Origin of the sequence: Sulfitobacter sediminis (assembly GCF_040811725.1) — a bacterium.
In the GTDB taxonomy this organism is placed as follows: Bacteria; Pseudomonadota; Alphaproteobacteria; order Rhodobacterales; family Rhodobacteraceae; genus Sulfitobacter; species Sulfitobacter sediminis.
Genome location: NZ_JBFNXX010000017.1, coordinates 1 through 85,763, shown reverse-complemented (window position 1 = coordinate 85,763; position 85,763 = coordinate 1). Strand labels below are relative to the sequence as shown.

The 85,763-nt window shown below is 64.0% G+C and carries 78 protein-coding genes; 52 read left to right on the top strand and 26 right to left on the bottom strand.

The window, feature by feature from the left end:
• Positions 1-629: 629 nt before the first annotated feature.
• A complete protein-coding gene (locus tag AB2B41_RS18545) occupies positions 630-1,460 on the top strand; it encodes a 3-oxoadipate:acetyl-CoA acetyltransferase (protein WP_367879314.1) in 831 nt (276 codons plus the stop codon).
• Here AB2B41_RS18545 and AB2B41_RS18540 read toward each other — a convergent pair whose 3' ends face one another.
• The 7 genes from AB2B41_RS18540 to AB2B41_RS18510 all read right to left on the bottom strand — a co-directional run bounded on the left by AB2B41_RS18540 (position 1,461) and on the right by AB2B41_RS18510 (position 8,202).
• Positions 1,461-2,210 carry a polysaccharide deacetylase family protein gene (locus tag AB2B41_RS18540; protein WP_367879313.1) on the bottom strand — a complete coding sequence of 250 codons (750 nt, stop codon included), beginning with the start codon at positions 2,208-2,210 and terminating at the stop codon, positions 1,461-1,463.
• A complete protein-coding gene (locus AB2B41_RS18535; protein WP_367879312.1) occupies positions 2,203-3,345 on the bottom strand; it encodes a glycosyltransferase family protein in 1,143 nt (380 codons plus the stop codon). Before AB2B41_RS18535 ends, AB2B41_RS18540 begins: the two co-directional genes overlap by 8 nt.
• Positions 3,342-3,926 (bottom strand): histidine phosphatase family protein, encoded by a 585-nt coding sequence (locus tag AB2B41_RS18530; RefSeq protein ID WP_367879311.1) that lies wholly within the window; start codon positions 3,924-3,926, stop codon positions 3,342-3,344. Before AB2B41_RS18530 ends, AB2B41_RS18535 begins: the two co-directional genes overlap by 4 nt.
• A complete protein-coding gene (locus AB2B41_RS18525) occupies positions 3,923-4,999 on the bottom strand; it encodes a glycosyltransferase family 4 protein (protein WP_367879310.1) in 1,077 nt (358 codons plus the stop codon). The genes AB2B41_RS18530 and AB2B41_RS18525 overlap by 4 nt, the downstream gene beginning before the upstream one ends.
• Complete coding sequence (locus AB2B41_RS18520; protein WP_367879309.1) at positions 4,999-6,246, bottom strand: glycosyltransferase family 4 protein; 1,248 nt, start codon at positions 6,244-6,246, stop codon at positions 4,999-5,001. Before AB2B41_RS18520 ends, AB2B41_RS18525 begins: the two co-directional genes overlap by 1 nt.
• Positions 6,239-7,444 carry a glycosyltransferase family protein gene (locus tag AB2B41_RS18515; RefSeq protein WP_367879308.1) on the bottom strand — a complete coding sequence of 402 codons (1,206 nt, stop codon included), beginning with the start codon at positions 7,442-7,444 and terminating at the stop codon, positions 6,239-6,241. Before AB2B41_RS18515 ends, AB2B41_RS18520 begins: the two co-directional genes overlap by 8 nt.
• Before the next feature lie 293 nt (positions 7,445-7,737).
• Complete coding sequence (locus AB2B41_RS18510) at positions 7,738-8,202, bottom strand: MaoC family dehydratase (RefSeq protein ID WP_367879307.1); 465 nt, start codon at positions 8,200-8,202, stop codon at positions 7,738-7,740.
• 206 nt (positions 8,203-8,408) lie between these two features.
• On the opposite strand from AB2B41_RS18510, the gene AB2B41_RS18505 reads away from it, so the two are divergent.
• Positions 8,409-10,856, top strand: a complete 2,448-nt coding sequence (locus tag AB2B41_RS18505) for a mechanosensitive ion channel family protein (RefSeq protein ID WP_367879306.1) — start codon at positions 8,409-8,411, stop codon at positions 10,854-10,856.
• An 84-nt stretch (positions 10,857-10,940) separates the two neighbouring features.
• On the top strand, positions 10,941-11,714 hold the full coding sequence (locus AB2B41_RS18500; RefSeq protein ID WP_367879305.1) for an MBL fold metallo-hydrolase: 774 nt from the start codon (positions 10,941-10,943) through the stop codon (positions 11,712-11,714).
• Positions 11,715-12,046: 332 nt separating this feature from the next.
• On the opposite strand, the gene AB2B41_RS18495 is transcribed toward AB2B41_RS18500, so the two are convergent.
• From AB2B41_RS18495 to AB2B41_RS18475, 5 genes are all read right to left on the bottom strand, one after another.
• Positions 12,047-12,511 carry a nuclear transport factor 2 family protein gene (locus AB2B41_RS18495; protein ID WP_367879304.1) on the bottom strand — a complete coding sequence of 155 codons (465 nt, stop codon included), beginning with the start codon at positions 12,509-12,511 and terminating at the stop codon, positions 12,047-12,049.
• 166 nt (positions 12,512-12,677) lie between these two features.
• On the bottom strand, positions 12,678-13,832 hold the full coding sequence (locus AB2B41_RS18490) for an ABC transporter permease (protein ID WP_367879303.1): 1,155 nt from the start codon (positions 13,830-13,832) through the stop codon (positions 12,678-12,680).
• Positions 13,829-14,857, bottom strand: coding sequence for an ABC transporter permease (locus AB2B41_RS18485; RefSeq protein WP_367879302.1), 1,029 nt, complete (start codon positions 14,855-14,857; stop codon positions 13,829-13,831). Before AB2B41_RS18485 ends, AB2B41_RS18490 begins: the two co-directional genes overlap by 4 nt.
• The gene (locus tag AB2B41_RS18480; protein ID WP_367879301.1) at positions 14,854-16,761 is read right to left on the bottom strand and encodes an ABC transporter substrate-binding protein; all 1,908 of its coding nucleotides are present in this window, start codon (positions 16,759-16,761) and stop codon (positions 14,854-14,856) included. Before AB2B41_RS18480 ends, AB2B41_RS18485 begins: the two co-directional genes overlap by 4 nt.
• Positions 16,754-18,523, bottom strand: coding sequence for an ABC transporter ATP-binding protein (locus AB2B41_RS18475; RefSeq protein ID WP_367879300.1), 1,770 nt, complete (start codon positions 18,521-18,523; stop codon positions 16,754-16,756). Before AB2B41_RS18475 ends, AB2B41_RS18480 begins: the two co-directional genes overlap by 8 nt.
• Positions 18,524-18,689: 166 nt before the next feature.
• Here AB2B41_RS18475 and AB2B41_RS18470 point away from each other — a divergent pair, with 166 nt between their 5' ends.
• The 9 genes from AB2B41_RS18470 (at position 18,690) to AB2B41_RS18430 (ending at position 28,557) form a co-directional block, all read left to right on the top strand.
• Positions 18,690-19,172, top strand: coding sequence for a class I SAM-dependent methyltransferase (locus tag AB2B41_RS18470; RefSeq protein WP_367879299.1), 483 nt, complete (start codon positions 18,690-18,692; stop codon positions 19,170-19,172).
• Positions 19,173-19,399: 227 nt separating this feature from the next.
• Positions 19,400-20,176, top strand: coding sequence for an IclR family transcriptional regulator (locus AB2B41_RS18465; RefSeq protein WP_367879298.1), 777 nt, complete (start codon positions 19,400-19,402; stop codon positions 20,174-20,176).
• Between the two features lie 19 nt (positions 20,177-20,195).
• Positions 20,196-22,292, top strand: coding sequence for a 3-hydroxyacyl-CoA dehydrogenase NAD-binding domain-containing protein (locus AB2B41_RS18460; protein ID WP_367879297.1), 2,097 nt, complete (start codon positions 20,196-20,198; stop codon positions 22,290-22,292).
• Complete coding sequence (locus AB2B41_RS18455) at positions 22,289-23,461, top strand: acetyl-CoA C-acyltransferase (protein ID WP_367879296.1); 1,173 nt, start codon at positions 22,289-22,291, stop codon at positions 23,459-23,461. The genes AB2B41_RS18460 and AB2B41_RS18455 overlap by 4 nt, the downstream gene beginning before the upstream one ends.
• Positions 23,462-23,480: 19 nt before the next feature.
• Positions 23,481-24,692: an acyl-CoA dehydrogenase family protein gene (locus tag AB2B41_RS18450; protein WP_367879295.1), complete on the top strand. Its 1,212-nt coding sequence runs from the start codon at positions 23,481-23,483 to the stop codon at positions 24,690-24,692.
• Between the two features lie 3 nt (positions 24,693-24,695).
• Positions 24,696-25,829, top strand: coding sequence for an acyl-CoA dehydrogenase family protein (locus tag AB2B41_RS18445; RefSeq protein WP_367879294.1), 1,134 nt, complete (start codon positions 24,696-24,698; stop codon positions 25,827-25,829).
• On the top strand, positions 25,826-26,269 hold the full coding sequence (locus AB2B41_RS18440) for a PaaI family thioesterase (protein WP_367879293.1): 444 nt from the start codon (positions 25,826-25,828) through the stop codon (positions 26,267-26,269). Before AB2B41_RS18445 ends, AB2B41_RS18440 begins: the two co-directional genes overlap by 4 nt.
• Positions 26,266-27,036, top strand: coding sequence for an oxepin-CoA hydrolase, alternative type (locus AB2B41_RS18435; protein ID WP_367879292.1), 771 nt, complete (start codon positions 26,266-26,268; stop codon positions 27,034-27,036). Before AB2B41_RS18440 ends, AB2B41_RS18435 begins: the two co-directional genes overlap by 4 nt.
• A 27-nt stretch (positions 27,037-27,063) precedes the next feature.
• Positions 27,064-28,557: a class I adenylate-forming enzyme family protein gene (locus AB2B41_RS18430; protein WP_367879291.1), complete on the top strand. Its 1,494-nt coding sequence runs from the start codon at positions 27,064-27,066 to the stop codon at positions 28,555-28,557.
• A 62-nt stretch (positions 28,558-28,619) separates the two neighbouring features.
• Here AB2B41_RS18430 and rpe read toward each other — a convergent pair whose 3' ends face one another.
• Positions 28,620-29,309: a ribulose-phosphate 3-epimerase gene (gene rpe / locus AB2B41_RS18425; RefSeq protein WP_367879290.1), complete on the bottom strand. Its 690-nt coding sequence runs from the start codon at positions 29,307-29,309 to the stop codon at positions 28,620-28,622.
• Positions 29,310-29,490: 181 nt separating this feature from the next.
• On the bottom strand, positions 29,491-32,700 hold the full coding sequence (locus AB2B41_RS18420) for a 2Fe-2S iron-sulfur cluster-binding protein (RefSeq protein WP_367879289.1): 3,210 nt from the start codon (positions 32,698-32,700) through the stop codon (positions 29,491-29,493).
• A 97-nt stretch (positions 32,701-32,797) separates the two neighbouring features.
• Between AB2B41_RS18420 and AB2B41_RS18415 the strand changes: the two genes are divergently transcribed.
• The 7 genes from AB2B41_RS18415 to AB2B41_RS18385 all read left to right on the top strand — a co-directional run bounded on the left by AB2B41_RS18415 (position 32,798) and on the right by AB2B41_RS18385 (position 38,849).
• Entirely contained in the window at positions 32,798-33,817 is a 1,020-nt protein-coding gene (locus tag AB2B41_RS18415) for an ABC transporter substrate-binding protein (RefSeq protein ID WP_367879288.1), read from the top strand.
• Positions 33,818-34,000: 183 nt separating this feature from the next.
• Positions 34,001-34,768, top strand: a complete 768-nt coding sequence (locus AB2B41_RS18410; RefSeq protein WP_367879287.1) for an ABC transporter ATP-binding protein — start codon at positions 34,001-34,003, stop codon at positions 34,766-34,768.
• On the top strand, positions 34,761-35,555 hold the full coding sequence (locus AB2B41_RS18405; RefSeq protein WP_367879286.1) for an ABC transporter permease: 795 nt from the start codon (positions 34,761-34,763) through the stop codon (positions 35,553-35,555). The genes AB2B41_RS18410 and AB2B41_RS18405 overlap by 8 nt, the downstream gene beginning before the upstream one ends.
• Positions 35,556-35,614: 59 nt before the next feature.
• Complete coding sequence (locus AB2B41_RS18400) at positions 35,615-35,830, top strand: hypervirulence associated TUDOR domain-containing protein (RefSeq protein WP_367879285.1); 216 nt, start codon at positions 35,615-35,617, stop codon at positions 35,828-35,830.
• Positions 35,827-36,801: a DNA topoisomerase IB gene (locus tag AB2B41_RS18395; RefSeq protein WP_367879284.1), complete on the top strand. Its 975-nt coding sequence runs from the start codon at positions 35,827-35,829 to the stop codon at positions 36,799-36,801. Before AB2B41_RS18400 ends, AB2B41_RS18395 begins: the two co-directional genes overlap by 4 nt.
• A 139-nt stretch (positions 36,802-36,940) precedes the next feature.
• Positions 36,941-37,753 (top strand): creatininase family protein, encoded by an 813-nt coding sequence (locus AB2B41_RS18390; protein WP_367879283.1) that lies wholly within the window; start codon positions 36,941-36,943, stop codon positions 37,751-37,753.
• A 178-nt stretch (positions 37,754-37,931) separates the two neighbouring features.
• Positions 37,932-38,849, top strand: a complete 918-nt coding sequence (locus AB2B41_RS18385; RefSeq protein WP_367879282.1) for an aminotransferase class IV — start codon at positions 37,932-37,934, stop codon at positions 38,847-38,849.
• Between the two features lie 253 nt (positions 38,850-39,102).
• Here AB2B41_RS18385 and AB2B41_RS18380 read toward each other — a convergent pair whose 3' ends face one another.
• Together AB2B41_RS18380 and AB2B41_RS18375 are read right to left on the bottom strand one after the other, a co-directional pair.
• Complete coding sequence (locus AB2B41_RS18380) at positions 39,103-40,371, bottom strand: glycerate kinase type-2 family protein (protein ID WP_367879281.1); 1,269 nt, start codon at positions 40,369-40,371, stop codon at positions 39,103-39,105.
• 15 nt (positions 40,372-40,386) lie between these two features.
• A complete protein-coding gene (locus tag AB2B41_RS18375) occupies positions 40,387-41,556 on the bottom strand; it encodes a nucleotide sugar dehydrogenase (protein WP_367879280.1) in 1,170 nt (389 codons plus the stop codon).
• Between the two features lie 164 nt (positions 41,557-41,720).
• Here AB2B41_RS18375 and AB2B41_RS18370 point away from each other — a divergent pair, with 164 nt between their 5' ends.
• From AB2B41_RS18370 to hmuQ, 3 genes are all read left to right on the top strand, one after another.
• Complete coding sequence (locus tag AB2B41_RS18370; protein WP_367879279.1) at positions 41,721-43,373, top strand: sulfatase-like hydrolase/transferase; 1,653 nt, start codon at positions 41,721-41,723, stop codon at positions 43,371-43,373.
• Positions 43,374-43,482: 109 nt separating this feature from the next.
• Positions 43,483-44,280, top strand: a complete 798-nt coding sequence (locus AB2B41_RS18365) for a ChaN family lipoprotein (RefSeq protein ID WP_367879278.1) — start codon at positions 43,483-43,485, stop codon at positions 44,278-44,280.
• Positions 44,281-44,293: 13 nt separating this feature from the next.
• Positions 44,294-44,617, top strand: coding sequence for a heme-degrading protein HmuQ (gene hmuQ, locus AB2B41_RS18360; protein ID WP_367879277.1), 324 nt, complete (start codon positions 44,294-44,296; stop codon positions 44,615-44,617).
• Between the two features lie 238 nt (positions 44,618-44,855).
• Here the strand turns inward: hmuQ and AB2B41_RS18355 are convergent, their stop codons facing one another.
• Positions 44,856-45,983, bottom strand: coding sequence for a cupin domain-containing protein (locus AB2B41_RS18355; RefSeq protein WP_367879317.1), 1,128 nt, complete (start codon positions 45,981-45,983; stop codon positions 44,856-44,858).
• Between the two features lie 189 nt (positions 45,984-46,172).
• Between AB2B41_RS18355 and AB2B41_RS18350 the strand changes: the two genes are divergently transcribed.
• Both AB2B41_RS18350 and ugpB read left to right on the top strand, forming a co-directional pair.
• Positions 46,173-47,150 (top strand): 2-hydroxyacid dehydrogenase, encoded by a 978-nt coding sequence (locus AB2B41_RS18350; protein ID WP_367879276.1) that lies wholly within the window; start codon positions 46,173-46,175, stop codon positions 47,148-47,150.
• Between the two features lie 153 nt (positions 47,151-47,303).
• Positions 47,304-48,611, top strand: a complete 1,308-nt coding sequence (gene ugpB / locus AB2B41_RS18345; protein ID WP_367879275.1) for a sn-glycerol-3-phosphate ABC transporter substrate-binding protein UgpB — start codon at positions 47,304-47,306, stop codon at positions 48,609-48,611.
• Positions 48,612-48,632: 21 nt separating this feature from the next.
• Here the strand turns inward: ugpB and AB2B41_RS18340 are convergent, their stop codons facing one another.
• Positions 48,633-48,995: a hypothetical protein gene (locus AB2B41_RS18340; RefSeq protein WP_367879274.1), complete on the bottom strand. Its 363-nt coding sequence runs from the start codon at positions 48,993-48,995 to the stop codon at positions 48,633-48,635.
• Positions 48,955-49,254: a hypothetical protein gene (locus AB2B41_RS18335; protein WP_367879273.1), complete on the bottom strand. Its 300-nt coding sequence runs from the start codon at positions 49,252-49,254 to the stop codon at positions 48,955-48,957. The genes AB2B41_RS18340 and AB2B41_RS18335 overlap by 41 nt, the downstream gene beginning before the upstream one ends.
• An 82-nt stretch (positions 49,255-49,336) precedes the next feature.
• On the opposite strand from AB2B41_RS18335, the gene ugpA reads away from it, so the two are divergent.
• Genes ugpA through ugpC form a run of 3 tightly spaced genes read left to right on the top strand, consistent with a single transcriptional unit; the run spans position 49,337 to position 52,082 of the window.
• Positions 49,337-50,218 carry a sn-glycerol-3-phosphate ABC transporter permease UgpA gene (ugpA, locus tag AB2B41_RS18330; protein ID WP_367879272.1) on the top strand — a complete coding sequence of 294 codons (882 nt, stop codon included), beginning with the start codon at positions 49,337-49,339 and terminating at the stop codon, positions 50,216-50,218.
• A gap of 17 nt (positions 50,219-50,235) precedes the next feature.
• Positions 50,236-51,072 (top strand): sn-glycerol-3-phosphate ABC transporter permease UgpE, encoded by an 837-nt coding sequence (gene ugpE / locus AB2B41_RS18325; RefSeq protein WP_367879316.1) that lies wholly within the window; start codon positions 50,236-50,238, stop codon positions 51,070-51,072.
• A gap of 2 nt (positions 51,073-51,074) precedes the next feature.
• Complete coding sequence (ugpC, locus tag AB2B41_RS18320) at positions 51,075-52,082, top strand: sn-glycerol-3-phosphate ABC transporter ATP-binding protein UgpC (protein WP_367879271.1); 1,008 nt, start codon at positions 51,075-51,077, stop codon at positions 52,080-52,082.
• A 73-nt stretch (positions 52,083-52,155) separates the two neighbouring features.
• Here the strand turns inward: ugpC and AB2B41_RS18315 are convergent, their stop codons facing one another.
• A complete protein-coding gene (locus AB2B41_RS18315) occupies positions 52,156-53,169 on the bottom strand; it encodes a Fe(3+) ABC transporter substrate-binding protein (RefSeq protein WP_367879270.1) in 1,014 nt (337 codons plus the stop codon).
• A 225-nt stretch (positions 53,170-53,394) separates the two neighbouring features.
• On the opposite strand from AB2B41_RS18315, the gene AB2B41_RS18310 reads away from it, so the two are divergent.
• The 4 genes from AB2B41_RS18310 (at position 53,395) to AB2B41_RS18295 (ending at position 57,996) form a co-directional block, all read left to right on the top strand.
• On the top strand, positions 53,395-54,351 hold the full coding sequence (locus AB2B41_RS18310; protein ID WP_367879269.1) for a TAXI family TRAP transporter solute-binding subunit: 957 nt from the start codon (positions 53,395-53,397) through the stop codon (positions 54,349-54,351).
• Positions 54,352-54,402: 51 nt separating this feature from the next.
• Positions 54,403-56,175, top strand: coding sequence for a TRAP transporter permease (locus AB2B41_RS18305; RefSeq protein WP_367879268.1), 1,773 nt, complete (start codon positions 54,403-54,405; stop codon positions 56,173-56,175).
• A 91-nt stretch (positions 56,176-56,266) separates the two neighbouring features.
• Positions 56,267-57,274, top strand: a complete 1,008-nt coding sequence (gene gap, locus AB2B41_RS18300; protein WP_367879267.1) for a type I glyceraldehyde-3-phosphate dehydrogenase — start codon at positions 56,267-56,269, stop codon at positions 57,272-57,274.
• Positions 57,275-57,327: 53 nt separating this feature from the next.
• Complete coding sequence (locus AB2B41_RS18295; RefSeq protein WP_367879266.1) at positions 57,328-57,996, top strand: DUF1045 domain-containing protein; 669 nt, start codon at positions 57,328-57,330, stop codon at positions 57,994-57,996.
• Here AB2B41_RS18295 and AB2B41_RS18290 read toward each other — a convergent pair.
• The 6 genes from AB2B41_RS18290 to AB2B41_RS18265 all read right to left on the bottom strand — a co-directional run bounded on the left by AB2B41_RS18290 (position 57,993) and on the right by AB2B41_RS18265 (position 63,771).
• Positions 57,993-59,300 (bottom strand): TRAP transporter large permease, encoded by a 1,308-nt coding sequence (locus AB2B41_RS18290; protein ID WP_367879265.1) that lies wholly within the window; start codon positions 59,298-59,300, stop codon positions 57,993-57,995. The two genes, AB2B41_RS18295 and AB2B41_RS18290, sit on opposite strands and share 4 nt — an antisense overlap.
• The gene (locus tag AB2B41_RS18285) at positions 59,300-59,806 is read right to left on the bottom strand and encodes a TRAP transporter small permease (protein WP_367879264.1); all 507 of its coding nucleotides are present in this window, start codon (positions 59,804-59,806) and stop codon (positions 59,300-59,302) included. The genes AB2B41_RS18290 and AB2B41_RS18285 overlap by 1 nt, the downstream gene beginning before the upstream one ends.
• Positions 59,807-59,858: 52 nt before the next feature.
• Positions 59,859-60,872, bottom strand: a complete 1,014-nt coding sequence (gene dctP, locus AB2B41_RS18280) for a TRAP transporter substrate-binding protein DctP (RefSeq protein WP_367879263.1) — start codon at positions 60,870-60,872, stop codon at positions 59,859-59,861.
• Between the two features lie 87 nt (positions 60,873-60,959).
• On the bottom strand, positions 60,960-61,571 hold the full coding sequence (gene leuD / locus AB2B41_RS18275; protein WP_367879262.1) for a 3-isopropylmalate dehydratase small subunit: 612 nt from the start codon (positions 61,569-61,571) through the stop codon (positions 60,960-60,962).
• Positions 61,571-62,977 (bottom strand): 3-isopropylmalate dehydratase large subunit, encoded by a 1,407-nt coding sequence (gene leuC / locus AB2B41_RS18270; protein WP_367879261.1) that lies wholly within the window; start codon positions 62,975-62,977, stop codon positions 61,571-61,573. The genes leuD and leuC overlap by 1 nt, the downstream gene beginning before the upstream one ends.
• Entirely contained in the window at positions 62,974-63,771 is a 798-nt protein-coding gene (locus AB2B41_RS18265; RefSeq protein ID WP_367879260.1) for a GntR family transcriptional regulator, read from the bottom strand. Before AB2B41_RS18265 ends, leuC begins: the two co-directional genes overlap by 4 nt.
• Positions 63,772-63,894: 123 nt before the next feature.
• On the opposite strand from AB2B41_RS18265, the gene AB2B41_RS18260 reads away from it, so the two are divergent.
• The 21 genes from AB2B41_RS18260 (at position 63,895) to AB2B41_RS18160 (ending at position 85,596) form a co-directional block, all read left to right on the top strand.
• Complete coding sequence (locus tag AB2B41_RS18260) at positions 63,895-64,482, top strand: tautomerase family protein (protein WP_367879259.1); 588 nt, start codon at positions 63,895-63,897, stop codon at positions 64,480-64,482.
• Positions 64,479-66,173 (top strand): hydantoinase B/oxoprolinase family protein, encoded by a 1,695-nt coding sequence (locus tag AB2B41_RS18255; RefSeq protein WP_367879258.1) that lies wholly within the window; start codon positions 64,479-64,481, stop codon positions 66,171-66,173. The genes AB2B41_RS18260 and AB2B41_RS18255 overlap by 4 nt, the downstream gene beginning before the upstream one ends.
• The gene (locus tag AB2B41_RS18250; protein WP_367879257.1) at positions 66,170-68,233 is read left to right on the top strand and encodes a hydantoinase/oxoprolinase family protein; all 2,064 of its coding nucleotides are present in this window, start codon (positions 66,170-66,172) and stop codon (positions 68,231-68,233) included. Before AB2B41_RS18255 ends, AB2B41_RS18250 begins: the two co-directional genes overlap by 4 nt.
• Positions 68,230-68,850 carry a cysteine hydrolase family protein gene (locus AB2B41_RS18245; protein ID WP_367879256.1) on the top strand — a complete coding sequence of 207 codons (621 nt, stop codon included), beginning with the start codon at positions 68,230-68,232 and terminating at the stop codon, positions 68,848-68,850. Before AB2B41_RS18250 ends, AB2B41_RS18245 begins: the two co-directional genes overlap by 4 nt.
• Positions 68,847-69,710, top strand: coding sequence for an isocitrate lyase/PEP mutase family protein (locus AB2B41_RS18240; protein ID WP_367879255.1), 864 nt, complete (start codon positions 68,847-68,849; stop codon positions 69,708-69,710). The genes AB2B41_RS18245 and AB2B41_RS18240 overlap by 4 nt, the downstream gene beginning before the upstream one ends.
• Positions 69,703-71,073, top strand: coding sequence for an FAD-dependent oxidoreductase (locus AB2B41_RS18235; RefSeq protein WP_367879254.1), 1,371 nt, complete (start codon positions 69,703-69,705; stop codon positions 71,071-71,073). The genes AB2B41_RS18240 and AB2B41_RS18235 overlap by 8 nt, the downstream gene beginning before the upstream one ends.
• A 96-nt stretch (positions 71,074-71,169) precedes the next feature.
• Positions 71,170-71,823, top strand: coding sequence for a TetR/AcrR family transcriptional regulator (locus AB2B41_RS18230; RefSeq protein ID WP_367879253.1), 654 nt, complete (start codon positions 71,170-71,172; stop codon positions 71,821-71,823).
• Between the two features lie 15 nt (positions 71,824-71,838).
• Entirely contained in the window at positions 71,839-72,885 is a 1,047-nt protein-coding gene (locus AB2B41_RS18225; RefSeq protein WP_367879252.1) for a C4-dicarboxylate TRAP transporter substrate-binding protein, read from the top strand.
• 4 nt (positions 72,886-72,889) lie between these two features.
• On the top strand, positions 72,890-73,423 hold the full coding sequence (locus AB2B41_RS18220; RefSeq protein WP_367879251.1) for a TRAP transporter small permease subunit: 534 nt from the start codon (positions 72,890-72,892) through the stop codon (positions 73,421-73,423).
• Positions 73,410-74,714 carry a TRAP transporter large permease gene (locus AB2B41_RS18215; RefSeq protein WP_367879250.1) on the top strand — a complete coding sequence of 435 codons (1,305 nt, stop codon included), beginning with the start codon at positions 73,410-73,412 and terminating at the stop codon, positions 74,712-74,714. Before AB2B41_RS18220 ends, AB2B41_RS18215 begins: the two co-directional genes overlap by 14 nt.
• Positions 74,715-74,730: 16 nt before the next feature.
• Positions 74,731-75,507: a cyclase family protein gene (locus tag AB2B41_RS18210; RefSeq protein ID WP_367879249.1), complete on the top strand. Its 777-nt coding sequence runs from the start codon at positions 74,731-74,733 to the stop codon at positions 75,505-75,507.
• Positions 75,508-75,510: 3 nt separating this feature from the next.
• Positions 75,511-76,437, top strand: coding sequence for a 3,5-dioxohexanoate:acetyl-CoA acetone transferase (kce, locus tag AB2B41_RS18205; RefSeq protein ID WP_367879248.1), 927 nt, complete (start codon positions 75,511-75,513; stop codon positions 76,435-76,437).
• Positions 76,437-76,934, top strand: a complete 498-nt coding sequence (locus tag AB2B41_RS18200; RefSeq protein WP_367879247.1) for an OsmC-related (seleno)protein — start codon at positions 76,437-76,439, stop codon at positions 76,932-76,934. The genes kce and AB2B41_RS18200 overlap by 1 nt, the downstream gene beginning before the upstream one ends.
• Before the next feature lie 74 nt (positions 76,935-77,008).
• The gene (edd, locus tag AB2B41_RS18195; RefSeq protein WP_367879246.1) at positions 77,009-78,817 is read left to right on the top strand and encodes a phosphogluconate dehydratase; all 1,809 of its coding nucleotides are present in this window, start codon (positions 77,009-77,011) and stop codon (positions 78,815-78,817) included.
• Between the two features lie 9 nt (positions 78,818-78,826).
• Positions 78,827-79,471, top strand: coding sequence for a bifunctional 4-hydroxy-2-oxoglutarate aldolase/2-dehydro-3-deoxy-phosphogluconate aldolase (eda, locus tag AB2B41_RS18190; RefSeq protein WP_367879245.1), 645 nt, complete (start codon positions 78,827-78,829; stop codon positions 79,469-79,471).
• Positions 79,472-79,613: 142 nt separating this feature from the next.
• Positions 79,614-80,378 (top strand): polysaccharide deacetylase family protein, encoded by a 765-nt coding sequence (locus tag AB2B41_RS18185; RefSeq protein ID WP_367879244.1) that lies wholly within the window; start codon positions 79,614-79,616, stop codon positions 80,376-80,378.
• A 1-nt stretch (position 80,379) separates the two neighbouring features.
• A complete protein-coding gene (locus AB2B41_RS18180; RefSeq protein ID WP_367879243.1) occupies positions 80,380-81,237 on the top strand; it encodes a GNAT family N-acetyltransferase in 858 nt (285 codons plus the stop codon).
• Positions 81,238-81,340: 103 nt separating this feature from the next.
• Positions 81,341-82,465, top strand: a complete 1,125-nt coding sequence (locus AB2B41_RS18175) for an ABC transporter permease (protein ID WP_367879315.1) — start codon at positions 81,341-81,343, stop codon at positions 82,463-82,465.
• The gene (locus AB2B41_RS18170) at positions 82,465-83,259 is read left to right on the top strand and encodes an ABC transporter ATP-binding protein (protein WP_367879242.1); all 795 of its coding nucleotides are present in this window, start codon (positions 82,465-82,467) and stop codon (positions 83,257-83,259) included. Before AB2B41_RS18175 ends, AB2B41_RS18170 begins: the two co-directional genes overlap by 1 nt.
• Entirely contained in the window at positions 83,259-84,974 is a 1,716-nt protein-coding gene (locus AB2B41_RS18165; protein WP_367879241.1) for an MCE family protein, read from the top strand. The genes AB2B41_RS18170 and AB2B41_RS18165 overlap by 1 nt, the downstream gene beginning before the upstream one ends.
• A gap of 1 nt (position 84,975) precedes the next feature.
• Positions 84,976-85,596 carry an ABC-type transport auxiliary lipoprotein family protein gene (locus AB2B41_RS18160; protein WP_367879240.1) on the top strand — a complete coding sequence of 207 codons (621 nt, stop codon included), beginning with the start codon at positions 84,976-84,978 and terminating at the stop codon, positions 85,594-85,596.
• Positions 85,597-85,763: the final 167 nt, after the last annotated feature.

The following is an 85,763-nucleotide window of genomic DNA, read 5'->3' as shown; positions in this document are numbered from 1 at the left end:
CCGTCCTCCTTTGTGGATCATCGCAGACCCACCTTGGCACATAGATGCCGTCGGGGGGCGGTCACATCATCAAAGCCGCTCACAAGTGTAGAGTGGGAAATCGCCCCCACGCGTCCAAACCGACAAACCCGCGCATCAATCGCATATCTCTCCCCACCACCCCCAACCGCCGCTCTGCCTTCATCCGGCGCACGCGTGGGGTCAAGCCCCACCCTACACCATCTCGAAAACCGCGATTTGATCGCCCCCCACCGCACCGAGAAATGCGCATCCCCCTCCGGCAACGTCCAAACCGCATGCAAATGATCCGGCATCACCACCCAAGCCTCGATCCGGAACGGCCGCTCGGCCTTCGTCACCCTCACGTTCGCGGCCGAAACGATGCCCGTTCGGTGGGCGAAGATGCCACTGGCATCGTCGCACTCCCACCTCACCGTTTCCAAGACGCCGCTCACCCCTCCCCAAACGTGGTTAGCAAACCTTTTCCGCCCGCCCCTGCGGCCAGCCAAGCCCGACCCGCGTATGTACGGACTGTGCCGGGCCGGTGTACAAACTGTGACAATTAACGCAAAATAAACCAAAACTGCCCATCCTGCGCAGCTCCGGAACAAAAACAAAGGCTTGCACCCATGACCACCCCCTGCATCCTCTGCGTCGCCATCACCGGCTCAGTCCCCACCAAGGCGGCCAATCCCGCCGTCCCGATCTCGGTCGAGGAACAGATCGAAAGCACCCATGAGGCCTACGAGGCCGGGGCCGCGATCTGCCACGCCCACGTGCGCAACACCGATGAAACCCCCAGTTCCGACCCCGAGAAATTCGCGGCCCTGCAGGAGGGGCTCAAGAAGCATTGCCCTGATATGATTATACAATTTTCCACCGGCGGCCGCTCCGGCGCGGGCCAGGCCCGCGGTGGAATGCTGCCCCTGCGCCCCGACATGGCAAGCCTGGCTGTGGGCTCCAACAACTTCCCCACCCGCGTCTACGAAAACCCGCCGGACCTGGTCGACTGGCTGGCGTCCGAGATGCAAGCCTATGAAATCAAACCGGAAATCGAGGCCTTCGACCTCTCCCACATCTTCAAGGCCGCCGAGATGAACCGCGACGGCCGCATCCCCGGAGAGCTTTACGTGCAGTTCGTGATGGGCGTGAAGAACGCCATGCCGGTGGACCGGGAAGTCTTTGAATTCTATATCAAAACCCTCAACCGTCTTGCCCCCGACGCGCTGTGGTGTGCGGCCGGGATCGGCCCGAACCAGATCGTCCTCAACGAATGGTCCATCGCCGCCGGCGGCCACACCCGTGCGGGGCTCGAGGATAACGTCCGGCTCGACAAGGATACCCTCGCGCCGTCCAATGCGGCGCTGATCAAGCGGGCGGTAAGTCTTTGTGATAAATACGAAAGACCGGTCGCGACACCCAAGCAGGCACGTGAAATCCTGGGCCTGAGGCCCGCCTGATCAGGGCATCTCGGCGCGCAGGTCCACGGGCCGCGCGTCACCCTCCAGCAGCTCTTCCAGACACCGCTCGGTGAAGCGCCAAATGTCGTCGTCATGCACGAGGTGATGGGTCAGCAGCCCCAGCGGCTCCGCCGCATCCGTCCGCCCCTCCCGCCGGTCGCGCAATAGCGCCACAAGGTCCGCGATCAGCGTCTCCTCGGCCACCAGCCGGCCGCCCCCGCGCCAGTGGATCGGATCTAGATGGGTGTTGATCTGCACCAGCCCCGGCGCGGCAAAACGGGCCTTGCGCGGGGTGAAGGCTGAGAGACCGCGATACCCCATCGGGGCGAGGTCGGGGATCAGCCCGGGCGCGATGCGATTCCACGGCGGCACGAAGACCTCGACAAGCGTGTCGCCGAAAAGCGCCCGCATCCGCGCAAGTCCGGCAGCGGCATCCTCGCGCAGACCGGTGCGTTCATAGCCGAACTCCGCTTTCTTTTCGCCCTCCGGCGCGTGGTTGCGATGCGCCCAGCCGTGGACAAGCGGCACCAGATGCGCCGCGGCCCCGCAGGTGTCGCCAAGGGACGGTTCGGCCGTCTTCGGGACGACGGCAAGGTGCACGGGCAGGTCCAGTCGCTCGGCGAGCGCGGCCAGTTGTTGAAGGGCCGGGGTCACGCTTACCGCATCGTCGTCCCGCCACCAGAGCGGCAGGTCACGCCCTTCGTCCCGCCACAAAGCGAGCTCCCGGCGCAGCGGGGACCAGTCAGCCATGGCGTGCCTCTACAGCGATCTCGGTGACAATCTGAACCGTCCGCGCGGCGCCCTCGAACAAGGTGGGTGGGGCCGGGGCGCGCGGCTCTGCTGTGGCGCGGCTGATCGCGGCAAGCAGCGCCTCGGCGGAAAGGTCCGTCGTCCTGAGAACCTCGAAGCCGGGCTGCCGGGCAAGCGCATCGGCGCGGATGCCCTGTTCCACCTCCTGTCCCGCATCGAAGGGGACCAGCACCGCCGGGCAGCCACTTTGCAGCAGGTCCAGTGCGGTATTATAGCCGCAGAGCGATACCGAGGCGGCTGCGTGGTGCAGCATCTGTCGAAAGTCGGGCCGGGCGGGTTCGACAATCACGTTGTCGGGCGCCCCCTGCGCCAAGGTGATGCAGCGGTCTGCCGCATCCGTGCCGCCCACCAGCAGGCGCCATCTGCGCCCCGCGTCCTGCCGCGCCGCCGCGCGCGCGGCAAGATAAAGCGCATCGCCCACCGGGCCGCCGCCCGCGCTGACCAGCACCTCGCCCGCGCCTGGGTTGTCGGGGTGTGGCGCCACGGGCGGGGGCGCGACAAAGCCTGAATAGCGGAGCCGGGACGCAAGTGTGTCGCTCACCGGCCAGCTGAGGTCGAGCGGCGTGATGTCCGGATCGGAATGCACGATAACCGCGTCGTAGAACCGTGCGACGACGTCTTCGGCAAAGGCAGCCTTGCGCGGCTTGGAGGGCGGGGCGAGGATGTCCCGGATCGAGGCGAAGATGCGCGGCGCGGGCAGGTGGGTGGCGGCATCGAGCAGGGCAAGGAACTCGGCCTTCAGGATGCGCCGTCCGAAGGGAAAAAGCTCGGTGATCAGCGCGTCGGGTTTTTCGCGGTGCAGCAGGTCGATCAGCATCTTCTCGCGGTCAGCCAGTGTGTCTTCCGTTGCGGGCGTGCCATCGGGATGCAGCAGCCGACTGAAGTCGACACCGTTGGAGGTGACGGGGGGCAGCTGCTGAAAGCGTCCCTTGGGTCTCTCCAGATGCGCAGGCGGCACGCCGCCCGAGGCAACCACCGCGGAGTGGCCCGATGCCTCAAAGGCAGCAGCAAGGTTCAGCGCCCGGCTCAGGTGGCCGGTGCCCAGCAGATGGGTGACAACGATCATCACCTTCATGGCGCACGCTCAATAAGGCGGACAGGATCGGGCAGCAGCGTCAGCTTCCCCGGCGCCACTTCGAGCACGTAGAGCCGGTTGCGCTTGATCTGGAAAGGGGGCGGGCCGTTGAAATGCCAATCGCTGGCCAAGGCGAGCATCACGCGCATCACCCCGATGTGGCAGACTGCCACGGTGTCCCTGTCGCGCGTTGCGAGCCATGGCAGCAGCCGTGCCCGCAACGCCGCCGGACTTTCGCCACCGGGCGGCGTGTAATGCCAGCCCCAGTCATCCACATGGCGGTAATCATGGCCGGGATCAGCGTAGAGTTCGGCGGCGCGCAAACCTTCCCAGTCGCCCCAGTTCATTTCGATCAGCGCGGGATCAATACGGGGCGCGCGATCTGCCACCAGCCGCGCGGTATCGATGGCGCGGCTGAGAGGACTTGCAAAGATGTCGGCCTCCTCCCAAGCCTCGGGCAGACGTAGCCCCGTGAGCTGCCGCGTCGCCTCGTCATCGAGTGGCACGTCGGTCCGGCCCTGGATGCGGCCCGCGCGGTTCCATTCGGTATGGCCGTGGCGGAGGAGGGCGAGGCGGATCATGGGGTGATGCCGATGCGGGCAAGGCCCTCGGCCAGCGTCCGGGCGGCGGCGGGCAGCAGGTGATGGGCCTGCACATGCGCGCGCGCGGCGCGGCCTGCCTCCTGTCGCAGCGCGGCGTTCCGCAGATAGGCCCGTGCCATCCGCGCAAGGCCCTGCGCGCCCTCTGCAATCGCGGGATACGCGGCGGGCGCCAGCAGCTCCTGCATACCGGGCCGGTCCTGCGCGACCACCGGAACTCCGGCTGACTGTGCTTCGAGATAGACCATGCCAAGCGCCTCGTTCACACCGGGCCAGAGCAGCAGGCTTGCCTTCCGGTAAGCACGCTGGAGCCGCTCTGCATCCAGCATCCCGAGAAAGCGCACGCGGTCGCCGAAGGGCTGCATGAGCGCTTCGACCTGCCCGCGGGGCGGGCCGTCGCCCGCGATATCGAGCCGCCAGTCCAAGTCCGACATTTCATCCAGCGTCTCGGCAATGATCCGGTAGGAGGCCAGCTTGTCCCCCTCGCGCATCATGCCGACGCTCAGCATGGGACCGGACAACTCGCTCTGCATCGGCAGATCGGCCCGGTCGAGGAAGGGGCGCAAGTGGACAAGCCGTTGTTCTTCGGGCGCGTCGCGTTGCAGGGTCTCGGCGTCCCGCTGGGTGAAATAAAAGATCAGCTGCGCCGCGTCTGCCGCCGCCTCCGCCTGCCGGGCGAAGCCGGCCCAGGGGCCGGTCAGGCGCTTGCGCGCGCGGGTGGATTCGATCTGGACGTAGGGAATGCCAAGCGCCTTCGCGACGGGGCGGCCGATCAGGTCGGGCGCCTTGTAGTAATTGTGATAGGTGATCCAGGCCTGCCACGCTCCTGCCTCTTGCGCGTTCACGAGCCGAGCGACCTCCTCTTTCGCGGCCTCCTCGATTTCGCGCTGGCGCGCCGGATCGCCCTTGCCCTCGCGGCTGCGCAGCCTGCTGGCCAGATCGACCTCCGTCCCGACAAGCCGCAGCGCGGACAGGAGCGCACGTGCGATGCTGCGGTCACCCGAAGGGACCGGATGGTCCGGCGCTTTCATCGGCGCGTAGAAGGCCAGCCGCATCAGCCCGCGCAGCCCAGCATGGTGGTCAGCCGGTCATGCAGATGGGCGATGCCGGGATGCATCAGGAAGTCGGCCGTCAGCCGGGCGCAGGCGGCCTCGGCCATGCGGGTCCCCTTGTCGGGACAGGCGGCGATGTCCTGCATGGCAGCGGCCAGCGCCCCGGGGGCGTCGCTGGTCAGGATGCCGTGAATGCCGTCCTCGATGAATTCCGGGATGGCCGAGACCGGGGTGCTGAGGATTGGCAATTTCTGGCTGGCAGCCTCCATCAGCACGTTGGGCAGCCCGTCGCGGTCACCGTCGGCGGCGATGCGCGAGGGCAGGACAAAGAGATCGGCGGCACGCATGGCGGCGATGACCTCGGGCTGATCGCAGGCGCCGCGCCAGGTGATGCGGTGGGCGATGCCGTGGCTTTCCGCACGGGCGCTCATGGCGGCATCGAGGGGGCCGCCGCCGATGTGTGTCCAGTGCCAGTCGAGTGTGGCGGGCAGAAGGGCAAGGGCGTCGATGAGGTTGTCGAAGCCTTTCTTTTCCACGAGGCGTCCGACGGAGAGCATGTGGAAGGGGGCATTGGGGGTGCGCGAACGGCGGTCGGGGGGAGCGGGAAAGCGCGACAGGTCGAGGCCGTGGTAGACCAGATCGACGCGGTCGGGGGTATCGGCGAGGGCGCGCAGGTGCTCGGCTCCGAAGCGGGTGCAAGTGGCGCCGAAGGTGGCGCCGTGGTGGGAGGCGGAGAGTTTCTCGCTCAGCTCCCAGTCGGGGGAGGTCCAGATGTCCTTGGCATGGGCCGAGAAGGACCAGGGCAGGCCCCGCATGATAGCGGCGTAGCGGGCGACGGAGGAAGGTGTGTGCAGGAAATGGGCGTAGAGCCCGCCCACGTTGTGCGGCATCTCGTGGGCCAGCACGCAGGCCTGCCCCCAGCGGCGGCGACGGTTCGGGGTGTCGTCGCGGTCGAGGTCGGCCGCATAGGCGGTCGCCGCTGCTTCGAATCCCGGCAGATCGGCGGCAGCGCCGACGGCGCGGGCCACGCGCAACGGTTCGTCGCGCAGATACTCGGGCAGATAATGCACCTTGGCGCGCAGGCGGTCATGCAGGGGATGGGTCTTCTTGTCGGTGGGATGGCGCAGGGACCAGATGTCGAAATCGAGGCCCGATTCCTCCAACGCAACCAATTCCTGCGCGATGAATGTTTCCGAGAGGCGCGGCCAGCCCTTGACGATCACCGCCAGCCGGGGACGGGCCTCAGCCATCGACATGATCCTTCGCCATCAGCGCGGCGGCCCGTGCCTTGACTACCTCCAATCCGTCGAGCAGCCCGTCCGCCCCCGCCTCCGAAGGCTTCGGCTGATCTGGCAGGGCGCGGATAGCGGCGATCATGGCCTCGGTCGTGTTCCCGAGGCGCCGCTCGTCCAGCATGCGCACAAGGCCGAGGTCCTCGGCCCGGCTTGCCCTGATCCATTGCTCGAGGCGTGGCTTGGTGCGGGGCATGATCACGGCAGGCTTGTCGAAGGACAAAACCTCGCAGAAGGTGTTGTATCCGCCCATGCAGACCACGCCCACGGCACCGGCGAAAAGCGCCTCGATCCGGCTTTCGAAACCCACGGCGGTGACGCGACCGCCCAGCTTGGCGACACGCGCGTCGAAGGCGTCGCGCACGTCGCCCGACAGGAAAGGCCCGTAGATCAGCACCGCGTCGGGTTTGAGATCGGGGTCCTGTTCGTAGGCAGAAAGCACGAGCGAGACCATCGCTGCACCGTCACCGCCGCCGCCGGGAGTGACGAGGATATAGGGGGTCGTCGGCGTGTCCGAGGCATCGGTGACCTGCCTGCGCAGGTAACCCGTCCAATGCATCCGGGCACGGGTTTTCTCCGACAGGGGCAGGCCGCGCGTGGGGTCGTAGACGTCCTTGACGCCGTAGACCCAGATCTCGTCGTAAAGGTTTTCTGTCGCCGCCACCGCGCCCTTGCGCGCCCATTCGGCGGCGAGAATTTCGGGCTCGTCCAGCACGTCGCGCAGGCCCAGAACAGTGTGGGTGCGCCCGCGCATCCGCAGGTACTCCAACGTCGGCAGCAGTTCGCCGCGAAAACCGGTGGGCTCCTTGTCGACGATCAGCAGGTCGGGCTCGTAGCGTTCCACAGCCGACTGGATGAGCCCCGCGCGCAGCGATGTGGTGTCGTCGATGCTGAGGCCGAGCGTCTGGCTGATGTAGGTGCCGTCCGACAGCTTGGTCACACCGGGCAGGCGGATGTGATCCACGCGTTCGGGAAAGGTGAAGCGCCCCGCGACGGGCGAGCCGGTCAGGATGATCGCGGAGGCATAGGGATCGCCCTCGGTCAGCGCGGTGGCAATGGCACGCGAGCGGCGCAGGTGGCCCAGCCCGAATGTATCATGGCTGTAGAGCATCACCCGGCGCGAGGAGACTGCAGCGCGGCTGGCCTGAGAGAGCATGGGCCCCATAATCGTCACCTGTCCCAAGGGCCTGCCGTGTCTTTCCCGCCGCGCGGGGCGGCTCAGAACGGCCCGGGTCTCGGGGCTTCGTCTTGTCCTTTTAAGATGCGCGCGGGCACCTCGGCTCGAAAACCGCTATGGCACAGAACGAATGGCTTTGTAAAACCGCGACTTATCTTAGAAGGCCATGTTTGGTGAGAGACGCGCGCCTGGCATACAATTTCGGCAGGAGGTCAGTGAATGGTTCAGCGGTGTACTTTCAGGCCGAAGCGCTGCGAAAACAGCAGCAGGTACTAAGATGGATCGCCCTCCGTCCGACGTGCCATCACATGGTCCATGGTCAGGCTGAGCACCTCGACATCTTTCTGGTTAAACGTGCGGTAGCGAAACCGGACCGTTCCCCGGTCGGGTTTCGAGCGTGATGGCGTGAGCGCCTCGACCGTGATCCGCGCGTGCAGCGTGTCACCGGGGAAGACGGGCGCGCGCCACCGCACCTCGTCCATGCCATGACCGCCCAGGTTGGTGCCGGTCAACACACCGGTGTCGCGAAACAGCCTAAAGGTAAGCGCGATGGTCTGAAAGCCACTGGCAATGAGGCCCCCGAACATCGACCCTGACGCCGCAACCTTGTCTATGTGGAATGGTTGCGGATCGTGCGTCAGCGCGAAGTCAATAATCGCCGCTTCGGTGAGCGTGATGCCATCCGTCTCGAAGCTGTCGCCTACTGTCAAATCGTCGAAGTATCTGCCGCCCGTCATTGAAGAAGTATAGGAAGACGGCGAGACGTGCGTCAACGTGGGCCGTTTGGGGCCCTCCGCTGCGCTGACCCGGATGCCCGTTTCCGGAACCTGCATCCTTGGACCGAAGGCCCTTTCCCGCTGCTGCTGAAGAAGATGCCCCGCGATTGCATTGTGAAACCCGCTGACTTAGCGTGATCGGGGCACCAAAACCGGTGGGAGTGAGGATGCGCTTTTTTCTGGTCATGACGCTGGCCTTGGCCTTTTGCGCGTCCTTCCTTGCCGCCCGAGCTGACGCTCAGGGTGTGGGGCAACTTCTTTCCCGAGGAGAGACCGCCCAGGCCGAAAGCGCCGATGAGGCGACACGCCTCGAGGATATCCTCCGGCGCGCGGCCGAGGATGGCGTGAACGTGATCGTCGTCGATGCAGAGGGCAACCTTCTGTCGGCCGCAGACGATACCGAAACCTCGGCGCCTGTTGCCAGCGGGGCAGAGGGCGAGGCGTCGCGCCTGATGCGGATACAGGACCGGGTGGTACAGTTCCGGCAGGCGCTGATCGAAAGGCTGCTGCAACTGCCCGCCGCCGTGAACGAGGTGCTTTACATCCTGCGCTTCGCGAGTCCCGATGGCACGCTCGTCGCCTTCGGCAAGGTGTTGGTCTATTCGCTCCTGCTTTTCGGGGTGGGTGTTCTTTTCGAGCGGGAGATATACGGCAAGCGCCTGATGCGGAACATGACCGTCCGGCGGATCATGGACAACCCGCAGGGTTATACCGAGAAGATGCCATTCCTCGTCTACCGGTTCGTTGCCGGGGTGGGGGGCATCATCGTGTCGATGCTCGTGGCCTACGTGATCGGGATCACCATCTTCGGTACGATCAAGGACACCGCAATCCAGTACACGGCGGCCCTCATCAACCTCGGCTATTTCAGTTGCCGCTTCATCGCCGGACTGTGGCGGATGATCCTGTCGCCCTACCTCGCGCAGTACCGTATCCCGGCGCTCGACACACGGCAGGCGTTGCGTCTGCACCGCTGGCTTTGGGTGCTTGCGACATTCGATATCTGCACGATCCTGCTGGGCGCCTGGATCCAGCAACTGGGTCTGAATTACGACGTCTATGCCTTCTTGTCCTCGGTGCTCTCGGCGATCATCGTGCTGCTGAATATCGTCATGGTGCTGGTCAACCGCCGCGCGATCTCGCAGGCGATCCGCAACGGGCGCGAGCCGCAGGAGACCTCGGCCATCGTGCGGTTCCTCAGCACGGCCTGGGCGCCTGCCGTGATCCTCTACGTCATCTTCGCCTGGGTGCAGCTGACCTACAATCTGGTGCTGGGCAATCCGAACCCCATTCCGCTAATCGCCGGGGCCTACGGGATCACGATGTCGATCATCGTGGTTTACGGGGTGATCAACTATCTCATCGAGCGCGGTTTCGCCCGCGCCCGGGCGATCCGTCACATGAACGAGAGGCAGCATGTCGAGGAGGCGCAGGAGGCCAAGCTGGCCGAGGCCGAGGCGACTCTGGCGGACGCCGAGGAAGTGGAGCGGCTGGAGGAAGAGCTGCACGATACCCGCGTGGCCGAGGAAGAGGCGCGGGCGGCGCTGGGCAGCCGGTCGCAGATGAACACTTTCGAGGCACTGGCGCGGCGGGTGGCGGGCATTCTGGCCTTTGTCGCAGGGTGCAGCGCGTTCTTTTACATCTGGGACACCGAGAGCGCGCAGATGGTCGAGAGTTATGCCGACCGGCTGCTTGATATCATGGTGATCATCTTCATCGGCTACGTGATCTATCACGCCTTCCGCATCTGGATCGACACCAAGATCGCCGAGGAAAGCGGCGATCAGGAAGAGGCGGAACTGGGCGACGAGGGCGGCGGGTCCTCCGCCTCGCGCCTCGCGACGCTCCTGCCGCTGTTCCGCAACATCGTGCTGATCGTCGTGGTGGTCTCGATCTCGCTCATCGTGCTGATGGAGTTGGGGATCAACGTGGGCCCGCTTTTTGCCGGTGCCGGTATCGTCGGTGTTGCCGTGGGTTTTGGCAGCCAGGCGCTGGTGCGGGATATCTTCGCGGGGGCGTTCTTTCTCTTCGACGATGCTTTTCGCAAGGGAGAGTACCTCGACGTGGGCGGCGTGAAGGGGACGGTCGAGAAAATCTCGGTCCGGTCGTTCCAGTTGCGCCATCATCTTGGCGCGCTGCACACCATTCCCTTTGGCGAGTTGCAGGTGATGACCAATTACTCGCGCGACTGGGTGATGATGAAACTGCCGCTGCGCGTGACCTATGACACGGACGTCGAGAAGGTGCGCAAGCTGATCAAGAAGCTGGGGCAGCAACTGCTGGAGGACCCCGAGATCGGCAAGGACTTCATCCAACCGCTGAAGTCACAGGGCGTGATCGAGATGCAGGACAGCGCGATGATCATCCGGGTGAAGTTCATGACCAAGCCCGGCGATCAATGGGTGATCCGCAAGCGTGTCTATGCCGAAATCAGGGCCATCTTCGAACGCGAAGGCATCAAGTTCGCCCACCGCGAAGTCACGGTACGGCTGGCGGATGCCAAGCTCGACGAGCTGACAGAGGAGCAGAGGAACGCGATCACCGCCGCGGCGCAGGCGTCGATCGAGGAGGATCTTGACGGCGACGAGCGCGGCAGCAGCGGCGACGATCGCTAGCGGGGTTTCGCCAGTCCGCGCCGCTTCTTTTGACTTGGGGTGTTTCCCGCCTACCTCTGGCCAAAGTCCTTAAGGGAGCACCAAATGAAACAGACCCGTCGCCATTTCCTTGTCACATCCGCCGCCGCCGCGGGCATGATCACCGTTCTGCCCTACGGCGCCATGGCCGCCGCCCACGCCAGCAACAGCTTTGACACGCCCGGTGGCAAGATCACCGTGCATCCGGTCGCGCATGCGTCCTTCGTGATGGAGACGCCGGTCGGCACGATCTATGTCGATCCGGTGGGCGATGCCGCGCAATACGACGATTTCCCGGCTGCCGACCTGATCCTGATGACCCATGAGCATGGCGATCACTACAGTGAGGAAACGCTGGCCGCGCTCAAGGGCGAGAGCACGCAGATGATCACCAATCCCGCCGTGATGGCCAAGCTGTCCGACGGGCTGAAGCCGAACACCGCAGAAGTTGCCAATGGCGGCACCGCGTCGTTCAACGACCTGAGCATCGAGGCGATCCCGGCCTACAACATCACGGAGGAACGCCTGAACTTTCATCCGCAAGGACGCGACAACGGCTATGTGCTGAATTTCGAGGGCTTCCGCGTCTATGTTTCGGGCGATACCGAGGACATTCCAGAGATGCGCGCGCTTGAGAACATCGACCTTGCCTTCGTCTGCATGAACCTGCCGTTCACGATGGATGCCAACGCTGCGGCCTCGGCCGTGTCGGAGTTCGCGCCGACCTATGTCTATCCCTACCATTACCGGGGCCGCGACGGCGGTACGCAGGACCCCGAGAGCTTTGCGAAGATGGTGGGCGGCGATGTGACGGTAAAGCTTGGCAAATGGTACGGGTGATCTAGATACCTGACCGGCTCCGATTTCGGAGCCCCAGACTGTGGACGTCGTCCCCGTCCACGTTATCCCCTTTGGTCTTCCTTCCCCCCTGAAGGCCAAATGGGAGGCTCTGGCCTTCATCCAACTACTCGGACGCTGTCCTCGTACCACGGAGGCACGCGCAGCGTGCGGAAGCTCGGGTGAGCGAGATGGGCAGAGTGGTATTTTTCCGATCTCTGGTGAGCGGACAAGGCGGACATCCATCGCTATTCCAAGATGACTGTTGTCGTCTCCGCTCGATTACGAGCGTGTGTGAAGTTTGACCAATGAAGCAGGCAGCGTGCAGACGATCCTTATTGAGGCTTTATTCGGTATGCCTTGGCCGTCACTCGCCAGGCATCCTCGTGACGTAACAGCGTCAGAATCGTATCGAAACGCATCCCGGCCCAGACATCTTCGACGTGTACGACTGCTATGTCACCGTGAATAGAGATATTGCGGATTTCCCACCACGCCTTTAGCGAACTATCGGCTTCTGCCTCGCACATCTTAATGAAGTCGTCTCGTGAGTTCCAAAGCAAGTCACCTTCGTAATGACCGACCTCACATGAATTTTCAAAGAATATCCGTTCCAAGTCAGCTCGATTGCCTGTCGTCATTGCAGTTGCGTAGACGCGAACCACCTCGGTAATCGCAATGAGGTCTGCAGAATTTGTCATAGTGGAATTCCCTTTCTCGTCCCATTCACGCAGCCCGACTTCTTTTTCCGTTAGCTGTGCGCTGTGGAACAGTGCAGGACAAGCATATTTGCGGGCCATGCGCGCGGCCGCTTCGGGCTCATTCCGGCCATCCCACGCGCCGCGTCCTCATGCCAATAAACAAACCGAACGAAGTTCTCTCGGTCCGGGGCCCCGGTCACGGCGTTAGGCCAACGTACCCGCGCGGGCATGCCTTGCGGTCATCAAACTGGCGGTCGCCCGCTGCTCAGCTCTTGTAGGGATCGAGCGAGGCGCGCAGGCCGTCGCCGAGGAAGTTGAAGGCCAGGACCACCACGATGATCGGCAGCATGGGGATCGCGGTCCACCAGTAGATCTCGATGCTGGCGAGGTTCTGGGCGTCGTTCAGCATCACGCCCCAGCTGACGGCAGGCGCGCGCAGGCCGAGGCCGAGGAAGCTTAGGGCGGTTTCGCCGAGGATCATCGCAGGGATCGAGAGCGTCGCTGAGGCGATGAGGTGGGACATGAAGTTCGGGAGCAGGTGCTTGCGGATCACGCGGCCCGGTTTCGCGCCCATCATCTCGGCGGCTTTCACGAATTCTTCCTCCCGCAGCGACAGGAATTTCGAGCGCACCGCGCGGGCGAGCCCCGGCCAGTCGAGGATGCCGAGGATGATCGAGATGATGAAGAACACCGCGACCGGCCCCCAGTTCGACGGGACGGCGGCGGAGAGGGCAAGCCAGAGCGGGAGTTCGGGCAGGGATCGGAGGATTTCGATGACGCGGTTGATGATCCAGTCGGTCTTGCCCCCGAAATAGCCTGCCATGGCGCCGAAAGTGATGCCGAGCAGGAAAGAGACGGTGATGCCAATGAGGCCCACGGTCAGTGATAGCTGCGCGCCGTAGAGGATGCGGCTGAAAACGTCGCGGCCGAGGCGGTCGGAGCCCCAGATGAACACCGTCGCCCCCTCGGGGGCGCAGAAGAGGTGGGTTTCGGTGCGGATCAGGCCGAAGAGGCGGTAGTCGTCGCCTTTGCAGAAGAACTCCAGCGGCATCGGCGTGGTTTCGTCGGTGGTGTAGGTCCAGCGGAAATTGACGAGGTCGGCGGTGGCGGTGATCGGATAGACGTAGGGGCCGACGAATGCGCCCTCGTGCCAGAGGTTGATCGACTGTGGCGGGGCGTAGAGGTAGTCGGCGCTGCGTTCGTTGGGCGTATAGGGCGCGATGAAGCCCGCGATGGGCAGGATCAGGTAGCAGGTCAGCAGGAAGATGGCCGAGATCAGCCCCAGCTTGTGCCGTTTGAACTTGCGCCACGTCAGCTGCCAGCCCGGCGCGTCCATGTCCGAACGTTCGGGGGCCGAAAGGTCGGCCTCATCCACCCATGGTTCGGTATCGACGAAACGGTTGTCGGGCTGGATGCTCATGTCTCGCGGCCCCCGTAGCGGATGCGGGGGTCAAGCAGGACAAGCAGGACATCCGAGATCATCGTACCGATGAGCGTGAGCAGGGCCACGAACATCAGGACGAAAGCGGCGAGGAACTGGTCCTGGCTCTTGAGCGCCGTGAGCAGCGAGGGGCCGATGGTTTGCAGGCCGAGCACGACAGAGACGAGGACGGAGCCCGAGACCATGGCGGGCAGCAGGTTACCGATGTCGGCCACAAAGGGGTTGAAGGCCATGCGCAGGGGGTATTTGGCCAGCATCTTCGACGGGGCCATGCCCTTGGCGATGGCGGTCTCGACGTAAGGCTTGCTAAGCTCGTCCAGCATATTCGCGCGCAGGCGCTGCATCATGGCTGCCGCACCGGAGGTGCCGATCACGAAGGTGGGGACGACGAGGTGCAGCAGGATGGATTTGACCTTGTCCCAAGACATCGGCTCGCCCTCGAATTCGGGCGCCATGAGGCCGCCGATGGGGAGGTCGAAATACTTGTTGCCGTAGTAGAAGAGGATCAGCGCGAGCAGGAAGTTCGGCGTTGCAAGGCCGAGGTAGCCGACGAAACCGGCGGTGTAGTCGACCCATGTCTCGGATTTGGCCGCCGCAAGAACCCCCAAGGGCAGGGCCACGGCGTAGACGAAGAGGACGGCGGCGAGGTTGACGAGGACAGTGAGCCAGAGCGCGTCGCCCACGATGTCACCCACGGGGCGGTCGAATTCGAAGGACCAGCCGAAATCACCCTGCAAAAGCCCCGAGAAGCCGTTGGGGCCGGGCATCATGCCGACCCAGATGAAGTATTGCTCCCATATCGGGCGGTCGAGTGCGTATTCGCGGCGCAGGAATTCGACCTTGGCGATGCCTTCGGCTTGACCTGTCGCGCGGAGCTCGGCGATCTGGTTCGACAGATAGTCACCCGGCGGCAGGTTGATGATGACGAAGACGAGGATCGAGACGACCCAGAGCGTCAGCAGCATCGAGATCAGCCGGAAGAAGGCGTACCTCAATAGCATCATCGCGACACCTGCTCGAATGGTTCTTCGAAGTAGAATTCATCCATGCGGTGCACCCCGAAATGCGCGCCGGGGTCATAGGCCCAGATGCCGTCTTCGGGAACGTTGCGCAGGCTTTTTGAAACGACGACCGGTTGCGGCGCGCCCGAGAGGATGCCGATGGCGTACTGCTGCTCGGCGTGGATATCGAGCATGCGGTGCCAGATACGGGTACGCTCGGTCCGGTCTGTGGTGTGCGACCAGGCGTCGGCCAGTTCGAGGAGTTCGCGGGCGGGTTCTTGATCGGGCGGCTCGCCCGTGCTGCCGCCGGTCACGTAGTACTGGCCCCACATGGGCCAGGCAAAGAATTCCTGGTTCGTGGGGGCGAGGTACTTGGGCGAGGTGCCGGGGGTGGGCAACCCGTTGTCCCAGCCGTACCAGACCGCCGCCATGCTGATGCCCGCGTAGACGCGGTTGCGCAGGATGTCGCGGTCGAGCGGGCGCATGATCAGCTTGATTCCCAGTTCGCCCCAAGTGTCCGTAACGATGGCGAGCGCGTTCTCGACCTCCTGCCGTTCGCCCGCGGTTTCGACCACGAACTCCATCGGCCTTCCGTCGGGCAGTTTGCGCAGGCCGGTTGGCGTGCGGTCCGTGAGGCCCATCTCGTCAAGCAGTGCATTGGCTGCGTCGATGTCGAGCTGCGACCACATCAGCAGGTCTTCTTCCTTGTAAAGAGGGCTGGAGGAGAGCGCCGTCATCCCGCCCTCTTCGGCGAGACCGAAATAGAGCGCGCGGTTGATCATGCGCCGGTCGACGCCCATGCTGAGCGCGCGGCGGAAGCGCACGTCGCGCATCACCTCGCGCCAGACGGGATCGCGGAAGTTCAGGTTGGGGTAGACGGCGATCTGGCTCGCCACGCCGCTGGCCCAGAGATAGACGTTGTAATCCGCGCCGTCCTGTTCGCCTTTCTTTAGGATGGCAACATCCGGGAAAGACAGCCCGCGCGCCTGCAGGTCGGATTCGCCCGCGTTGGTCTTGGCCGCCACCAGCCCCGCGCCCACGATGGTCATGTTCACGACGTCGATATAGGGCAGCTGAAAGCCGCGCGCGTCGACGCGGTGGTAGTAGGGGTTACGCACGAAAAGCTGCCGCGAGGTCTGGCCGCTGGCGCTCATCCATGGCTGAAGCGTGGGCAGGTCGGGGTTGTCGAACTTGTACATCTCGTCGCGGCGGTTGTGCAGCGCGGCCCAGCTTTTGACGCGGGCCTTCGACACCTCTTCGGCCAGTTTCTCGGGGTCGGCGAAATCGACGTGGAACTGCCGCAGGTAGTGCGCGGGGCGGTAGATGAAGGGCGGCGAGGCCTGCGCCAGCAGCGGCAGGAAGTCTGAATTGGGGCTCTCCCATTCGAAGACGACGGTGTAGTCGTCGGGGAATGTCACGCTGCCAAGCTTGCCGTCGACGGTCATGAATTCTGGCGGGCCGGAAGGCGTGATCTCGGAATTGCCGACCACTTTTTCCCACCAGTAGCGGAAGTCGGCAGAGGTAAACGGATGCCCGTCCGACCAGCGGTGGCCGGGGCGCAGGTGCAAGATGAACTTGCGGTCCTCAATCACCTCCACATCGCGCAGTATGTCGGGGTAAAGCTCGTAATTCTTGTCGTAGCCCACCAGCCGCGCGTAGCCCCAGACCACCATCTGGCGGACGTCCTTGGACCGGGTGACCATGGTCCGCAGGGTGCCGCCCTGTTTGCCGAAAGTGCGGCCCTTGGCCTCCAAGTCAACGACAAGCGGCGTCTCGGGCATGCGTTCGGCTATGGGGGGCAGGCTGCCGCTGGCGACCTCCTGCTGCCAGAAGGTTGTTTCCTGCAAGACAGGCTGTGCCCAGGCAGGCAGGGCAATGAGGCAGAGAAGGGCAATCAGCTTACGCATGGCAACGCACCATATGTCCGGGTTCCAGTTCACGCAGCGCCGGGGCCGATGTCCCTTCAAAGCGGAACATCTCGGGCCAGGTTGTCGGCGCACCCGCGCCTTTGGCGACAAGGTCGAGGTCGATGGGGCGGCCGATGTCCGGTTCGGGCTGCGCGGCGATCAGCGCCTTGGTGTAGGGATGCTGGGGATTGAAGAAAAGCGTGTCGGGCGGCGCCTGTTCGACGATGACACCCGCGCGCATGACCGCGACTTCGTCCGCGATGCGGGCGACGACAGCGAGGTCGTGTGAGATGAAGAGATAGCTGAGGTTCGCGCGGTCGCGGATGTCCTCAAGCAGCGTCAGGATCTGATCCTGCACCGAGACGTCGAGGGCCGATGTGGGTTCGTCGCAGACAATCAGCCTCGGGTCGAGGGTCAGCGCGCGGGCGATGGAGAGGCGCTGGCGCTGTCCGCCCGAGAAGGCGTGTGGATACCGTTTGAGCATATCGGGGTCGAGGCCGACCCAGCGCAGCATTTCGGCGGCCTTGTCGCGGCGGTCTGCGCGGCTGCCGATGCCGTGGATTTCCATCGGCTCGGTCAGCGCCTCCATCACCCGCATGCGGGGACTGAGGGATGAATAGGGGTCCTGAAAGACCATCTGAGCCTGCCGCTGGAACATGCGGCGGTCCTCGGGCGTCATGTCATGCACGTGGATCATCGTGGCGCCCACTGCGGCGTAGAAGGTCACCTCGCCACCGGGATCGGGTTTCTCGGCCCCCAGCGCCACGCGCGCGCATGTCGTCTTGCCCGAGCCGCTTTCGCCGACGACGGCGAGGGTCTTGCCCCGCTGAACCTGGAGGTTGACGTCCTTGCAGGCGGTCACGACCACGGGCTTGCGCCAGCCACCTGCGCGCATGGTGAAGCTTTTGGTGACGTTCTTGATGTCGAGGATCACGTCCTTGTGGCCGATGGGCTTGGCCGGTCTCGCGACCTCGGGGATCATTGGCGCGGCGGCGATCAGTTTCTCGGTATAGCCGTGGGCGGGGCTGCCTAGCACATGCTCGGCGCTGCCCGATTCCATCACCCGGCCCTTGTTCATCACCACGACCTGCTGGGCCATGTTGGCGACCACACCGAGGTCATGGGTCACAAGGATCACCGCCATGCCGGTGTCTTCCTTGAGGCGATTGATCAGCCCCAGCACCTGCGCCTGCGTGGTCACGTCGAGCGCCGTCGTGGGTTCGTCCGCGATCAGCAGTTCGGGCTGGGCGACCATCGCCATGGCGATCATCGCGCGTTGGCGCATACCGCCCGACATCTCGAAAGGATAGCTGCGCCAAGCGCGTTCGGGGTCGACGAAACCCACCTTGTCGAATTGTTCGAGCACCCGGCGCTTGGCCTCGCCGGGGCCAAGGTTGCGGTGCAGGCGCAGCACTTCGCTGACTTGGTTGCCCAGCCGGTGCAAGGGCGAGAGCGAGCGCATCGGCTCCTGAAAGATCATCGCGATGCGGTCGCCGCGCACGGAGCGCATGTGGCGCTCGGTCGCCTTGAGCAGGTCGGTCGTCTTGCCGCCGGTGGTGAAGTTCACGCGGCCGCCGCGCACCTGTGCCGTTCCGGGCAGGATGCGCAGCGCAGAGCGGCAGGTGAGGGTCTTGCCACTGCCACTTTCGCCCACGAGCGCCAGCGTCTGGCCCTTCTCGACCGAGAAGCTGACGTTCGAGACGACCGGCGGCGCGTCGCCGAACCCGATCGTGAGGGCGTCTACTTCGAGCAATGAGGTCATTCAGGTCCCGGGCGTCGTCGTGTGGCTACTTGGTTCCGAGTGAAGCCGATTTATCGCCCAGCGTCTAGGGCCTTACCGGCGGACGCTCTGGAGGTTCCCCGCGCGATGGGGCAACATGCCCCCGCAATGTCGCGTCATTTGCGCGGCGCATGAGAAGGAACGACACATGAGCCGACTGGACGCATTCATCAACCGCATGACCTCGCAGCGGGCCTGCCTCGACCACGCTGCCCGGCTGACGGCCGGTCTTGAGGGGCCGGTGTTTGAACTGGGGCTCGGCAACGGGCGCACCTATCATCACATGTGCGAGATCATGCCGGAGCGGGATATCTACGTGTTCGAACGCGCGGTTGCCTCGCACCCCGACAGCACACCGCCCGATGAGATGCTGATTCTCGGGGACGTGCACCAGACGCTGCCGCAGGCGCTGGAGCGGTTCGGGCGGACCGCCGTGCTGATCCACGCGGACCTGGGCGGGCATAACCCGGAAAAGAACGATGCCTTTGCCCGCGCCGTTTCGCCGCTGGTCGAGCCGCTGCTCGCCAAAGGTGGGCTGATGGTGGCGAGCGACCGGATGTATTTCGAGAACCTCAAGGAACAGGCATTGCCGGAAGGGGCGGTGCCGAACAGCTGTTTCATCTACGGCTAGGGGTTTCGCCAAGCGCCGCGCAGGCCATCGGCCGAGAAATGGCCTTGCGCCTTGACGCGCAAGATTCTAGCTTCGCGTCAAATGCGGAACGACGTTTTGCAATGTGAAACAACTGCTGGGGGAGGCGGCGGTATGAAGCGGGCGCGCGCGGCTGCTGGCCGACAGGCCGAGGTGTCATTGAACGGTACCGTGAGCATTTCGTCGGCGTCCTGCTGCCGGGGTCCGCAATGAACGACCACGCCACCGACCGGAAATTCGCCAATACGCTGGCACGGGGCCTTGGCATTCTGCGGGCCTTTCGGGCCAGCGACAACGGTCTGACGCATGCGGAAATCGCGGAGCGCACGGGGTTGCCCAAGCCCACCATCTCGCGGCTGACCTATACACTGTGCGAGTTGGGCTATCTCAGTCACCCCGGTCGCAACGAGCGTTTCCGATTGGGCCCCGCTGCTGTCGCGCTGGGTTCGGTCGCCTCGATCTCCATCGGTTTTGTCGAGCTTGTCTCGGACACGATGCAGCGGCTGGCGGACCAGACCGGGACGCTGGCGCTGATCGCGGTGCGCGACGGGGAGCGGATGCTGCTGGCCAAGACGTGGCGGCCGCAGGGCGTGGCGACGATCTGGCTCGAACCCGGTCACCGCATCCCGATGTTCGGCTCCTCCTCGGGGCAGGCGGTGCTGGCGACGATGTCGGATGAGAAGTTCTTCGGGTTCGAAAACGCTGCTGAGATGGCGGCTTTCCGTCAGGATGGGTATGACCAGTTGATCGGGCAGGGATTTACGATTGCGCCCCAGGACACCCGCTATGCCAGTACCGTGAACGCGGTGAGCGTGCCCTACTACGCGCAGGAATTCGGCGAGGCCGTTGCCTTTACCTGTGGCGCGCTGCCCGAGGATCTGCCTGATACCCGCATGCTGGCCGAGGTCGGCCCCGCGCTGCGCGACGCGGTGCGCGCGCTGGAGAAACGCACAGGACATCCCCCCGCGCTGGCGCGGCGGGGCTGAGAGAACAAAGGAGAGACCGATGAGCGACAAGGTAGCCTATAGCCGTCACGGAGAGATCGCCGTGCTGCGGGTGCAGAACCCCCCGGTCAATGCATTGAGCCAGGAGGTGCGCGCGGGTCTGCTGGAAAAGCTGATGCAGGCCGAGGCCGATGAGGGCGTGAAAGCCGTTGTCATCGTGGGAGAGGGCCGTGCCTTTATCGCCGGGGCCGACATCAAGGAATTCGGCAAGCCGCCGCAGGAGCCCTGGCTGCCCGATGTCTGCAACCGGATCGAAGCCTCGCCTCTGATCGTCGTGGCCTCCATGCATGGCGTGTCTCTCGGCGGCGGGCTGGAGGTGGCGCTGTCGGCGCACTACCGCGTCGCGCAGCCCTCGGCGCGGGTTGGTCTGCCCGAGGTACACCTCGGCCTGCTGCCGGGCGCGGGCGGTACGCAGCGCCTGCCACGCCTGACCGGGGCCGAGAAGGCCATCGACGTCATCACCACGGGCCGTCACATCAAGGCCGCCGCGGCCTTGGAACTGGGCATCATCGACAAGGTCTCAGAGGGTGACCCCGAGGCGGTGGGCCTTGCCTATGCGCAGGACCTGCTCGACACAGGGGCAGAGCGTCGACCGGTCAGTGAACTGCCGGGACCGGACCCCATCGACTGGGATGCGACCTATGACGCGGTGCTGAAGAAAGGCCGTGGACAGATCAGCCCGGCACAGGCTGTGCGCGCCGTTCAGGCAAGCGCCGAGATGCCCTTTGACGAAGGTCTGAAGGCGGAACGCAAGATGTTCATGGACCTCATGCAGACCGACCAGCGTCAGGGGATGATCCACGCGTTTTTCTCCGAGCGGGCAGTGAGCAACTTGCCTGAGTTGAAAGGCGTAGAGCCGCGTGCGCTGCAATCCATCGGGGTAATCGGCGGCGGCACCATGGGCGCGGGCATCGCCACCGCCTGCCTGCTCGCAGGCATGAACGTGGTGCTCATCGAAATGAGCGATGACGCAGCCGCAGCGGCCAAGGAGCGGATCGCCGGCAATCTGTCTGGCGCGCTGAAGCGCGGGAAGATCAGCCAGGAGAAATACGACAAGCTGCTGGGCGTCGCCCTTGAGGTGAGCCAGAATTACGACAGTCTGAAGGACGTCGATCTGGTAATTGAGGCGGTGTTCGAGGACATGGGCGTCAAGAAAGAGGTCTTCGGCAAGCTCGATGCGGTCTGCAAGCCGGGCTGCGTGCTGGCCTCGAATACCTCTTACCTCGACGTCGACGAAATCGCGGCAAGCACGAGCCGCCCCGAGGACGTCATCGGCCTGCACTTCTTTTCTCCCGCGCATGTGATGAAGCTGCTTGAGGTGGTCGTCGCAGACAAAACCGCCACCGACGTCACCGCCACCGGTTTTGCCCTCGGCAAGGCGCTGGGCAAGGTTTGCGTGCGCGCGGGCGTTTGTGACGGGTTTATCGGGAACCGTATCCTTGCGCATTACCGCGATGCGCTGGGGCATCTGGTGCTGGACGGCGCCTCGCCCTTCCAGATCGACTCCGCACTAGTGGATTTCGGTCTGGCCATGGGGCCGCATGCGGTGTCCGACCTTGCCGGTCTCGACATCGGCTGGGCCACGCGCAAGCGCAAGGCGCCGCATCGGCACCCGGAAGAGCGCATCCCGACCTATATCGACCGGCTCTGCGAACAGGGGCATTTCGGGCAGAAGACGGGCGAGGGGTATTACATCTACGAAAAGGGAAAGCGGGGCGGGACGCCGAACCCCAAGATACCCGAGTTGATCAAGGCGGAGCAGGAAGAGCTGGGCATCACTCCGCGCGACTTTTCGGACGAGGAGATCGTCCGCCGCTACATGTGCGCCATGGTGAACGAGGCCGCCAAGGTCGTGGGCGAGGGTATCGCCAAGCGCCCGCTCGACGTGGATATGGTGCTGCTCTTCGGCTACGGTTTCCCGCGCTACTGGGGCGGGCCGATGAAATGGGCCGATATCCAGGGGCTGCCTAAGGTGCTCGAATGGATCAGAAGCTATGCCGAGGAAGACGCGTGGTTCTGGCAGCCTGCGCCGCTCTTGGAAAAACTCGTGGCCGAGGGCCGTACCTTTGACGATCTGAACAAGGAAGCAAGCGCATGAAACAAGCCGTTATCGTCTCTGCCACCCGTACCGGGCTGGCGAAATCCTTCCGGGGATCGTTCAACATGACCCACGGGGCCACGCTGGGCGGTCATGTGACCAAGCACGCCGTCGAGCGTGCGGGGCTGGAGCCCGGCGAGATCGAGGACATCATGATGGGCTGCGGTTTCCCCGAAGGCGCTACCGGGTCCAACATCGCGCGGCAGATCGGTTTGCGCGCGGGACTGGGGATCACCGCCTCGGGCGTGACGGTGAACCGCTTCTGCTCTTCCGGTTTGCAGACCGTCGCCATGGCGGCAAACGCGATCTGCCAGGAAGGCGCGGGGCCGATGGTGGCGGGCGGGGTCGAGAGCATCTCGATGGTGCAGCCCAACGTGAAGGCGGTGCGCGATCCCTGGCTGAACGAACACAAGCCCGAGGTCTACATGGAGATGATAGACACCGCCGATATCGTCGCCAAGCGCTACAACCTCAGCCGCGAATACCAGGACGAATTCGCCCTGATGAGCCAGCAGCGCATTCACGCCGCACAGCAGGCGGGAAAGTTCGACGATGAAATCGTGCCGATGACGACCACGATGGCGATGAAGAACAAGGAGACGGGCGAGATCACGCAGCACGAGGTGACGGTTGACCGGGACGAATGCAACCGCCCCGGCACCACACTTGAGGGCCTTTTGGGCCTTCAGCCGGTGCGTGAGGGTGGGCATGTGACGGCGGGCAACGCAAGCCAGCTGTCCGACGGCGCGGCGGCTGTCGTTGTGATGGACAGCAAGGAGGCCGAGAAGCGGGGGCTTGAGCCGCTCGGGGCCTTCAAGGGCTTCGCCGTCGCGGGTTGCGAGCCGGACGAGATGGGCATCGGCCCGGTCTTCGCCGTGCCGCGCCTCTTGGAACGTCACGGGCTGAAGGTCGACGATATCGACATCTGGGAACTGAACGAGGCTTTCGCCTCGCAGTGCCTCTACTGCCGGGACAAGCTTGGCATCGATCCGGAGAAGTACAATGTCAACGGCGGCTCCATCGCCATTGGCCACCCGTTCGGGATGACTGGCGCGCGGCTGACCGGCCACATCCTCTATGAGGGGAAACGTCGCGGTGCCAAGCTGGGCGTGGTGACTATGTGTGTCGGGGGCGGCATGGGTGCCGCCGGACTATTCGAGATTTACTGAGGAATTTGGGAGCGACAAGATGGACCTGAGCTATACCGATGAAGAAAAGGCCTTCCGCGAGGAAGTGCGCAGCTTCCTCAAGGAAAAACTGCCCAAGGAGCTTTCCGACAAGGTTGCGGGCACCGATGGTGACGACTTGACCAAGGAAGACATGGAACGCTGGCATGCGATCCTGAACGAGCAGGGGTGGCTTGCCCCCAACTGGCCCAAGAAGTTCGGCGGGGCCGAGTGGAACGCGGTGCAGCGGCATATCTTCGAAGAAGAAGCCGCCGCCGCAAATGCGCCGCGTATCGTGCCCTTTGGTTTCTCCATGCTGGCCCCGGTGCTGCAGAAGTTCGGTTCCAAAGAGCAGCAGGACTATTGGCTGCCGCGTATGCTGAACGGGGATGACTGGTGGTGCCAGGGCTATTCGGAGCCCGGAGCGGGTTCCGACCTTGCCTCGCTCAAGACCACCGCCGTCAAGAACGAGGCGGGGACCCATTACATCGTGAATGGGCAGAAGACCTGGACCACGCTTGGCCAGCACGCCAACATGATTTTCTGCCTTGTGCGCACCGACAAGGAAGCCAAGCAGCAGGAGGGGATTTCGTTCCTGCTGATCGACATGAACACGCCGGGTATCGAGGTGCGTCCGATCATCCTGCTGGATGGCGTGCACGAGGTGAACGAGGTCTGGTTCGACAACGTCGAGGTGCCGGTCGAGAACCTTGTGGGGGAAGAGAACAAGGGCTGGACCTATGCCAAATATCTGCTGACCCATGAGCGGACGAACATCGCGGGCGTTGGCTTTTCCCAGGCCGGTCTTGATACGGTCAAGCGGCTGGCCAGAGCCGAGATGGCGGGCGGCAAGCCGCTCATTCAGAACCCGCATTTTGCAGCGCGATTGGCGCAGGTCGAGATTGACCTGAAGGCGATGGCGACGACCAACATGCGCATCATCTCCAAGGCCGCCGCAGGCGAGGCACCGGGGGTCGAGGCGTCGATGCTCAAGGTGAAGGGGACCGAGATCCGGCAGGAGATCAACGATCTTGCGCGCCGCGCGGTCGGGACCTATGCCATGCCGTTTGCGTCCGAGGCGGTCGAAGGCTCCAACGCCGGACTGCCCGATCCGCTGGGCGCGGGACCGGTGGCGGCGAAGTATTTCAACAACCGCAAGCTGTCGATCTTTGGCGGGTCCAACGAGATCCAGAAGGGGATCATCGCCAAGGTCACCATGAGTGGGGGAGCGTAAGACATGAATTTCGATCTGACAGAAGAACGCCAGATGCTGCAGGACACGCTGCGCCGTTTCCTGCGTGAAAAATACGACACCGCGACGCGGAACAAGATCATCGACAGCCCTTCGGGCATGTCCGAAGAAATCTGGACGGAACTGGCCGAGCTTGGCGTCATCGGCGCGCTCTTTACCGAGGAGCAGGGCGGTTTCGGGGGCAAGGGTTTCGACATTGCCGTCGTATTCGAGGAACTGGGCCGCGCAGGTGTGGTCGAGCCGTTCCTCGATACCGCCGTGCTGGCGGGGGGGCTTGTGGCTGACCTTGGCAACGATGAACAGAAGGCGCTGGTCGAGGAGATCATCGGCGGGGCCTGCCAGATGGCCTTTGCCCATGGCGAGCCGACCAGCCGCTATGATCTGAACCGCGTGCAGACCTCGGCTAAGGTGGATGGCGATGACATCGTGATCAACGGTCACAAGGCCGTGGTTGTGAACGCCGAGGCGGCGGATCATCTGGTGATCTCGGCGCGTGAAAGCGGTGCGCCGGGCGATGATGCTGGCATTTCGCTGTTTCTCGTGCCTGCCGACACCAAGGGCGTGACCATTCAGGGCTATGCGCTGCTGGCCGGTGGGCGTGCGGCGGAGGTCATGCTGGACGACGTGCGCGTGCCGTCCTCGGCCCGGCTGGGCAACGCGGGCGAGGCATTCCCGGCGATCGAAAAGCGCATCGCGGCAGCCAATGTCGCGCAGGTGGCAGAGACGCTGGGTGCCATGGAGACCGCAACCAAGCTCACCAAGGACTACCTGATGACGCGCAAGCAGTTCGGGCGGCCCATCGGCACCTTCCAGGCGCTGGCCTTCCGCATGTCGGACCTGCTGATCGAGATGGAGCAGGCGCGGTCAGCCGTGATCAACGCGGCGGGACATCTTGAGGCAGACCGCAAGGCGCGCGAAAGCAACGTGTCGGCGGCCAAGAACCTGATGGGCCGCGCGGGGCGTCTGGTGGCCGAGGACAGCATCCAGTTGCATGGCGGGATTGCCATGACCAAGGAATACGAGCTGGCGCATATCGCCAAGCGGATAGTCATGGCCGACCACCGTTTTGGCGACACGGACCATCACCTCGAGCGCTTCATCGCCCTTGCCGCCGCATGACCAAGCCCGCGCATCCAAGGCCGCAGCCGGATGAGCAATACCTCATCCGGGACGAGACCGGCACCCAGACCCTGATTGGATACGTCGTTGACATCTCCGACGGGGTGCATGGGCGCTGCTTTCTGGACGTGGGGCCGCAGCACACCAACCGGCACAACGTGCTGCACGGTGGCATTGCGACCTGCATGCTCGACAACGCCTGTGGCTGCACCGGGTCGCTGACCGTGGACCCCAGCGGCAGGGCGCCGTTTCTGACCGTGTCGATGACCACGCATTTCATTGCACCGGGGCGTCCGGGGCGCGTCTGGGCCAAGGGCACGGTCAAGGGCGGGGGGCGCAGTATCCTCTATATCGACGGGGTGCTGGAGCATGAGGACGGCACGGTGATCGCGACCTCGACGGGGGTATTCAAGCGGGTGCCGCAGGAGAAGCTGACATGAGTGCAAGGCTTGAAGACGCAGGCGACCGGCTGATTGTCTGGAACGGGAATACCAAGAAGCGTGGAGCGCTGTCGCCGGAGCTTTATGCCTGTATTGCCGAGGCGATGGAGAAGGCGGCGGAGCCGCGCATCCGCGCGGTGATCCTGACCGCCGACGGGCCGTTCTTCTGCGCGGGCGGGAACCTCAACACGATCATCGAGCGGCGCAAGATTTCCGAAGAGGCGCGGCGCGGAAAGGTGGATGAATTGCACGATCTGGTGCGCGCGATCCGTGCCTGCCCGGTGCCGGTGATAGCCGCCGTCGAAGGCGGTGCAGCGGGGGCGGGGCTGAGCCTCGCGCTGGCCTGCGATCTGATCGTCGCGGCCAAGGATGCGAAGTTCACGGCAGCCTACGTCAAGGCGGGGCTGGTGCCCGATGGCGGGCTGACCTCGGCCATGGCGCGGCTGATCCCGCGCCCACTGGCGATGGAGATGTGCCTTTTGGGCCGTCCGGTCATGGCGGGACGCTTTGCCGATCTGGGGGCGGTCAACCGGCTTGCCGCGCCGGGCAAGGCGATGGAGGAAGCCATGGCGCTGACGGATGCGATTGCCGATGGGCCGCGACAGGCGCAGGGGGTGATCCGGGGGCTGGTGGCTGACGCGTTCGAGGCTTCGGAGGCCGATCAACTCGATGCGGAGCGCAATGCGATGGCTGCGGCTTCGGGTCGGGACGAGGCCGCCGAGGGGATCGCGGCCTTTCTTGAAAAACGCAAGCCGTCTTACCGCTGAAACATTGCAGACAAAGGGTGTTCAACCATGGCACGGGTAGAAGATTTCCTTGCCCATCAAGTTCAGACGCGGCTCGACGCGCTGGCCTTTGCCGACAGCATCGGCACGCGCTGGAGCTATGCCGACCTTGACCGCGCGAGCGACGCGCTGGCGGCCGTGCTGAAGGATGCGGGCGTGCGGGCCAACGACCGGGTGCTGATGCTGTCGGAGAACTGCGCTTCGGCGATCGCGGTGCTCTTTGCAAGCTGGAAGCTCGATGCCGTGGCGATCCCCGTCAACGCGCGGCAGACCGGGGGAGAGATCGAGCGGATCGTGAACCATGCCACTCCGGCTGTCGTGCTGATGACGACGGCTGTTTCCTCGGATGCAACCGCACATGCGGAGCGCATGGGGGCCGCGGAGATCACCGGCGATTTCGGGACGATGCACATGGCGGTGCGCGCCTCCAACCCCGACACTGATCTGAGCGACGTCGCCGTCCTTCTTTATACCACCGGGACCACGGGCGACCCGAAGGGCGTCATGCTGACCCATGAGAATATGCGCTTTGGCGGGATCGCCTCGGCCAACCTGCGCAAGATGACACCCGAGGACGTGATCTATGGCGTGCTGCCGCTCACGCATGTGTTCGGGCTGGTGTCGGTTGTGACTGCCGTTTGCTACGCCGGCGCGACCGTACGGCAGGAGGCGCGGTTCTCGGCGGCCAAGCTCTATGACGCCGTGATGGAGGATGTCACCGTCCTGCCCGCCGTGCCGCAGATGCATGCGCTGGTGATGCAGTACACCAAGGAGCAGGGGCTGGCGAAGCTGAACTCTCCGTGCCTGCGGTATGTCTCATCGGGCGGCGCCCCGCTGGACCCTGCGTGGAAGCGCAAGGCGGAGGCCTTTTATGGCCTGCCTTTGCAGAACGGCTATGGCATGACCGAGACGACGTCTGGGGCGTCGGCCACGCAGAACCCGCTGGGGTCGCCGGATATTTCCTGCGGGCCGAAGACACCGGGCACCGAGGTGCGGATCGACGATCAGGCGCCGGGCGGCAACGGGGCAGGCGAAGGAGAGGTGCTGGTGCGGGGGCCGCATGTGATGCGGGGGTATTACCGGAACCCTGCCGAGACGTCGAAGGCGCTGGATGAAGATGGCTGGTTGCACACAGGCGATCTGGGCAAGATCGACGAGAAGGGGCATCTGCACATCCTGGGTCGCTCGAAAGAGCTGATTATCCACGGCGGTTTCAACGTTTATCCCCCAGAAGTGGAGGCGGCAATCAACGATCACCCGCAGGTGATCCAGTCGGCGGTGATCGGTCGGGCCAAGTCCGGGGATGAGGAGGTGCTGGCCTTTGTCCAGATCGCGGAAGGTGACACGCTGGAGGCGGAAGACTTGCGCGCCTTCGTGAAGGAGCGGCTGGCGGGCTACAAGCGGCCAAGCCAGATCATCATCGCGACGGAATTGCCGGCGGCACCGACCGGAAAGCTGCTGAAGCACAAGCTGCTGGATGCTTTCGCGGATCGGTTGGGCTGATCCGGGCGCTCATCGCTGCCCTGCGAGCGCTCTTCGCGGAGGGATGCCCCCGCGTTTCTCGATCAGGCGTAGACGCCTTCCGCCGCCGCTCTGATTTCGCGGATGTTGGCGCCGTAGGGTGCCGGATCGCTGACCGATCCGCCCTTGAACACCGCTGATCCGGCCACCAGCACGTCCGCACCCGCCTGTGCGACGATGGGTGCGGTCTTGGGATCGACGCCGCCGTCGATTTCGATGTGGACCGGGCGATCGCCGATCATCGCGCGCAGGGTTCTGATCTTGTCCGACATGTCGATGAACTTCTGCCCGCCGAAGCCGGGGTTCACGGTCATCACGCAGATGAGGTCCGTGAGGTCCAGCAGATGCGCCACCGCTTCTGCCGGGGTGCCGGGGTTTAGCGCCACGCCTGCCTTGGCACCGCTGGCGCGGATCGCCTGCAGGGTGCGGTGGATATGTGGGCCTGCCTCCACATGGGCGGTTATCACGTCGGCACCGGCCTTGGCGAAATCCTCGATGTAGGGGTCCACCGGTGAGATCATCAGGTGGACGTCCATAACACCCTTGATATGGGGCCGGATCGCCGCGCACATGGCGGGGCCGAAGGTGATGTTGGGCACGAAATGGCCATCCATCACGTCGACATGCACCCAGTCGGCACCCTGTGCCTCGACGGCTGCGCATTCCGCGCCGAAGTTGGCGAAATCGGCGGCGAGGATGGAGGGGGCTATCTTGATCGAGCGGTCAAAGGTCATGGGCAGCGTCTCCTTTGGCGCTCTCATACCGGGGCGCGGCGCGGGGGGAAAGCGTGGAATTGAGTTGTAGGGGAAAGATGAAGCGGGGGGTCGCGCACAGTGCCCTGTCTCGCAAAGGGCGCTGCGTCTGGTTTTCAGGGTGGCGGGGTTCTGGCCGGTCGGTATGGTCCGAGGGTGGTTTTCAGAGGTCGATCTCCAGTATCCCGCCTGCCTGTGCCGCGCGGCTCTGGCAGAGGATCATCGCGGTCTCGCGCTGCTGGGCGGAGAGGACGAAGTCGCGGTGCTCGACCTCTCCAGCGATCACGCCGCATTTGCAGACGCCGCAGATGCCGTCGCTGCATTTGATGTCGACATGGATGCCAGCGGCGATGAGGGCGTCGGAGGCGGTCTCGTCGGCGCGCACGGGTATCTCGCGGCCTGAGCGGAGGCGCAGGGTGAAGGGGTGGTTCACGTAGTCCGGCACTTCGGGCGTGCTGAAGTACTCGAGGTGGCGGGCCTCTGAGGGAATATGTGCGGCGGTGGCGTGGTCCATGACGGCCTGCATGTACGCGTCCGGGCCGCAGGTGTAAACGTGGGTTCCTTTGGGCAATGCGGACATGATGGCGGGGAGGTCGGCGCGGGTGCCTTCGTTGGAAATGTGCAGATGCACGCGGCCGGACCAGGGCATCTCTTGCAGCAGGTCCGCGAAAGCTGCGTTGTCGCGTTTGCTGCTGGAGTAGTGCAGGGCGAAGGGTTTGCCCAAGGCGTGGAGGCGGTGGGCGAAGGCGATCATCGGGGTGACACCTATACCGCCGCCCATCAGCAGCGAATGAGGGGCATCTTCGGCAAGATCGAAGTGGTTCATGGGTTTGGAGACGAAGACGCGCCGGCCCTTTGTAAAGACGCGGTGCAGCAGCGCCGAACCGCCGCGGCCCGCATCCTCGCGCAGGACGGCGATGGTGTAGCGGCTGCGGTCGGCAGGGTCGCCCATCAGGGAGTAGGGGCGCAGGAATTCGGGGGCGACGACGATGTCGAGGTGCGCGCCCGCGGTCCATTCGGGCAGGTCGTGGCCCTGCGGGTGCTGGAAGTCGTAGAGGGTGACGTGATCTGTGAGTTTCTCGGCGCGGGTGATGCGGAGGTCGAGCACAGGAGCGTCAGCGTCGCGGTCGCGCCTGTAGAGGTGCAGGTGATCGGTTTCGCCGCGCGCGGTCCTGGCGCGGTGTTCGTCAGCCGAGACAAGGTCGGCGTGCGCCTTGATCCCGGCCTCGCGGTTCATCGGGTCGGGGTAGGGCCAGGGGTGCGGGGCGAGGGGCGCGGGGTAGACGGCAAGGGTCTGGTCCTCGAACTTGAGGTCGAGGTCGGTTTGCAGGTCGCGGGCGTTCACTGGCGCAGCGGGAATGCCATAGCCACCGTCGGGCTTGCGCTCGATGTCCCACCACCATTTCTTGACCGGGTTCAGGCCGCCTTTGCCGACCTTGTCGTCTAGCTTGGCCAGCAGAGGCGCTGCAGCGGGTAGGTTGGACGCGATCCATCTGAATGGCGTCTCGGCAAAGAGGCCTTCGAGGTTCCAAGGGCAGGTTTTCATGCAGCGCCCGCACATGGCGCCGCCCTGGTTGGTGATGCGGTAGGTGGCGCATTTCTGGCTGTCGGATTTCCAGATTTCGTAGCCGTTGAACATGCGCTTGGGCCCGGCGGTTATCGCCCCCGAGGGGCATTCGCGGGCGCATTTGTTGCAGGCTTCGCAAAAGGCTTGCAGGCCGAAGTCGATGGGCCTGTCGTGGGTAACGGGCATCGTGGTGGTGACGACGCCGGATTTCAGACGTGGCCCAAGGAAGGGGTTCAGGATGACCTCTCCGATGCGGCTGACTTCGCCGAGGCCGGAGAGCAGCAACAGCGGCGGTTGCAGCACGTCGCCGTCCATCACCGTATGCGCCTTGGCCGGATATCCGAGGTTGCGCAGGTGCTGCGCGATCGCGCCGCCGAGGACGGCAAAGCGGAGGTAGGCGCGCATGGACTGGCTGACGCTGATCCAGTCGTCGCCCGAGGCACCCTCCATCGTCTCGAAGCCCTGATCGACGATCATGCTGAGCGCCTGATCGTGGGGCGGGTCGATGGGGGTGCCGGTGGCGTCGTGGCTGTACCATGTCCAGTCCGGGCAGGCCGAGAGCCCCGCCGCGTCGATGCCGAGGAAGTAGCTGGCGGCCTTCAGGTTGGTTGCATTGCGCGCGGGGTCGGTTTCGGTTGGGTCCGACGTGATGTCGCCATCCTGCAGCAGGATGAGCGCGCCGAGCAGGCGGCGCTGGGCGGCTGAGGGGGCGGACTTGATGACGTGGTGGCCGCCTTTCATGGCGTCCTGCACTTTGGGTCCCATGTCGCCGAACTGGCCGCGTGCAAACATGTCTGTGCGCTTGGGGATGCGCGGGACGTTGGGGGCATCGATATAGGTGGTGGGTTTGTCGATGCGTTTGAGCCGTTCAAACGGATGCGGGCCTGCCGCGAAATCGCGCCGGGCGAAGGGGTCTTGCGTGCGGTCGCTGAGACCGCCGTGGGTGCCCAATTGCCATGCGAGGCCGCCGATCACCGAGACGGGCTGTTCGGCCAAGGGCGAAAGCGGCAGGTCCGGGGCAAGGTCCATGTCGGTACTGACCACGGCAAGGCCAAAGCGTTCGCCGATCCACGGGGCCTTGAGCGCGTCCCCTTCCCAGACCGTCAGGCCTGCCGCCAGCGCGCAAAGGCCCGGGTTCAGATCGGATGTCGTCGCCGAATGCACGCGCGCGTCGAAGCCCAGCTGGCGAATGTACTCGGCCAGCACCGTCGCGTTCTCGGTTGCGCGCAGGGCGGCGCGCTGGGCCTGCGCGTCGATGATCCAGTCGCTGCCCGGCTCATCGGGGCGGGGGTCGCGGGGGTAGGCGTTCAGGATCACGAGGGCATGGGTATGCGCAGGCAGGGGTGTTGCGGGCGCGCTGGCCGCGTCACGCAGGTTGGCCATAATGACGTCGACGCCTGCCGCCAGCGTCTTGGTCTGCCGTTCGCGCAGGTCGCGCGCCAATGCCCCGGTGCCGGGGCTCTGGCGCGGCTTGTCGAGGCGGGCTGCGTCGGGGAGGGCGCAGATGCCCATCATCGAGGCGTCGTTGTAATAGCCGAAGGCCTTGAGGTGGTTAGCGCGATCTGCCGGGTCTTCTGGGATGATCGCGCGCACCGGGTTGACGGGACCGGTGCGCAGCACGTCCATCATCGCCTGAAAAGGCCCCATCGCGTTGACGATGCTTTCCGGGTGCTCGGGCCGGGAAAAGGACACCTCGGGGAAGGGGATGTCGGGAAACTCCGCCAGCGGCGCGCGCAGGCGGGCCAGGCGTTCCAGCGGGTAGCCGCCAAGGTGCACGGGACGCGATCTGGAGGAGAAAAACTTCATGGCTTTCCGTGCCATAGGCAGGCGGCAAAAGCCAGTGCGCGCTTGACAGCCTGCCCGCCCCCCGCCCATCCTTTGCCAAAACATAAGGGAGGATACCATGACCACTTTCAACCGCCGTCAGGCGCTTGCCACCATGACCGCCGCAACCGCCGTGGGCCTTGCCGCCCCGGCACTGGCGCAGAACCGCAAGATCGTCGTGGGCGCGCTACGCTTTACCAGCCACGCAGGCAGCTTTGTCGCCTACGAGCGGGGCTATTTCGCCGATGCGGGGCTCGACGTGGAACTGCGGTTCTTCGAAGCCGCGCAGCCGATGGCCGTGGCGATTGCGAGCGGAGACGTGGATTATGCGGTGACCGCGATTTCCGGGGGCCTCGTGTCGCTTGCCGACAAGGGCGCGATCAAGGTGATCGGAGGGGCGTTGCAGGAGGAGGAAGGGATCGACGGGCAGAAGATCCTTGTATCGGACGCGGCCTTCAAGGCGGGCATCGACGCGCCCGGCAAGCTGGGCGGCAAGTCATGGGGTGTGACGCAGGCGGGGTCTTCGTTCCATTACATGGGATCGAAGATGGCTGCAGCCGAGGGGATCGAGTTGTCCTACAAGCCGTTACAGAAGGTCGGCGCGATCATCGGTGCGCTCAAGTCGGGCCAAATCGACGCCTGGTCCATCGTGCCGCATATCGCCAAGCCGCTGGCGGGGTCGGGTGCCGTGCATATCGTCGGCAACGTGTCGGACTACGTGAAGGATTATCAGGTCACGACGGTCTTTACCTCGGCCAAGAACGCGAGCGACGAGCGGGAACTGACGCAGAGCTTTCTGGGCGGGTTTTCCAAGGGGGTTGCGGATTACAACGCGGCGATGATCGCCAAGGACGGGGGCGAGGATGGTGTCAACGCGATGGTCGAGCTTATTCACAAGTACGTCTACACCGACCGGCCGCTGGACAAGGCGGCGCCGTCGATTATCAACGGGACGATGCGGCTGAACGAGGGCGCGGCGCTGAACGTAGCGAGCGTTCGCGATCAGCTTGAGTGGTTCCAGTCGGAGGGGCTGGTCGATGCGGGCATCACGCTCGATACGCTGATCGATACGTCTTACGTGGAGACGATGGGGGCGTAGCGCGCACCTTTCAACTGTCTTGCCCGGCGGTACGCCGGGCATCGCCCTCCCTCCCACAGGAGGGCGATTTTGACCTTACCTCCCGCACCTCCGTTTCAGTTTTGGAGTGCGTGGTTCTGACCGGCAGTGTACCAAACGCCCTCCAGGGAGGGCGATGCCCTCAGCGCAAGACGAGATATTCCCTTGGACCTCTCAGCCCAGAACATTCACCACCACTACGGCCCGACCGAGGTGCTGCGGGACATCACCCTCGATGTCCCTTCGGGGCGGATCGTTTGCATTGTCGGCCCCTCGGGCTGCGGCAAGTCTACCCTGCTGCGCCTGTTGGGCGGTCTGGAACAGCCGACAAAGGGCAAGGTGCTGCAACTGGGCGCACCACCCGAAGGCTGTCTCAATCCGCTGACCTATATCTTTCAGGACTTCGCGCTGCTCCCGTGGCGGACGGTGCGTGGGAATGTTTCGCTGGTGCTGGAGGATCATCGGCTTTCCGGCGCTGAAACAAAGGACATCATCGCCGATGTCCTCTCGCGCACGAAGCTGTCGGATTTCGCGGATGCTTTGCCCAAGCAACTCTCCGGCGGGATGAAGCAGCGCGTCGCCATCGCGCGGGCGCTGGCCGTGAACCCCGCCGTGATGCTGATGGACGAGCCGCTTTCGGCGCTGGATGCGCAGACGCGGGAACTGCTCATGGACGATCTGGTCAGTCTCTGGACCCGCCAGCCCTTCACCGCCGTCTACGTCACCCACAACCTCGCCGAAGCGGTACGGCTGGGCCACCGGATCGTGGTGCTGTCGCGTCTTCCGGGGCAGACCCGCGAGATCGTGGAGATCGACACGCCGCTGGCCGAGCGCCAGTACGGCGACGCGGCACTGGAGGAACAGCAGCAGCACCTCTGGGGGCTGATGCGCGAGGAAGCGGCAGCGGCGGATGCGGAGCTGATCCATGTCTGAGGGCGCGCAGGAGGTCAGGTTTCGTGGCGGCGGCTTCACGCCGCAACGCAGGCGGGGGGTCGGGCTGATCGTGTTTGTCGTGCTGATCCTGCTGGCGGAATGGGGGACACGGACGGGATTCATCTCGCAACTGACGCTGCCGCGGCCCAGCGACGTGGCCTATACATTCGTGGAGCTTTACAACTCCGGGCTGCTCTTCAAGCACCTGATCCCGTCGCTGACGCGCCTTGTCGTGGGGGCGGCCATAGGGGCGACGCTCGGGATTTCGCTGGGCGTGCTGATCGGCCTTTTCTCCCTCGTCCGCGCGGGACTTGTCCCGCTGGTCGCCGCGATATTCCCCATTCCCAAGATCGCGTTGCTGCCCCTCTTCGTCATCTGGTTCGGCATCGACGAGGCCAGCAAATACGCGCTGATCGCCTTCGGCACCTTCACCCCCACGGTCGTTGCCACCTATGGCGCGGTGGACAACGTGGACCGCACGCTCATTCGCATGGGGCAGAGCTTCGGGCTAAGCTGGCGCTCTATCGTGGGAAAGATCGTGCTGCCCGGTGCCATGCCAGGGATTCTTTCCGGCCTGCGCATTTCGCTGACCATCGCTATCATCCTGCTGGTCGCCGCGGAAATGCTGGGCGCGGAATACGGCATCGGGGCGTACATCCTTCAGGCGGGCAGCCTTTACGATCTGGAGCGGCTCTTTGCGGGCGTGGTGATCCTGTCGGTTCTGGGCGTCATCGTATCCACGGGGATCGGCGCGGTAGAGCGGCGGGTGCTGCGCTGGCGGGTTTGACGGGAACCAAGCGATCCCCGGAACGGTTGTCTGTCTGAATCTGTGCAAGGACATCACACATGGCAGACATATCCGAAGGCGACAAGGTGGAATGGGACTGGGGCGACGGCACCGCGACGGGCCTCGTGCAATCCACCTTCGCGGAAAAGACCACCCGGACCATCAAGGGCTCTGAGGTGACGCGCAACGGGTCAAAGGATGACCCGGGGCTCTACATCGAGCAGGAAGACGGCGACAGCGTGCTCAAGCTCGCCTCGGAGGTGCGCAAGGCATGACGCCAATCGCCGCGACCGATCTGGTCTATGTGACCGACGATCAGCCGGGGATCACCCGGCGGCGGCGCGGGCGCGGCTTTACCTATATCGCGCCTGACGGCACGACCATCGCGCGCGGGGCGGAGCGTCAGCGGCTAGAAGCCCTGGCGGTGCCTCCAGCTTACGAGAAGGTCTGGATGTGTCCATTGCCGAACGGCCATCTGCAGGCGACTGGTCTGGATACGCGGCAGCGCAAGCAGTACCGCTATCACCCGGACTGGGCCGAGGTCCGCGCGCAGACGAAGTTCGACCGCCTGGTGCAGTTCGGCGAGGTACTGCCGCGTATCCGGCGCCGGGTGCGGCGCGATTTGAAAGAGGACGTGGGCGAGCGGGCCTTTGCCCTGGCGAGCGCCGTGGCGCTCATTGACCGCACGGCGATCCGGGTGGGCAACCCGGATTATACCGAGGAAAACGGCAGCTATGGCGCGCTGACCCTGCGGCGCAAGCACCTGAGCCTTGACGATAACCGGATCGAGATGCGCTACACCGCGAAGGGCGGCAAGACGGTGCGCAAGGGGATTACGGACAAGCGGCTTGCGACGATCCTCGAGAAGATCAGCGACCTGCCGGGAGCGGAAATACTGACCTGGATGGACGAGGAAGGTGACGTTCACACGCTCTCGTCTTCAGCGTTGAACACCTACATCGCCGAGGCGGCGGGGACCGACGACGTGACCGCCAAGACGTTCCGGACGTGGAAAGGCACGCTGGCGGCCTTTGAGGTGGCGGAGAAGGGCGCGGCCACGATCAAGGCCATGGCCGAAGCGGCGGCGGCCGAGTTGAGCAATACCGCGACGATTGCGCGAAACAGCTACATTCATCCGGCAGTGATTGATCGCGCCGGCCAAGAACCTTTGCATGTTGAGGGGTACGACAGGGCCGACCTGCGCCTGAGCGAAGGACGGCTTCTGAGGTTTCTTGAGGCGGGGTGACGGCTGAGGACACGTCCGCGTTGCGGAGGAACCAGACACCGAGCACCCAAGCAACATTGACCTTTGATGCCATTCGCGGTGATCGTTATCCGTCGACCGTGAAACTTGTCACAGCATTCATAAAATCGGAGATGGTCAAATGATCGAAGTGGACTGGGCGCGCCTGAAAGCGCACGAACTGCGCGCCCTCGCAGATAAGAACGCAGTTGTGATTCTGCCCATTGCATCGATCGAGCAGCACGGGCCGCATTTGCCTGTGATGACCGACACTCGTCTCGGTCAAGAAATTGCACATCGCGCGGCGCGCAAGGCTTATGGCACACGGCCTGTCGTGGTGACACCTGTGGTTTGGTCAGGCCTATCCGAACATCACATGCCGTTTGGCGGCACGTTGATCCTCAGTCATGACACATTCCGGCGGGTCGTGCGGGATTTGATCGATTCCATCACGCGCCAAGGTTTTCGCGATATTCTGATTTCCAACTCCCACGGCGGAAACATCATCGCGATGCAGCAGATCTTGGACGAACTGGCTCCCTTTTCACAAGCTACGCTGGTAGCGACCACCTATGTCAGCGAAGCAGGTGAGGCGCTGTCTCAACATCTTGAGGATCAACCGGGTGTCATGCACGCAGGTGAGGCTGAAACCTCGATGATGATGGTGTGCGAACCAGAACTGGTTGACGACAGCGATCTTGGTGGGCTGGCAAGCCCCATGGACGGCAAGAAGTTCCTGCAAGCTGGAAAAGGATCGTATCGCTGGAGGCCATTCGCGCACGTGACCAAAAATGGTCTTGCGGGAAACCCAGTGCGGTCAAATGTGGACAAGGGTGAAAAAATGCTGGAGGCCGCGGCGGAAGCAGTCGCGCGTTTGATTTGTGACCCAGAGACATGGGCTGTGCCCAATGACCAGCGTCTGGACTCCACAGGGGGCGTGCCATTCAGGGATTGAAAACACAAACCGCTGATAAGAAACATGCCTCATGATTTGGGCACCTTTGTCAGCATGGGGCTCAATCCCGACCTTTCCCGCAACCGCCGACCTGATCTTCCGTGGCTTGCATTCTGCAGCATCTGGCCCCCGCCGTCTGACAAGGCTATCAAGGCCGGAAGCCGGAGAGGATCTGCCCATGACCACCACCCACGAAGCGGATGAGGACGTCCGGAACCGGGACATCAAGATCTACGTGAACGGTGAGATCGTGCATCGGGACGCGGCGAAAGTCTCGGTCTATGACGCGGGCTTCATGCTGGGGGATGGCATCTGGGAAGGGATGCGGCTTTACGACGGGGTCTGGGCGTTCTTTGACGAGCACATGGACCGGTTCTTCAATTCCTGCAAGGCGATCTCTCTGGATGTGGGCATGGATGTCGAGGGCATCCGCGCCGCCATGCGCGCAACGCAGGAGGCAAATGACATGCACGCGGACGTGCATTGCCGTCTGATGCTGACGCGGGGCATCAAGGACAAGCCGTTTCAGCACCCCAAGCTGAGCACCACGGGGCCGACGCTGGTGATCATCATGGAGCATTCGAAGCCGGTGGACCGCTTGCAGACGCGGGGCATCCGGCTGGCGAGCGTGCCGCAGGTGCGGGGGCTGCCGCATAGCCAGGACCCCAAGCTGAACTCGCATTCCAAGCTGAATTGCATCATTGCTTGCCTGCAGGCCGAGCAGGCGGGGGCGGACGAGGCGTTGATGCTGGACCCGCATGGGTTCGTGAACACCACCAATGCCTGCAATTTCTTCATCGTCCGGCGGGGCGAGGTTTGGACCTCGACGGGGGATTACTGCATGAACGGGGTGACGCGGCAGAAGGTGATCGATCTGTGCCGCGCCAATGGCATCCCGGTCTTCGAGAAGAATTTTTCGCTTTACGAGACCTACGGGGCGGACGAGGCGTTCCTGACGGGCACCTTCGGGGCGCAGACGCCGGTGGCGGAGATCGACGGGAAGGTCATCGGGTCCGGTGAGCGGCCGATCACGCGGCGGATACAGGCGCTCTACAAGGAGGCGATCCGGGCGCATGTGGCGGCGTTGAAGGGGTGATGGGGCGGGTGTCCCCGTGGGGACGAGAAGGATACTCGATTTCTTTTCAGTACGTTGCGCTGAAATTTACGAACAAGTAGGGATTCTCGTGGGGCGATGAAGTTGTCCCGCCAGGCCCCGCCGGGCATCGCCCTCTCTCCCCCCGGAGGGCGATTTAGGCGTTGCAAATAGCGCGCCGGTTCCGTTTCCCTGACCGTCACTTGTCGCGGTCTTGTTGCGATGCCCTCCAGAGAGGGCGATACCCGGCTGGGCCCTACTCCTGAGGCACATCCCCGATCAGGATTGCGCGAAAATCGTTGACGTTGGTCCCGGTGGGGCCGGTGACGAAGAGATCGCTCACCGCGTCGAAAGCCGAATAGGCATCGTTGGCTTGCAGACAACCCATCGGGTCGACGCCCGCCGCGCGCATGCGCGCCGCTGTTGTGTTATCGGCAAAGGCACCGGCGTTGTCCTCAGAGCCGTCGATGCCGTCGGTGTCGGCGGCAAGTGTAGTGACCCCTTCAACGCCTTCCAGCGCGAGCGCCAGAGACAGCTGCAATTCGCTGTTCCGTCCGCCGCGTCCCTTGTGGCGGAGCGTCACCGTGGTCTCTCCCCCCGAGAGCAGCACGATGGGGGCGGGGTGCGGAAAGCCGGTGTCTTTCACCTGACGCGCTAACGCGGCGAGCACTTGGGCGACGTCGCGGGCCTCGCCCTCGATCCGGTCGGAGAGGACCCAGGCGGCAACGCCGCGCGCGCGGGCGGCCTCTGCGGTCGCCTCCAGAGAGATCGCGGCGGAGGCGATGACCTGCGTTTCGACGCGGCCCCTGTCAGGTGCGGGGGCGCTGTCCGGGGTGGTTGCGAGGTAGGTCATTAGCGTGTCAGGCAATGCGATGCCGCGTGCGCGGATCATCCCCGCGACCTCGGCAAAGGTTTTGCGCCCCGGCACTGTGGGCCCCGACGCAACCTCGCCCGGTGCGTCGCCCGGCACGTCGGAGACGATGAAATTACAGACCCGCGCGGGGGCGGCCAGTTCGGCGAGCCGTCCGCCGTTGACGCCGGAGAAGCATTTGCGGATGTCGTTCATCACCGAGATCGGCGCGCCTGAGGCGAGGAGCGCCTGGTTCAGGGCTTGCAGATCGGCGAGTTCGAGCCCCTCGGGTGGGTCGGGGAGCAGCGAGGAGCCGCCGCCGCAGATGAGGCCGATCACCAGATCATCCGGGCCCAGCCCTGTCACCGCGTCCTTAAGCTCTTGGGCCGCCGCGATCCCGGCTGCGTCAGGGACGGGGTGAGCGGCTTCGAGCACGCGAATGTTCCGGCAGGGTGCCGCGTAGCCGTAGCGGGTGACGACGACACCCTCGTAGGGGGCCTGCCACAGGGTCTCGAAGGCCTGCGCGAGTTGCGCGGCCCCTTTGCCCGCGCCGACAACGACCGTGCGGCCTTTGGGCGGGGTGGGCAGTTTGCCCGTCAGAGCCTCCATTGGATCAGCGGCAGCAACCGCGGTTTGGAAGAGGTGGCTCAGGAAGGCGCGATTGCGGTCGGTCATGGACAGGTTCCCGGATCAGCTTGATCCGAAGATATCCCTTGTGAAGACCTTGTCTGCAACATCCGACAGGTCCGGCGAGTTGCGGTTGGCGACGATGACGTCACTTTCCTTCTTGAAGGTCGCGAGGTCGGTGATGACTTCGCAGTTCATGAACTTCTTCTTGTCGGCAAGCAGGGGCTCGAAGATCACCACGCGGATGCCCGCATCGCGGATGTCGCGGATCACGCCCTGTACCGAGGATTGCCGGAAGTTGTCAGAGCCTGCCTTCATCGCCAGACGGTGCACGCCGACGGTGCCGGGGTTCATCGCGATCACCTGGGCGGCGATGAAATCCTTGCGGGTCTTGTTGGCCTGCACGACGGCGCGCATGAGGTTCTGGGGAATGTCGGAGAAGTTCGCCAGCAGCTGCTTGGTGTCCTTGGGCAGGCAATAGCCACCGTAGCCGAAGGAGGGGTTGTTGTAATGCGTGCCGATCCGAGGGTCGAGGCTGACGCCCTCGATGATCTGACGGGAATCGAGCTGGTGGCTGAGGGCATAGCTGTCCAGCTCATTGAAGAACGCCACACGCAGCGCGAGGTAGGTGTTGGCGAAAAGCTTGATCGATTCCGCCTCGTCCGGGCCGGTGTAGAGGACGGGGATGTCCGTTTCCTCAGCCCCTTCGACGAGCAGGTCGGCGAAGATGTGGGCGGCAGGCGTGTCCGCGCCCATGACGATCCGGGAGGGATGCAGGCTGTCGTAGAGGGCCTGGCCCTCGCGCAGAAATTCAGGGCAGAATAGGATGTTGTCAGATTTCAGCGTTTCGCGCATCCGGCGGATGAATCCTACGGGGATCGTGGATTTGACGATGACGGCGGCGTCCGGGTGCGTCTCGACCGCGAGCTTGATCACCGCCTCGACCGAGGAGGTGTCGAAGAAGTTGGTCTTGGGATCGTAATCGGTGGGCGTTGCCACCACCACGAAATCCGCGCTTTCGAGAGCGGCCTCGCCATTCGTGGTCGCGCTGAGCTTGAGCTCTTTCTCCGCCAACGAGGTCGAGAGTGCCTTTTCCTCGATGGGCGATTTGCGCGCGTTGATCTGCGCGACCCGTTCTTCCGAGATATCCACCGCCACCACGGTATTCTTCTGGGCGAGCAGGACCGCGTTGGAAAGACCAACGTATCCGATCCCGAAAACAACGATTTTCATGAAATTTTCCCGGTATTCTGTATTGGGGCCCATACCTTTCACATCCCGGAAAGGCTGGCAATATATGCGCCAAAGCCGACCTTCTGCCATGCGGGTGGGGCAGGGACGCAATCGGGCTGGTCATCCGGTGCGGTGCCGTGAATACTGCGCCGGGGGGACTGCTTTTGAATATCCTTTTCATCATGTATGACCAGTTGCGGTTCGATTATCTGAGCTGCGCGGGGCATCCCCACCTTGAGACGCCCAACTTCGACCGTGTGGCCGCGATGGGGGTGCGCTTCACCAACGCCTATGTGCAGTCGCCCATCTGTGGGGCGAGCCGGATGTGTTTCTACACCGGGCGCTATGCGTCGAGCCACGGGGCACAGTGGAACGGGTTTCCCCTGCGCGTGGGGGAGCAGACGCTGGGCGATCATTTGCGGCGGCTGGGTATGGGCTGCTGGCTGATCGGCAAGACGCATATGAAGGCGGACGCCGAAGGCATGGCGCGGCTGGGTCTCGCCCCCGACAGCGAGATCGGCGCGCGGCAGGCGGAATGCGGATTTGATGCCTGGGTGAGGGATGACGGGCTCTGGGCCGAGGGGCCCGACGGCTTCTATGACGAGAAACGCTCGCCCTATAACGAATATCTCAAGAGCAAGGGATACGACGGCGAGAACCCCTGGGCCGATTACGCCAACGCGGGGGTGAGCGACCACCAGATCGCCAGCGGCTGGATGTTCCGAAATGCCGACAAGCCCGCAAATATCCGCGAGGAAGACAGCGAAACCCCCTGGCTGACCTCGGAGGCGATTGCCTTCATGGCGCAGGCGAAAGAACCCTGGTGCGCGCATCTGAGTTATATCAAGCCGCACTGGCCCTACATCGTGCCGCCGCCCTACCACGCGATGTTCGGTCCGAACCATGTGCCCGCCCCCACCCGCCATCCAGTTGAACGGGAGGATGCGCATCCGGTCTTCGGCGCCTATATGGAAAACAGGATCGCCCAGGCCTTCCAGCGCGATGAGGTGCGGGACAAGGTGATCCCCGCTTACATGGGGCTGATCAAGCAATGCGACGACCAGCTTGGCCGATTGCTGGATCATCTGGAGAAGACAGGGCGCCTGAAGGACACGATGATCGTGCTGACCTCGGATCACGGGGATTACCTTGGCGATCACTGGCTGGGAGAGAAGGACCTGTTTCACGAGCCGTCGGTGAAGGTGCCGATGATCGTCTACGACCCCCGAACCAGGGCCGACGCGACGCGGGGCACCACCTGCGACGCTCTGGTCGAGAGCATCGACCTTGCCGCGACTTTCGTCGAGGCGGCGGGAGGTACGGTGCCGGATCACATCATAGAGGGCCGTTCGCTGCTGCCCTGGCTCCGGGGCGAGCGCCCGGCGTGGCGGGACTTCGTCATCAGCGAGTACGACTATTCCGCGACGGGACAGGCGGTGAAGCTGGGCGTGGCACCACGCGATGCACGGCTGTTTATGGTGTACGACGGACGGTTCAAACTGATGCATGCAGAAGGCGGGTTTCGCCCGATGCTTTTCGACCTGGACACGGACCCGGAGGAATTTCACGATCTGGCCAAGGCGGGAACGCATGAAGCGGAGATCGCTCGGCTTTATGAAATGCTCAGCCGTTGGGGGCGGCGGATGTCGCAGCGGGTGACCATGTCGGATGCGGATATCGACGCCAAGCGGGGGGCGTCACTGCGGCGGGGTATCCTGCCGTTTCTCTACGATGGCGCGGAGGTCCCCGGGGAGCTGACCGAGAAATACCGGGGCCCGGTGCGCCAGCGTCACGTGGCCGGGGAGGAAGAGGCCTGACCCGAAGGCAGGCTGCGCGCCGGGGTCGCATGGAACCGGGCGAGGGTCGGCCTATGTCAGCGACAGGATCAAGAGAGAGGAAACGGAACCGGTGAGGGGACGTCTGATCATGCTGTTTGCGCTGCTTCTGACAGCGCTGCCTGCCGCCGCGCGGGAGCTTACCGTTGCACAGACCGCGCAGATGCTTGCCGCTGACGTGGTGATCCTGGGCGAGATCCATGACAACGCGCTGCACCACGAAGGCCAGGCGGCGCTGATGGCACAGCTCGCGCCGAAGGTCGTGGTTTTCGAGATGCTGAGCCCCGAGATGGCCGCGCGGGTCAACGGGGCGGACCGGCGCGATATTGAGGCTCTTGGCGCAGAGATCGGCTGGGCCGAGGCGGGCTGGCCCGACATCGCGCTTTACGCCCCGGTGTTCGAAGCGTTGGGCGATGCTGTTGCCGTTGGCGCGGCCGCCCCGCGCGAAGAGGTGCGCGCGGCATTCGCTGAGGGCGCGGCTGCGGTCTTTCGCCCGGGGGCGGCGCGGTTCGGTCTGGAAAGGGACCTGCCCGCGGCCGAGCAGGCGATGCGCGAACAGATGCAGTTCGAGGCCCATTGCGAGGCGATGCCGCTGGAGATGATGGGTGGCATGGTCGAGGCGCAGCGGCTGCGCGACGCGGCCTTTTCCGCCGCGACGCTGGAGGCGCTGGAGGCCCATGGTGGCCCGGTGGTGGTGATCACCGGCAACGGACACGCGCGGCGCGACTGGGGCATGCCCGCGCTGCTAGCGCTGGCGGGGCCGGAGGCGAGCGTTTATAGCGTCGGGTTCGTCGAGGCGCCGTCCGCGGAAGATGATCCGCGTTTCGACATGACCATCGTGACCGACCCCGCGCCGCGCGAGGACCCCTGCGCGGCATTCATAAAATAGACCGGAGAGACCCATGTATATCGCGATGAACCGTTTCGAGGTGAAGCCCGAGAACGCCGAAGCCTTCGAGGCGATCTGGCTGGGACGGGACAGTCACCTGAAAGAGGTGGATGGCTTTGTGGAGTTCCACATGCTGCGCGGGCCTGAGCGGGAGGGGCGTATCCTTTATGCGTCGCATTCGGTCTGGGCGTCGGAGGAGGCGTTCCTTGGCTGGACGCGGTCGGAGGCATTTCGGGCGGCGCATAAGGATGCGGGGAGCACCATGAGCCTGCATGAGGGTGCGCCGGTCTTTGAAGGGTTCAAGACGATCCAGCATATTTCCTGCCGGCAGGCGTGATCCGATTGACGCGCTGACGCGCGACGACATGCTTGGCGGCGGCTGCGCCGTGAGCCCCAGTGCCGTGTGTTGTGCGGGTTGATGAGTGGGCCCGTTTTGCTGAGAGGCGCTTGAGGGCGCGATGCGTCCTCAAGGCACCTTATCGAGGGTGGGGGCGATTCTGCACGGCCTCAAGGACAAGCCGCGCAAAGCGCGGTCGCTTCGCGATCCTTGACCCCGCGCAGAATCACCGGGTTGGTCAGCTGTCGAGGGTTGTGTTGAAACTGGCGGGAAGGGTGACTTCGATCACCTCGCAATCCGCCGATGGGTCGGTGAGGCGGGTCTTGAGGAAGGGCGGGATCACGAAGGCGTCTCCCGCGACCAGCGCGTGGCTGTCGCGTCCTTCGGTCTGGGCCTCGAGTGTGACGCTGCCTTCCTTGACGAAGGTGAAGAGGATGTCGGTGTCGTGGCTGGCCCAGGGGGTTGCCGTGTCGGCGCTTTTGGGGCGGGCGACTTGGACGCCGGCGACACCTGCGGTACCGGTGCCGATGCCGGTGTCGCGGGCCTCCCATCCGGGAAGGCGCCAGTCGGTCCAGGTGGCCTCGGATTCCTTGTGGTGGACGAATTTCGTGCCGTCCCAGTCGCGGTCGGGATCGCCCTTGCCGTTGGGCAGCTCCATCACGTGGTCGATGGTGGTGATGTGTTCGGCGGGCACGCCGATTTCCAGCACTTCGACGTTGTCGGAAGCCTCGAGCACGCGGTGGCGGATTTGCGGGGGCTGGATGACGCAATCGCCCGCCGAGAGGATGAAGGGATCGCCCTGGTCCTCGTAGACCAGCCGCACCCAGCCGCGGTAGCAGAAGATCAGCTGGAAGCCGACCGTGTGGTAATGGACCATGTCCGGCACCGGGCCGCCGTCGGGGATGCGGATGTGGCTGGCGATGATCGAGCCGCCCAGCCGGTCGGTGATGAGGTCGCGGTAGCGCATGCCCGCCCGGCCGATGATCCAGCTGTCACTGTCGGCGAGGCGGCGGACCATGAAGCTGTGCCGCGTTTCGGGGATCACGAGAGGCGGGTTGGCGTCTTCGATCTCGACCCGGTTGCCGTTGGGGGTGGTGAGCACCGTTTGGCCTGCGGCGAAATCGGCTGGGTTCTCGACGTAGAGGCGGACGATGCCGGGGCCCGTGTCGCTGTGGCGGTCGAGCCGGAGACGCAGGCCGTGGCCCGAGATCACGGCGACCGCCGGATCGTCGGCGGGATAGATCGTGTCGAGGCGGAAGCCGAGGTCATTCAGGAAGAAGGGCATCTCGGTCTTGAGGTCCTGCACGGGCAGCACCAGTTCGGCGGCGCGGATGGCATCGGGGGACAGGGGCGCGGGGGAATTCATGGCGAGGATACCTTGCTGGAACGGGGGGCTGCGGGTGCCGGGAGGCAGCGCGGCAGCCGTTTCGTCAGGAAAGTCGCACACCGGCAAGGGGCTTGCAACATCGGGGCGCGGGCGAGGCCGATTGTACCTTGATGCGCTTTGCGCCAGAGTGCGCGGCGTCATACCCAGAGCAACGAGAGAGAGCCTGACGTGCCGAGCCTGCTGATCACCCGACCGCTGCCTGAAAAAGTTGTCGCCGCTGCCGAGGCTCGGTTCGACGTGACCTTGCGGTCAGAGAACACGCCCCTGAGCAAGGCGGAGATGACGGCGGCGCTGGCGGAATATGACGCGGTGCTGCCGACGCTGGGCGATGCTTTTTCGGCGGATGTCTATCCTGACGAGGTGCGGTGCAGGATCCTTGCCAACTTCGGGGTGGGCTTTAACCACATCGACGTTGCGGCGGCGCGGGCGGCGGGGCTGGAGGTGACGAACACGCCCGGTGCCGTGACCGATGCCACGGCGGATATCGCGATGACGCTGATCCTGATGACCTGCCGCCGCGCGGGCGAGGGGGAGCGGATGGTTCGGGCGGGCAAGTGGCCCGGCTGGAACCCCACGCAGCTTTTGGGCATGCACGTCAGCGGCAAGACGCTGGGCGTCGTTGGCATGGGGCGGATCGGCAAGGCCATTGCGCTGCGCGCGCAGGCGGGGTTCGGGATGAGGGTGGTGTTTCATAACCGCTCGAAGGTGGCGGAGGCCGGCGTCGAGGCGGAACAGCTTGAGCGGCTGGAGGACGTGATGGCGGCGGCAGACGTGGTGGTGCTGGCGGTGCCCGCGACGCCGCAGACGCATCATCTGATCGACGCGGCGGCGCTGTCAGCGATGCGGCCCGAGAGCTATCTGGTCAATATCGCGCGGGGCGATATCGTGGACGAGGCGGCGCTGATCGCTGCGTTGCAAAAAGGAGAGATCGCCGGGGCGGGGCTCGATGTCTACGAATTCGAGCCCAAGGTGCCGGAAGCGCTGCGGGCCATGGAGAATGTCACGCTTCTGCCGCATCTGGGGACCTCGGCGTTGGAGGTGCGTGAGCAGATGGGGTTGATGGCGGTCGATAACCTGATCGCCTTCTTCGATGGAAAGCCGGTGCCGAACCCGGTGTGCCCCCCTTTGGGCAGTGACACAATCTGAGGTCGAAAATGTCTTGCCTGCGCCGCGGTCTTCGGTCCAGAGTGCGGGTCTGTTTGCATGTTACAAAACTTCACACTTCGGGTCGTTGCCATTCAGAAGCGGCGCCTGATACGTGATTTCTGCAACCACAACCGATCTGGGAGGATCAACATAATGGTAAAGAATTTTCTTTTCGCCGGAGCCTCGACGCTCGCGCTTGCTGCGCCCGCAATGGCGCAGACGGAGGTCGAATTCTGGCACGCCTTCACCGGCCGTCTGGGCGAGCTGGTGGCGGAGCAGGTCGAGACCTTCAACAACAGCCAGTCCGACTACACCGTCGTGGCCACGCACAAGGGCAATTATTCCGAGACGCTGAATGCCGGGATCGCGGCCTTCCGCGCGGGCGAGCAGCCCGACATCCTGATGGTGTTCGAGGTGGGCACGGCAACGATGATGGCGGCACAAGGCGCGATCAAGCCGGTCCACGAGGTGATGGCGGATGCCGGAGCGGAGTTCGACCAGGATGCCTATATCGGGTCGGTGAAGGGCTATTACACGTCCTCTGACGGCAACATGCTTTCGCTGCCCTTCAACTCTTCCACGCCGGTCCTCTGGGTGAACCGCAACAAGCTGCAGGAGGCGGGGATCGACCCCGATACGGATCTTTCGACCTGGGAGAAAGTGGGCGATGTACTCGGTCAGCTGAAGGATGCGGGTGTGTCATGCCCGATGACGACCGCATGGCAAAGCTGGATTCACCTTGAGAATTTCTCGGCCTACCATGACGTGCCCTTTGCCACGCAGGCCAATGGTTTTGGCGGAACGGATACCGAGCTTGCGCTGAACGGTCCGGCGCAGGTGGCGCATATCTCGGCCATGGGGGAATGGGCCAAGGACGGCAAGTTCATCTATGCCGGTCGCCGCAACGAAGGTGGCGCGAATTTCCGGGGTGGCGAATGTGCGCTCTTTACCGAAAGCTCGGCGGGCTATGCCGGGATCAAGGCAGAGGCGCAGTTCGACTTTGACGTTCGTCCGCTGCCCTATTGGGAAGCGGTGGCTTCCGAGCCGCAGAATACGATCATCGGCGGGGCATCGCTTTGGGTGATGGCCGGCCAGTCGGACGAGGAATACAAGGGCGTTGCAAGCTTCCTGAACTTCCTGTCCTCGCCGGAAATCCAGGCCAAGTGGCACCAGGACACCGGCTATCTGCCGATCACCGAGGCCGCGGCGGACCTGACGCGCGAACAGGGTTTCTACGATGCCAATCCGGGAACGGACATCGCGGTGATCCAGATGACGGCGAAGGCACCGACGGACAATTCCAAGGGTCTGCGTCTGGGCTCCTTCGACCAGATCCGGGGGATCATCGACGAAGAGCTGGAAGCCGTCTGGGCGGGTGACAAGTCCGCTCAGGAGGCGCTTGATTCCGCGAAAGAGCGGGGCGATGCGCTGCTGCGCCGCTTCGAGCAGGCGAACCGGTAAGAGGATTGACGGGGAGGCGGGTCAGCCTGCCTCTCCGTTTTCCGTAAGCCTGTTCATGAACCTGCTGAAATGGTCCTGACCTTCAGTGAAGATGGCGTAGAACTGGACGGTCTCGAGGGCGTCATCTGTACTGTACCAATAGGTGGTCCGGTCGAATGTCACACGGCGGAAAAGACGGGTACGGGTCTTGATCGGGGCGCCGACGTGGGGGGTATTGGTGATACGATGAATGTTGTCGATAATCCGTCGAACTCGGATCCTTGCAAGCTGATCGGCCGACGCGATGTCATGGCCGAATTCGTGGTGTTGCGTCTGGAAGAGAAACTCGTTGATTGCCTCGATGTCATGCTCGGCGCTTGCGGTCAGTATCGCTTTCCAGGCCACGTTCCTGCGTCTTCCTTTCGATCATTTGATCCACTCTTTGACGGAATTCGGGTAGTTCCAGGAATGGCCCCTTTGCCCGTTCTTCCAACATCGCGACGAAAGCCTCTTTCTCCGCCTCGAACGCCTCGTCCTCGCGCCGCTTCGCTTCGAGTGCCTGTTGGATCACGGCGCTGGTCGACGACGCGCGGCCTTCGGCGACTTGGCGGCGGGCGTATTCGGCTTGCTGATCCGAGATGGAGACGGAAATCTTGACGACCATGGGAATACTCCTTTGCGACATGGTGCCACCCAGTCATACTTGGGTCAATTGTCTATCGGATCAAGGTTGACGGAGGTCTGATATGGAAAAGCGTGTCACCTTCAAGGGCATCTGGCTGCCGCTGCTGCTGGTTCTGCCGCAGATTGTGATTACGGCGGTGTTCTTCTTTTACCCGGCGGGGCAGGCGATCTGGCAGTCGCTGTTCATTCCGGACCCCTTCGGGTTGTCGATGCAATTCGTGGGGCTGGGGAATTTCGAGTTCCTGTTTTCCTCCAGCCATTACAGGGCGTCCTTCGTCACAACGGCGATCTTCTCGATCCTCGTGACGCTGGTATCGATGGGTGTCGCGCTGTACCTTGCGGTGCTTGCCGACCGGCTGATCAAGGGGTCGGGTGTGTATCGCACCCTGCTGATTTGGCCCTACGCGGTGGCGCCTGCCGTGGCCGGGGTGCTGTGGCTTTTCATGTTCAACACGCGGGTGGGCGTGGTGACCTGGTACTTGGGGATGCTGGGCTACGACTGGAACCACGTGCTGAACGGCGAGGAGGCGATGGGGCTGGTCGTCGTGGCCTCGGCCTGGGGGCGGATCAGCTATAACTTCCTGTTCTTCCTTGCCGGACTTCAAGCGATATCGCGCAGTGTGATCGAGGCGGCGGCGATTGATGGCGCGCATTTCTGGACGCGGTTCCGCACCATCGTCTTTCCATTGCTGTCGCCGACCACATTCTTCTTGCTGGTGGTCAATATCGTCTACGCCTTCTTCGAGACCTTCGGGGTCATTCACACGATCACCTCCGGCGGGCCGCAGCAATCGACGACGATCCTTGTCTACAAGGTCTATGCGGACGGCTTCGTCGGGCAGGACCTTGGCTCATCCGCCGCGCAGTCGGTGGTGCTGCTGGTGCTGGTCGGTGTGCTGACGATCATCCAGTTCAAGTTCATCGAGCGCAGGGTGCATTACTGATGGAAACGCGCGAGGGCATGGTTGAAAAGCGGGGTGCGGGGCTGTGGCTGACGCACCTGGGGCTTATCGTGGGGTTGTTCTTTATCTTCTTCCCGATCTGGCTGGCTTTCGTGGCGTCCACGGTCGACCAGTCCGAGATCGTGCGGCCGCCGATGCCGCTTTGGCCCGGGGACCAGTTATTCGAGAATTACCGCAAGGCGCTGGTGTCGGGCGTGAATGCGCCGGTGGCGATGATGATGCTGAACAGCCTGATCATGGCGATGGGCATCGCCATCGGGAAGATCGTCATCTCGCTCCTCTCGGCCTTCGCGATTGTCTATTTCCGGTTCCCGGGGCGGCGGCTGTTCTTCTGGCTGATCTTCCTGACGCTGATGCTGCCCGTCGAAGTGCGGATCGTGCCGACCTACGAGGTGATCGCGAATTTCGGGATGCTGAACAGCTATAACGGGCTGATCTTTCCGCTGATCGCCAGCGCTACGGCAACGTTCCTGTTCCGGCAGTTCTTTATGACCGTGCCGGACGAGCTGGCCGAGGCCGCGCGGGTGGACGGGGCGAAGCCCATGCGCTTTTTCTTAGACATCCTGCTCCCGATGAGCCGGACGAATATCGCCGCACTTTTCGTGATCCTCTTCATCTACGGCTGGAACCAGTATCTCTGGCCGCTCTTGATCACGACCGATCCGTCGATGAATACCATCGTGATGGGCATCAAACAGATGTTCCCGTCTGGCGACGACTTTGCTGACTGGCCGGTCATCATGGCGACCTCGATCCTTGCGATGATCCCGCCGGTTATTGTCGTGGTCTCGATGCAGAAACTCTTTATCCGCGGCCTTGTAGACAGCGAGAAATAACCATGGCGACAGTCAGCTTGCGCGACGTGCGCAAATCATTCGGCAAGACGGACGTGATCCACGGGATCAACATCGACATCGCGGATGGGGAGTTCATCGTGATCGTTGGGCCGTCGGGCTGCGGCAAGTCCACTCTGCTGCGCATGGTCGCGGGGCTGGAAACGGTGACAAACGGAGAAATCGAGATTGGCGGGAAGGTCGTCAACGGGCTGGAGCCGATGGAGCGGGACATCGCGATGGTGTTCCAGAACTACGCGCTTTATCCGCATATGTCGGTCTTCGACAACATGGCCTATGGGCTGAAGATCGCGGGCACACCCAAGGGAGAGATCGCGGCAAGGGTGGAGGAAGCGGCGACGCTTCTTCAATTGAGCGATTATCTCAAGCGCCGTCCGCGCGAGCTGTCGGGCGGTCAGCGGCAGCGGGTGGCGATGGGGCGGGCCATCGTACGCAAGCCTGCGGTGTTTCTGTTTGACGAACCGCTGTCGAACCTCGACGCCAAGCTGCGGGTGCAGATGCGGCTGGAGATCAAGCAGTTGCAGCGGCGGCTGGGGGTCACGTCGCTGTACGTGACGCACGATCAGGTGGAGGCGATGACGATGGCGGACCGGATGATCGTAATGAACGGCGGGGTGGCGGACCAGATTGGCAAGCCGCTGGAGGTTTACGGGAACCCGCAGACGGAGTTTGTCGGTGGGTTCATTGGCTCGCCGCCAATGAATTTCCTGGATGTGAAGCTGGCCAAGGACGCGCCTGCAGATGCCGTTCGGATGGGGGTGCGGCCGGAGCATGTGGAGATTGCCGAGACGGGTGCGCGGGCGCAGGGTGAGGTGATGTATGCCGAGGCGCTGGGTGCGGAGACGCTGGTGCATGTGAAACTGGCTGACGGCAGCGTCGCGACCGTGCGGCAGGACGCGGCCAGGCCGCAGCCGGAGGAAGGGGCGCAGGTCGGACTTGCCTGGTCCGCGGCGGATCAGGTTGTGTTCGATGCCCGCGGGCAGCGGTGCTGAGAGATTCCCGGTTCTGAACGGAAAAGGGGCGCGCCATTGGCACGCCCCCGGGACTTCGCCTTGATCGGGTGGCTTACTTCCAGCCGACTTCGTTGAAAATCTTCTGCGCCTCCGGCACGTTCTTGGCGACGACGGAGAGGTTTACTTCGTCTGCCTTGAACTCACCGAGCTTGGCCACGCTTTCGCTCAGGCTCACGCCCGCCACGGCAGGGAATTCATCGTTTCCGGCAGAGAAATACTGCTGCGCCTGGTCGGAGGAGAGGTATTCGAGGAACTTGATCGCGTTCTCGCGGTTCGGCGCATGGGCAGCGACGCCGCCGCCCGAGAGGTTCATGTGCGCACCTTCAGCGTCCTGCGCCGGAAAGACCCAGCCGATCTGGTCGATGCTGGCGCTGACGCCGTCCACATCGGTGCGCAGGGCGCGGGCGAAGTAATAGGTGTTGGCGATGGCGATGTCGCACTGGCCCGAGACGATGGCGCGCAGCTGATCCGTATCACCGCCCTCGGGGTCACGGGCGAAGTTGGCGACGACGCCCGCCGCCCATTCCTTGGCTGCTTCCGCGCCGTGGTTCTCGATCACCGCGGCCAGCAGGGTCTGGCTGTAGACGTTGGACGAGGAGCGGTGGCAGACCATGCCCTTGTAGGCAGGATCAGCGAGCGAGACGTAGTCCTGGGGCGGGTCGGTCACGTCGTTCTTGTCGTAGAAGATGATCCGCGCGCGCTGGGAGAAGCCGAACCACTGGTTGTCGCTGTCCTGAAGATGGGCGGGGATGCGATCTTCGAGCGTCGCGCTGTCGATGGATTGCAGGACGCCTGCATTCTTGGCGCGTTCAAGGCGGGAGGTGTCGACGGTGAGGAGGATGTCAGCCGGTGAATTGCGCCCCTCGGCCTGCATCCGCGCGATCAACTCGTCCGCGTTGCCCTCGATGCGGTTGATGGCGATGCCGGTGGCCTCGGTGAAATCGGTATAGAGCCGCTCGTCGGTGTCGTAGTGGCGGGAGGAATAGAGGTTCAGTTCCTCGGCCATGGCGGTGGTGCCGATGAGGGTCGCAAGGGCGCCGAGGCTGAGGCGGGTGAGGGATGGCATGGGATGCTCCTGTTGTTTAATCCGACTTAAATTGTCAGATATCAGGATTCGCGGGGAAGGCAAGATTGTTTAGTGAAATTGTCGGGATTTTTGAAAGGCAGACGGATTTGCTTTCTTGCCGCCGCACAACTCTGCCGGTGAAATGCGCGGCAACGGGATATCGAGCGCGCTTGTCAAAGGTCTGCGGATGCGGAAAGATCGCGGCAATTGATAAGGGAGAGACCAATGAAATTCATGAAGATGATTGCGGCCACCGCGACCGCCGTCGCGCTGATTGCCCCTGCCGCCTGGGCCGAGACACGGGTAACCTACAAGTCCGCCAAAACGGGATCGTCCTATTACCAGATGGGCGTGGAGATCGCGGAGGCCATGAAGGCCGGTACCAACGGCGATGTGATCGTCACCGTGGAAGAAAGCCAGGGCTCCGTGCAGAACGTGATGGAGGTGCGTGCGCGGGGCGGGGACTATGTGTTCACCACGCCGCCTGCCCTGGTGGGGCTGGCGCAGGGCGGCAAGGCGATGTTCGAGGGCAAGGGCGATCCGGCCTTTGACGAGATCCGCGCGCTCTTTCCGATCCCGTCGCTGACCATGCACTTCGTGATGAGCGCCGACAGCGGGGTTGAAAGCTTTGCCGATCTGGAGGGTAAGACCATCCTTCTGGGCAGCGGCACCTTCGGCGCGACGGAAGGGGAGAAATACCTCAAGCTCTTCGGTCTGGAGGGCAAGGTGACAATCGCGGATGTCGAGTTGTCGAACGCTGTCGCTGCGTTGAAGAACGGGCAGATCGACGGGTTCGTGACCGCAGGCTCCTACCCTGCGCCGAACGTGATCGAGGCGGCTGCCTCGGCGGATGTGAAGGTGCTGTCGCTTACCGATGAACAGGTGGCGGAGACCAAGCGCACGCGGCTGGTGATCCCGGCGGGCACCTATGCGGGGCAGGATGCGGATATCGTGACGACCTCGCTGCCGGTGGCGGCCTTTACCACCACCAAGATGGATGACGAGACGGCCTATCTTCTGACCAAGACCTTCTGGGAGCGTCAGGAAGCGCTGGGCAATGCGGCGGCATGGTGGAACGCGGTGACGCCCGACATGCTGAGCAACATCACCTCGGCCATCCATCCGGGTGCGGTGAAGTACTACAAGGAAGTGGGCGTCGCGTTGAGCGACGCGCATATGTAAGAGCTTTGCCCCGGCTGGCGCGGCTGGCCGGGGCGTGTTCCGGTTCCCGACATGACTGACAACCCGAGACCCGCCATCTGGGTTGCGCTGGGCGTGCTGACCTGCGCCTTCCATCTTGGGCTGATCTTCTACGGACTGGTCCCGAACCTGGTCAGCCGCCCGCTGCACATGGCGCTTGTGCTGCCCTGGGTGTTCCTGTTCGCGGTCGAGGGGCGGGTCCGGCAGATCAGCGGCGCGGCGATTGCTGCGATCGGGATCGCCTGTTGTCTTTGGATCGCCTGGAATCATCAGGTGTTGCGCAACCAGTATGGGTTTCTGGAAGGTCGCGCGCAGGTCTGGTTGGCGGTGGCGCTCTTGCTGATCGCCATCGAAGGGGCGCGGCGGATGATCGGCTGGCCCTTGCCGCTGGTGGCGCTGGCGGCATTGGCTTACGGGCTTTTCGGGCAGTACCTGCCGGGGGAGTTCGGGCATTCGGGCACGCCGCTGCCGTCGTTCCTTGGGACGCTGACCATTGCGGAGGGGGGGCTTTGGGGAAGCCTCACGGGCGTTTCGGTTTCCGTCGTGTCGATCTTCGTGATCTTTGGCGCGGTGCTGAACGCGGGCGAGGCGGGTCAGGGCTTTATGAACGTCGCATCCGCCGCAGCCGGGCGGCTGAAGGGCGGGGCGGCGAAGGTGTCGGTGCTGTCCTCCGCGCTCTTCGGCTCGATCTCGGGATCGGCCTCGGCCAACGTCGCCTCGACCGGGGCGATCACCCTGCCAGCGATGACGAAGCTGGGGTACCCCAAGCGGCTCGCGGCGGCGGTGGAGGCGGTGGCCTCCTCGGGCGGGCAGATCATGCCGCCGCTGATGGGGGCGGGGGCCTTTGTCATGGTGGAACTGACAGGGGTTCCCTATACGCAGATCATGGTTGCGGCGATCCTGCCAGCGCTGCTCTATTTCTTTGCCGTCTGGATGGGGATCAACGCCTATGCCGGACGCTTTGACCTCAAGGGTGTGCCGGAGGACGAGCGGCCGGGCGTGCGGGATGTGATCGTCACCTCGGCGTTTTTCCTCGTGCCTTTCAGCGTCCTGCTGACGGCGATGTTCGCGCTTGGGTTCACCCCGCAATACGCCGCCTGCCTGGCCGTGGTGGTCGCGGTGCTGGCGTTGGCCTTTGATGGACGGCGCGGGTTCGATCCGCAGCAGTGGGGTAGGCGGCTGGCGGATGCCGCGCTGTCGGCGGGCAAGCAGGTGGCGATGATCGCGTCGATCATCATCTGCGCGTCGATCATCATCGGAGTGCTGGGGATCACCGGGCTTGGGGTCAAGCTGACCAGTGTGATCCTGTCGGGCTCCGGCGGGTCGCTCTGGCCAGCGCTGCTGCTCACGGCATTGGCCTGCCTTCTGCTGGGGATGGAGGTGCCGACAACGGCGGCCTATGTGATCTGCGTTTCCGTAGCCGGGCCCGCGCTGATCGAACTGGGGCTCGAGCCATTACAGGCGCATCTGTTTGTCTTCTGGTTCGCGCTTCTGTCGACGATCACGCCGCCGGTGTGCGGAGCGGTCTTTATCGCGGCCGGGATGATCGGCGAGAACTGGCTGCGCGTGGCGCTGACGGCGATGGCGCTGGGGATCGGTCTTTATCTCATTCCGTTGGGAATGATCGCGAATCCACGGCTGATCGACCTTGGCGCAGCGCCTCTTGCGGCGATCTGGGCGGCGCTGCGCGTGGCGGTGGGTCTGTCGCTGATCTCTTACGGGCTTATCGGCAAATCGGCACTGCCGGTGCGGGTGTTGCTGTGCGCGGCGGGGCTTGGCGTGATTTTCGCGTCGCTCGCGCTCTAGCCTGAGGCCCGTCTCTTCGCTTGATTTTGGAACTTGTTAGCGCTAACAAGCGCTCAACCAATGATCCATAGCCATTACGGGGGCACCAGCCATGACGACGAGCATTGCAATCAACGGTTTCGGGCGGATCGGCCGCTGCAGCCTGCGCGCCCTCTTCGAGATGGGCCGCGACGATCTGGAGATCGTTGCCATCAACGATCTTGTGACCCCGGATCACATGGCGCATCTGCTGAAGTACGACTCGGTTCACGGTACCTTTCAGGAGGATGTTTCGGTCGAGGGGGACACGCTGATCGTGGGTGGCCGCAAGATCAGGCTGACCGCGAACCCGAAACCGGAAGACCTGCCGTGGTCGGATGTGGACGTGGTGCTGGAATGCACGGGGCGGTTCACCAGCAAGGATACGGCGGCGAAGCATCTGGACAACGGATCGAAGCGGGTTCTGGTTTCGGCCCCCGCATCGGGGGCGGATCGGACTGTGGTCTTTGGCGTGAACCAGGACGAGCTGACCGGCGCGGATGTGATCGTCTCGAACGCCTCCTGCACGACGAACTGTCTTGCCCCGGTGGCGAAGGTGTTGGACGAGACCTTCGGGATCGAGACCGGTTACATGACGACGATCCACGCCTACACGGGCGATCAGCCGACCCATGACCGGGATCACAAGGACCTCTACCGCGCCCGGGCGGCGGCGCTGTCGATGGTGCCGACCTCGACCGGGGCGGCAAGGGCGATCTCGCTGGTGTTGCCGAAGTTGAAGGGCAAGCTGGAAGGCTCGGCGATCCGGGTGCCGACGGCGAATGTGTCGATGGTTGACCTGACGGTGATGACCTCGAAAGCGGCGGATGTGGATGCCGTAAACGCCGCGATGAAAGAGGCGTCGTCCGGCGCGCTGAAAGGGGTGCTTGGATATGAGACGGCGCCGCTGGTGTCGTCCGACTACAATCACAACCCGCATTCCTCGATCTTTGCCCCGGCGCTGACCAGTGCAACCGATGGCGGCATGGTGCGTGTCGTAAGCTGGTACGACAACGAATGGGGCTTTTCCTGCCGGATGCTGGATGTGGCGGCGCATATGGGCGGGCTGCTGGAAGGCTGAGCCGCTCTGTGGCATAGGCGGCACCTGACGCAGCAGCCCGCCGGAGAGAGCCGATGTTCACGCGATATGCGGTCTATTTCACCGCCGACGGTATGCTTGGCGCGCGCGGTGCCGCTTGGCTGGGATGGGACATCGCGATGGGCGCGGCGATGCCGCAGCCAGGTCTGTCTGGAATCGATCTGGCGGCAGTCACGGAGAAGCCGCGCAGGTACGGGTTTCATGGGACGATCAAGCCGCCCTTTGCCTTGAAAGATGAGTTGCGGGAGGATGCTTTGCAGGCGGCTTTCGGGGCGCTGTGCAAAGCTGTGCGGCCAGTGGTCTGTGAAGCGCTGGAGGTGTCACGTTTGGGGCGGTTCCTGGCGCTTACCCCGGTAGGGGATGCGAGCGATCTGAAGGCGCTTGCGGCAAAGGTGGTTCGGGACCTCGACTGTTTTCGCGCGCCGCCCACTGAGGCGGAGTTGGCGCGGCGGCGTGGTGCCCGATTGACACCGGCGCAGGAGGAGAACCTGACGCTCTGGGGCTATCCGCATGTCATGGACCAGTTCCGTTTTCACATGACGTTGAGCGGGCGCATGAAGGATCTTTCCGAGATCCAGGAGACGGCAGAGCGCTATTTCGCGCCAGTTTTGGCACGTCCCTTCCGGATGGATAGCCTGACGCTGGTGGGTGAGCGTCCGGACGGCACGTTCGTCAATATCGCGCGGCGGGAACTGGGGCGTTAGAGCCCCGGCAGCCAGAGCGCCAGCCCCGGGAAGGCCACGAGCAGCGCCACCAGCAGAAGCGAGCAGCCGATGAAGGGGAAGGCGGAAGTGTAGATCTCGCGCATGGTCGTGCCCGGCGGGGCCACACCTTTCATCACGAAGAGCAGGAGGCCAAAGGGCGGGGTGGTGAAGCTGATTTCGAGCGCCAGCAGCATGATGAGGCCGAACCAGATCGGGTCGAAGCCGAGGGTCTGTGCGAGCGGGAAAAAGATCGGCACGGTCAGCAGCATGATCGAGATCTGCTCCATGAACATGCCCAAGAGGAGCAGAACGCCGAACATCACCAGCAGCATCACCAGCGGGGCAAGGTCATAGGAGGTCGCCCAGTTCACGAGGCCCCGCGAGGCACCGGAGAAGGCGAGAAGCTGGCTGAAGGTCGCGGAGCCGAAGACGATGAGGTAAGCCATCAGTGTCACGCGCAGGGCGCCGACGATGGATTTCTTCATCGTCTCCCATGTCAGGCAGCGGAAGATGGCCGCAAGGATCAGGACGCCTGCAGCGCCGAAGGCGGCGGCCTCGGACGGGGTCACGAAGCCCTGGATCATCAGTACGATGATCACGACCATGACGCCCACCATGGGGACGACCTCTCGCAGCAGAAGCATCAGCTTGGTGCCGAAGGACATCGGTTCGACGTCGTAGGCTGGGGCGGCTGAGGGGTCGATCCTGGTCTGAATCCAGATCGTCCCGATGTAGAAGCAAGCGAGGATCAGGCCGGGTATCACCCCCGCGATCAGCAGCGCACCCACATCGATCTTGGCGAGCGTCGCGAGCAGAACGGCAAGGGCTGAGGGCGGGATAATGATGGCAAGGCCCCCGGTGCCAAGGATGGGGCCAATGCTCATGTGGGACTTGTAGCCCCGGCGGCCCATTTCGGGCACCATGAGGGATCCGAGGAGCGCGGTTGAGCCCATCGAGGAGCCAGAGAGCGTGGAGAAGGCCGTGCCACCGAGGACGGTGACATAGCTGAGGCGTCCCGGCAGGCGGCCGAGCAGGCGGTCGATGGCGTTGAACATGCGTCCGCCAAGGCCGGTGTGAAAGAAGATCTCGCCCATCAGCAGAAAGAGCGGGATCGGGACCAGCGCGTAGGTGGTCAGCGATCCGAGGCCGTTGTTGAGCAGCTGCACGACGCCACGCTCGCCACCCATGAATATCCATGCGCCGATAATATTGGCGGCAAGAAACGCGAGCGCCACGGGCATGCCGAGTGCCATCAGGAACATGATTGCGCCGAGAAGCAGCGCGAGGGCCTCGAACCATTCCATTATTCGTGAATCCCCGCTTCGCCCGTGTGCATGAGGTCCGAGCCGAAGACGAAACGGACGAATTCAATGGCCATCAGCCCGAAGCTGAGCGGAAAGGCGATGGTCAGTATCCAGCGCGGGAAATAATAGGCGCGGGTGTCGAAATCGCCGCGCGCGATGTTGGTCTGCACCAGCTCCACGCCCTTCCAGAACAGGATTAGGCAGACCGCGACACAGGCAAGGGCGACAAGGCGGCTGAGAACGCGGCGCAGCCCTTCGGGCAGGGCGGCGGTGACCAGTTCGATGTGCACATGGCCTTTTTCGCGCACCAGCCAAGGCGCGCCGAGCATGGTCATGTAAAGGATGCCGTATTCGGCGGAGGTGAAAAGCCACGCGGGTGGCTGCAGGGCAAGGTTGCGCATCATCACCGAGATGATCGTCGAGATCATCAGCCAGACGAGCGTTGCGCCCGCGATGAAGGCCATCGCGTAGACGAGCGCGCTGTAGGTTCGGGATATCGCTGCCATTGTGCCTTCCTCAAGGGGGGCGGGCCCGCTGGTGGGCGGGCCCGGTCTGGTCTTAGTTGGCCGCGTCGAGATCGTAGAAGAGCTCGATCAAACGGTCGTAGTTGTCGGTGCCGCCGGGCTGACCGGCCATGACTTCCTTCATCCGCTCCCAAGTCTTTTCACGGGCGGCGGCGAGATAATTGGCCTTGGCCTCACCTTCGAGGCTCACGACCTTCATGCCAGCGGCTTCAAGGGCGGCAAAGTCCTCGTCCCGCTTGGCACGCAGGGCTTCGACACTGTCCTTTTCGTGCTGGATGGCGACGTCCTGCAGGATCGTCTTGGCCTCGTCCGACAGCGAATTCCAGCGGTCGAGGTTCACGATCACGCCGAGGTCGGTGGAGAAGAAGCAGGGCTCGATCCGGTAGTTCAGGAACTCGTTCCACTTCAGGTCAATGAGGCCGATCTGGGTCCAGCCGGTCGCATCCACCACGCCGCGCTGAAGGGCGGAGTAAACCTCGCCGGTGGGCAGGTCGATCACCTGGGCGCCGAGGTAGTTGGTGAAGAAGGCGTTGTAGACGTTGTTGCCGCGCAGCTTCAGCCCTTCGACCTCGAGGTTGCCGTCGGCGTCAAAGCTGGGCTCGTTCCGGGTCCAGAGGTTGTAGCAGACGCCCGAGTCCATCCAGCCGAGGTACTTGAGGCCCATCTTTTTCTGGTGGATCTGGTCGATGAGTTCGGTGCCGCCGTTCTGGCGGGTCTCGACGGCGGTCAGGTTCGAGGCCACCATCGCGTCCTTTTCGGGCAGCGCGCCGCCGTAGAAGGAGCCAGGGGTGTAGACCATGTCGACAATGCCGTCGCGCACCGCGTCGGGCTGCTGGAACATGCCGATGGCCTCGGGGCCGCCGCGCACTTCGATCTGGACGACGCCTTCACCGGCGGCATTCACCTTGTCCACGAAGGACAGGAAGCTTTGCGTGTAGATCAGCGTTTCGGGAAACGCGTGTACGGCGGTGATCGTTTCCTGCGCATAGGCGCTTGTCCCGATCAGGGTCGAGGCGGCGACAAAGCCGCCCATCAGGTTCATTTTCATCTGTCTTCCTCCAAGGTTCGGGTGCCTCAAGCACCCTGGTGATAGGCAACTCCCTCGTGCCCGGTTGTGCCAGCGTGCTGGCCTTTCTCAATTCGGCGCGGCGGGCCAGGCCCAGTTCGCGTTGAGATGTCTTTCGTCCCTGAACGCGCGGATGACGTCAGCGTGCTGCAAAGTCAGGTCGATGTCGTCCCATCCGTTCACGAGCTTTGTGCGCCAGTTGTCCTGAAGCTCGAAGTCCACGGTGATGTCGTTGATGGTGATGCAGCGGGTCTCAAGGTCAACGCTTGCCTGGCTTGGTTGGTCGGCGAGCGCTTCGCGCAGTTTTTCGACTGCCTCGGGGGATACGCGGGCAGGCAGCAGGCCGTTGTTGACGGCATTGCTGGCGAAGATATCGCCGAAGCTGGGGGCTATGACGGCGCGGATGCCCGCGTCGACCAGCGCGTAGACCGCCGCCTCGCGCGAGGACCCGCTGCCGAAGTTCGGGCCGGCGACAAGGATCGACGCGACAGGATTGGCGTTCAGCGGGAAGTCCGGTTTCGGCGTGCCGTCCTCGTCGTGGCGCAGGTCGTGCAGCAGGTAGTTGCCGTAGCCCGCGCTGCGCGGGGTGGACATGAAGCGCGCCGGGATCAGCTGATCCGTATCGACGTTATCGAGGGGGAGCAGCACGGCCTGTCCCTTATGTTCGGTCCAGCCCCCCATCACGCGGCCCTGTTCTGAAGAAGGGGGCGGACGTCGGCGATCTCTCCGGTCACGGCGGCGGCGGCGACCATGGCGGGGGACATCAGATGCGTGCGGGCACCGCGGCCCTGGCGGCCCCGGAAATTCCGGTTGGTGGACGACGCGCAGCGCTTGCCGGGGGCGACGATATCGCCATTCATGCCGACGCACATGGAGCAGCCGGAGGCGACCCAGTCGAGACCCGCTTCGGTGAAGATGCGGTCGAGGCCCTCCTGTTCGGCCTGGGCCTTTACCTGCGCCGAGCCGGGGGAGACGATGCCCGGCACCTTGGCCTTGCGGCCCGAAAGCACGGCAGCGGCGGCACGCAGGTCCTCGATGCGGCCGTTGGTGCAGGAGCCGATGAAGACCTGATCGACCGGCGTGCCCGCGATGGGTTTGCCGGGGGCGAGGCCCATGTAGTCAAGCGCGGCTTCGGCGGCGGCGGATTTGCCATCGGGCAGGCTGGCGGGCTGGGGGATGATGGCATCGACCGGGACAGCCTGTTCGGGGCTGGTGCCCCAGGTGACGGTTGGGGCGATGGTGCGGGCGTCGATACTGACCTCTTTGTCAAAGGAGGCAGAGTCGTCCGAACGCAACGCGTCCCATGCGGTTACCGCCTGATCCCAGTCGGTGCCTTTCGGCGCGAAGGGGCGGTCCTTGACGTAGTCATAGGTCGTCCGATCCGGCGCGATCATGCCGAAGCGCGCGCCGCCCTCGATCGAGAGATTGCAGAGCGTCATGCGGCCTTCCATGGAGAGACCGCGAATGGTGTCGCCGGAATACTCCACCGCGTGCCCCTGCGCACCACCGGTGCCCAGCTTTGCGATCCAGTTAAGCGCGATGTCCTTGGCCGACACGCCGGGACCGAGCGGCCCTTCGACGGTGATGCGCATGGCCTTGGGCTTCTTCTGCCAGATCGTCTGGGTGCAGAGCACATGGGCCACCTCGGTCGCGCCGATCCCGAAGGCGAGCGCGCCGAAGGCGCCGTGGGTCGAGGTGTGGCTGTCGCCACAGTTGATGAGGAGGCCGGGCAGGGTGAGGCCCTGCTCGGGGCCGATCACATGGACAATGCCCTGACCGGGACTCATCAGATCGAAGAGGCGCAGCCCGTGTTTTTCAGCGTTTTCGGTCAAGGTGCGGATCATCCGCGCGATATCGGGGGCCATGTCAGAGCCCCGGTTGCGCGTGGGGGCGTAGTGATCGACGACCCCGAAGGTGAGGTTCGGTTCGGCCACTTTCGCACCGCGTTCCGCCAGTTTGGCGAAGGCGTGGTGCGAGCCTTCGTGCACCAGATGGCGGTCGACCCAGAGGAGCGAGGTGCCGTCCTCGCGGCGCAGGATTTCATGCGCCGACCAAAGCTTGTCGAGAAGGGTGCGGGGGCGGCTCATGCGGCGCTTTCCCCGTCCTGGCCGATGGCAGGCTCCCAGTGACGCGCGGCCCCCTGACCGACGCGGGTGAGCGGCATCTCAAGGCGGAACATGTCGGGGCGGTAGAGGCCCGCAAGGTATTCGACGCCCTTGCCGTTCACATCCCGCACGACCCGGCGCAGCGACAGAAGGGCGGAGCCGGTGGCGATGCCCAAGGCTTCGGCGACTTCCGGTCCGGCGAGCGTGGCGGAAACGGACTGATGCGCTTCCTCTATCTTTACCCCGCTGCGTTCGAGCAGGGCAAAGAGCGGCTGGCTGGCCAGATCGTCCTCGGAGTAGTTGCGGGCGATATCCGCAGGAACATAGGTCGTCAGGTGCGAGAAGGGCGTGCCATCGGCGCTGCGCACGCGGGTGGCGATCTGGACGTCTTCGTCAGCGGCGAGGTCCATGGCGCGGGCCACGAAGTCGGGCGCAGGACCGTAGGAGAAGGACAGAAGCCGCGCCGTGGTGCTGTGGCCCATCTCGACAAGCTGCGGCATCAGGGTGGTGAAATTCATCGCGACGGGTTTGTCGGGGGCTGAGCCGCCGCGCACCCGGGTCCCGCTGCCCGCGCGGCGTTCGATCAGCCCGTCATCGGCCAGCGCATCGAGCGCACGGCGTACGGTCACACGGGAGACACCAAAGGTCTCGGCAAGGCGCTGTTCGCCGGGCAGACTGTCGCCGTCGGAAAGAGAACCGCCGGTGATCTGGTCGCGCAGGGACAGGTAGACGCGCTGCGCCTTGGCGCCCTCGGGCAGCATTTCTCCCCTGTTCATATGCACGTGGCAATTCTCCCCTTTGGACCGGACATTACAGGCGGCGCTAAAAAATGCAAGATGCTGTCTTAACAATCCACTCAAACTAGTATTATAGATAATACAGATTTTGGGAGGGATGGGATGCCGATTGTCGAATTGCATGTCCTGGAAGGCTATGGCGCAGAGGACAAACGCCGCCTTGGCGAGGCTTTGACCGATGCCGTCCGATTCGTTGTTCCCGCCGCTCCCGAAGCGATCACGGTGATGATCCACGAGATGCCGGAGCCGCATTATTACCGTGGCCGGACGACGCGGGGCGGGGCAGCGGCGCTGCCTGATCCCAAGGAGTTAGTGCGGTCTTACCTTGCGGCAATGGAAGCGCGCGATCTGGCGAAGGCGGAAGGGATGCTGGGCGAATGCTTCACCATGCAGTTTCCCGGTACGGTCCCGATGACGAAGCTGAAAGAGCTGATCGAATGGGCGGCACCCCGTTATCGCTTCGTCACCAAGACGTATGAGGGATTCGACGCGATGCAGTCGGAAGGTGCGGCGGCGATCGTTTATTGCCGGGGCACGCTGTCGGGGGAATGGCCGGATGGCACGCCCTTCGATGGCATCCGCTTTATCGACCGCTTCGAGGTCGAGGGCGGCAAGATCACGAAACAGGACGTCTGGAATGACATGGGTGAAGTCCGCGGCACGGCGCGGAAGGCGGAGGTGAGACCATGAGCGAGATCGACCCGATCACATTGTCGGTTCTGGCAGGCAGGATGGAGCAGATCGCGGACGAGATGGACGCGACGCTTTTCCGTGCGGCCTTCAACCCCATTATCGCCGAGGCGCATGATGCAAGCCACGGGCTTTATCATGCGAGCACGGGTGACACGCTGGTGCAGGGCAAGTCGGGGCTACCGATCTTTGTCGGCGTGATGTCCTTTGCCGTGAAGGCGGTGATCGAGAAAGCGGCGGCGGATGGCGATCTGGCCGATGGCGACATCTACATCTTCAACGACGCGCATATCGGCGGCACTCACTTGAGCGACATGCGGCTGGTGCGACCCTATTTCAGGGACGGGGAATTGTTCTGCTACCTCGCTTCGGTCGGGCACTGGCACGATGTGGGCGGCGCGGTGCCGGGCAATTACAACCCGGCGGCGACGGAGGTGTTTCAGGAGGCTTTCGTGCTACCTCCGGTGCGGCTGGCGCGGGCGGGCGAGGTCAATCAAGATATTATCGACATTCTCTTGCGTAATACGCGGTTGCCGCAGTCGGCGATGGGGGATCTCAACGGCCAGATGGGGGCGCTGGACCTTGGCGTGAAGCGCATGGACGAGTTGCTGGACGAGTACGGGGCCGAGACGGTCTCGGCCGCGCTTGACGCTTTGGGACATCGGGCGGAGGCGCTGATGCGCTCGGAGCTGGAGGGTTTGCCGGACGGGCGTTGGGAGGCGGAGGATTTTCTGGACAACGACGGGATCACGGATGCGCCGCTCAAGATCAAGGTGGCGCTGGAAATCGCGGGCGACCGGATGACGCTGGATTTTGCGGGCTCCGCGCCACAATGTGCAGGGCCGGTTAACATCGCGCTGCCGACCACGGTGGCCACGGCCTACGTGGCGATCAAGCATATCTTTCCGGGGCTTCCGGCCAATGCCGGGGTGATGCGTCCCATCAACGTGAAAGTGCCGGAGGGGTCGATCCTGTCGGCTGAGTTTCCTGCGCCTACGGGCGGCTATACCGAGACGATCCTGCGGATGATCGACGTGGTTTTCTCGGCCTTCGCGCAGGCTGCACCCGAACGGGTGGTGGCCAATGCCTACGGGACGATCAATGCGCTGTCGATTGCGGGCAAGCGGAAGAATGGCCAGCCCTGGGTAATGTTCAGTTTCTATGGCGGCGGACATGGCGGTTCCGTCGAGAGCGACGGGTTGAACCATGGCAACGCGCCGATTTCGACGGCGACGATCCCGCCGATGGAGATTCTCGAAGCGGCCTATCCCGTGATGTTCCGCAAATGGGCGCTGCGGCCCGATAGCGCGGGCGCGGGTGCGCATCGCGGCGGGATGGGTGCGATCTATGAAATCGAGGTGCTGGAGGAGAACGGCGCCGAGGCGTTTCTCTTTGGTGAGCGGGGGCGGTTTGCGCCCAAGGGGATATCCGGTGGGGGCGATGCGGCACTGAACGCGTTCTCATTCGAGCAGGATGAGGGCTGGGACAGCCCGCCGCTTGCGTCGAAGATGCGGGGGATCAAGCTGAAGCAGGGGCAGGCGGTGCGTTTGGAGACGCCCGGAGGCGGTGGCTATGGCAAGGCCAGCGAGCGGGCGGCGGCGGACGTGGCCCGTGACGTGGCGCGGGGCCTGATGAGCGAAGAATTGGCGGACCGGACATATGGTGCCGCATGGCGGGAGGTGTCGGCATGAGCGGGCGCATGATCGGTGTGGACGTGGGCGGGACCTTTACCGACGTTTTCGTGCTGAACGAGGCCGATGGGACGGCGGCGGTGGCCAAAGTGCCGACGACACGGCCCGACCAGTCGGGCGGGTTCCTCGATGGCATCGGGCGCGAGGTGTCGGACCTGTCGGAGATTTCCGTTGTTGTGCATGGGACGACGGCTGGGACCAACGCGCTCCTGGAGCGCAAGGGGGCGAAAACCGGCGTTATCTGCACCGAAGGTCTGCGCGACGTGCTTGAGATGCGCAGGCGGGACCGGCCCCTGACGTGGGGGCTTCGCGGGGATTTCGAGCCGGTGGTGGACCGCCGCGACCGGCTGGAGGTGCCGGAGCGGACGCTGGCCAGCGGTGAGGTGCGCACGCCCGTCGATCTGGATGCGGTGCGCGCGGCGGCGCAGCAGTTGCTGGATCAGAAGTGCGACGCTGTGTCGATCCTTTTTGCGAATTCCTATGCCAATCCAGAGAACGAACAGGCCGCGGTTGCGGCGGTGCGGGAGCTCTGGCCGAATCCGCATGTCTCGGCCTCATCGGAAATCCTGCCGGAAATTCGGGAGTTCGAGCGGTTCTCGACCACGGCGCTGAATGCCTATCTGCAACCGGAGGTTTCGGGCTACCTCGGTCGTCTTGAAGACGCTCTGAAGAAGGGCGGTTTTGACGGTGAGTTCATGATCGTGCAGTCGAACGGTGGCGTGATGGCGGTCGATACCGCCTGCCGCTTGCCGGTGCGCACAGCGCTTTCCGGGCCTGCGGCAGGGGTGATCGCGGCGGGGTATATCGCGTCTTCGGCGGGGTTCGATAACATCATCACCGGCGATATGGGCGGGACGAGCTTCGACGTGTCTCTTATCCATGAAGGGCAGTCGATGTTGTCGCCCCAGACCTCCATCGACTTCGGCATGGTGGTGCGGACGCCGATGATCGAGATCACGACGATTGGCGCGGGTGGCGGCTCCATCGCCTGCGTCGACAAGGGCGGGCTTCTGAACATCGGGCCGGAAAGCGCGGGCTCGACCCCCGGTCCGGTGGCCTACGGCCAGGGCAATACCCGACCCACAGTGACGGATGCGAATGTCGTGCTGGGCCGCATCGACCCGGACAATCCCATCGGAGGCAAGCTCAAGCGGCTGGATGTGGAGGCCGCGAAGAAAGCTATCGACGAACATGTGGGCAAGCCGCTGGGCCTTGAGACCATGCAGGCGGCGGAGGCGATCCTGCGGGTTGCAAATTCGCGCATGGCCGGGGCGATCCGGCTGGTCAGCATCGAACGCGGCTTCGACCCGAAACGCTTTGCCTTCATGCCCTTCGGCGGCGGCGGGGCGCTGCACGCCGGTGCCATGCTGGCCGAAGTGGGCATCGCGCGGGCCATTGTGCCGCGCTATCCCGGCGTGACCAGCGCCATGGGCTGCGTCATTGCGGACATGCGTCAGGATTTCGTGCAGACGATCAACACGCTGGTTTCCGGGCTGGACGAGGCAGCACTTAGCGGGTTCATGCAATCCCACGCGGATCAGGGCATGGCGCTGCTGGATGCGGCGCGGACGACCTTCGAGGCGCGGGAGGTCACGTTCGAACTGGACATGGCCTATGTCGGGCAGACGCATACGGTTGCGGTGCCGCTGAAGGTGGCTGTACACGAGGGCAAGGTCACGCCGCCAACGAAGGCCGAGATCGAAGCGGCGTTCGACGCGGCCTATCGGGGCACATTCGGACGGCTGCTGAAGAACGGCACGCGGCGCATCCTCAACCTGCGCTCGGCGGTGACCGGCAAGCGGCCCAAGTTCGATCTTTCTACGCTGGCGCCGAAGGGTGAGGGCGTCAGCACGCCCAAGGCCACCCGGCAGGTGCATTTCGGTGACGACTGGCACGAGACGGCGATCTACGACCGGCTGCGGCTGCCGGTGGGCGCGGTCATCGAGGGGCCCGCGATTTTGGAGCAGCCCGATACAACCGTGCTGATCGAACCGGGGCTCCGGGGGCGCGTGGACGACTTCGGAAATACCATCATCGAACCGGTGGAGGGCAAGGCATGAGCGATCCGAGAAGCTGGGATTTGAGCAAGACCGCGCTGCTGACGATTGACCTGCAGAACGACTTCATCCACCCCGAGGGGGCCTACGGCCGCGCGGGACAGACGGCGGAGAGCATCGCGGCGCTGCCGGAGCGGGTGGCACCCTTGGTGAAGGCGCTGCGGGCGAAAGGCGGACAGTACATCTCGGCGCAGTTCACGCTGGTGCCGGGGCCAGATGGTGAGCCCCTGATCGCGCCGCATCTGAAGGAGCTGCGGCCGTTCCTCGGGAAAGGGGATTTCGAGCCGGGGGGATGGGGGCATACGGTCGTCGATACCCTAAAACCGGCGGATTTCGTGATCGAGAAGGTGGCCTATTCGGCGTTCTACCAGACGCGGCTGGAATACATCATGCGGGCGATGGGGATCGAGCATCTGATTGTCGGCGGGATTGTGACCAATGGCGGGGTGGCGTCCACCCTGCGCGACGCGCATCTGCGGAATATCGAGACGGTGATGCTGACCGATGGCTGCGGAGCGTTCCGAGGCGACGTGCATGACGCGACGATCCTGTCGCTGGCGACGGTGACCAAGCAGATGACCTGCGCCGAGGCGCTCGACTGGCTGGAGGGCGCGGCATGAGTTTGCGCGAACGACTGACCCGGAAAGAGATCGTCGTCGCCCCCGGTGTCTACGATGGGCTGACCGCTTCGCTGGCGGCCGCCGCCGGTTTCGAGGCGCTGTACCTCAGCGGCGCGGCGGTGGCCTATACGCGTCTGGGACGGCCGGACATCGGGCTGACCTCGGTCAGCGAAATGACCGATACCATGGCGCTGATCGCGGATCGGGTGGACCTGCCGGTGATCATCGACGCGGACACCGGGTTTGGCAATGCGCTGAACGCGCAGCGGACCATGCGGATGTACGAACGCGCAGGCGCTGCGGCGCTGCAGGTCGAGGACCAGACCTACCCCAAGCGCTGCGGGCATCTGAAGGACAAGTCCCTTATCCCGGCGGGCGAGATGGTGGGCAAGGTGCAGGCGATGGCCGATGCACGGGCCTCTGACGAGACGCTGATCGTGGCGCGGACGGATGCGATTGCGGTTGAGGGGCTGAGTGCCGCGATTGACCGGGCCGAGCGGTATCTGGAAGCGGGGGCGGATGTGCTTTTCATCGAAGCACCGCAGAGCCACGATCAGATGGCCGAGATCACGGGCACCTTTGGCGGTCGAGTGCCGCTCCTTGCGAATATGGTGGAAGGCGGTGCGACGCCCATCACCAACGCGGCCGACCTTCAGGCGCGTGGATTCTCGATTGCGATTTTTCCCGGCGGTATCGTCCGTGCCATCGCGCGCACCGCACAGGATTATTACGGCAGCCTTGCGAAGAACGGCAGCAACCGGCCCTTCGTCGACCGGATGTTCGACTTCAACGGGTTGAACGCGGTGATCGGCACGGACGCAATGCTGGCGGAAGGGGAGCGTTACAGCCGCGATGACTGATCTGGTCGCACCGACACCCGACGCCTTCGATCTGGAATGCGAAACCGTGATCATCGGCGCGGGGGCCTGCGGGCTGGTCGCGGCGCTGTCGGCGCAGGAGGCGGGGCAGGACGTACTGGTGATCGAGGCGGATGCGGTGCCAAGCGGGTCGACCGCGCTGTCGGCGGGGCTTATCCCGGCGGCGGGCACTCGTATCCAGAAGGCGGCGGGGATCAAGGACAGCGCCGCGCTTTTCGCCGAGGACATTCAGGCCAAGGCGCACGGGGAGAACGATCAGGCGCTGGTCGATCTGATGGCGCAAAACGCGGCCGGGGTGATCGACTGGCTTGCGGACACGCATGGCTTGCCGTTCTCGGTGGTGACGAATTTCGACTATCCGGGCCACAGCCGCCGCCGGATGCACGGGCTGCCCACGCGGTCCGGTGCCGAACTGGTCAATGCCTTGCGCGCTGCCTGCGAGGCGGCGGGGATCGACATCATTTGCGAACGCCGTGCGACGACGCTTTATCACGAAGGTGACCTTGTTACGGGCATCAGGGTCCAACGTCCCGATGGCGGGGCCGAGACCATCGGCTGCCGCAAGCTGATCCTTGCCTGCAACGGCTTTGGCGGCAATCGCGAACTGGTGGCGGAGCACATGCCGGACATCAAGGACGGCCTGTGGTTCGGCCACGATGGCAACCGGGGCGAGGCGATCCGCTGGGGCGCGGAGCTGGGCGCGGTGCTGGCGCATCTGGGGGCATACCAGGGCCACGGCAACGTGGCGCATCCCCATGGCATCCTGATCACCTGGGCGGTGATCACACAGGGCGGCGTGCAGGTAAACCGCGAGGGCAAGCGCTTCTGGGACGAATCTCAGGGCTATTCCGAAGCGGCGCGCGCGGTGCTGGCGCAGCCGGGCGGAGAGGCCTTTGCCATTTTCGACGCACGCATCGCCGAGATTGCGGCGCAGTTCGAGGATTTCAAACAGGCGCAGGCGGTAGGGGCCGTGCGGACCAACGAGACGCTCGCAGGCCTGGCCGAGGACCTTGGCCTGCCGGTGGCGACCCTCGGAGCGACGATCGCGGCCATCCCCGAGGACGGCACGGATGCCTTCGGGCGCAGGTTCTCCGGACTTCCGCTGGCACCGCCCTATTGCGGTGTGCGGGTCACCGGTGCGCTCTTTCATACTCAGGGCGGGCTGGAAGTGAACGACCGCGCGCAGGTCAGGCACGGGGACGGCGGGCTCTTTCCCAATCTCTTTGCCGGGGGTGGCGCGGCCTGCGGTGTCTCTGGCCGCGGCGATAGCGGATATCTCTCGGGTAACGGGTTGCTGAGTGCCGTTGTGCTGGGCCGGATCGCAGGTCAGGCTTCTGTCGGTTAAACCCCGTTAACTCTTCAATGGATCGAGACGCTTATACAGACGGTAGAATGCACGAATCGCATTGACTGATCGGTTAGTCAGGATATCTTTTGCTTCATGGGAGATGCCGCCACAGCACGCGATGCAAGCAAGCAGGACACCAGCGACCGGATCGTTCTGGCCGCTGAAGTGGAGTTTGCCGAGCGCGGTTTCGAAGGCGCCGGGATGAAGGCGATCTCGCAGCGCGCCGATGTCAGCCAGGCGCTGCTGCACTATCACTTCGGCAGCAAGGATCACCTATATGCCGAGGTCGTTCGGCGTCGGTCCAAGCTGATCAACGAGGCGCGGCTTGACCTGCTGGCAAAGGTCGACCTTGGGGGGAAGGAGGCCATCGGGGGCATTCTCGACGCGCTTTTCCGGCCGCCGCTGGGGCCGCTTGGCGGGGATCAATCCTACACCCGTATCTTCGGCGGGCTGATCGTTGGCCGGGAGAGGGATCGCGCGCTGGTAAGGGAATATTATGATCCGACCGCGCAGAAATTCGTCGAAGCCTTGCAGGCGGCCCTGCCGGGTAGCAGCCGCAAGACGGCGGCCCATGCCTATACCCTCGCCCTCGGTGCGCTGGTTGCGGTGATCAGCCGTGACGGGCGGGTCGAACGGCTGATGGGGCAGCAGGAATTGCGGGGGATCGACGAGGTGCTGGCCGGACTGATCACCTTTGCCGAGGGCGGGATCAGGGCGCTGGCGGCGTCGGAAAAATCAGAGAACTGAAAATGGGAGGAAAACATGAAACGTAAATTCAGAGCACTGCTTCTTGCCGGGGTGGCGGCCTTGCCGGTCAGCGCGGCGGCGGAGACCTTCAACGCGACCATCGCGGCGGGCCATCCGCCAGTCTTTCGCTGGGTGAAGATGCTGGACGAGGTATTCGTTCCGGCAGTCAACGCCAAGCTGGAAGGCACGGAGCACAGCGTGAACTTCACCGGCCAGTACGGCGGCGCGATTGCCAAGGTGGGCGAGGAACTGGAAGCGGTCGAGGCCGGGCTGGCCGAATTGGGAACCTGCCAGGCGCTGTTCGATCCGGCCAAGATGGCCCCGCAGAACGTGACCTATTACACGCCGTTCGTCAGCGATGACGTGGGCAAGGTGGGTGAGTTGATGCACCGCCTGCAGATCGAGAATGAGACGATGCAGGCGAGCTATGAGAACAATGGCGTGGTCTATGTGGGTGCCCCGATCACTATCGACGACTACCTGCTGATGACCAATTTCCCGGTGGCGTCGCTGGCGGACCTTGAGGGGCGCAAGATTGGCGCACCGGGGGCGGCGCTGAACTGGCTTCAGGGAACGGGGGCAGTTGGCGTCTCTGGCAACCTGACCACCTATTACAACGAGATCAAGACCGGCGTCTTCGACGGCGTGATCGTCTTCGCCTCGGCGGCGCTGCCGGGCAAGCTTTTCGAGGTCGCACCCTACATCACCCGCGCGGGCCTTGGCGCGCAATATGCGGGCTCCATCTGTGCCAACAAGGACTGGTGGGAGAGCCTCCCAGCCGAGGTGCAGACGGCTATGACCGAGGCGGCGTCGGAGACGGGCGCGTGGTACACCGCGAACCTCGAAGCCGCCGTTGAGGGCGCGTTCAAGGCGATGGGCGATGCCGGGGCCACGATCACCGACGCGCCGCAGGACATGCGCGAGGCCTGGGCCGCCGGCATGGACAATGCCGCCAAGGAATGGGCGGCGGGTATCCCGGGCGGTGCGGACGTGCTGTCGACCTACATGGAAGAGATGCGCGCCGCAGGGGCTACGCCGCTGCGCGACTGGGACAAAGAGTAACCTCTTGAACCTCAACGCGAGAAACGATCCGGCGCCCCTCAGGGCGCTGGATACCTGCACGCAGGTTGCCAATGTCATCGGCTCCTTGCTGATCGTTGGTCTTGTGCTGCTGATCGGCGCGGACGTGCTGGGCCGCAATCTTTTTGCGGCACCCATTTCGGGCGTGCCTGAGATGGTCAAGCTGTCCATCGTGGCCATCGTTTTCCTGCAGGCACCGCAGGCGCTGAAGGCGGGCCGCATGACGCGCTCGGATGCGCTGATCGACCGGATCAATGCGCGGTTCCCGGCATTGGGCGGCGCGATGGAGACGCTGTTCGATGTGCTGGCGATGATTGTGGTCGGCGCGATCTTCTACGCGACATGGCCGATCTTCACCAAGTCGTGGACGCGGGGCGATTTCGTCGGCGCGGCGGGTGATTTCACGGCACCCACCTGGCCTGTGAAGCTAATGATCCTGATCGGCGCGGCACTGCTGCTGCTGCAATTCCTCGCCCGCATCGCGCGGCGCTATATGCGGAGGGCGCATGACCCCCTTTGAGATCGGATTGATGGCGCTGGGCGGCATGGGGCTGTCGGTGATGCTGGGCATGTATGTGCCCATCGCGCTGATCCTGATGTCTTTCGTCGGTGTCTGGGCGATCAAGGGCTCGCCCGTGCTGGCGGCCAAGATGCTGGGGCTGGCCGCGAACGATGCGATTGCCAGCTATTTCTTTGGCGTGGTGCCGCTCTTTGTCCTGATGGGGTTTCTTGTCTCGGAAAGTGGCGTGGGGCGGGATGCATTTGACGTTGCCAATGCGATGTTCCGCAAGATCAAGGGCGGGCTTGGCGTAGGCACCGTTGCCGCGAACGCGATCTTTGCGGCGGTGACGGGTATCTCCATCGCCTCTGCCGCCGTCTTTACCAAGATCGCCGTGCCCGAGATGCGCCGGCACGGGTATACGGCCCGGTTTTCCGTGGGGGTTGTGGCGGGTTCCTCGGTGCTCGGGATGCTGATCCCACCGTCGCTTTTGCTGATCCTCTACGGTCTGCTGACAGAGCAGAGCATCGGCGACCTCTTCGTCGCGGGGATCGGGCCGGGCATCCTGCTGTCGGTGTTTTTTGCCATTGGCGTGGTGCTTATGGCGAGCTTTGCGCCACGCTTCACCGGCGAGAGCCTCAGTTCCGGGGCAGAGACGCTGAGCGGGCGGGAAATCCTGTCCAAGTCGATTCCCTTGACCGCCCTGATCGTCGTCGTCCTTGGCGGCATCTACGCCGGGTTCTTCACTCCGGTCGAGGCGGGCGCGGTGGGTGCCATCGGGGCGCTCGTCATCGGCTTGCTGAAGCGCAGTCTTGACCTGCCCGCGCTTTGGCGGGTGCTGGTGGAGACGGGCCTCGTAACCGCTGCCGTCTGTTTCCTGATCATCGCAGCACAGATGTATTCGCGGATGCTGGCATTTTCTGGCGTACCCAATGCCTTTGGCGAGATGGCCGCCACCGCCGACCTGGGGCTGATCGGATTGATCGTGCTCTATTGTCTCGTGGTGATCCTGATGGGGATGATCCTCGACAGCTCTTCGATCATGCTGATCCTCGTGCCGCTGATGCTGCCGATCCTTGTGCCGATGGGCGTGGACCTGATCTGGTTCGGGATCATAACTGTCGTGGCCATCGAGATCGGGCTGCTGACACCTCCCTTCGGCATATCCGTCTACGTGATCAAATCGACGCTGAATGACGACAGCGTCAGCCTGTCCGACATCTTCATCGGGGCAGCGCCATTCGCGCTGATGATGCTTCTGTGCCTCGCGTTGATCATCGCCTTTCCGCCCATCGCCACCGGGCTTCTATAAAAACAGGGAGAATCCCATGCCGCGCCGTTTCATCGACCTTTCCGTACCGCTGGAAGCGGGCATCGCGTCGGACCCGGAAATCATGCTGCCGCAGATCGAGTACTTCAGCCACAAGGATACCGCTGAACAGATGGCGGGATTCTTTCCGGGCATGACGCCGGACCAGTTACCGGGTGGGGACGGCTGGGCGGTGGAGACGCTGACGGTGTCGACACATAACGGCACGCATCTGGATGCGCCCTATCACCACCATTCCACGATGAACGGGGGCGAGCGGGCGATCACCATCGACGAGGTGCCGCTGGAGTGGTGTTTCAATCCGGGTGTGAAGCTGGATTTCCGGCATTTCGATGACGGGTACATCGTGACGCCCGACGACGTCGACGCGGAACTGGAACGGATCGGGCATACCTTGCAGCCGCTGGACATTGTGGTGGTCAATACCTCGGCGGGCGACCGCTATGGCCAGCCCGATTTCCTGATGAAGGGTTGCGGCATGGGGCGCGATGCGACGCTGCATTTGCTGGAGCAGGGCGTGCGGGTGACGGGGACGGACGCGTGGAGTTGGGACGCGCCCTTTCCGCTGACCGCGCAGCGCTTTGCCAAGGAGGGCGATCCGAGCATCATCTGGGAGGGGCACCGGGCCAGCATGGACATCGGCTATTGTCATATCGAGAAGCTGACGAACCTCGACCAGCTGCCGCCGACCGGTTGGACGATGTCCTGCTTCCCGTTTAAGATCAAAGCCGCCTCGGCCGGGTTCATCCGGGCCGTGGCGATCATGGAGGATTGAGCCATGCCAAAGACCATCATCACCTGCGCGATCACCGGGGCAATCCATACGCCCACCATGTCCGACGCGTTGCCGATCAATTCGGAGATGATCGCTGAACAGGCCATCGACGCGGCGAAGGCGGGTGCGGCGATCCTGCATCTGCACGCGCGTAATCCGGTGAACGGCGCGCCCTCCATCGATCCGGCGCATTTCATGGAATTCCTGCCGCGCATCAAAGCGGAGACGGACGCCATCGTGAACATCTCGACAGGCGGGAGCCTGAGTACGGGGATCGAGGACCGGATGGCGCCCGCCGTCGCCGCGTCGCCCGAGATGTGTTCGCTCAACATGGGCTCGCTCAATTTCGCGATGCACCCGCTGGCGGATCGCTACAAGGAATGGAAATACGACTGGGAAGAGGCCTATGTGCGCGGCTCGGTCGGCAATATCTTTCGCAATACTTTCGATGACATTGGTAAGGTGGCAAAGACGCTGGGTGGCGACCATCAGGTGAAGTTCGAGCATGAATGCTATGACGTCGGTCATATCTACAACCTGAAATTTTGCGTCGATCAGGGGATGTTCAAGGCACCGATCTTTCTGCAGTTCGTCATGGGCATCCTAGGCGGGATCACCGCGAATATCGACAACCTCGTCTTCATGAAACAGACCGCCGACCGACTGTTCGGTACGGATTACCAATGGTCCGTGATCGGTGCGGGCGCGCAGCAGATGAAGCTGGGCGCGGTTGCGGCGCAGATGGGCGGGCATGTGCGTGTCGGTCTGGAGGATTCGCTTTTCATCGAGCGGGGGGTGTTGGCCGCGTCCAACGCACAGCAGGTGGAGAAGATGCGCGGCATTCTGGAGACGCAGGGCAATGTTGTTGTCACCCCTGCCGAAGCACGTGAGATGCTGGGGCTGAAAGGCGCGGACAGGGTGGCCTTCTGATGGGCATTGAGCAACCGAAAGACCCGCTTGAGGTCGTCTTTACCTGCACCGGGCAGGCGATGGGCAAAATGCGCAACGATCTGGATGTGAAGATGACGCAGCCGATGCTGGAGGAATTCACTTTGGCGACGGACGAGGGGCCTTTCCACGGTGGCGATGCCTCGGCCCCGCCGCCGCTTGCGCTGTTCGTGGGCGGGTTGACCGGGTGCATCATGACGCAGCTCAGGGCCTTCGCGAAGCGGATGAATGTGCAGATCGACGATCTGGCAGTCGACTGCAAGGTGACGTGGCAGTGGACACCCGAGGGGCGCATTTACGAGACCGCGCCGAAGGGGTTCGAGATCGACGTGCGGCTTGAAAGCCCTAATTCCATGGAAGAACAGCTTGCGCTGATCGCTGCGGCGAAAAAGGGGTGTTTTATCGAACAGACCCTGGGGCAGGCGAACACGATCCGGCACCGATTGAAGACGTCGGAGGGGTACGTCAACGCCGATTAGCTCTGGGTCACCGGTTGCAAAGTGGCGGGCTGGATTGTAGAAAAGAATTGTTAGCGCTAACAAGTGGGGAAATCATGGCCGTTCACTCCAAGCTCCAACATGTCACTGACCGGATTATCGAGCGCAGCGAAGGGCCGCGCGCGGCGTACCTTTCGCGGATGCGTGCGGCCACAAACAAAGGACCTTCTCGCGCACATCTATCATGCAGCGGGCAGGCCCATGCCTATGCGGGCGCGGGGCCGGACCAGCAGAAGCTCGCGACGGAATCGAACGGAAACCTGGGGATCGTCACGGCCTACAACGACATGCTTTCGGCGCATCAGCCGTTCGAGCGGTTCCCGCAGATACTGCGCGAGGCGGCGCGGAGCGTGGGCGGCACGGCACAGGTCGCAGGCGGTGTGCCCGCGATGTGTGACGGGGTCACGCAGGGCGAGGCGGGGATGGAGCTGAGCCTCTTCTCCCGCGACGTCATCGCCATGGCGGCTGGCGTGGCACTGAGCCACAACGTCTTTGACGCGGCGGTTTTCCTCGGGGTCTGCGACAAGATCGTGCCGGGGCTGGTGATCGGCGCGCAAACCTTTGGACATCTGCCTGCGGTTTTCGTGCCTGCGGGACCGATGACCAGTGGCCTTGCCAATGATGAAAAGGCCAAGGTGCGCCAGCAATTCGCGGCGGGCGAGGTGGGCCGGGACAAGCTGATGGCGGCCGAGATGGCCGCCTACCACGGGCCGGGCACCTGCACGTTCTACGGCACGGCAAACACCAACCAGATGCTGATGGAATTCATGGGGCTGCACCTGCCAGGGTCGAGCTTTGTAACCCCCAATACGGATATCCGTGACGCGCTGACGGCGGAATGTGCGCGCCGCGCGCTGTCGCTTTCGGCGCTTGGGAACAATTACACGCCGGTCTGCGATATCCTGGACGAGAAAGCCTTTGTGAACGGAATGGTCGGGCTGATGGCGACGGGCGGCTCGACGAACCTGCTGATCCATCTGGTCGCCATGGCGCGGGCCGGTGGCATCGTGCTGACGCCGGACGATTTTTCGGACATATCGGACCTCGTGCCGCTGCTCGCACGGGTCTATCCGAACGGGCTGGCGGACGTGAACCATTTCCACGCGGCGGGGGGCTTGGGTTTCCTGATCGGGGAGCTGCTGGGCGGCGGGTTGCTGCATCCGGACACAAAGACGGTCGCGGGCGAGGGGTTGGAGCACTACACGCAGGAGCCCGTCCTCAAAGGCGGTGAATTGACCTGGCGGCCGGGCACGAAGGAGAGCCTCAATACCAAGATTGTCAGCCCCTTATCGGAGCCATTCCAGAAAACGGGTGGTCTGAAACGGCTCAAGGGATCGCTCGGTACGGGGGTGATCAAGGTCTCGGCGGTCGCACCGGAGTACCACGTGATCGAAGCACCCGCGCGGGTGTTCCATGATCAGGATGAAGTGAAGGCTGCGTTCAAGGCGGGCGAGTTCACCGGCGACGTGATCGTCGTCGTGCGCTTTCAGGGGCCCAAGGCAAACGGTATGCCCGAGCTGCATAGTCTCACGCCGATGCTCGCCAATCTGCAGGCCAAGGGGCACAAGGTGGCGCTGGTCACCGACGGGCGCATGTCGGGGGCCTCGGGCAAGGTGCCGGCGGCGATCCACGTCTGCCCCGAGGCATTGGATGGCGGGCCGATTGCTTACGTGCGCGACGGTGACATGCTGCGGCTGGACGCCACGACCGGGACGCTGGACATCCTGAGCGAAGGCGTGATGGAGCGTGACCCAGCGACGGCGGACCTGACGGAGAGTCACTACGGGACGGGCCGCGATCTCTTTGCGCCGTTTCGCGCTGCGGTGGGCGCCGCCGAGGATGGCGCGGCCGTATTCGGCTGGTAGGGGGCTGAAATGAGCAAGACGATGCGTTCTGACGAAACCCGCAAGCTGTGCAAGCTGGCACCGATCGTCCCGGTGCTGGTGGTGCATGACGTTGCCCATGCCCGACCGCTGGCCGAGGCACTGGTGAAGGGCGGTCTGCCGGTGCTGGAAGTGACCCTGCGGACCGACGCCGCACTAGACGTGATTGCCGAGATGGCCAAGGTCGAGGGCGGGCACGTGGGTGCGGGTACCCTCGTGACGCCCGAGGATGTGCAGGCGGCGAAAGCCGCAGGCGCGACCTTTGGTGTCTCTCCCGGTTCTACCGACGCTTTGCTTGAGGCGGCGGAGGCGGCGGGTCTACCGATGCTGCCGGGTGCGGCAACGGCGTCGGAGGCGATGCGCCTGCTGGCACGCGGATACGACGTGCTGAAGTTCTTCCCGGCGGAAGCGGCAGGGGGTGTCGCCGCGCTCAAAGGGATCGGCGGGCCATTACCGCAGATCAGCTTTTGTCCCACGGGTGGGATTAACCCGAAGAACGCAGAGACTTATCTGTCGCTATCGAACGTGATCTGTGCGGGTGGCAGTTGGGTTGCGCCGGACGATCTGGTGAAAGCGGGCAAGTGGGACGAGATCGAGGCTCTTGCCTACGAGGCGGCGAAGCTGCGGCGCGGCTGACCTGCATCTCATTGATTTCCATCAAGGGATCGCCTCGGACTCCATGTCAGAAACAGCCGGGGGATGATGGTCTTTGACGGTTTCGCCCCCCGTTTTGCTGTTGTAACCATAGCCAAGGCAGGAAACCCAAGGAGCGTGACGCGTGGCCACGTGGCAGGAACTGGAAGCGGAGCTTGATCTGTGGCGCGCGGCGGGCGAGCGGCCCACGTTCTGGTGGCGCGATGACGATACCGAGGCCCCGACCGAGGCGCTTGACCGGCTGATCGCGCTCAGTGCGAAATACGACGCGCCGCTGCATCTGGCTGTTATTCCTGCCGACATCGACCCCGGCCTTGCCGACCGCCTGCGGGCCGCCCCCCATGTCTGGGCGATGCAGCACGGATTTGCGCACAAGAACCACGCGCCCAAGGGCGCGCGTGCCTCGGAAGTGGGTCAGCACCGCGATCTTGGCGCGCAAGAGCGTGACCTCAAGGAAGGGCGGCGGCGGATGGAGAAGGCAGGCTTGCCCAACATGCTGCCGATCATGGTGCCGCCCTGGAACCGGATCGGTGAGAAAGTGGTGCCGCATCTGCCCTCCTGGGGATTTTCGGTCCTGTCTGGGTTCGAGCGTCGGCCAAGCTCCGAACCGCACCCCGGTTTGCAACTGTTCAATGGCCATATCGAGCCGCTGCGCTGGCGGCCCGACGCAATTTTCGCGGGCGAGGAGAAGACGCTGGCACAATGCGTAGGCCACCTGCGCGAGCGGCGCACGGGCGTGGCGGAAAAGGACGAGCCGACGGGGCTGGTGACACACCACCTGCAGACGCCCGAAGAGGTCTGGGCGTTCTGCGACGCGTTCTGCGAGAGGCTGGCGCAAGATGACCGCGCCGAATGGATCGCCCTGAAACCCCTGATCAAGGCTGCCTGAGATGGTCGATATTGCCTACGCCGGTCCCGAAGAGCGCGAGGAAATCGCGCAGTTCATGAACGAGGTCTTTCACAAGGCCAAGTGGGACATCGACGGCTGGCGCGCGCTGTTGGCCGGGCGCTGGTGCGGACCAGACGGACGCTATGCGATCTCGGTCCGTGATGATGGCAAGCTGGTGGGCGTTCTGGGGCTGGTCTATGCGGACCGGATGACCAGTGGCGGGCTACGAACGACCGCCGACATGACGTCGTGGTACATCCTCAAGGATTACCGGGGGCAGGGGATCGGGCAGCGGATGCTTGCTTTGGCGACCTCCGATCCGGCGGTGACGGTGACGAATTTCTCTTCCGCCAAGGCGGCGGTGAGCGTGCTGGTGAACGCGGGTCTGACCGTGCTCGACAAGGAGCGGCTGGTCTGGCACCCGCGCCTTACCTCATCCGGGCTGCTGGTTTATGACGATCCGCTGTCCCTGGGTGACAGGCTGCCCGCGAAGGACCGCAAGATCATCGCGGATCATCAGGGGCTGAAGCTGCGGCATGTGGCGGTGGAGACGCCGGACGGGCCGGTGGCGATGGTGCTCTATCCGCAGAAAAAGCACGGTGACTGGATCACGCATGAGATCATGTATCTCGGGAACCAGCCGCTATTTGCGCGCTACGCCCCCCAGATCGCCGGGGCTGTCCTTCCCGAACGGGATGCGATCCTCTCGCTCGATCGCCGCTTTGCCGCCGATGGCATCGTCCCGGACGAGGTGCGCCCCTTTGCGACGCCGCGCTATTGCCAGCCGGGCCTTTTGCACCCGTCGGAGATCGACATGCTTTATTCCGAATGCGTTCTTCTCAACATCAAGATTCACTGATGAAAAGCGCGCAGGTCCCCCGGTTCATCTGGAGCGCGGACGGGCTTTGTTCTAGGCTTTTCGTCAGACAGGAAAACGGAGGCTGCTGTCCCACGTGAACGCGGTGCGCGACCCCAAAACCAGCAAGGTCGACCTGAGGGTCGAGGACGGGCGTTTCCTGTTGGCCGGGGAGCTGCATATCGAAGGCGTCGGCGGCATCGACCGCAAGAAGGCGGCGCAGCTGGCCGCGGATATCAGCGTCATTGATATTGAGGCTCTGACCCAGATGGACACTGCCGGGGCGTGGTTTCTGGTGGAAATGCAGGGCATCGCGGAGGCCAAGGGCAGAGACGTAGCGATTGAGGGGGCTAACGACGCGCAGGCGCAGCTGATCGAGACGGTGCGCAAGAACATGCCGCCCGACGAGAAACCGCCGCGCGAGCACAAGAATTTCATCGACCGGCTGGAAGACTACGGTCAGATGGTGGCGCGGGGCGGCAAGACGGCGCTTGAGCTGATCTCGTTCCTTGGACAGGTCATCGCGACCATCGGCCGGATCATCATCCATCCCCGCCAGTTACGCCTGACGTCGATGGTGCATCACTGCCAGGAGATCGGGATCAACGCGATTCCGATTGTCTCGCTCATGGCCTTTCTGATTGGCGTTGTGCTGGCTTTTCAGGGGTCGGCACAGCTGCGCCAGTTCGGGGCCGAGGTCTTTGTCGTGGACCTGATCGCCATCTCGATCCTGCGCGAGCTGGGCATCCTGTTGACCGCGATCATCGTCGCGGGCCGGTCCGGGTCGGCCTTTACCGCCGCCATCGGCTCGATGAAAATGCGCGAGGAAATCGACGCGATGCGTACGCTTGGCCTCGACCCGGTCACGATTCTCGTGGTGCCCCGCGTGCTCGCGCTGATCCTGATGCTGCCGGCACTTGGCTTTATCGCGAACCTTTCCGGGCTGATCGGCGGTGCGCTGATGTCATGGATCGAACTGGGGGTCTCACCCGCGGTGTTTCAGTCGCGGCTGGTGGCCAACACCGATGTCTGGCACTTCGTCGTCGGCATGGTGAAGGCCCCGTTTTTTGCCCTAATCATCGGCATCATCGGCTGTTACGAGGGTATGAAGGTGGGCGGTGACGCGGAATCGCTTGGGCGCCTCACGTCAGCCTCTGTGGTGCTCGCGATTTTCATGGTTATTGTGGTGGACGCGCTGTTCTCAATCTTTTTCGCGATCGTGGGAGTGTGATGGAAGACGCCGGGGACGATCATATCATCCGGGTGCGGGGGCTGGTGACACGGTTCGGAACGCATACGGTGCACGACGGGCTCGACCTTGATGTGAGACGGGGCGAGATATTGGGCGTTGTTGGCGGATCGGGCACCGGAAAGTCGGTGTTGTTGCGGGCTATCGTTGGTCTGTTGAAGCCGGATGCGGGGCGGATCGAGGTATTCGGCCAAAGCGTGCGCGACACGCCGGAGGATGAATACCGGCAATTGCGTCGCCGCTGGGGCGTGATGTTTCAGGATGGTGCGCTGTTCTCGTCCCTCACCGTGCGCCAGAACGTCGAGGCGCCGATGCGCGAGCAACTCAATCTCGACGACGAGCTGCGCAAGACGCTGGCGGGTATCAAGGTGCGCATGGTGGGCCTGCCGGAGAACGCGATGATGAAGTTTCCGTCGGAGCTGTCCGGTGGCATGCGCAAGCGCGCGGGATTTGCCCGTGCCATCGCACTTGATCCCGAGATTGTCTTTCTGGATGAGCCGACGGCGGGTCTCGACCCCATCGGGGCGGCGGCCTTCGATATCCTGATCAAGCAGTTGCAGGCGGCGCTAGGGCTGACGGTGTTTTTCGTCACCCACGATCTGGACAGCCTGCATGCGAATTGTGACCGCGTGGCGGTTCTGGCAGACAAGAAAGTGCTGGCGGTGGGGACCATGAAGGACATGCTGGAGGTAGATCATCCCTGGGTGCGGGAATACTTCCACGGTCCGCGCGCACGGGCAGCGATCGAGTCGACCCAGCCGAAAGGAGCCGCCTGATGGAGACGCGGGCGAATTACATCCTGATCGGGGTTTTCACCCTTCTGGCGATCCTTGGAACGCTGGCCTTTTTCATCTGGATCGCCAGCGTCCAGATCACGCGGCAATATGCGACCTACGGAATTCTCTTCGAGGATGTCTCGGGTCTCGATCCGTCGGGAGATGTGCTGTTCAACGGGATATCCGTGGGCAAGGTCATCGGGCTGAGCATCTACGAGGATGATCCGTCGAAGGTCTTCACAACGATCGAGATCGACGCAACGACGCCCGTGCGGTCCAATACGGTGGCGCAATTGCAATCCCAGGGCGTTACGGGCGTTGCCTATATCTCCCTTTCCGGCGGCGCGCCGGGGGCGGCACCGTTGACGGCGGAGGACGGCGGGTTGCCGATCATCCCGTCACGGCGGTCAACCGTTCAGACGCTGGTCGAGGATGCGCCGGATCTCTTGGAACAGGCCAGCGAACTGCTGGAGCAGTTCCAGGTGCTGACGGGCCCCGAGAACCAGGACTACGTCCGCAACATCCTGCGCAATCTCGACGCCTCTTCCGACCGGCTCGATGAGGCGCTGACCGATTTTTCCGAGATCACGGGCACGGTGAGCGAGGCGACGGCCCAGATCACGCAGTTTACCAACCGGCTCGATGCCATAGGCGAAACGGTGACGACGACGCTCGAGAACGCGGATGCCGCGCTGATTTCGGCCCAGTCGGCCTTTGAGGCGGCGGAGGGTGTGCTGGCTACCTCGACCGAGGCGGTGGACAGCGCCAAGGCAGCCTTCGTACAGGCCGAGCAGATGATGCGCGAGGACCTTCCCGGTATCCTGGCAGAGGTGCGCGAGGTGGTTGCCCGCACCGATCAGGCGATTGCCGATCTGCAGACGCGGACGGGCGATACCATCGACAGTTTCGCCGATACTGCCGCCTTGCTGAACGGGCGGTTGTCTGAACTCGAGGCGACGCTCGAGAATGCCAATACCGCGTTCCTTGCGGTGACCGATGCGTCAGACAGCTTTGACGCGCTTGTGGATGGGGACGGCACGCTGCTGGTGGCGGAGGCGCGCGAGGTCGTTGCGGATACCAAGAACGCTATTGCGACCATCGAACGGGTGGTGCTCGACGATCTGGAGACGACGGTGGCCGATATCCGGCAAGCCATCGCCTCGGGCTCGGCGGCGGTCGAGCGGGTGGCCGACGATCTGACGGGGCTGACCGGGCAATTTCAGCCGCTGGCGGATGACGCCAAGCAGGCGCTGACCTCGGCCAGCGATCTCTTCGAACGGACGCAGAGCACGCTCGACGCTTTGGATACCACGCTGGCAGGCGCGGACGGCGCGATCGTGGCGGCCGAAGGGGCCTTCGACGCGGCGACGGGCGTGATGAAGACGGATCTGCAACCGTTGCTTGACGACATCCGGACCGCCTCCGACCGGATCAGCATCGCGGTCGAGGACGTGACCCGGGACGTGCCCGCCATCGCCGGGGAATTGCGCGCGCTCATCGAACGGGCGGATACCTTGGTGGCGCAGATCCAGCGTACGGTCTCGACCAGCGCGCCGGGTATCCGCGACTTCACCAACACCGGCCTGCCGGAGCTGACGCGCTTTGGCGCCGAGGCGCGCAACCTTGTCAATTCGCTGAACTCTCTTGTAAGGCGGATCGAGCGTGACCCGGCGCGTTTCCTGCTGAACGACCGCGTGCCCGATTATCGGAGATGACATGACGCAGACGATCAAACTGACCCGCAGACTGGCGCTTCTTGGTGCCGCATCGGCGCTTGGGGGGTGCAGCGCGGTGGCGGCGCTGAATTCTGCCGCACAGCCCCTGGACACCTACGATCTTGCACCTGCGGCAGGGGCCGCGGGCGGGCGGCGGTCCAGCCGGACGCTGCTGGTAGCGCTGCCCGAGGCATCGGCGGCGATTGCGACGGACCGGATCATGGTCAAGCCAGATGCGGCTTCGATCACCTATCTGCCCGATGCGCGCTGGAGCGACGAGTTGCCGGCGGTCTTCCAGTCGCTTCTGGTGCGCAGCATTTCGGGCACCGGGCGTCTGGGCTACGTCGGGCGCAGCGAGGGCGGTCCGATTGCCAATACGGCGCTGTTGGTCCGCATGGATGCCTTCGAGGTCCAGGTGCGCGGTGCGGGGGGCTTCGAAGCTGTGGTGGACCTGGCGCTGACACTGCTCGATGACCGCAGCCAGCGGGTGATCGCCACAAGGGCCTTTGCACGAACGGCTCCCGTGGCTGACGATACACCGACAGCCATCGTCGGCGGGTTCCAGTCGATCCTCGATGTCGTGCTGCCGGAGATGGCGGATTGGGTCGTGGCCCGCTCCTGAAACTATTCTCATCGCCTAGCTGCCTTCGCAGTGACCAGACGGGAGGGACGAAGCCCCGGATCAGGCCCGGGGATTTAGGCGTGGTTTCGTCCCTAGAGCGGTTCCAGCTTTCGTTGAATCAAAGGGGATTCCCATGAGGTGTGTTTTCTGATTCATCCTGTTCAGGA

Excerpts from the sequence above, each read along its gene's own strand:
- AB2B41_RS18170 (WP_367879242.1), top strand. The coding sequence starts at position 82,465 with ATGGAAGACGCCGGGGACGATCATATCATCCGGGTGCGGGGGCTGGTG.
- ugpA (WP_367879272.1), top strand. The coding sequence starts at position 49,337 with ATGGAAAAGCGTGTCACCTTCAAGGGCATCTGGCTGCCGCTGCTGCTG.
- AB2B41_RS18290 (WP_367879265.1), bottom strand. The coding sequence starts at position 59,300 with ATGGAATGGTTCGAGGCCCTCGCGCTGCTTCTCGGCGCAATCATGTTC.
- AB2B41_RS18255 (WP_367879258.1), top strand. The coding sequence starts at position 64,479 with ATGAGCGAGATCGACCCGATCACATTGTCGGTTCTGGCAGGCAGGATG.
- AB2B41_RS18265 (WP_367879260.1), bottom strand. The coding sequence starts at position 63,771 with ATGAACAGGGGAGAAATGCTGCCCGAGGGCGCCAAGGCGCAGCGCGTC.
- AB2B41_RS18405 (WP_367879286.1), top strand. The coding sequence starts at position 34,761 with ATGTCTGAGGGCGCGCAGGAGGTCAGGTTTCGTGGCGGCGGCTTCACG.
- AB2B41_RS18240 (WP_367879255.1), top strand. The coding sequence starts at position 68,847 with ATGAGTTTGCGCGAACGACTGACCCGGAAAGAGATCGTCGTCGCCCCC.
- hmuQ (WP_367879277.1), top strand. The coding sequence starts at position 44,294 with ATGTATATCGCGATGAACCGTTTCGAGGTGAAGCCCGAGAACGCCGAA.
- AB2B41_RS18495 (WP_367879304.1), bottom strand. The coding sequence starts at position 12,511 with ATGGCCCGCAAATATGCTTGTCCTGCACTGTTCCACAGCGCACAGCTA.
- AB2B41_RS18235 (WP_367879254.1), top strand. The coding sequence starts at position 69,703 with ATGACTGATCTGGTCGCACCGACACCCGACGCCTTCGATCTGGAATGC.
- AB2B41_RS18295 (WP_367879266.1), top strand. The coding sequence starts at position 57,328 with ATGTTCACGCGATATGCGGTCTATTTCACCGCCGACGGTATGCTTGGC.
- AB2B41_RS18180 (WP_367879243.1), top strand. The coding sequence starts at position 80,380 with ATGGTCGATATTGCCTACGCCGGTCCCGAAGAGCGCGAGGAAATCGCG.
- eda (WP_367879245.1), top strand. The coding sequence starts at position 78,827 with ATGAGCAAGACGATGCGTTCTGACGAAACCCGCAAGCTGTGCAAGCTG.
- AB2B41_RS18310 (WP_367879269.1), top strand. The coding sequence starts at position 53,395 with ATGAAATTCATGAAGATGATTGCGGCCACCGCGACCGCCGTCGCGCTG.
- AB2B41_RS18260 (WP_367879259.1), top strand. The coding sequence starts at position 63,895 with ATGCCGATTGTCGAATTGCATGTCCTGGAAGGCTATGGCGCAGAGGAC.
- gap (WP_367879267.1), top strand. The coding sequence starts at position 56,267 with ATGACGACGAGCATTGCAATCAACGGTTTCGGGCGGATCGGCCGCTGC.
- AB2B41_RS18540 (WP_367879313.1), bottom strand. The coding sequence starts at position 2,210 with ATGGCTGACTGGTCCCCGCTGCGCCGGGAGCTCGCTTTGTGGCGGGAC.
- rpe (WP_367879290.1), bottom strand. The coding sequence starts at position 29,309 with ATGACCTTTGACCGCTCGATCAAGATAGCCCCCTCCATCCTCGCCGCC.
- AB2B41_RS18430 (WP_367879291.1), top strand. The coding sequence starts at position 27,064 with ATGGCACGGGTAGAAGATTTCCTTGCCCATCAAGTTCAGACGCGGCTC.
- AB2B41_RS18400 (WP_367879285.1), top strand. The coding sequence starts at position 35,615 with ATGGCAGACATATCCGAAGGCGACAAGGTGGAATGGGACTGGGGCGAC.
- AB2B41_RS18485 (WP_367879302.1), bottom strand. The coding sequence starts at position 14,857 with ATGATGCTATTGAGGTACGCCTTCTTCCGGCTGATCTCGATGCTGCTG.
- AB2B41_RS18200 (WP_367879247.1), top strand. The coding sequence starts at position 76,437 with ATGGGCATTGAGCAACCGAAAGACCCGCTTGAGGTCGTCTTTACCTGC.
- AB2B41_RS18520 (WP_367879309.1), bottom strand. The coding sequence starts at position 6,246 with ATGGCTGAGGCCCGTCCCCGGCTGGCGGTGATCGTCAAGGGCTGGCCG.
- AB2B41_RS18225 (WP_367879252.1), top strand. The coding sequence starts at position 71,839 with ATGAAACGTAAATTCAGAGCACTGCTTCTTGCCGGGGTGGCGGCCTTG.
- dctP (WP_367879263.1), bottom strand. The coding sequence starts at position 60,872 with ATGAAAATGAACCTGATGGGCGGCTTTGTCGCCGCCTCGACCCTGATC.
- AB2B41_RS18445 (WP_367879294.1), top strand. The coding sequence starts at position 24,696 with ATGAATTTCGATCTGACAGAAGAACGCCAGATGCTGCAGGACACGCTG.
- AB2B41_RS18490 (WP_367879303.1), bottom strand. The coding sequence starts at position 13,832 with ATGAGCATCCAGCCCGACAACCGTTTCGTCGATACCGAACCATGGGTG.
- AB2B41_RS18160 (WP_367879240.1), top strand. The coding sequence starts at position 84,976 with ATGACGCAGACGATCAAACTGACCCGCAGACTGGCGCTTCTTGGTGCC.
- AB2B41_RS18380 (WP_367879281.1), bottom strand. The coding sequence starts at position 40,371 with ATGACCGACCGCAATCGCGCCTTCCTGAGCCACCTCTTCCAAACCGCG.
- AB2B41_RS18530 (WP_367879311.1), bottom strand. The coding sequence starts at position 3,926 with ATGATCCGCCTCGCCCTCCTCCGCCACGGCCATACCGAATGGAACCGC.
- AB2B41_RS18415 (WP_367879288.1), top strand. The coding sequence starts at position 32,798 with ATGACCACTTTCAACCGCCGTCAGGCGCTTGCCACCATGACCGCCGCA.
- AB2B41_RS18420 (WP_367879289.1), bottom strand. The coding sequence starts at position 32,700 with ATGAAGTTTTTCTCCTCCAGATCGCGTCCCGTGCACCTTGGCGGCTAC.
- leuC (WP_367879261.1), bottom strand. The coding sequence starts at position 62,977 with ATGAGCCGCCCCCGCACCCTTCTCGACAAGCTTTGGTCGGCGCATGAA.
- ugpE (WP_367879316.1), top strand. The coding sequence starts at position 50,236 with ATGGTTGAAAAGCGGGGTGCGGGGCTGTGGCTGACGCACCTGGGGCTT.
- AB2B41_RS18165 (WP_367879241.1), top strand. The coding sequence starts at position 83,259 with ATGGAGACGCGGGCGAATTACATCCTGATCGGGGTTTTCACCCTTCTG.
- AB2B41_RS18450 (WP_367879295.1), top strand. The coding sequence starts at position 23,481 with ATGGACCTGAGCTATACCGATGAAGAAAAGGCCTTCCGCGAGGAAGTG.
- AB2B41_RS18475 (WP_367879300.1), bottom strand. The coding sequence starts at position 18,523 with ATGACCTCATTGCTCGAAGTAGACGCCCTCACGATCGGGTTCGGCGAC.
- AB2B41_RS18355 (WP_367879317.1), bottom strand. The coding sequence starts at position 45,983 with ATGAATTCCCCCGCGCCCCTGTCCCCCGATGCCATCCGCGCCGCCGAA.
- AB2B41_RS18515 (WP_367879308.1), bottom strand. The coding sequence starts at position 7,444 with ATGCTCTCTCAGGCCAGCCGCGCTGCAGTCTCCTCGCGCCGGGTGATG.
- AB2B41_RS18335 (WP_367879273.1), bottom strand. The coding sequence starts at position 49,254 with ATGGTCGTCAAGATTTCCGTCTCCATCTCGGATCAGCAAGCCGAATAC.
- AB2B41_RS18470 (WP_367879299.1), top strand. The coding sequence starts at position 18,690 with ATGAGCCGACTGGACGCATTCATCAACCGCATGACCTCGCAGCGGGCC.
- AB2B41_RS18545 (WP_367879314.1), top strand. The coding sequence starts at position 630 with ATGACCACCCCCTGCATCCTCTGCGTCGCCATCACCGGCTCAGTCCCC.
- AB2B41_RS18250 (WP_367879257.1), top strand. The coding sequence starts at position 66,170 with ATGAGCGGGCGCATGATCGGTGTGGACGTGGGCGGGACCTTTACCGAC.
- AB2B41_RS18505 (WP_367879306.1), top strand. The coding sequence starts at position 8,409 with ATGCGCTTTTTTCTGGTCATGACGCTGGCCTTGGCCTTTTGCGCGTCC.
- AB2B41_RS18230 (WP_367879253.1), top strand. The coding sequence starts at position 71,170 with ATGGGAGATGCCGCCACAGCACGCGATGCAAGCAAGCAGGACACCAGC.
- ugpB (WP_367879275.1), top strand. The coding sequence starts at position 47,304 with ATGGTAAAGAATTTTCTTTTCGCCGGAGCCTCGACGCTCGCGCTTGCT.
- AB2B41_RS18385 (WP_367879282.1), top strand. The coding sequence starts at position 37,932 with ATGACCACCACCCACGAAGCGGATGAGGACGTCCGGAACCGGGACATC.
- kce (WP_367879248.1), top strand. The coding sequence starts at position 75,511 with ATGCCAAAGACCATCATCACCTGCGCGATCACCGGGGCAATCCATACG.
- AB2B41_RS18460 (WP_367879297.1), top strand. The coding sequence starts at position 20,196 with ATGAGCGACAAGGTAGCCTATAGCCGTCACGGAGAGATCGCCGTGCTG.
- AB2B41_RS18455 (WP_367879296.1), top strand. The coding sequence starts at position 22,289 with ATGAAACAAGCCGTTATCGTCTCTGCCACCCGTACCGGGCTGGCGAAA.
- AB2B41_RS18435 (WP_367879292.1), top strand. The coding sequence starts at position 26,266 with ATGAGTGCAAGGCTTGAAGACGCAGGCGACCGGCTGATTGTCTGGAAC.
- AB2B41_RS18390 (WP_367879283.1), top strand. The coding sequence starts at position 36,941 with ATGATCGAAGTGGACTGGGCGCGCCTGAAAGCGCACGAACTGCGCGCC.
- AB2B41_RS18315 (WP_367879270.1), bottom strand. The coding sequence starts at position 53,169 with ATGCCATCCCTCACCCGCCTCAGCCTCGGCGCCCTTGCGACCCTCATC.
- AB2B41_RS18365 (WP_367879278.1), top strand. The coding sequence starts at position 43,483 with ATGCTGTTTGCGCTGCTTCTGACAGCGCTGCCTGCCGCCGCGCGGGAG.
- edd (WP_367879246.1), top strand. The coding sequence starts at position 77,009 with ATGGCCGTTCACTCCAAGCTCCAACATGTCACTGACCGGATTATCGAG.
- AB2B41_RS18535 (WP_367879312.1), bottom strand. The coding sequence starts at position 3,345 with ATGAAGGTGATGATCGTTGTCACCCATCTGCTGGGCACCGGCCACCTG.
- AB2B41_RS18525 (WP_367879310.1), bottom strand. The coding sequence starts at position 4,999 with ATGCGGCTGGCCTTCTACGCGCCGATGAAAGCGCCGGACCATCCGGTC.
- AB2B41_RS18510 (WP_367879307.1), bottom strand. The coding sequence starts at position 8,202 with ATGACGGGCGGCAGATACTTCGACGATTTGACAGTAGGCGACAGCTTC.
- AB2B41_RS18480 (WP_367879301.1), bottom strand. The coding sequence starts at position 16,761 with ATGCGTAAGCTGATTGCCCTTCTCTGCCTCATTGCCCTGCCTGCCTGG.
- AB2B41_RS18245 (WP_367879256.1), top strand. The coding sequence starts at position 68,230 with ATGAGCGATCCGAGAAGCTGGGATTTGAGCAAGACCGCGCTGCTGACG.
- AB2B41_RS18440 (WP_367879293.1), top strand. The coding sequence starts at position 25,826 with ATGACCAAGCCCGCGCATCCAAGGCCGCAGCCGGATGAGCAATACCTC.
- leuD (WP_367879262.1), bottom strand. The coding sequence starts at position 61,571 with ATGGGGGGCTGGACCGAACATAAGGGACAGGCCGTGCTGCTCCCCCTC.
- AB2B41_RS18215 (WP_367879250.1), top strand. The coding sequence starts at position 73,410 with ATGACCCCCTTTGAGATCGGATTGATGGCGCTGGGCGGCATGGGGCTG.
- ugpC (WP_367879271.1), top strand. The coding sequence starts at position 51,075 with ATGGCGACAGTCAGCTTGCGCGACGTGCGCAAATCATTCGGCAAGACG.
- AB2B41_RS18395 (WP_367879284.1), top strand. The coding sequence starts at position 35,827 with ATGACGCCAATCGCCGCGACCGATCTGGTCTATGTGACCGACGATCAG.
- AB2B41_RS18285 (WP_367879264.1), bottom strand. The coding sequence starts at position 59,806 with ATGGCAGCGATATCCCGAACCTACAGCGCGCTCGTCTACGCGATGGCC.
- AB2B41_RS18500 (WP_367879305.1), top strand. The coding sequence starts at position 10,941 with ATGAAACAGACCCGTCGCCATTTCCTTGTCACATCCGCCGCCGCCGCG.
- AB2B41_RS18305 (WP_367879268.1), top strand. The coding sequence starts at position 54,403 with ATGACTGACAACCCGAGACCCGCCATCTGGGTTGCGCTGGGCGTGCTG.
- AB2B41_RS18375 (WP_367879280.1), bottom strand. The coding sequence starts at position 41,556 with ATGAAAATCGTTGTTTTCGGGATCGGATACGTTGGTCTTTCCAACGCG.
- AB2B41_RS18465 (WP_367879298.1), top strand. The coding sequence starts at position 19,400 with ATGAACGACCACGCCACCGACCGGAAATTCGCCAATACGCTGGCACGG.
- AB2B41_RS18210 (WP_367879249.1), top strand. The coding sequence starts at position 74,731 with ATGCCGCGCCGTTTCATCGACCTTTCCGTACCGCTGGAAGCGGGCATC.